Annotated in this window: 97 protein-coding genes, 5 tRNA genes and 1 other RNA gene (2 of these 103 running past the window's edge); 23 read left to right on the top strand and 80 right to left on the bottom strand. The window is 63.4% G+C overall.

All coding sequences use genetic code 11. The features are described 5' to 3' along the window. On the top strand, nt 1-958 hold the 3' portion of the coding sequence (gene cls, locus DSOUD_RS01800; protein ID WP_053549388.1) for a cardiolipin synthase. Its footprint begins 470 nt before the window's first position; 958 of the gene's 1,428 nt are visible here — the last part of the coding sequence; its start codon lies beyond the left edge, outside the window; the stop codon is at nt 956-958. Nucleotides 959-1,289: 331 nt separating this feature from the next. Then, entirely contained in the window at nt 1,290-1,772 is a 483-nt protein-coding gene (locus tag DSOUD_RS01795) for a class II SORL domain-containing protein (protein WP_232426483.1), read from the top strand. Here DSOUD_RS01795 and DSOUD_RS01790 read toward each other — a convergent pair. The 7 genes from DSOUD_RS01790 to DSOUD_RS01760 all read right to left on the bottom strand — a co-directional run bounded on the left by DSOUD_RS01790 (nt 1,759) and on the right by DSOUD_RS01760 (nt 8,060). After that, complete coding sequence (locus DSOUD_RS01790; protein WP_232426527.1) at nt 1,759-2,580, bottom strand: alpha/beta fold hydrolase; 822 nt, start codon at nt 2,578-2,580, stop codon at nt 1,759-1,761. The two genes, DSOUD_RS01795 and DSOUD_RS01790, sit on opposite strands and share 14 nt — an antisense overlap. A gap of 33 nt (nt 2,581-2,613) precedes the next feature. Beyond that, on the bottom strand, nt 2,614-3,276 hold the full coding sequence (locus tag DSOUD_RS01785; RefSeq protein WP_053549385.1) for a BON domain-containing protein: 663 nt from the start codon (nt 3,274-3,276) through the stop codon (nt 2,614-2,616). A 103-nt stretch (nt 3,277-3,379) separates the two neighbouring features. Continuing rightward, a complete protein-coding gene (locus DSOUD_RS01780; RefSeq protein WP_053549384.1) occupies nt 3,380-3,805 on the bottom strand; it encodes a universal stress protein in 426 nt (141 codons plus the stop codon). 24 nt (nt 3,806-3,829) lie between these two features. Further along, nucleotides 3,830-5,125, bottom strand: coding sequence for a TRAP transporter large permease (locus DSOUD_RS01775; protein WP_053549383.1), 1,296 nt, complete (start codon nt 5,123-5,125; stop codon nt 3,830-3,832). 2 nt (nt 5,126-5,127) lie between these two features. After that, nucleotides 5,128-5,625 carry a TRAP transporter small permease gene (locus DSOUD_RS01770; RefSeq protein WP_053549382.1) on the bottom strand — a complete coding sequence of 166 codons (498 nt, stop codon included), beginning with the start codon at nt 5,623-5,625 and terminating at the stop codon, nt 5,128-5,130. Nucleotides 5,626-5,697: 72 nt separating this feature from the next. Then, the gene (locus tag DSOUD_RS01765) at nt 5,698-6,798 is read right to left on the bottom strand and encodes a TRAP transporter substrate-binding protein (RefSeq protein WP_053549381.1); all 1,101 of its coding nucleotides are present in this window, start codon (nt 6,796-6,798) and stop codon (nt 5,698-5,700) included. Between the two features lie 170 nt (nt 6,799-6,968). Next, nucleotides 6,969-8,060, bottom strand: coding sequence for a TRAP transporter substrate-binding protein (locus tag DSOUD_RS01760; protein ID WP_082351006.1), 1,092 nt, complete (start codon nt 8,058-8,060; stop codon nt 6,969-6,971). 220 nt (nt 8,061-8,280) lie between these two features. On the opposite strand from DSOUD_RS01760, the gene DSOUD_RS01755 reads away from it, so the two are divergent. From DSOUD_RS01755 to DSOUD_RS01735, 5 genes are all read left to right on the top strand, one after another. After that, nucleotides 8,281-9,615: a TolC family protein gene (locus tag DSOUD_RS01755; RefSeq protein ID WP_053549380.1), complete on the top strand. Its 1,335-nt coding sequence runs from the start codon at nt 8,281-8,283 to the stop codon at nt 9,613-9,615. A gap of 2 nt (nt 9,616-9,617) precedes the next feature. After that, the gene (locus DSOUD_RS01750; RefSeq protein ID WP_232426526.1) at nt 9,618-10,676 is read left to right on the top strand and encodes an efflux RND transporter periplasmic adaptor subunit; all 1,059 of its coding nucleotides are present in this window, start codon (nt 9,618-9,620) and stop codon (nt 10,674-10,676) included. A 3-nt stretch (nt 10,677-10,679) separates the two neighbouring features. Beyond that, the gene (locus DSOUD_RS01745) at nt 10,680-13,904 is read left to right on the top strand and encodes an efflux RND transporter permease subunit (protein ID WP_053549378.1); all 3,225 of its coding nucleotides are present in this window, start codon (nt 10,680-10,682) and stop codon (nt 13,902-13,904) included. Next, nucleotides 13,901-14,092: a YgaP family membrane protein gene (locus DSOUD_RS01740; RefSeq protein ID WP_053549377.1), complete on the top strand. Its 192-nt coding sequence runs from the start codon at nt 13,901-13,903 to the stop codon at nt 14,090-14,092. Before DSOUD_RS01745 ends, DSOUD_RS01740 begins: the two co-directional genes overlap by 4 nt. Before the next feature lie 394 nt (nt 14,093-14,486). Further along, a complete protein-coding gene (locus DSOUD_RS01735; RefSeq protein WP_053549376.1) occupies nt 14,487-14,702 on the top strand; it encodes a hypothetical protein in 216 nt (71 codons plus the stop codon). A gap of 98 nt (nt 14,703-14,800) precedes the next feature. Here DSOUD_RS01735 and DSOUD_RS01730 read toward each other — a convergent pair whose 3' ends face one another. Both DSOUD_RS01730 and DSOUD_RS01725 read right to left on the bottom strand, forming a co-directional pair. Then, nucleotides 14,801-15,055 (bottom strand): TIGR03905 family TSCPD domain-containing protein, encoded by a 255-nt coding sequence (locus DSOUD_RS01730; RefSeq protein ID WP_053549375.1) that lies wholly within the window; start codon nt 15,053-15,055, stop codon nt 14,801-14,803. Nucleotides 15,056-15,177: 122 nt separating this feature from the next. Further along, nucleotides 15,178-16,866, bottom strand: coding sequence for a methyl-accepting chemotaxis protein (locus DSOUD_RS01725; RefSeq protein ID WP_053549374.1), 1,689 nt, complete (start codon nt 16,864-16,866; stop codon nt 15,178-15,180). 141 nt (nt 16,867-17,007) lie between these two features. On the opposite strand from DSOUD_RS01725, the gene DSOUD_RS01720 reads away from it, so the two are divergent. The 4 genes from DSOUD_RS01720 (at nt 17,008) to DSOUD_RS01705 (ending at nt 20,687) form a co-directional block, all read left to right on the top strand. Next, on the top strand, nt 17,008-17,832 hold the full coding sequence (locus DSOUD_RS01720) for a TatD family hydrolase (RefSeq protein WP_053549373.1): 825 nt from the start codon (nt 17,008-17,010) through the stop codon (nt 17,830-17,832). Between the two features lie 5 nt (nt 17,833-17,837). Continuing rightward, nucleotides 17,838-18,611 (top strand): tRNA threonylcarbamoyladenosine dehydratase, encoded by a 774-nt coding sequence (locus tag DSOUD_RS01715; RefSeq protein ID WP_053549372.1) that lies wholly within the window; start codon nt 17,838-17,840, stop codon nt 18,609-18,611. Then, nucleotides 18,611-19,366 (top strand): sulfite exporter TauE/SafE family protein, encoded by a 756-nt coding sequence (locus DSOUD_RS01710; RefSeq protein WP_053549371.1) that lies wholly within the window; start codon nt 18,611-18,613, stop codon nt 19,364-19,366. Before DSOUD_RS01715 ends, DSOUD_RS01710 begins: the two co-directional genes overlap by 1 nt. A 178-nt stretch (nt 19,367-19,544) precedes the next feature. Next, the gene (locus tag DSOUD_RS01705; RefSeq protein WP_053549370.1) at nt 19,545-20,687 is read left to right on the top strand and encodes a sensor histidine kinase; all 1,143 of its coding nucleotides are present in this window, start codon (nt 19,545-19,547) and stop codon (nt 20,685-20,687) included. Between the two features lie 82 nt (nt 20,688-20,769). Here the strand turns inward: DSOUD_RS01705 and tkt are convergent, their stop codons facing one another. The 6 genes from tkt to DSOUD_RS01675 form a co-directional block, all read right to left on the bottom strand. After that, nucleotides 20,770-22,767, bottom strand: a complete 1,998-nt coding sequence (tkt, locus tag DSOUD_RS01700; RefSeq protein ID WP_082351004.1) for a transketolase — start codon at nt 22,765-22,767, stop codon at nt 20,770-20,772. Between the two features lie 347 nt (nt 22,768-23,114). After that, a complete protein-coding gene (locus tag DSOUD_RS01695) occupies nt 23,115-24,479 on the bottom strand; it encodes a glutamate--cysteine ligase (protein WP_053549368.1) in 1,365 nt (454 codons plus the stop codon). A gap of 114 nt (nt 24,480-24,593) precedes the next feature. Beyond that, nucleotides 24,594-25,898: a pyridoxal phosphate-dependent aminotransferase gene (locus DSOUD_RS01690; RefSeq protein ID WP_053549367.1), complete on the bottom strand. Its 1,305-nt coding sequence runs from the start codon at nt 25,896-25,898 to the stop codon at nt 24,594-24,596. Between the two features lie 303 nt (nt 25,899-26,201). Further along, nucleotides 26,202-26,651 (bottom strand): hypothetical protein, encoded by a 450-nt coding sequence (locus DSOUD_RS01685; protein WP_053549366.1) that lies wholly within the window; start codon nt 26,649-26,651, stop codon nt 26,202-26,204. Beyond that, the gene (locus tag DSOUD_RS01680) at nt 26,644-27,711 is read right to left on the bottom strand and encodes a type IV pilus twitching motility protein PilT (RefSeq protein WP_053549365.1); all 1,068 of its coding nucleotides are present in this window, start codon (nt 27,709-27,711) and stop codon (nt 26,644-26,646) included. The genes DSOUD_RS01685 and DSOUD_RS01680 overlap by 8 nt, the downstream gene beginning before the upstream one ends. A gap of 203 nt (nt 27,712-27,914) precedes the next feature. Further along, entirely contained in the window at nt 27,915-29,675 is a 1,761-nt protein-coding gene (locus DSOUD_RS01675; RefSeq protein WP_053549364.1) for a histone deacetylase family protein, read from the bottom strand. A 203-nt stretch (nt 29,676-29,878) separates the two neighbouring features. Here DSOUD_RS01675 and DSOUD_RS01670 point away from each other — a divergent pair, with 203 nt between their 5' ends. From DSOUD_RS01670 to cydB, 3 genes are read left to right on the top strand one after another with little or no spacing between them, the layout of a single operon-like run. After that, nucleotides 29,879-30,139: a DUF4492 domain-containing protein gene (locus DSOUD_RS01670; protein WP_232426482.1), complete on the top strand. Its 261-nt coding sequence runs from the start codon at nt 29,879-29,881 to the stop codon at nt 30,137-30,139. A gap of 57 nt (nt 30,140-30,196) precedes the next feature. Further along, on the top strand, nt 30,197-31,732 hold the full coding sequence (locus DSOUD_RS01665; protein ID WP_053549363.1) for a cytochrome ubiquinol oxidase subunit I: 1,536 nt from the start codon (nt 30,197-30,199) through the stop codon (nt 31,730-31,732). 3 nt (nt 31,733-31,735) lie between these two features. Further along, a complete protein-coding gene (cydB, locus tag DSOUD_RS01660; protein WP_053549362.1) occupies nt 31,736-32,866 on the top strand; it encodes a cytochrome d ubiquinol oxidase subunit II in 1,131 nt (376 codons plus the stop codon). A gap of 185 nt (nt 32,867-33,051) precedes the next feature. Here cydB and DSOUD_RS01655 read toward each other — a convergent pair whose 3' ends face one another. The 5 genes from DSOUD_RS01655 to DSOUD_RS01635 all read right to left on the bottom strand — a co-directional run bounded on the left by DSOUD_RS01655 (nt 33,052) and on the right by DSOUD_RS01635 (nt 39,714). Beyond that, complete coding sequence (locus DSOUD_RS01655; RefSeq protein WP_053549361.1) at nt 33,052-34,851, bottom strand: sensor histidine kinase; 1,800 nt, start codon at nt 34,849-34,851, stop codon at nt 33,052-33,054. Between the two features lie 208 nt (nt 34,852-35,059). Further along, a complete protein-coding gene (locus DSOUD_RS01650; protein WP_053549360.1) occupies nt 35,060-36,514 on the bottom strand; it encodes a YdgA family protein in 1,455 nt (484 codons plus the stop codon). 125 nt (nt 36,515-36,639) lie between these two features. Next, entirely contained in the window at nt 36,640-38,355 is a 1,716-nt protein-coding gene (locus tag DSOUD_RS01645; protein WP_053549359.1) for a sensor histidine kinase, read from the bottom strand. Beyond that, nucleotides 38,342-38,599 (bottom strand): sulfurtransferase TusA family protein, encoded by a 258-nt coding sequence (locus tag DSOUD_RS01640; protein WP_053549358.1) that lies wholly within the window; start codon nt 38,597-38,599, stop codon nt 38,342-38,344. The genes DSOUD_RS01645 and DSOUD_RS01640 overlap by 14 nt, the downstream gene beginning before the upstream one ends. Then, the gene (locus DSOUD_RS01635) at nt 38,596-39,714 is read right to left on the bottom strand and encodes a YeeE/YedE thiosulfate transporter family protein (RefSeq protein WP_053549357.1); all 1,119 of its coding nucleotides are present in this window, start codon (nt 39,712-39,714) and stop codon (nt 38,596-38,598) included. The genes DSOUD_RS01640 and DSOUD_RS01635 overlap by 4 nt, the downstream gene beginning before the upstream one ends. Before the next feature lie 272 nt (nt 39,715-39,986). Between DSOUD_RS01635 and DSOUD_RS01630 the strand changes: the two genes are divergently transcribed. Then, a complete protein-coding gene (locus tag DSOUD_RS01630; protein WP_053549356.1) occupies nt 39,987-41,156 on the top strand; it encodes a DUF4388 domain-containing protein in 1,170 nt (389 codons plus the stop codon). A 48-nt stretch (nt 41,157-41,204) separates the two neighbouring features. Beyond that, nucleotides 41,205-42,275, top strand: a complete 1,071-nt coding sequence (locus DSOUD_RS01625) for a type IV pilus twitching motility protein PilT (RefSeq protein WP_053549355.1) — start codon at nt 41,205-41,207, stop codon at nt 42,273-42,275. A 242-nt stretch (nt 42,276-42,517) separates the two neighbouring features. On the opposite strand, the gene DSOUD_RS01620 is transcribed toward DSOUD_RS01625, so the two are convergent. Continuing rightward, nucleotides 42,518-42,940, bottom strand: coding sequence for a c-type cytochrome (locus tag DSOUD_RS01620; protein WP_082351002.1), 423 nt, complete (start codon nt 42,938-42,940; stop codon nt 42,518-42,520). A 356-nt stretch (nt 42,941-43,296) separates the two neighbouring features. Between DSOUD_RS01620 and DSOUD_RS01615 the strand changes: the two genes are divergently transcribed. Together DSOUD_RS01615 and DSOUD_RS19110 are read left to right on the top strand one after the other, a co-directional pair. Beyond that, entirely contained in the window at nt 43,297-43,608 is a 312-nt protein-coding gene (locus DSOUD_RS01615; protein ID WP_053549354.1) for a BON domain-containing protein, read from the top strand. An 88-nt stretch (nt 43,609-43,696) separates the two neighbouring features. Continuing rightward, nucleotides 43,697-43,969, top strand: a complete 273-nt coding sequence (locus DSOUD_RS19110) for a superoxide dismutase family protein (protein ID WP_053549353.1) — start codon at nt 43,697-43,699, stop codon at nt 43,967-43,969. A gap of 95 nt (nt 43,970-44,064) precedes the next feature. On the opposite strand, the gene DSOUD_RS01605 is transcribed toward DSOUD_RS19110, so the two are convergent. The 22 genes from DSOUD_RS01605 to DSOUD_RS01500 all read right to left on the bottom strand — a co-directional run bounded on the left by DSOUD_RS01605 (nt 44,065) and on the right by DSOUD_RS01500 (nt 70,816). After that, nucleotides 44,065-45,390, bottom strand: a complete 1,326-nt coding sequence (locus DSOUD_RS01605) for an MFS transporter (RefSeq protein ID WP_053549352.1) — start codon at nt 45,388-45,390, stop codon at nt 44,065-44,067. Between the two features lie 79 nt (nt 45,391-45,469). Beyond that, nucleotides 45,470-46,321, bottom strand: coding sequence for an ABC transporter ATP-binding protein (locus DSOUD_RS01600; protein WP_053549351.1), 852 nt, complete (start codon nt 46,319-46,321; stop codon nt 45,470-45,472). A gap of 57 nt (nt 46,322-46,378) precedes the next feature. Further along, a complete protein-coding gene (locus DSOUD_RS01595) occupies nt 46,379-47,719 on the bottom strand; it encodes an ABC transporter substrate-binding protein (protein WP_053549350.1) in 1,341 nt (446 codons plus the stop codon). A gap of 105 nt (nt 47,720-47,824) precedes the next feature. Then, a complete protein-coding gene (locus DSOUD_RS01590; protein WP_053549349.1) occupies nt 47,825-48,889 on the bottom strand; it encodes a branched-chain amino acid ABC transporter permease in 1,065 nt (354 codons plus the stop codon). A gap of 45 nt (nt 48,890-48,934) precedes the next feature. Then, a complete protein-coding gene (locus DSOUD_RS01585) occupies nt 48,935-49,834 on the bottom strand; it encodes a branched-chain amino acid ABC transporter permease (protein ID WP_053549348.1) in 900 nt (299 codons plus the stop codon). A gap of 110 nt (nt 49,835-49,944) precedes the next feature. Then, on the bottom strand, nt 49,945-50,739 hold the full coding sequence (locus DSOUD_RS01580; protein WP_053549347.1) for an ABC transporter ATP-binding protein: 795 nt from the start codon (nt 50,737-50,739) through the stop codon (nt 49,945-49,947). Between the two features lie 8 nt (nt 50,740-50,747). After that, a complete protein-coding gene (locus DSOUD_RS01575) occupies nt 50,748-52,706 on the bottom strand; it encodes an AMP-binding protein (RefSeq protein WP_198300350.1) in 1,959 nt (652 codons plus the stop codon). 360 nt (nt 52,707-53,066) lie between these two features. Next, nucleotides 53,067-53,783 carry an IclR family transcriptional regulator gene (locus DSOUD_RS01570; RefSeq protein ID WP_053549345.1) on the bottom strand — a complete coding sequence of 239 codons (717 nt, stop codon included), beginning with the start codon at nt 53,781-53,783 and terminating at the stop codon, nt 53,067-53,069. A 106-nt stretch (nt 53,784-53,889) separates the two neighbouring features. Then, entirely contained in the window at nt 53,890-55,449 is a 1,560-nt protein-coding gene (locus DSOUD_RS01565) for an acetyl-CoA hydrolase/transferase C-terminal domain-containing protein (protein ID WP_053549344.1), read from the bottom strand. Nucleotides 55,450-55,791: 342 nt separating this feature from the next. After that, nucleotides 55,792-56,361, bottom strand: coding sequence for a DUF6125 family protein (locus tag DSOUD_RS01560; protein ID WP_053549343.1), 570 nt, complete (start codon nt 56,359-56,361; stop codon nt 55,792-55,794). Between the two features lie 35 nt (nt 56,362-56,396). Continuing rightward, nucleotides 56,397-57,218 carry a CoA transferase gene (locus DSOUD_RS01555; protein WP_053549342.1) on the bottom strand — a complete coding sequence of 274 codons (822 nt, stop codon included), beginning with the start codon at nt 57,216-57,218 and terminating at the stop codon, nt 56,397-56,399. 13 nt (nt 57,219-57,231) lie between these two features. After that, on the bottom strand, nt 57,232-58,056 hold the full coding sequence (locus DSOUD_RS01550) for a CoA-transferase subunit beta (RefSeq protein WP_232426481.1): 825 nt from the start codon (nt 58,054-58,056) through the stop codon (nt 57,232-57,234). A 2-nt stretch (nt 58,057-58,058) separates the two neighbouring features. Continuing rightward, nucleotides 58,059-59,033: a CoA transferase subunit A gene (locus DSOUD_RS01545; protein WP_053549341.1), complete on the bottom strand. Its 975-nt coding sequence runs from the start codon at nt 59,031-59,033 to the stop codon at nt 58,059-58,061. A 163-nt stretch (nt 59,034-59,196) separates the two neighbouring features. Continuing rightward, a complete protein-coding gene (locus DSOUD_RS01540) occupies nt 59,197-60,345 on the bottom strand; it encodes an acyl-CoA dehydrogenase (RefSeq protein ID WP_053549340.1) in 1,149 nt (382 codons plus the stop codon). Between the two features lie 197 nt (nt 60,346-60,542). Continuing rightward, the gene (locus DSOUD_RS01535) at nt 60,543-61,700 is read right to left on the bottom strand and encodes an acyl-CoA dehydrogenase family protein (protein ID WP_053549339.1); all 1,158 of its coding nucleotides are present in this window, start codon (nt 61,698-61,700) and stop codon (nt 60,543-60,545) included. A gap of 17 nt (nt 61,701-61,717) precedes the next feature. Then, nucleotides 61,718-62,500, bottom strand: a complete 783-nt coding sequence (locus tag DSOUD_RS01530; protein ID WP_053549338.1) for an enoyl-CoA hydratase-related protein — start codon at nt 62,498-62,500, stop codon at nt 61,718-61,720. Between the two features lie 50 nt (nt 62,501-62,550). Further along, complete coding sequence (locus DSOUD_RS01525; protein ID WP_053549337.1) at nt 62,551-63,402, bottom strand: 3-hydroxybutyryl-CoA dehydrogenase; 852 nt, start codon at nt 63,400-63,402, stop codon at nt 62,551-62,553. Nucleotides 63,403-63,568: 166 nt separating this feature from the next. Continuing rightward, nucleotides 63,569-64,744 carry a thiolase family protein gene (locus tag DSOUD_RS01520; RefSeq protein ID WP_053549336.1) on the bottom strand — a complete coding sequence of 392 codons (1,176 nt, stop codon included), beginning with the start codon at nt 64,742-64,744 and terminating at the stop codon, nt 63,569-63,571. A gap of 30 nt (nt 64,745-64,774) precedes the next feature. Further along, a complete protein-coding gene (locus DSOUD_RS01515; protein WP_053549335.1) occupies nt 64,775-65,689 on the bottom strand; it encodes an electron transfer flavoprotein subunit alpha/FixB family protein in 915 nt (304 codons plus the stop codon). A 9-nt stretch (nt 65,690-65,698) separates the two neighbouring features. Next, on the bottom strand, nt 65,699-66,469 hold the full coding sequence (locus tag DSOUD_RS01510) for an electron transfer flavoprotein subunit beta/FixA family protein (protein ID WP_053549334.1): 771 nt from the start codon (nt 66,467-66,469) through the stop codon (nt 65,699-65,701). A 184-nt stretch (nt 66,470-66,653) separates the two neighbouring features. Continuing rightward, on the bottom strand, nt 66,654-68,633 hold the full coding sequence (locus tag DSOUD_RS01505) for a heterodisulfide reductase-related iron-sulfur binding cluster (protein ID WP_053549333.1): 1,980 nt from the start codon (nt 68,631-68,633) through the stop codon (nt 66,654-66,656). Nucleotides 68,634-69,043: 410 nt separating this feature from the next. Beyond that, the gene (locus DSOUD_RS01500) at nt 69,044-70,816 is read right to left on the bottom strand and encodes a sigma 54-interacting transcriptional regulator (protein WP_082351000.1); all 1,773 of its coding nucleotides are present in this window, start codon (nt 70,814-70,816) and stop codon (nt 69,044-69,046) included. 490 nt (nt 70,817-71,306) lie between these two features. Between DSOUD_RS01500 and icmF the strand changes: the two genes are divergently transcribed. The 3 genes from icmF to DSOUD_RS01485 are packed head-to-tail and all read left to right on the top strand — an operon-like array spanning nt 71,307 to nt 76,912. Next, nucleotides 71,307-74,597, top strand: a complete 3,291-nt coding sequence (icmF, locus tag DSOUD_RS01495) for a fused isobutyryl-CoA mutase/GTPase IcmF (protein WP_053549332.1) — start codon at nt 71,307-71,309, stop codon at nt 74,595-74,597. A 33-nt stretch (nt 74,598-74,630) separates the two neighbouring features. Then, complete coding sequence (locus DSOUD_RS01490) at nt 74,631-75,800, top strand: M24 family metallopeptidase (protein ID WP_053549331.1); 1,170 nt, start codon at nt 74,631-74,633, stop codon at nt 75,798-75,800. Then, nucleotides 75,797-76,912 (top strand): oxidoreductase, encoded by a 1,116-nt coding sequence (locus tag DSOUD_RS01485; RefSeq protein ID WP_053549330.1) that lies wholly within the window; start codon nt 75,797-75,799, stop codon nt 76,910-76,912. The genes DSOUD_RS01490 and DSOUD_RS01485 overlap by 4 nt, the downstream gene beginning before the upstream one ends. A gap of 94 nt (nt 76,913-77,006) precedes the next feature. Here the strand turns inward: DSOUD_RS01485 and DSOUD_RS01480 are convergent, their stop codons facing one another. From DSOUD_RS01480 to DSOUD_RS01405, 17 genes are all read right to left on the bottom strand, one after another. After that, nucleotides 77,007-77,600: a GTP-binding protein gene (locus DSOUD_RS01480; RefSeq protein WP_053549329.1), complete on the bottom strand. Its 594-nt coding sequence runs from the start codon at nt 77,598-77,600 to the stop codon at nt 77,007-77,009. Between the two features lie 15 nt (nt 77,601-77,615). Beyond that, the gene (locus DSOUD_RS01475) at nt 77,616-78,113 is read right to left on the bottom strand and encodes a roadblock/LC7 domain-containing protein (protein WP_053549328.1); all 498 of its coding nucleotides are present in this window, start codon (nt 78,111-78,113) and stop codon (nt 77,616-77,618) included. Nucleotides 78,114-78,274: 161 nt separating this feature from the next. Further along, nucleotides 78,275-81,859, bottom strand: a complete 3,585-nt coding sequence (gene nifJ / locus DSOUD_RS01470) for a pyruvate:ferredoxin (flavodoxin) oxidoreductase (RefSeq protein WP_053549327.1) — start codon at nt 81,857-81,859, stop codon at nt 78,275-78,277. 128 nt (nt 81,860-81,987) lie between these two features. Next, nucleotides 81,988-82,587 carry a recombination mediator RecR gene (gene recR, locus DSOUD_RS01465; RefSeq protein WP_053549326.1) on the bottom strand — a complete coding sequence of 200 codons (600 nt, stop codon included), beginning with the start codon at nt 82,585-82,587 and terminating at the stop codon, nt 81,988-81,990. Between the two features lie 316 nt (nt 82,588-82,903). After that, nucleotides 82,904-83,218, bottom strand: a complete 315-nt coding sequence (locus DSOUD_RS01460) for a YbaB/EbfC family nucleoid-associated protein (RefSeq protein ID WP_053549325.1) — start codon at nt 83,216-83,218, stop codon at nt 82,904-82,906. Nucleotides 83,219-83,292: 74 nt separating this feature from the next. Beyond that, nucleotides 83,293-84,969, bottom strand: coding sequence for a DNA polymerase III subunit gamma/tau (dnaX, locus tag DSOUD_RS01455; RefSeq protein ID WP_053549324.1), 1,677 nt, complete (start codon nt 84,967-84,969; stop codon nt 83,293-83,295). Between the two features lie 70 nt (nt 84,970-85,039). Beyond that, nucleotides 85,040-85,138: signal recognition particle sRNA small type (gene ffs / locus DSOUD_RS17660), an RNA gene on the bottom strand. 48 nt (nt 85,139-85,186) lie between these two features. Further along, nucleotides 85,187-85,274: transfer RNA gene (locus DSOUD_RS01450), tRNA-Ser, on the bottom strand. 178 nt (nt 85,275-85,452) lie between these two features. Then, nucleotides 85,453-85,540, bottom strand: a tRNA-Ser gene (locus DSOUD_RS01445). Between the two features lie 41 nt (nt 85,541-85,581). Then, entirely contained in the window at nt 85,582-86,064 is a 483-nt protein-coding gene (gene tadA, locus DSOUD_RS01440) for a tRNA adenosine(34) deaminase TadA (RefSeq protein ID WP_269745861.1), read from the bottom strand. 18 nt (nt 86,065-86,082) lie between these two features. Continuing rightward, nucleotides 86,083-86,159, bottom strand: a tRNA-Arg gene (locus DSOUD_RS01435). A 37-nt stretch (nt 86,160-86,196) separates the two neighbouring features. Beyond that, nucleotides 86,197-86,679 carry a DUF2155 domain-containing protein gene (locus DSOUD_RS01430; protein ID WP_053552254.1) on the bottom strand — a complete coding sequence of 161 codons (483 nt, stop codon included), beginning with the start codon at nt 86,677-86,679 and terminating at the stop codon, nt 86,197-86,199. Nucleotides 86,680-86,780: 101 nt separating this feature from the next. After that, nucleotides 86,781-86,874 (bottom strand) — tRNA-Ser (locus DSOUD_RS01425). Between the two features lie 64 nt (nt 86,875-86,938). Beyond that, a tRNA-Ser gene (locus DSOUD_RS01420) sits at nt 86,939-87,024 on the bottom strand. An 11-nt stretch (nt 87,025-87,035) separates the two neighbouring features. Continuing rightward, the gene (gene serS / locus DSOUD_RS01415; RefSeq protein ID WP_053549322.1) at nt 87,036-88,307 is read right to left on the bottom strand and encodes a serine--tRNA ligase; all 1,272 of its coding nucleotides are present in this window, start codon (nt 88,305-88,307) and stop codon (nt 87,036-87,038) included. 72 nt (nt 88,308-88,379) lie between these two features. After that, the gene (locus DSOUD_RS01410; RefSeq protein WP_053549321.1) at nt 88,380-88,967 is read right to left on the bottom strand and encodes an HD domain-containing protein; all 588 of its coding nucleotides are present in this window, start codon (nt 88,965-88,967) and stop codon (nt 88,380-88,382) included. A 115-nt stretch (nt 88,968-89,082) separates the two neighbouring features. Further along, nucleotides 89,083-89,955, bottom strand: a complete 873-nt coding sequence (locus DSOUD_RS01405; RefSeq protein ID WP_053549320.1) for an EamA family transporter — start codon at nt 89,953-89,955, stop codon at nt 89,083-89,085. 184 nt (nt 89,956-90,139) lie between these two features. On the opposite strand from DSOUD_RS01405, the gene DSOUD_RS01400 reads away from it, so the two are divergent. After that, nucleotides 90,140-91,546, top strand: coding sequence for a class II fumarate hydratase (locus DSOUD_RS01400; RefSeq protein ID WP_053549319.1), 1,407 nt, complete (start codon nt 90,140-90,142; stop codon nt 91,544-91,546). A 323-nt stretch (nt 91,547-91,869) separates the two neighbouring features. Here DSOUD_RS01400 and DSOUD_RS01395 read toward each other — a convergent pair whose 3' ends face one another. From DSOUD_RS01395 to DSOUD_RS01350, 10 genes are all read right to left on the bottom strand, one after another. Continuing rightward, nucleotides 91,870-92,994: a ribonuclease D gene (locus DSOUD_RS01395; protein WP_053549318.1), complete on the bottom strand. Its 1,125-nt coding sequence runs from the start codon at nt 92,992-92,994 to the stop codon at nt 91,870-91,872. A 3-nt stretch (nt 92,995-92,997) separates the two neighbouring features. Next, the gene (gene mutY / locus DSOUD_RS01390; protein WP_053549317.1) at nt 92,998-94,113 is read right to left on the bottom strand and encodes an A/G-specific adenine glycosylase; all 1,116 of its coding nucleotides are present in this window, start codon (nt 94,111-94,113) and stop codon (nt 92,998-93,000) included. 204 nt (nt 94,114-94,317) lie between these two features. Further along, nucleotides 94,318-95,370: a histidinol-phosphate transaminase gene (hisC, locus tag DSOUD_RS01385; protein ID WP_053549316.1), complete on the bottom strand. Its 1,053-nt coding sequence runs from the start codon at nt 95,368-95,370 to the stop codon at nt 94,318-94,320. Between the two features lie 108 nt (nt 95,371-95,478). Beyond that, nucleotides 95,479-96,543 carry a cyclic dehypoxanthinyl futalosine synthase gene (gene mqnC / locus DSOUD_RS01380; protein WP_096335416.1) on the bottom strand — a complete coding sequence of 355 codons (1,065 nt, stop codon included), beginning with the start codon at nt 96,541-96,543 and terminating at the stop codon, nt 95,479-95,481. Nucleotides 96,544-96,623: 80 nt separating this feature from the next. Continuing rightward, on the bottom strand, nt 96,624-97,703 hold the full coding sequence (gene mqnE, locus DSOUD_RS01375) for an aminofutalosine synthase MqnE (protein WP_053549315.1): 1,080 nt from the start codon (nt 97,701-97,703) through the stop codon (nt 96,624-96,626). Between the two features lie 274 nt (nt 97,704-97,977). Further along, nucleotides 97,978-98,580, bottom strand: a complete 603-nt coding sequence (locus DSOUD_RS01370; protein WP_053549314.1) for a UbiX family flavin prenyltransferase — start codon at nt 98,578-98,580, stop codon at nt 97,978-97,980. Nucleotides 98,581-98,591: 11 nt separating this feature from the next. Beyond that, nucleotides 98,592-99,467, bottom strand: coding sequence for a UbiA-like polyprenyltransferase (locus DSOUD_RS01365; RefSeq protein WP_053549313.1), 876 nt, complete (start codon nt 99,465-99,467; stop codon nt 98,592-98,594). Between the two features lie 184 nt (nt 99,468-99,651). Next, on the bottom strand, nt 99,652-99,861 hold the full coding sequence (locus DSOUD_RS01360; RefSeq protein WP_053549312.1) for an RNA-binding S4 domain-containing protein: 210 nt from the start codon (nt 99,859-99,861) through the stop codon (nt 99,652-99,654). An 11-nt stretch (nt 99,862-99,872) separates the two neighbouring features. Continuing rightward, the gene (locus DSOUD_RS01355) at nt 99,873-101,144 is read right to left on the bottom strand and encodes a uracil-xanthine permease family protein (RefSeq protein ID WP_053549311.1); all 1,272 of its coding nucleotides are present in this window, start codon (nt 101,142-101,144) and stop codon (nt 99,873-99,875) included. A gap of 40 nt (nt 101,145-101,184) precedes the next feature. Further along, nucleotides 101,185-101,589: a bacteriohemerythrin gene (locus DSOUD_RS01350; RefSeq protein WP_053549310.1), complete on the bottom strand. Its 405-nt coding sequence runs from the start codon at nt 101,587-101,589 to the stop codon at nt 101,185-101,187. Nucleotides 101,590-101,738: 149 nt separating this feature from the next. Between DSOUD_RS01350 and DSOUD_RS01345 the strand changes: the two genes are divergently transcribed. Continuing rightward, nucleotides 101,739-102,410 carry a protein-L-isoaspartate(D-aspartate) O-methyltransferase gene (locus DSOUD_RS01345; RefSeq protein WP_053549309.1) on the top strand — a complete coding sequence of 224 codons (672 nt, stop codon included), beginning with the start codon at nt 101,739-101,741 and terminating at the stop codon, nt 102,408-102,410. On the opposite strand, the gene DSOUD_RS01340 is transcribed toward DSOUD_RS01345, so the two are convergent. From DSOUD_RS01340 to nuoH, 10 genes are all read right to left on the bottom strand, one after another. Then, complete coding sequence (locus DSOUD_RS01340) at nt 102,407-103,255, bottom strand: ion transporter (RefSeq protein WP_082350999.1); 849 nt, start codon at nt 103,253-103,255, stop codon at nt 102,407-102,409. The two genes, DSOUD_RS01345 and DSOUD_RS01340, sit on opposite strands and share 4 nt — an antisense overlap. Beyond that, entirely contained in the window at nt 103,252-105,063 is a 1,812-nt protein-coding gene (gene recQ, locus DSOUD_RS01335) for a DNA helicase RecQ (protein WP_053549308.1), read from the bottom strand. Before recQ ends, DSOUD_RS01340 begins: the two co-directional genes overlap by 4 nt. Continuing rightward, on the bottom strand, nt 105,060-106,466 hold the full coding sequence (locus DSOUD_RS01330; RefSeq protein ID WP_053549307.1) for a UbiD family decarboxylase: 1,407 nt from the start codon (nt 106,464-106,466) through the stop codon (nt 105,060-105,062). Before DSOUD_RS01330 ends, recQ begins: the two co-directional genes overlap by 4 nt. Before the next feature lie 129 nt (nt 106,467-106,595). Beyond that, the gene (locus tag DSOUD_RS01325; protein ID WP_053549306.1) at nt 106,596-108,065 is read right to left on the bottom strand and encodes an NADH-quinone oxidoreductase subunit N; all 1,470 of its coding nucleotides are present in this window, start codon (nt 108,063-108,065) and stop codon (nt 106,596-106,598) included. Between the two features lie 47 nt (nt 108,066-108,112). Beyond that, nucleotides 108,113-109,666, bottom strand: coding sequence for an NADH-quinone oxidoreductase subunit M (locus DSOUD_RS01320; protein ID WP_053549305.1), 1,554 nt, complete (start codon nt 109,664-109,666; stop codon nt 108,113-108,115). Nucleotides 109,667-109,709: 43 nt separating this feature from the next. Beyond that, nucleotides 109,710-111,695, bottom strand: a complete 1,986-nt coding sequence (gene nuoL / locus DSOUD_RS01315; protein WP_053549304.1) for an NADH-quinone oxidoreductase subunit L — start codon at nt 111,693-111,695, stop codon at nt 109,710-109,712. 48 nt (nt 111,696-111,743) lie between these two features. Then, nucleotides 111,744-112,046 carry an NADH-quinone oxidoreductase subunit NuoK gene (gene nuoK, locus DSOUD_RS01310; protein WP_053549303.1) on the bottom strand — a complete coding sequence of 101 codons (303 nt, stop codon included), beginning with the start codon at nt 112,044-112,046 and terminating at the stop codon, nt 111,744-111,746. A gap of 24 nt (nt 112,047-112,070) precedes the next feature. Further along, entirely contained in the window at nt 112,071-112,574 is a 504-nt protein-coding gene (locus DSOUD_RS01305; RefSeq protein ID WP_053549302.1) for an NADH-quinone oxidoreductase subunit J, read from the bottom strand. Nucleotides 112,575-112,595: 21 nt separating this feature from the next. Continuing rightward, entirely contained in the window at nt 112,596-112,991 is a 396-nt protein-coding gene (locus tag DSOUD_RS01300; protein WP_053549301.1) for a NuoI/complex I 23 kDa subunit family protein, read from the bottom strand. Nucleotides 112,992-113,020: 29 nt separating this feature from the next. Beyond that, nucleotides 113,021-113,845, bottom strand: the 3' portion of a protein-coding gene (gene nuoH / locus DSOUD_RS01295) for an NADH-quinone oxidoreductase subunit NuoH (protein ID WP_423739503.1). The gene runs 207 nt beyond the window's last position; the window shows 825 of its 1,032 coding nt (coding positions 208-1,032); its start codon lies beyond the right edge, outside the window — the gene reads right to left on this strand; it ends in the stop codon at nt 113,021-113,023.

Raw genomic sequence — 113,845 nt, 5'->3', positions numbered from 1 at the left:
TGTCGATGCCCTTGCCGCCGCCGCCGCCCGGGGAGTCGATGTCCGGGTCCTGGTGGACGCCCTCGGCGAACGCTATTCCTGGCCCCCCATCCGCTGGAGATTTCGCCGCTCCGGGGTGCGCATCGTCCGCTTTCTCCCCCCCTCCCTGTCCGGTCGGGGGATCCATCTCAACCTGCGCAACCACCGCAAACTCCTCATCGTCGACGGCCTGACCGGGTTCACCGGAGGCATGAACATCGGCGACCGCCACCTGGCCGCCGGCAGCGACCCGCGGCGGGTCATCGATCTCCACTTTCGCGTCCTGGGACCGGTCGTCGGACAGATGCAGGAAGCCTTTCTTGAGGATTGGCACTTCGCCACCGGAGAGACCTTTTCCCCCCAGCCTCCCCCCCCCGCCGTGACGGGAGGGGAAGGGTACTGCCGCGGCATCAGCGCCGGCCCCAACGAGGACTTTGAAAAGCTGATCTGGCTGGTGATCGGCGCCCTGGGGTGCGCCCGCCGGCGGGTGCGGATCATGACCCCCTATTTTATCCCCGATCGCTCCCTCATCGCCGCCATCAACACCGCCGCCCTGCGCGGCGTCGAGGTCGAAATCCTTCTCCCCGAGCGCAACAACCTCCCCTATGTGGGGTGGGCCTCCCGGGCCTATCACTGGGAACTTCTCCAGTACGGCACCCGCATCTATTACCAGAGCCCTCCCTTCGTCCACAGCAAGTTTTTGCTCATCGACGACCAGTACGCCCTGATCGGCTCGGCCAACCTTGACCCGCGCAGCCTGCGCCTCAACTTCGAGTTCAACGTCGAGGTCTACGACCGCTCCCTGACGGCTCTCCTTGGCGAACACTTTGATCGGGCCAGGGAGGGAGCAACTCCGACGACCCTCGCCTCCGTTGATGCCCGCCCCCTGCCTGTGAAACTCCGCGACGCCTTCGCCAAACTCTTTTCTCCCTACCTGTAAAAAAAAGCGGCCGTTGCGGCCGCTTTTTCATTCGGGGATCGTTTCGTCCCCCTCCTTTTTTTCGGCCTTCCGCACGGGAAGGCTGCAACTCTCGGAGAGTCAGGTCTGGACACCCAACTTGGGAAGAATCCAGCGGTTCAGAACATACCAGGCGGCAAAAAAGCCGAGAATACCGAGAATTTCCATCATGACCTCCTTTGATTGTATTTCGACTATATATCAGATCTCCAATATTTTTCCACCTATTTCTCCTTCTCCCCCGCCTTGACGGATGGAAGAGGGGCGTTATAGTCCTGCCATGGATTCAACCATCAGAGCAAGGGAGATCATCATGACACAGAGAATGATGCGGCGGGAGTTTCTCACGGCCTCCGGTCTCGGGGCTGCGGCCCTCCTTCTTGGCGGGACGGCCATGGCCGCTCCCTCTCCCGAGGCGCTGCGGGGACTGGTCGAAATCGACCAGAACCTCTTTCTCGGTATCAACCGCGGCGGAGATCCGGCCAAGCGGTCGGTTCTGGAGAAGAAGCACGCCCCGGTGATCGAGGCCCCGGCGACGGTCAAGGCCGGGGAACCTTTTGCCGTGACGGTGACCGTCGCCGAGATCCTCCACCCCATGGGAGCGGCCCATTATATCGAGGGGATCGAGCTCTTTGCCGGCAACGAACCGGCCGGTCGGATCCGCTTCTCTGCGGATTTGAGCCTGCCGCAGGCCACCTTTCATCTCAAATTGGCCAAGGGAGTGACCCTGGTGGCCCGCCAGTACTGCAATCTGCACGGACTGTGGGAAAGCCGACTCGATCTCAAGGTGACCTGAGGTCCCCGGCTCCGCTGCGTTGCAGGTGCTCGCGGATGAGGGGATTGACCTGCGCCGCCTCGGTCACCGGCGCCATGTGCCCCCCCGGGACCCAGACCCGGGTGCAGCGGGGGAGGACGCCCCCCAGAAGGTCGGCGACCCGGAGAGCGGGTAGACGGCTCTGCCGGCCGGCCATGAGACAGATCGGAAGATCGAGGGTGCGGCAGTCGTCGAGAGAGAGGGGGTCGTCGAGGAGGGCCCGGAAATCGGCCGGGGCCTTGACAATGGCGGCGGCGAGCAGTTCCCGGGTCCGCAAGGAGGTGGCGGCAAAGCTCCCCTCCCCCCCCCAGTAATCGATGAAGCGGGCCGCCGCCGCCAGGGGATCGCCGGCTCCGAGAGCGGCGGCCAGATCCCGGGCCATCTGCAGCACCGGTTGCAGGGCCGGGTCGTCCCGCCGCAGCAGATGGAAGGCGACCGGTTCAAAGAGAGCCAGGGAACGCACCCTCTCCGGCCGGTCATGGGCGAGGCGCAGGGCCACAGCGCCGCCATAGGAGTGGCCGACTAGATGAAAGGGCTCCCCCTCTTTGAGGAGCCCGGCCAGGCCGCGCTCGACAAGAGCGGTTTCGTCGGCGAGGGAAAAGGTGTCAATCCCGGCCGGAAGGGGCGTCGCGCCGTATCCGTAGAGATCGAAGGCGATGACGCGGTATTCCCCTTTGAGCAGCCGCGCCAGGGAACGCCACTGGTCCTTGGAACTCATGGAGCAGTGGAGAAGGATAACCGGGCTGCCACTCCCCGTCTCCCAGTAAGCGGGGGTGACCGTTGCCGTCATTTTCAAGGGGCTCCCCTCCCAATCCGTCCTTGTTCAGCCGACTTGCAGCTGATTGACCACGTCGATGACTCCCGGCGTGTACCAGCAGTCCTTTTCGGCGGCGTCCTTTTCGATCTCCGAACCGACCTGACCGCGCAGCGTCACGACGCTCTCTCTCACCTCGATGCGGAATTTTTTCGGATCGACGAGAAAATCCTTTTCCATGATGGTGGTCAGATTGTCCTTGAGCTCCTCATCGTTATCCTCCTCCGGCGGATGGACGACCAGGAGGTTGCGCACGTCCGTCACACCCCGCACCCACCAGCTGAGAACCTCGCAGAGCCGCACCTGGACCAGGGAGCGGACCGAGCCGCGCAGGATGACGCCACCGCGGGTATCGGTCTCGATGTCGATCTGAGCCTCTTCGATGTTGCGCTCGGCGACGAAGGAACGGCGGATATGCTCGGCGATTTCCAGGTCCCCCATGGGGTTGGGGGTTTCGACCCGGAGTTCGTCGTGCACGGACTTCACCCCTTCGACTCCGCCGGCAAGACGGACGGCAACCCGCTTGGCCGCCACCGTCGGCACCTTCCCTTGCAGGGTCACATACCCCCCCTGGCTGCCGACAAGGAGCTGACTGTTGTGAAGCCGGACCCGCGGGTCCTGGCTGAGAACCCCTTCGACCTGCGCGATGATGTGACGATCGCTGTTTTCCATCGTCTCCCCTCCCTTTCCGGGCGCCCCCGGCCACGGTGCAGAATGCCCCGAAACGGGGCTGCCTATCTGCAGTGTAGCGCGGTTTTTTCCCTTCTCAAGGAGCTCAGAAGAGGAGAACGGGACAGCGGACGTTGTGGAGGGCGTAATTGGCGACGGTGCCGAAGAGGACATCACGGATCTCGCCGCTGCCGCGGCGGCCGAGGATCAGCAGATCGAAAGCCTCGTCATTGGCGATTCGGCAGACCAGCTGACGCGGCGCTCCGGACTCGAGGCGCACCTCGGCCTGGAGGCCCGCTTCCAGGAGTTGCAGCTGCAACCCCCGCAGCAGCTGCTCGCCGGCCTTGAGGGCGCTCTGGCGGATCATCTCCCGCTGGAAGTCGGGGATCATCCGGTAGGCGAAGCGCTCGACATCGATGACGTGCAGCAAAAGCAGCGGATCCGGGAATCGCTCCCGGTGGGCGATGATCGCCGCGATGGTATGGGCGGTGGTGGCGGAACTGTCGACGGGAACCAGGATCCTGACGGTCATGGGCATACTCCTGGAAAGAAAAAATCAGCCGCCGTAACCGTAGATCAGCCGCGGCAGAAACAAGACCAGATCGGGCCAGAAGGTCAGCACCATCAGGATGGCGATCTGGATCAGCAGAAAGGGGAGGACCGCCCGGGAGACGTAGAGGAGGTCGCGGTCGGCCACCGCGCCGGAGATGTAGAGGCTGACCCCCAGCGGCGGGGTGCAGTAGCCGATGCCGAGGTTGACGGTCATCAGCAGCCCGAAGTGCATGGTATCGATGCCGAACTTGTGGAGCAGGGGGAGGAAGATCGGCGTGAGAATCAGGGTCGCCGAGATGATGTCCATGAACATGCCGATGATCAGCAGCAGGATGTTGACGGCCAGGAGAAAGACCCAGGGGCTCTGGATGTTGGCGACCACGGCGTTGGCGATCTTGTCCGGTATCTGCTGAAAGGTGAGGTATTCGCCGAAGACCGAGGCTCCGGCGACGATCACCAGGAGCGTCGCCGAGGTCACCGCCGAGGAGACGATGACCTTCTTGACGTCGCCCAGGCGCATGTCCCGGTGGATGCAGATCTCGACGAAGAAGGCGTAGAAGCAGGCGACCACCGCCGCCTCGTTGGCGGTGAAGAGGCCGGAATAGATGCCGCCGAAGATGAGCACCGGCAGGAGGAGAGCCCAGACGCTCTCCCTGAGGGTCGCCATGACCTCCGCCAGAGAGGGGCGCGGCTTGGTCTTCACCCCCTGACGCCGGCAGAAGAACCAGGCATAGAGGGACATGGCGATCATGATGAGAATCCCGGGGATGAATCCGGTGAGAAAGAGAGCTTCGAGGGAGTCGTTGCTGACCATGGCGTAGAGGATCATGGCGATCGAGGGGGGGATGACCACGCCGAGAATCGGCGCCGTGGTCATGATGCCGATGCTGAACTCCTCGTCATAGTCATTTTCCATCAGGGCCGGAATCATGAAGCCTCCGATGGCGACCACCGTCGCCACCGTCGAACCGGAGATGGCGCCGAAAAAGCCGCAGGCGAGGACTCCGGCCATCGCCAGGCCGCCGGGGAGAAAGCCGACCAGGACGTTGGCGGTCTTGATCAGCTTCTGGACGATGGTGCCGGTGGTCATGATGTTGCCGCAGAGAACGAAGAAGAGGACGACGATCAGGGCGAACTTGTCCATGCTGCGGTAGAGGACTTCGATGACGATCTGCGGGTCGAGGCCGACCACCCACACCAGGCCGACCAGGCCGGTGAAAAAGAGGGCCATGAAGACCGGGACCGTCGCCGCCAGGGAGCCGAGGAGGAGCGCGAATATGAGGAGGTAGCTGTTGTCCATGATCACCCTTCCCCTGCCGAACCGCGCCAGTCTTCAACCATGACCAGCAGAGTGCGGATAAACATCATCCCCCCCATGAGCGGCAGGACGGCATAGAAGAGCCATTCGCGAATCTGCAGGGTGGCGGTACGGGCGTATTCGTCATGATAGACGGAGACGGTCATCTTCACCCCCAGGTAGACCATCAGAAGGGCAAAGACCAGGACCGCCAGGTGACTGAGGAGGGTCAGGGCCTTCTTGGTCACGGGAAAGATCTGGGGGACGGCGTCGATGCGGATCAGGGAGCGGCTGCGGATGGCGACGCTGCAGCCGATGTAGGTGGTGAAGAAGATCACCTTGCGCACCACCTCGTCGGACCAGTAGAGGTTGATGGAGGTCGTCTTGCGCAGGATGACGTTGGCCATGGCCGCCAGCAGGGCGAAGGCGACGGCGACAAAGAGGGACCAGTCCTCGACGAAAACGAAGGCGCGGTCGACGGCCTTGAAGATTCTTTTCAGCATCTATTGTCCCAAAAAAAGGGCCGGGGAGATCGCTCTCCCCGGCCGCTGTTGTCTGCCATGATCCCGGGGAAATCAGTCCCCCAGAGTCGAGCGTACCCGGGCCAGATAATCGGCACCGATTTTCTGCCCCCAGGTTTCATAGACCGGCGCGGTGAGTTTCACCAAAGCGGCCTTATCATCCTCCGAAAGAACGAAAAATTCAACCCCCTTCGCCTTGGCCGCGGCGATCTGCTCCTCGTGCTGGGCGCGGGTGCGGACGCGGGAGGCGGCGCTCTCCTCCGCGATGACCTCGAGGAGGATCTGCTGCAGGTCGGCGGGGAGCTTTTCGAACCACTGGCGGTTCATCAGGTGGATGAAAAGCCCCTGGGCGTAGTTGACTTCGGTGAAAAACTTGGCGACCTCGAACTTTTTGGTGATGTTGCAGACTGTCGGGGTGTGGTCGAGGCCGTTGATCACGCCGGTCTGCAGTGCCTGGGGTACGTCCGGCCAGGGCATGACGGTGAACTTGAGCCCCCAGGCCTTGTAGATGTCCGTGTTGACCGGCGCCTGGGCGATGCGGAAGTTGACCCCGGCGGCGTCCGCCAGGGTGCGCACCGGCGTCGTCGTCGCCCAGCCGTAGGTGCCGTAACCGGTGATATCGGGGACCATGATCCCCTCGGCGAAGGCCGCCTCGCTGAACGGTTCCCAGAGCTCGGGGGTGTTGCGGAAGGCGTCGAGCTTGTCGAAGGTGTCGACGACGTAGGGGAGATTGACGATGCCGAGGCGATCGGCGACGTTGGCCGCCGCCACCGAGGAGCTGAGCATCCCCTGCACGGCGCCGAGCTTGAGCTTGCTGATAACGTCCTTTTCCCCGCCGAGCTGGGACAGGGGGCGGAAATCCACATAGAGCCGGCCGCCGCTCTTCTCCCAGACCCGGTCGCGAATCCGATAGCCGACGCCGACCCCCTCGATGGCCGGATGGGAGACATTGGAGAGAATATAGGTGTATTCGGCCTTGGACGGGTCGAAAGCCGGCTTCCAGGTGGCCAGGGGATCCTGGGGAGCGGCGGTGGTCGCCGCCTCCGGAGCCTTGGCCTCCTTGGCCTCCTTGGCCGGGGGAGCTTCGTCCTTCTTGCAGGCAACCGGGGAAAGCAGCAGGGTGAGTGCCAGCAGCACGATCCATCCTCTTTTCATCTTGAGCGCTCCTTTTACAGGATAATGGGATTGGCGAGCGGCCAGCTTAGCACAAACGCTGTTTGTTTTAAAAACGGTTTCTCGGTTACCTAGCCCCTGTTCCGGCCCTTATTTTCCCGGACAAGACAGCCGTTCGGCGGGGCGGAACACCCCCCGACAAACCCCGCGACTCAGCGGCCGAGGGCGGAGCGGACCCGGGCGAGAAAATCTTCGCCGACCTTCTCCCCCCAGCTTTGGTAGACGGGGATGCTCAGCTCCCTGAGCTTGTCGCGATCCTCCGCGGAGAGGGTGAAGAATTCGACTCCCTTTAGTTCGGCGGCGGCGATCTCGGCGTTCTGCTGCGTGCGGGTGAGGCTGCGGGCACGGGCGCTCTCGACTTCGATGGCCGCAATCAGGATCGCCTGCAGGTCGGCCGGGAGCTTGTCGAACCAGGCGCGGTTCATCAGGTGGATGTAGAGCCCCTGGGCGTAGTCGAGGCGCGTAAAGTAGCGGGCGACGTCGAATTTTTTGGTAATGGAGCAGACGATGGGAGTGTGATCGAGACCGTTGATCACCCCGGTTTGCAGCGCCTGCGGGACATCGGGCCAGGGCATGACGGTAAACTTGAGCCCCCATGCCTTGTAGATATCGGCGTTGACCGGGGCCTGGGCGATACGGAAGTTGATCTCCCGAGCATCCTCCAGGGTGCGCACCGGCGATGTGGTCGCCCAGCCATAGGCGCCGTAGCCGGTGAAATCGACGACCTTGACCCCCTGTTCGAGGGCCGTAGCGCCGTATTCGGCGAAGAGCGCCCGATCGTTGCGGAAGGCTTCGAGCTTGTCGAAGCTGTCGACCACGAAGGGGAGGTTGACGACTCCCAGCCGGTCGGCGACGTTGACCGCCGCCACCGAGGAGCAGAGCATCCCCTGCACGGCGCCGAGTTTGAGCTTGCTGATCACGTCCTTTTCGCCGCCGAGCTGGGCCAGGGGGCGGAAATCGACGTAGAGACGGCCGCCGCTCTCCTGCCAGACCCGGTCGCGAATGGCAAAACCGACGGCGATCCCCTCGATGGCCGGGTGATCGACGTTGGAGAGGGTGTAGACAAAGGAGGCGCCGGAGGGGTCGAAGGCCGGCTTCCAGGCCGCCAGGGGATCGTTGCCGGAGGGGGCCTCCTGCGTCTTTTGTGCCGGGGCGGAAGGCGCCTCCCTGTCGCAGCCGCCGATCAGGAATACTGCAAAACCTGCCAAAAGCAGAAACGCCCACTGAAAAGACCGATGCACCATCGCTGTTCTCCTTTGGCAAGACATTGAAATGTGTATGAAATCCGGTAGTATTGGAGTTCGTTTACTCAGCGGAAGCATAGCGGCGGGACAGGGGAGGGTCAAGGGAAAATTATTTCGGACGAAATGGTCCCCGGCTCCGCCCCAAGGGACATTCCCCTTGACCCGATCTGATTTTTAATATATATTTTTTTTCGAATATTTAAAAGGGGGACCTTCGATCATGCGCATCACCCTGTTCATTTCACTTCTTTTCCTCGGCATCCCCATTCTCGGAGAGGCCGCAGACGTCGACCTGCGCCAGGCCCTGCGCGAGGCGGTGGCCGCTCGCCCCTTCGTCGAGGCGTCACGCCAGGAGGCGCAATCCGCCCGCTCGGCCGCCGACGCCGCCCGCAGCCGTTATTTTCCCCGGGTCGTCCTCAGCGAGACCTTCAGCGCCACCGACGAACCGGCGGGAAGCCTCTTTGCCACCCTCAACCAGGAACGCCTGATCCTCTATCCCTCGGCCGCCCCCTACAACGACCCTCCCACGACCCGGGACTTCGAGACCCGACTCACCCTCGAGCAGCCGCTCTTCGATCCCGACATCTCCTACGGCGCCCGGCGCGCCGCCCGGGGGGCTGAGGCCGCCGAGGCCGGCGCCCGCTGGAGCGCCGAAGAAGCGGCCTTTTCCGCCTTTCAGGCTTATCTTGCGGTGCAGAGTGCCGGATCGGCCCGCCAGTGGGTCGAGAGTTCGCTCAAGGAAGCCCGGGAAACCGAGCGTCTCGCCAGACTGCGCCAGGAGTCCGGGCTCGGCCTCCTGGCCGATACCCTGCGGGCCCGGGTTGCTCTGGCCGAGGCCGAGCGTCGCGCCCTGAGCTCCGGCAACGACCTGACTCTGGCACGTAAAAGGCTGGCGCTGGCCCTCGGGCGCAGCGGCGGCGAGGCCGACATCGCCGCGCCTCTTTCCGCCGAGGAATTCGCCGCCGTTCCGGCCGTCGCCGGGGGGGAACGGGCCGACCTTTCGGCCCTGACCCACCAAGCCGAGGCCGCCGATCTCGCCTATCGTCAGAGCCGCGCCGCCTTTCTCCCCCGGGCCGGGCTCAGCGCCGCCTACGCCCTGCACGATGAAGAAACCCCCTTCGGCGCCGAGGGGAGGGCCTGGAGCGTCCGGGCCGGATTGACGTGGGAGATTTTCGACGGCCTGGGAAAATCGCACCTGAAACAGAGCGCCGCCGCCGCCAGAAACGCCGCCCTAGCGAGACGAATGGAGATCTCCCGTCAGGCCGAATTCCACCGGGAAGAAGCCCGACTGCGGGCCGAAGAGGCGCGGTTGCAGCTCGCCTCCGCCCGCCAGGCACTCGAAGCCGCCGAGGAAAGCCGGCGCCTTTTGCTCGACCGCTACGACGCCGGCCTCAGCAATCTCAGCGACCTCCTGGCCCTCCAGACGGCCCTCGACGGCGCCCGTTTCGAGGCGGTCAACGCCGAAAGCCGCCTGATTCTCGCCCTGGGGAACATCCGTTTCCAGAGTGGAACCTTTATCGAATCCCTGCTTCCTGCCGAGGAGAATTCCCCGTGAAAATGACCGTCCTCTTTATAACCCTGCTGACCACCGCTTCGCTCTTCGGCTGCGGAGGGGAGATCGAACCGGGCCGGACCGCCGCCGAGGCGCCGGTGATCACCGGCCTCCCCCTGGCAACCGCCGTCGTGTCCTCGGTCTCGCAGGCGAATTTTCATGTGGGAACCGTGGAGAGCCCCGATCGGGGAACCCTCGCCGCCCAGATCGACGGACGCATCCTGAAGATCGCCGTGCGCCCCGGCGACCGGGTCGAGAAGGGAGACCTCCTCATCACCCTCGCCGACAACCAGGGGGGAGAGCGCCTGGCCGAAGCGGAAGGGGCCCGCAAGGGAGCCGCAGCCCGGCTGGATCTGGCAAGAAAAACCGAGGCCCGTTACCGGGAACTCTTCACGCGCAGCGCCGTCACTCCGCAGGAAATGGACCGGATCGACGCCGAACTGGAGATGGCCCGCCAGGCTCTGGCTCAGGCGACGGCGGCCGTCGAGGTCGCCCGCACGACCGCCGCCCATTCCCGACTCAGGGCCCCCTATTCGGCCCGGGTGGTCCGCAAGCTCATCGAGGAGGGGTCGACGGTTTTTCCCGGCACGCCGCTTCTGGTCCTCGACCGGGCCGGAGCCTGGCGGGTTCGGGTCAATCTTCCCGAATCGAGCCTGGCCGAAACGACCCTCGGCACCCCCTTCACGGTGGAAATCCCCGCCCTCGGGGCAAGAGTCGGCGCCCGGGTCGGTGAAATCCTCCCGGCCGCCGACCCCGGCACCCGCTCTTTTGCCGTCAAACTCGACCTCGACCAGGTTGCCGGACTCAGCGCCGGGCTCTTTGCCCGGGTCTCGGCCGAAGCCGAAGCGGCGGAAACGCTCCAGGTCCCCGCCACCGCCCTGGTTCACCGCGGCCAGCTCACCGGGATCTATGTCGTCGAGAAGGGGATACTGCGCTACCGCCTCGTCAAGACCGGACGCACCTTCGGCGACCAGGTGGAAATCCTCTCCGGTCTCTCCGCCGGCGAATCCTACGTAGCCGACGAAACCCGGCGGGCCCGCAGCGGCTCCCGGGTGGAGGGCTGATTCATGGCGGAGAATAAGCATCACTCCTTGGCGACACGGATCGTCGACAAGTTTCTCGAGGGGAACCTCTCGATCATCCTCATCGTCCTGTCGCTGCTGGCCGGAGCCGCCGCCCTCCTCCTGACCCCCCGGGAAGAAGAGCCGCAGATCGTCGTCCCCATGGCCGACGTCTACGTCCATATGCCGGGCGCCAGCGCCGAAGAAGTCGAAAAGCAGGTCTCGACCCGCCTCGAAAAGCTCCTCTACCAGGTTGACGGCGTCGAATACGTCTACTCCATGTCCCTCCCCGACATGGCGGTGGTCACCGCCCGTTTTTACGTCGGCGAGGACCGCATCGATTCTCTGGTCAAGCTGCACAACAAGATCAGCACCCAGGTCGACATCATCCCTCCGGGGGTCAGCGGCTGGGTCGTCAAGCCGGTGGAGGTCGACGATGTGCCGATCGTCAACCTTTCCCTTTACTCCAAAGAGGCCACGGATTTCGAGCTGCGCCGGGTCGCCGAGGAAGTCGTCGACCGCCTGCAGTCGGTAAAAAACACCTCGATCACCACCGTCATCGGCGGTCGGGTCCGGGCCATACGCGTCGATCTCGACCCGCAGGGGGTGAGCGCGCGGGGTCTTACCCTCCTCGATATCCGCCGGGCTCTCGACGGCGCCAATCTCGAACTCCCCGCCGGCAGCTTCCAGCGGAACAACGAGGAGATCCTGGTGCGGGGCGGCGCCTTTTTCCGCTCCGCCGCCGAGGTCGCCGACCTGGTCGTCGGCGTCAACGAGGGGGTCCCCGTCTACCTGCGGGACGTCGCCACGGTGGCCGACGACATGGCCGAGGCCGACACCTACACCCGGCTCCGTTTCGGTCCGGCCGGCGATGCGGCGGCAGCGGCCGAAGGGCGCGAGCACCAGGCGGTCAACATCGCCGTCGCCAAGAAGAAGGGGACCAACGCCGTGGTCGTCGCCAAAGAGGTGATCGCGGCGGTGCGGGGGATGGAAGGGACGATCATCCCCGACGGGATGGAGGTGCGGGTCACCCGCAACTACGGCGAAACGGCCGACCACAAGGTCAACGAGCTCATCACCCACCTGGTGATCGCCATCGTCACCGTCCTCGCCCTGGTCTTCTTCGCCCTCGGCTGGCGCGAAGCGCTCATCGTCGCCGTCTCCATTCCGATCATCTATTCGCTGACCCTCATCGTCAACTACTGGTTCGGCTTCACCATCAACCGGGTCACCCTCTTCGCCCTCGTTCTCGCTCTCGGTCTTCTGGTGGACGACCCGATCGTCGACGTGGAAAACATCTACCGCCACTTCAAGATGAAGAAGGAGCCGCCGCGGGACGCCGTCCTCTCGGCCATCGACGAGGTCCGCCCGCCGGTGATCCTGGCGACGCTGGCGGTCATCCTCTCCTTTTTGCCGATGCTCTTCATCACCGGGATGATGGGCCCCTACATGCGCCCGATGGCCATCAACCTGCCGCTGACCATGATCATGTCCCTCCTGGTCGCCTTTACCGTCACCCCCTGGATGAGCTACCACGTCCTCAAGGGACAGTACGGCACGGAAGAGAAGGAGTACGTCCTCGAGGAGAGCCGCATCTATCGGGTCTACGGGCGCCTGATGACCCCCTTTCTCGAATCGAGGGGGAAGGCCTGGACCCTGGTCGGGGTTGTTCTTCTCCTCCTTTTGGGATCGATGGCCATGCCGGCGCTGAACCTGGTGCCGATGAAGATGCTCCCCTTCGACAACAAGAACGAGTTCCAGCTGGTGGTCGACCTCCCCGAGGGGACGACCCTCGAAACGACGGACGCCGCCGTGCGCGCTCTCGAGGATTATCTGGCGACGGTCAACGAGGTCACCGACTTCGAATCCTACGTCGGCACGGCGAGCGCCATGGACTTCAACGGCATGGTGCGCCACTACTACATGCGCCAGGGGCCCAACGTCGCCGACATCCGGGTCAACCTGGTGAACAAGAGCGAACGCGCCCAGCAGAGCCACGCCATCACCCTGCGCCTGCGCGACGATCTGACGCGCATCGCCGCAGACCACGGCGCCCTCCTCAAGGTGGTGGAAGTTCCCCCGGGACCGCCGGTGATCGCCACCCTGGCCGCCGAGGTCTACGCCGAACCGGGGATCTCCTATGGCGACCAGATCGCCGCCGCCGGCCTGGTCCGTGCCCGGATGACCAGCGAAGACAAGGTGGTGGATGTGGACGATACGGTGGAATATCCCCAGCGCCGGCTGCACTTCGTCCCCGACCGGGAAAAGGCCGCCCTCTCCGGCATCAGCAACGACGAAATCGCCCGAACCCTGGCCCTGGCCCTCGGCGGCGACGCGGTCGGCAGCGTTCATGTCGATTCGGAACGCAACCCCCTGGCGATCCTCCTGCGCCTCCCCCTCTCCCGCCGCTACTCGGCCGCCGCCCTGGAAGGGCTGCAGCTGCGGAGCCGAACCGGGGAGCTGGTGCGCCTTTCCGAACTCGGGGCCTTCGTCAGCCACCCCCTGGAGCCGACGATCTATCACAAGAACCTGGAGCGGGTCGTCTACGTCTTCGGCGAGACGGCGGGGAAGAGCCCGGTCAACTCCATTCTCAACCTCTCGGGGCACTTCAAGGACCACCCCCTCCCCCTGGGGACGAGCGTCGTCTGGAGCGGCGAGGGGGAATGGAAAATTACCCTCGATGTCTTTCGCGACCTCGGCATCGCCTTCGGCGCCGCCCTGGTCCTGATCTTCATCCTCCTCCTCATCGAAACCGGCTCCACGGCCATGCCGCTGATCATCATGGCCGCCATCCCCCTGACGATGATCGGCATCATGCCCGGCTTCTGGATCCTCAACCTGATCCTCGATTCCCCCGTCGGCGGCTACAACACCCCGGTCTTTTTCACCGCCACGGCGATGATCGGCATGATCGCCCTGGCCGGAATCGTGGTGCGTAACTCGATCATCCTCATCGACTTCATCCACCACGCCCTGCGCCGCGGCACCCCCCTGAAGGAGGCGATCGTCGAGAGCGGCGCCGTCCGCATGCGGCCGATCCTCCTCACCGCCGGAGCGGCACTCCTGGGGAACTGGATCATCACCCTCGACCCGATCTTCTCCGGCCTGGCCTGGTCGATCATCTTCGGGGTCTTCGCCTCCACCGCCTTCACCCTGGTGGTGATTCCCGTCGTCTACTGGCTCATCTACGGCAAGAAAGCCGAACAACACGCAAGGAGATTCCAAAAATGACCATCAACCGTTTTCTGCGCCTGATCGCCGGGTTTTTCGTCATGGCAAGCGCCATGCTGGCCCACTACCATTCCCCCTACTGGCTTTTTTTCACCGCCTTTGTCGGCCTCAACCTCTTTCAGAGCGCCTTTACCGACTGGTGCCCCATGATCACCATCCTTCGCAAACTCGGCGTCAAGGAGGGGTAAGGAGAGGCTCTTCGCGAAGGGGAGAGGAGCTGAGCAGAAGCTTCAATCAACAACAAAAGGGGGGAGGCGATGCCTCCCCCCTTTTGTTTTGGCCCCGCCCGATGGCGACCTGTCGGGGAAATCGTGGCGGCAATCCCGCCAATTGCCGTAAGGTCCCCGGGGTTCCCGTTCTTCCTGATACGCCCCGCAATCGGGAACATTAGTGTAATTTCAGAGACCTGGGGGGAAAAGACCCTCCCTGTCCAGGAAAAATCAAGATTGGCCCGCCCCTTGCTATATATTAACCGGGACTTATGCTCCGGTCCTTTTCAGGACATTCCCAAGAAAAGTGCTCTCTTGCCATGAGGAGAAAGACGAGTACGGGTATCAACAAAGAGAGAAAAAGGAGGCGATCATGCAATGCGAACTGCTGGAGACCTGCGGATTTTTCAAGGAGTATCAGGGAACCCTTGATCTGGCCTGCCGCGGATTCATCAAGACCTACTGCAAGGGGCCGCAGATGAACGAGTGCAGGCGCAAGGAATACCGCCAGGCCCACGGAAAACCCCCTGTCACGGAGATGATGCCGAACGGCCAGACCATGCCGAAGGAATACCGGAAAAACGACTGATCCGGTCGTGCCGAGGGTTGCCGGAAAAGAGAAAGCGCGGAGAGAGCCTCCGCGCTTTTTTCAATTCTGCCTTCGGCCATTTCCCCGTCGGCCGATCTTCAGCTGGCGATGGAGAGTCGGGTCCTTTCGAGGGCCCGGGCCAGCTGATCGCAGCAGCTGGTGCCGCTGCGGCAGACAATGCCGCGCAGCACTTCGATCACCCGGTCGATGCGCTCCCCCTGGATCAACCGGGAAACCGCCTGCAGGTTGCCGTGACAGCCGCCGATGAACCGCACCTCGACCACGATGTCGCCGTCGAGCTCGATATCGATAAATTTGGCGCAGGTCCCCTGGGTGGTAAACGTCGTTTTCATCGATCCCCTCCTCGCACTTCCGTCCGTTGCTGCAGACGTCTCTGTTTCGGCAGAGCTATAGCACGGACGCCGGGACGGAGCCAAGATAAAATTCATCTTTCCATATACTCGGATCTAAATTTTCAGGCCCTATGGGAGGCGAAGAGATCCCCCAGTTCCCGCAGGCGCCCGGCCAGGATCTCCAGCTCGGAGATTTCACTGTTGATGATCTTGGAGCGGTCGGCGTTTTTCCGCAGCCGTTTTTCCGATGTTTCAAAGTGAACGAAAACCCGCTGGGTGGTCTGCATCTGGAAGCGGGTCGCCTCGGTGATCGCCTGGATCTGCCCCTCGCGCTCGCCGAGCCCCTTGTGGAATTCCCGGTTGGCCCGGACCTGCTCCTCCATTCCGCGGCCGATCTGATCGGAGGCCCCCTTCATCTGGTTGACCCCTTCCTGAATGCGGGCAATGGCGGTCTGCTGTTCCTGGATCGCCCGGGCGATCGCCTTGACCGACTGCAGACTCCCGCCAGCGTCGTTGAGAAGGGCCCTGGCTCTCTCCCCTTCCCGGCCGGTCAGGGCGGAAATTTCATCGGAGGAGGTGGAGGCGTCGCGGGAACTGGCGACGATCTTGCGCAGGGCCTCCCCCGTCGACAGGGAGAGTTCCTTGCCGCGACTGATGCGCTGGCCGGTGGCATCGACCGCCTCCGTCACCTCGCGGGTATCCTCGCCGATGGCCATGACGATGCGGTGAATGTCCTGGGCGCTGGTGGTGGTGCGGTCGGCCAGGTCGCGAATCTCCTCGGCGACCACGGAAAATCCTCGTCCCTCGTCGCCGGCCTTGGCGGCGATGATCGCCGCGTTGAAGGCCAGCAGTTCCGTATCGGAGACCAGTTCCTTGATGACCTCGATGATCTTGGCCACCTCGCCGGTCTGCAGGGAGAGGCGCGCCATCGCCTCCTTGGCCCGCTGGCTCTCCTGCTCGATGCGCTCCATCTCCTCGATGGAAATCTTCACTACGTTGAGTCCGCTTTCGGCGTCTTCCTTGACGGCTTCGGCCGCCTTGGCGCTGGCCTTGGCTCCGGCGCGGATCTTCTCCAGCGACTCGTCGATGGCGTCGAGGTTCTGGGCGGTCCCTTCCACCGAATGGGCGATCTCGGCGGCCTGAATCCCCACCTCCCGCACGCTCGAGGCGACCTCGTCGACGCTGGTGGTCGTTTCGAGAAACTGGGAGGTGGAGTGATCCATGGCGGAGGCCATTTCCTCGAGAGAGGCCGAGAGTTGCCGGGAGATCGCCGATTCGTCCTGGGTGCGGTGGGAGAGGGTCTCGATCTGGGTGGCGATCTCCTTCTGCTTCTGCTCCATCCCCTCGACATCGCGGCGCGTGGCGCCGGCGGCGGCGAGTCCTTCCTGGGCCCGCTCCGAGAGGTACTGGCTCGAATCGGCAAGCCCGCGGTAATGGGGGACGAACTTGTCGACGGTGCTCAGCAATTCCTGGACCAGGGAGTCGACCTGGCCGACGGCGGCCTCGATTGCGGCCTGCATCCCCTCGACGGTCTCGCCGGAGAAATCGATTTCGCCGATCATCGGCCGAAAAAGGACCAGCTGCTGCCGTAACTGTTTTTTCAGCGTCACCCGCACGAACTGGTACATGGTGGCACCGACGGCAAAGCCCATGATCACGCAGCCGAGGACGAAGGGGAGGGAGCGGGCCTCCGGGCCGATGATCAGGGAGATGGGAAAGGGGAAGACCAGACCGGCCATGATCCCCGCCATATGGGTGAAGAAGAAGACCTTGCGCAGGTAGGAAATTTGGATATTGCCGGCTTCAGCCATGGAGCCTCCCATTGGTGATCGGAAATCACGTTTATGATTAAAATTCGAACCCTTAGCAAATAACACAGAAACCCTTCCAAGGCAAGGATTTCCCCTGGCCCCCTTCCCCTGACCCGCCTCCCTGTGGTAGCATCGCCGACGATGAAAATTCCTCTCCTCTTCGACAGTCATGTCCATCTCGATGCGCCGCCGCTGGTGGACCATCTCCCCCGGGAAATGGAACGGGCCGGTGCGGCCGGAGTCGGGAACTTTCTCATCCCCGGCGTGGCCCGCCGCAGCTGGCCGGGGGTACTGGAGACCGCCCGGGCCGTCCTGGGGGCCTATGCCGCCCCGGGGCTCCATCCCGGATCAGCCGCCGACTGGAACGACGAAGCGGCAAGGGAGCTGGCCACCCTGCTGCACGATCCCCTGGTGGTGGCCATCGGCGAGATCGGTCTCGACCGTCTCCTGCCGGAGCCCGGGGCCGCTCTCCAGGAAGCGGCGCTGCGCGGCCAGCTGCAACTGGCGGTGGCCGCCGGCCTGCCGGTGCTGATTCACTGCCGCCGCGCCAGCGCCCGCCTGCTGGCCATCCTGCGCGAGGAGGGGGCCGAAAAGGTCGGTGGGATCTTCCACGCCTTTTCCGGCAGCCCCGAAACGGCCCGGGAAGCCATCGCCCTCGGCTTCGCCATCGCCTTCGGCGGAACCCTCACCTTCCCCGGGTCCCGGCGCGCCGCAGCAGTCCTGCGCGCCATCCCTCCGGAGTGGGTGGTCCTCGAAACCGACGCCCCGGACCTCGCCCCGCACCCCCACCGCGGGACCGTCAACCGCCCGGCCTATCTGCCGCTGGTCGCCCGGTGCGTCGGCGAAATCCGCAACTGGAGCGAGGCCGAAACCGCCCGCATCACAGCCGCCAACACCCGCCGGGTTCTGCGCCTCGAGAAGAGATCTGCGGCCGGCATTCCCCCCTCCCAGAGCAGAGGAATTTGACGTCCATGGATCAGCACCGTTTCAGCCGCATGCAGCTCCTCGTCGGCAGCGCCGGGATCGACCGCCTGGCCTCCGCCTCCGTCGCCGTTTTCGGCATCGGCGGGGTCGGCAGCTACGCCGCCGAAGCCCTGGCCCGGGCCGGCGTCGGACGCCTGACGCTGGTCGATTTCGACGACATCTGCCTGACCAACGTCAACCGCCAGATTCACGCCCTCGACGGCACCATCGGCCGTCCCAAGGTCCTGGTCATGGCCGAACGCTGCCGGGCGATCAATCCGGCCGCCCTGGTCGAGCCGATCCAGTCCTTTTACGAGGCGAAAAACGCCGAGGAGCTCCTCGGCCGCGGGTACGACTACGTCCTCGACTGCATCGACCACATCACCGCCAAACTCCATCTCATCCAGAGCTGTCGCGAGCGGGGGCTGCCGATCATCGCCTCCATGGGAGCGGCCAACAAGCTCGACCCGAAAAAGATTGCCGTCGCCGACCTCTTCGACACCCAGAAGTGCCGCCTGGCCCGCATCATCCGCAAGGAGCTGCGCAAGAGGGGGATCGTCTCGGGGGTTCCGGTCGTCTATTCCACCGAAGAGTTTCGTCCTCTCTCCGGCGAGACGGCGGTCTGCGCCGCCAACTGCATCTGCCCGAGCAGGGAGGACCAGCGCTGGAGCTGCGGCGACCGGCGGGTGATTCTCGGCAGCTCCTCCTACATCCCCCCCCTCTTCGGCCTGACCATGGCCGGCGAAGTGATCCGCACCCTCCTCGGAGAAGGGACCCCCTGATGGACTCGTTCCCCCTGCAGGTGCTGGCCCTGATCGCCGTCGGCTTCGTCTCCGGGTTTCTCAACATCCTGGCCGGCGGCGGCTCCCTTCTCACCCTGCCCCTCCTCATCTTCCTCGGCTTGCCGGCCACCGTCGCCAACGCCACCAACCGCGTCGGGGTCCTCTTCCAGAACGTCTTCGCCGTCGACGCCTTTCGCCGCCGGGGTATCTTCCCCGCCCGTCTCGCCCTCTTCTGCTCCCTGCCGGCCATCGTCGGCAGCTTCCTCGGCGCCCGGCTGGCGGTGGACATCGACGAGGTTCTCTTCCAGCGTCTCCTCGCCGTCATCATGATCGGCATCCTCGTCTTCACCCTCGTCGATCCGATGAAAAATCGCCGCCGGGAAGAGCTGGTCATCACCCCGGGGCGCGCCGCGGTGCTCCTCCTCTCCTTCTTTGCCATCGGCGTCTACGGCGGCTTTATCCAGGCGGGGGTCGGCTTCCTTATCATTCCGGCCCTCATGCTCCACGGCGTCGACCTGGTCCGAACCAACGCCGTCAAGATCATCGTCGTGCTGATCTTCACCATCCCCGCCCTGGCGGTCTTCCTCTGGCACGACCAGGTGAACTGGCCCCTGGGAATCGCCCTGGCGGTCGGCAACAGCGCCGGCGGCTGGGTCGCCACCCATGTGGCGGTGAAAAAAGGTCACGACTGGATCAAGCGCGTCGTCTCCCTCACCGTCCTGGTCTTCGCCCTGAAGCTGCTCTTTGCTCCCTAGGAGCCTGTCGGACTATCCATGAGCCGGCTGCAAAATCGTCTATTAGGTCCACATCCGAGCTCCTTTTCGACCAATAGAGACGACTATTGGACCTCAAACGAGCTCGAATCTGTCCTCAAATATCCAATTTTTCGCTTCGCCCCGTATAGTCCGACAGACTCCTAGGAGGAATTCCGTCATGCCCGAACCGTTGCCGACCCGGTTTGCCCCCGCCGAACGCGCCTCCGGCGCCGACCTCCGGCGCCAGGCCGCCTATTTTTCCGAGACCTCCCTCCCCCGTCAGCTCCTTGAACGGGTGCCGTCGCTGCTGGCTATTCTCAATGCCCAGCGGCAGATCGTCTTCGCCAACCGCGCCCTTTTCGAGGCGATCGGCGTCGACGGCGAGAAGGCTCTCCTCGGCCTCCGTCCCGGCGAGGCTCTCGGCTGCCTGCGACCCACTGAAGAAGACGGTGGATGCGGCACCGGCGAGGGGTGCAGCACCTGCGGCGCGGTCCTGGCCATCCTCGCCGGCCTCACCGGCCGGGACGAGACCCGGGAATGCCGCATCACCCGGCGCATCCCGAACGGGTTCGAAGCTCTCGACCTGCGGATCTTCGTTTCTCCCCTCCACTTCTCCGGCGAGGAGTTCGCGGTCTTTGCCGCCAGCGACATCAGCGACGAAAAACGCCGCCGCGCCCTCGAGCATATTTTCTTCCACGACCTGCTCAACGTCGTCGGGAGCATTCGCGGCTTCGCCGAACTCCTCACCAGCTACGATCTCGAAGACAAGGAAGAGGTCTTTTTTCAGATCCATGCCGCCGCCGGACAGGTCATCGACGAAATCCAGGCACAGCGCACCCTGCTCGCCGCGGAAAACCGCGAGCTGCGACCCCGGATCGAGCCGGTGGCCGTCAATCTCTTTCTCGAGCAGATCGTCGCCACCTGCCGGGGGCAGGAATCGGCCCGGGACCGGCTCCTGGTTCTGCGCCCTCTTGACGCCGAAGCGCTCCTGCACAGCGACCGAGCCCTCCTCGGCCGGATCCTCGGAAACATGGTCAAAAACGCCCTGGAGGCGACGCCCCGGGGGGAGACGGTCACCGTCGCCGTCGACCGGCAGGGGGAGGCCTTCGCCTTTGCCGTTCACAACCCCGGGACGATTCCGCCGGAAAACCGCCACCAGATCTTTCAGCGCTCCTTCTCCACCAGGGGGAGCGGCCGGGGACTCGGCACCTACAGCATGAAACTTCTCAGCGGCTATCTCGGAGGGGAAATCTCCTTTACCAGCCTCCCGGGGGAGGGAACCACCTTCCGCGCCGTCTACCCGTCGCTTCGGGAGGGGTAGACGGCAATCTCACCTAAAACAAGGGGCGCCACCGTCTTCTCGGTGGCGCCCCTTTCTCGTCTTCTTCTCCCCGCCCTCCCCTTCAGCCGAGGAGACTCCGCACCTTCTCGGCCACCGCCGCCGCCGTGAATCCGAAGTGCTCGAAGAGGGCGGAAGCCGGGGCGCTGGCTCCGTACCCCGCCATGGCGATCACCGCTCCCCGGTCGCCGACGTAACGATCCCAGCCGAGGGGGGAGGCCGCCTCGACGGCGAGGCGCGGGGCGCAGGACGGCGGCAGGACCGACTCGCGGTAGGGACGATCCTGGGCTTCGAAGATCTCCCAGCTCGGCAGGGAGACGACCCGCACCCCGATCCCCTCTTTTTGCAGAAGTTCCCGGGCCGCCAGGGCGAGCTGGACCTCGGAGCCGCTGGCAATGACGATCCCCTGCAGAGCTCCCTCTTCGGCCGCCAGAACGTAACCGCCGCGCCGAAGTCCGGACGCCGGAGCGAAAATCCCCCGATCGAGGAGGGGGAGGTTCTGGCGCGACAGGATGAGTGCGGTGGGGCCGCGACGATTGGAGATCGCCGCCCGCCAGGCCTCCGCCGTCTCGTTGGCGTCGGCGGGGCGGATCACCGTCAGGCCGGGGATGGCGCGCAACGCCGTCAGCTGCTCCACCGGCTGGTGGGTCGGGCCGTCCTCGCCGAGGCCGATGGAGTCATGGGTGAAGACGTAGATCGGCGCCAGACCCATCATCGCCGCCAGGCGGATCGGCGGCCGCATGTAATCGGAGAAGATGAGGAAGGTGCCGCCGAAGGGGATCAGGCCGTCGGTGTGGGCCAGGCCGTTGAGGATCGCCCCCATGGCGTGCTCGCGCACCCCGAAGTGGATGTTGCGGCCGCTGCGCCCCGGGGCGAAGGCCCCTGCGCCGGAAAGGGACGTATTGTTGGAGGGGGCCAGGTCGGCGGAGCCGCCGAGGAGAAAGGGGATGCGTCCGGCGACAGCGTTGAGGGCCAGGCCGCTGGCCTTGCGGGTCGCCATCGCCTCGGCGCCGGGGGGGAAAACCGGCAGGTCCTGATCCCAACCGGCGGGGAGCTCCCCCTCCCGGGCCGCGAGCCAGGGAGCAAAAGGGGTCGGATCGAGATCCTGGCGCCGCCCCAGTTCCTCCCACCATTGTCTTTCCATCTCGGCGCCCCTGGCAACGGCCCCCCTGAGGTGCTCCCGCACCGCCGCCGGAACGACGAAGGAGAGCTCGGGGTCCCATCCGAAGGCGGCCTTGGTCAGGCGCAGCTCCTCGGTCCCCAGCGGGGCGCCGTGGGCCTCGGCGCTGTCCTGCTTGTGGGGGGACCCCTGGCCGATGTGGGTGCGGGCGATGATCAGCGACGGCCGGGGATCGCCCTTGGCGGCCTCGAGGGCGCCGTCGATCTCCGGCAGATTTTCCCCCTCGACGTGCTGCACCTGCCAGCCGTAGGCAAGAAAGCGCGTCGCCACCTCCTCGCTGAAGGAGAGATCCGTCCCCCCCTCGATGGTGATACGGTTGTCGAGGTAGAGATAGATCAGATTCCCCAGCCGCAGGTGGCCGGCGAGGGAGGCCGCTTCGGACGCCACCCCTTCCATCAGGTCGCCGTCGGAGCACAGGGCGTAGATGCGGTAATCGAAGAGGCCGGAGTCGACCTCGGCGGAGAGAAAACGGCTCCCCATGGCCATGCCGACGCCGACGGCAAAACCCTGGCCGAGGGGACCGGTCGTCGTCTCGACGCCGGGGGTATGGCCGTATTCGGGATGGCCGGGGGTGAGGCTGCCGATCTGACGGAAGCGCTGCAGATCCTCCAGGGAAAGATCGTAACCGGTGAGGTGGAGGATGCTGTAGAGAAGGGCCGAGGCATGACCGCAGGAGAGGAGGAAGCGGTCGCGGCCGGGCCAGCGGGGATTCTGCGGATTGTGGCGCAGATGGCGGCTGTAGAGGAGGTAGGCGATGGGGGCCGCCTCCATGGGGGTCCCGGGGTGCCCCGAGTTGGCCGCCTCGACGGCGTCGGCGGCCAGCAGGCGGATGGTGTCGATGGCGTGACGGGCGAGTTGCGGGTCGAAGGCGGGCTGTCTCATGGAATCTCCTCTGGAGAGGGGGGAAGTTTCCATTGAAGCAGGATCGTCCCTCCTTTTCAAGGGGGGAAAGGGTCGGGAGGGGATAAAACGTAATCAGGGCCGGTTCTTGAGGGGAGGCATCCCCTTGAACCGGCCCTGATCACGTAGTGCGAAGGTACTCAACGAAGAAGGTATCGCCGGCCCGCCTGCCACAACAGGCCTTCGATGGTTCCGATCATAGTTGGAAAGGACGAGGATTTCCACGGGGATTCCCGTAAAAATCCGGGGAGACTCCTGCTGTCGCCACCTGTGCGGAAGCACAGTTTTATCCTGGGAGCCTGTCGGACTATCCATGAGCCGGCTGGCTCCTAGACGCCGAACCCGCAGTGCTCCACCAGGAGCGCCACCTTCTCCTCCCGGGAGCCGTGCCAGCGGGAGAGGAGCCGTTCGGCGAGGGTCACGCCGCTTTCGGCGATCTCCTCGATTCCGTCGAGATAGATCGTCTCATCGAGTCCGCGGCCGTTTCGGGCCCCCTGGCGCGCCAGCCCGGCGCGCGCCAGAGCGAGGACCTCGACGGCGACCTCCTTCAGTGTCCGGTTCCCCATGGGGGTCCTGAGGCCGCGGCGCCACGACTGGACATAGAGTTCGCCCCGCTCCTCCTGGGTTTGCCGGGCGAAGATTTCCCAGCACGCCGAAAGCGCCTCCTGGTCGTAGAGGAGTCCCTTGACCAGGGCCGCGACCGCCATTGTCAGGTGCGGCGGCAGGCTGTCCGGGGTGCGAACCTCGATCTGCGGGCGCAGCCGCGCCTCGGGAAAGAGGGTCGAGAGGTGGAGGTCCCAGTCGCCGAGGGTCGCCGTCTCCCCGGAAAACCCCTGCTGCAGGTAGCGGCGGAAGGTGAGGCGCTCGCCGGTGCAGGAGAGGTAGCGGCCGCCGCGCATGATGAAATACATCGGCACGTCGAGGGCGTAGTCGACATAGGTGGAAAAACCGGCGCCGTCGGCGAAGAGTTGGGTGAGAAGCCCGGTGCGGTCGGGGTCGGTGCGCGACCAGATTTCGCCGCGGGTGGAGAGGAAACCGCTCGGCACGCCGCCGCGAAGGGGGGAGTTGGCGAAGAGGGCGTAGAAGAGGGGGGAGAGGGCGAGGACGAGACGGAGCTTGGCGATGCAGTCGGCCTCGTCGGCGTAGTCGAGGTTGACCTGCAGCCCGGCCGTCTGCTTCATCATCGCCTGCCCCAGGTCGCCGGTCTGGGCCATGTAGGGGCCCATCACGCCGTAACGCTCCTTGGGGAGCCAGTCGATTTTCTCCAGGGGGGTGAAGGGCTGCACCCCGAGGCCGAGAAAGCGCAGCCCCAGGGGGGTCCCCTCGGCGACGATCTGGGCGATATGCCGGGAAAAATCGCCGTTGCAGCAGTGGATGTCGGGACAGAGGGCGCCGGAGAGTTCGAGCTGCCCCCCCGGCTCGAGGGTGATGGAGGAGCGCGCGCCGATCAAGGCGATCAGCCGCCCTTCTTCCCGGATCCCCTGCCAGCCGTCGAGGCGTTCGAGGCGCAGCAGGAGGGCCTCGATGCGGTCAAAGGGGGCCGCCTCGCCGCTGTCGGCGTCGATGACCAGCTTCTCCATTTCGGCGCCGATCCCCCAGGACGGGCGGGGACGGGCACCCCGGGCCAGATAGTCGACCAGGTCCCGATGCGATTCGACGGGGCGCTCGAGATGTGGCTTGACCAGTGTCGTCATGTCAGTGCGAACCCTTTCCCCGCGGGGAAGACGGTGCCCGGAAGCGGGCCGAAAGGACTGCCCCTGCCGTCCATGATACCATCGCCGTCGAAGATGCCAAACCGCCGGAGCTCCTCAGGACTGAAGATAGGCGGTGATCGCCGCTCCGATCTCCTCGAAAATGCGGGAGAACTCCTTCTCGTTGCGCTCCAGCAGGGTGATGCGGAACCCCTGCTCGGCCGTACAGAAGGAGGAGAGGGGGACGACGCAGATCCCCGTGGAGGCCAGCAGGTAATAGACGAAGCGTTTGTCGAGGGAGACCCCGGGGGCGGTGACCAGCCCGTTCACCAGCGCCCGGACCTCCTCCACCTTGATCGGCAACGTCTGCTTGTGGGTCAGCTTCCCCTTTTCGAAGACGACGCTCATGTAGAAGGCGCCGTTGGTGCGGTTGACCTTGATTCCGGGGACTTTCCTGAGGATCTCGTAGGCGACGTTGGAGCAGCGCTCGTAGCGGCTCTTGCGCTCCTCGAGATAGGCCGGATACTCGGGATGGCTCATGATCGGCGGGATCGCCTTTTGCGGCAGGGTGGTGGAGCAGACTTCGACCATCTTCGAGTTGAGGATGCTCTGCACGTACTGATTGAAAACCGCATCCTTGTCGGCGTTGTAGACCTCGATCCAGCCGCAGCGGGAGCCGGGCCAGGGGAGTTCCTTGCTGATCCCCTTCATGGCGATCGCCGGGACGTCGCCGATCAGATCGGAGATCGGCTTGGTCGACTGGCCGTTGTAGACGATGTTGTGATAAATCTCGTCGCTGATGATAAAGAGGTCGTACTCCTTGGCGATGGCGATCATCTCCTTGAGGATCCGCTCCGGGTAGACGGCCCCGGTGGGGTTGTCCGGATTGATGATGAGAATACCCGAGATCGCCGGATTGTACTTCACCGACAGGCGCAGATCGTCGAGGTCGGGATACCAGTTGTTGTCCGGGTCGAGACGGTAGGAGACCGGCTTCTGTCCGGCATGGGACGCTTCGCCGGAGGAGTGGGTCGAATAGGTCGGCGAGGGTCCGATGACCCGCGCCTCGCGACGGAGGAGGCCGTAGACCTTCTGAATGGCGTCGCCGAGGCCATTGAAGAAGATGATGTCTTCCGGGGAGATCTGGGTCTTGCCGCGGCGGTTGGTGACATCGCAGAGGAAGGTGCGGGTCTCCAGGAGGCCGCGGGTCGGGCAGTAGCCGTAGGAGCAGTCCTTCATCGCCAGATCGGCGACGATCTTTTTCATCCAGGCCGGGATCTTCTCCCCCTTGGCCACCGGATCGCCGATGTTCTCCATGTTGGTCTTGATTCCGAGCTTGTTGAGCTTCTCGGCGATCTCGACGATGGCCCGGATTTCGTAGGTCAGTTCCCCCGCCCCGATGTGCACGATGTTGTTCCGCATGTCGTTTCCCCTGCTCCCCGTTAAAATTGGTCCGGCCGCTCTGCTGCCAGGGTGAATCGTATAGAAAAAGGCCATGAGCACCTTGCCCATGGCCTTTGTGAATCGCTGTCAGGGGCGGTCAGCCCCCATCACCAAGGCATCGGGCACAGGCCGGACTTGCGGCCGCTGCGATCCCCGCTCGGCCTCCCTGTGTCCTGCTCGGCTGTCCGAACCCTTTTCTCTCCATCGGCAATCTCCGTAAGGCATGTGGGTATCACGGCAGGGCGGCAAAGTCAATCGTTTCCTCGCCGCCCAGAGGGGCCGTCAGTCCTCGACCCAGAGGATGGCGTCGCGATGCAGGTAGAGGACTTCGTCGGGGAGAAAGAAGATGAAGAAGCGCAGCGGCTGGTTGAGGTAGTCCTTGACCCGCTGGCTGCCGTCGGGGAGGTTGGCGTAGAGGAGGGCTTCGATCCGATCGCCGTTCACCGTGGTCACGGCCACGGCGTGGCGTTCCCCGAGGAGCATGAGGGGGTCGGCCTCCTCCGTGGCGCCGACGCGGGCCTGGAGGATGTGGGCGATATTGACCAGACGGGTCCCGAAGGCACCGCGCAGCGGGAGAAACCGCTCGGGCCCGAGGAGGAGATCGCCGACCCGCTGCGGCCCGAAATGGTGGGCGCCGTAGAGGTTGAGAAAGACCTCCCCGGCCAGGGGCGTCCCGTCGGAAAGAACCAGCCGGACGTCCCGGGTCTCCTTGGCGATCGTCTGTTCATCCATGGGCGCCTCCCGCCGGCAGGGGAAAGAGAGATTTGTTGTTGGCGAACTTGTGGGCCTCCTCCAGGCCGATCTTCTTCTGCGTCAGCAGCCCCTGGATCGCCTGATCCATGAGCTGCATCCCGTCCCCCTTGCCGGTCTGGATGATCGACGGCAGCTGGAAGGTCTTCCCCTCGCGGATCAGGTTGGCGACCGCCGGAGTGACGGTCATGATCTCCAGGGCGGCGCAGCGCTTGCCGTCGACGGTCTTCAGGAGGTTCTGCGCCAGGACCCCCTTGAGGGACTCGCCGAGCATGGTGCGGATCTGCTCCTGCTGATTGGTGGGAAAGACGTTGATGATCCGGTCGACGGTCTTCGAGGCGCTGTTGGTATGGAGGGTGCCGAAGACCAGATGCCCCGTTTCGGCGGCGGTGATGGCCAGCTCGATCGTCTCCAGATCGCGCATCTCGCCGACGAGGATGATGTCGGGGTCCTCCCGCAGCGCCGCCCGCAGGGCGGCGGCAAAGGAGCGGGTGTGTTTGCCGACCTCCCGCTGGTTGATCAGGCTCTGCTGGCTGACATGGACGAACTCCACCGGATCCTCGATGGTGAGGATGTGCTCCTTGCGTGTGCGGTTGATGTGGTCGATCATCGCCGCCAGAGTCGTCGACTTGCCGCTCCCCGTCGGTCCGGTGACCAGGACCAGGCCCCGCTTGTGCTCGGTCATCTTGAGGATGGCCGGCGGGAGGCCGAGCTGCGCGGCGGTGAGGATCTTGGTGGGGATCAGGCGGAAAACGGCGCTGATACCGAGGCGGCTGTAGAAGATATTGGCCCGGAAGCGCGACGCCAGGGCGGGGACCTCGTAGGCGAAGTCGATGTCGTTGGCCTCTTCGAAGTCCTTGCGCTGGGCCTCGGTCATGATCTCGTAGAAGAGCATCTTGTTCTGGTCGTGGGAGAGCTTCTGCGGCAGGAGCGGGACGAGGTCGCCGGCCGACCGCATCAGGGGCGGGTTCTGGGGGGAGACGTGGAGATCGGACCCGCCCTTGTCGCGCAGGGCCTTGAACAGGGCGTCAATTTTTGCCATGGAAGGGAGATCCTATTATAAAAGGGGTGGTTTCCGGCGGCGGCGCCGTCCGGGGGGAGGGAATCGCCCCGCAGCCTGGATCTGCAAGAAACGAACCCCTTTGCCGCCCCCTCTTTCTCCCCCATTTTTTGCCGCTTCGACATCCCGGGCGGCCGGCTTCCTGTCGGCTTTTTGACGCGGCGCCCCGGAAGCGGCCGAAGGGGTCAATCCCCGAAGGTCCCCTCCCAGAGCCCCCGGAAGAACTGGCGGGCGTTGCTGCCGAGGACCCGACTGTCGTACCCCCCCTCCTGGATGACGACCGTCGACAGGCCGAGCTGGCCGAGCTGGCCGAGGAGGCGGCCGTTTTCGCGAAAGTCGGCCCCCTTGAGGCTCCAGGTCCCCGTCGGATCGCCGTTGGCGGTGTCGAGTCCGAGAGCGATGACCAGAAAGGCCGGCTTGAAGCGCTGGATGCGCTTGATCGCCTTCCCCGGCGCCACCCGGTAGCCGACGCCGTCGAGGTGCTCGGGGAGGGGGATATTGAGGTTGTAGCCGAGGCCGCGCTCGATGCCGGTCTCGTCGTCGAAGCCGTTGAAGTAGGGGTAGGCGAAACGCGGGTGGCCGTGGATGGAGACGGTCAGGACGTCGCGGCGGGAGTAAAAGATGTCCTGGGTGCCGTTGCCGTGGTGGTAGTCGATATCGAGGACCGCCACCCGGCCGTAGCCGCAGAGTTCTTCGGCGGCCAGCGCCGCGTTGTTGAAATAGCAGAAACCGCCGAAGGCGCGGCGCTCGGCATGGTGCCCCGGAGGCCGGATCAGGGCGTAGGCGAGGCGCTGTCCCTCGAGGGCGCTGCGGGCGGCGGTCAGGGCGCAGTCGGCGGCCCGTTTGGCGGCGAGAAAGGCGTTGTGGGTCAGGGGTGTGAAGGTATCGATGCAGTAGTAGCCGGCCTTGACCGCCATCTCCTTCGGCGGCCGGGCGGCGTTGCGGATCGGGAAGACGTAGGGGTAGAGGGTCTTCCCTTCGGAAAGTCCGGCGCACATGGTCTTGAGGTAGTCGACAAAATCGGCGGCGTGGATCCGCTTCAGGTGCCGCTCGGCGAAGCGCCGCACGGCGATACGGTGGAAGAGACCGGTCGGCTCGATCTCGCGGAGGATGGAGCGGATGCGCACCGGCGATTCGACATAGCCGCGCTCGCGGATGTGGTGGATGTCGTGCATGTCGTTGACCACCAGGGCGATCTGCCGCTCCACCGGGTGCGGGCCGTTCTGGGCCGGCTTGGGGAGCTCCTTTTTATGGTAGCGGAATTCCCGCAGCAGCACCGGGTCGTCCCGAAAGGAATCGACCACCTGATCGATGTAGGACTTGGGGCAGAGGTGGGAGTACTTGCGCTCGAGAATGGCCCGGACGATCTTGCGGATGCGCTGCGCCGGGAGCTGGACGTCCTCGCCGAGGTCGTCGAAGACCAGGAAGGGCGGGTTGTCGTCCCCTTCCTTGACGGGGGTTTCGTAGGCGGTGTCGACGAAGGGGCGGGCGCCGTACTGCTCGTAGAATTTGAGCCGCGCCCTGTTCTGGGCGAGGATCTTCGGATCGCGACAGAGCGCCGGGTCGTCCGGCAGGCATTCCATGAAGATGCCGATCACCCCCAGCGCCCGCGCCTCGGAGCGCAGCCGGGCGTAGAGCGCGCCGCCGATGCCGCGACCGGTCATCTTCTCCGCCGCCGAGATGTACTCGAGATAGCAGAATTTCAGATCCGGCGCGTGCAGCAGGAGCGCAAACCCCTTGACCTCCCCCCGGTCCTTATCGTCCTCGGCCACGGAAAGTATGGAGCGGAAACGATATTTCAACGGGTTGGTCAACTGCTCGGGGAGTTTCTTGATATCCTTCTTGTCGAGCTCCGGAAACTGGTCGCGGAGAATCTGCTGGACCTGGGCGATGGCCTGGCGGTTGACCGGCAGGCTTGTATCGTAGATGCGGCGAATGCGGAACATGGGGGTTCCTCGGGTTAGGGGAGAGGGATCGCCCGGCGGCGATTGTTGCACAGACTATTTGTAGCATGAATTTCCCCCGGCGCACAGGTGCGTGAGGAGGCAAGGGAGGGAAACGTCCAAAACATCTCCCGGTCGTTAAAAATTAGCGTCCATGCAGATTTTCTGTCAATGGTGCTTGACAGATCCGATCCGGAAAGGTATTTATGACCGAGTTGGTCATCATTAAGAGGGAGGGGGCGACGGTGGGCTGTATGGTGAATCGTTTTTTCCGGATGTACGTCGACGGGTTCCGCTCCATGGTGCTGGGGCGCACCCTGTGGACGATCGTCCTCCTCAAGCTCTTTGTCATGTTCGTCCTTCTCAAGACCTTTTTCTTCCCCGATTTCCTCGCCACGAAATTTTCTACGGATGCGGAGCGGGCCGACCATGTGCTGCAGAACCTGACGCAGCGCTCGCCCCGGTGACAACATCGAACGCGCGGAGCCTGAAATGCGCCGCGCCAGCACAGGAGGTATTTCATTGTGATTGATCAGATCGATCTCGGCCAGGTGAACTGGGCCAGGGCGCAATTTGCCCTCACCGCAGGTTATCACTGGATCTTCGTCCCCCTGACCCTCGGGCTCTCCTTTTTGTGCGCGTTTTTCGAATCGATCTACGTGCGCACCGGCAACGAGGAATGGAAGCGCTTGACCCGCTTCTGGATGACCCTTTTTGCCATCAACTTTGCCATCGGCATCGCCACCGGCATCATCCTCGAATTCCAGTTCGGCACCAACTGGTCCAACTATTCGTGGATGGTCGGCGACATCTTCGGCGCCCCCCTGGCCATCGAGGGGATCTTCGCCTTCTTCATCGAAGCCACCTTTTTTGCCGTGATGTTCTTCGGCTGGAACCGGGTCTCGAAAAGGATGCACCTCTTCTCCACCTGGATGGTGGCGGTAGGCGCCAACCTGTCGGCCCTGTGGATCCTGGTGGCCAACGGCTGGATGCAGAACCCGGTGGGGATGAAGTTCAACCCCGACATGGCCCGCTTCGAAATGCAGGACCTCTGGGCGGTCATCGCCTCGCCGGTGGCCATCAGCCACTTCGCCCATGCCACCGGTTCCGGCTTCCTCCTGGCCTCACTCTTCGTCGTCGCCGTCTCCTCCTGGTTCCTCCTCAAGAGACGGCACCTCCTCTTTGCCAAACGCTCCATCGCCGTCGCCTGCGTCTTCGGCCTTTTCAGCTCCCTCTTTGTCGCTTATACCGGCGACGAGCACGCCTTTATTACCGTGCGAACCCAGCCGATGAAACTGGCGGCCATGGAAGGGTTGTGGGACGGAAAGTCACCCACCGGCCTGATCGCCATGGGGATCGTCAACGGCGCCAAAAAGCCCGGCGACGACCAGCCCCCCTTTCTCGCCTCCGTGGAGATCCCCGGTCTGCTGACCCTGATGGCGCACCGCAGTTTTACCGGCTTTGTCCCCGGCATCAACGACCTGGTCTCCGGCAACGCCGACCAGGGGATCGAAGGGATCGACGCCAGAATCGAACGGGGGCGCCTGGCCGTCTCCGCCCTCGGCGACTACAAGGCGGCGCAAAAGGCCGGCGATGGGGCGCTTGCCCAGAGCGCCCTGGCCATTTTCGACGACAACCGCGGCGACCTCGGCTACGGGTACCTCCGCTCGCCGGAAGAGGCGGTGCCGCCGGTGGCTCTGACCTTCTACGCCTTTCGCCTGATGGTCATCGTCGGCACCTTTTTCATTCTCCTCTTCGTTCTTTTTCTGTGGCAGTCTCTGCGCGGTCGTCTCGAAAAGAGTCGCTTCCTGCTGCGCCTGGGGGTGATCTCCCTCTTCCTCGGCTACGCCGCCCAGCAGGCCGGCTGGATCGTCACCGAAGTCGGGCGCCAGCCCTGGGCGATCCAGGGGATGCTCCCCGTGTCCGTGGCCCGCTCCAACCTCGATTCGGCGACCGTCGCCACCACCTTCTTCATCTTTCTCGCCCTCTTTACGGCGCTGCTGATCGCCGAGGTGAAGATCATGACCAAACAGATTTCCATCGGTCCGGAAGGAGCATAAGGGATGTTCGGGAAACTCGATTTGTCGACCTTGCAGCAGCTCTGGTGGATCATCACCTCGGTTGTCGGTTCGTTGTTCGTCATGCTCACCTTCGTCCAGGGGGGGCAGACGCTGGTGCTGACCCTCGGCGGCGATCCCGAAGAAAAAAACCTCATCGTCAATTCCCTCGGCCGCAAATGGGAGCTGACCTTTACCACCCTGGTCCTCTTTGGCGGGGCGCTCTATGCCGCCTTCCCGCTCTTTTACGCCTCGAGCTTCGGCGGCGCCTACTGGGTGTGGATCTCCATCCTCCTGACCTTCGTCATTCAGGCGGTCAGCTACGAGTTCCGCCGCAAGCCGAACAATTTTCTCGGGGAGCGGACCTACGAAATCTTCCTGTTGATCAACGGAACGGTCGGCATTCTCCTCATCGGCGCCGCCGTCGGCACCTTTTTTACCGGCTCCAATTTCGTCCTCAACGACTACAACCTCGTCCGGTGGACCCATCCTCTGCGGGGGCTCGAAGCCGCCTTCAGTCTCTTCAACCTCTCCTTCGGTCTTTTCCTGGTCTTTCTCGCCCGGACCCTCGGCGCCCTCTATCTGGCCAACAACCTCGGCCACGAGACCCTGGTGGCACGGCTGAAAAAATCCTCCTTCAGCAATTTTCTCGCCGCCCTCCCCTTTTTGCTCTACGTGCTGATCCGCCTGCTGACGATGGACGGCTTTGCCTTCAATCCGGGGACCGGCGCCGTGACCCTGGAAGCCCACAAGTACCTGAACAACCTCCTGCAGATGCCGCTGGTGCTTGTTCTTCTTCTGGCGGGGCTCCTGCTCGTCGTGGCCGGGGTGGCGCTCAACCGTTTTACCCCCTCGGTGCGCGGCATCTGGCCGGCGGGGTTGGGGACCGTACTGACCTGTTTGGCGATCTTCTCCCTTGCCGGGTTCAACAACACCCCCTTCTATCCGTCCAGGGCGGACCTGGCCAGCAGCCTGACCATCTACAACGCCTCGAGCAGTCACTACACGCTGACCATGATGTCCTACGTGGCCCTGGCCGTCCCCCTTGTCCTTGCCTACGTGAGCTGGGTCTGGAAACAGATGGACGGCAGCAAACTGACGGTCGAAGAAGTGACCGCCGACAAGAAAAGTTATTAGGAGACTCCCCATGCTGATGATTTTCTGGATCGCCCTGATCGCCGCCTCGTTTTTCATCGCGGAAAAAGTTCTCAAGCGCCTCGACCTCCTGTAAAGGTCGGGTCGATTCCTTGGAACGCAAAACGGGGGCCGGAATATCCGGCCCCCGTTTTATCGTCACAGGGCGAACCCCTGGCCGCCGGGTTTTACCCCGGCCCCGCCGGAGAGGGAGCAAAGGGGAGGCTGAGAAAAAAGGTCGTCGCATCGGGTTCGCTGTCCACCCACACCCGCCCCCCGTGGGCTTGGGCGATCTCCCTCACCAGGGCGAGCCCCAGCCCGGTCCCGGCCGGTCGGTTGCTCCCCTGCAGACGATAAAAGCGCTCGAAAATCTTCTCCCGCTCTTCGGCGGGGATGCCGCTCCCCTGGTTCCGCACCCAGAGCAGGACCCCGTCGCCGTCGCTCTCCCCCCCGAGGACGATGGTGCTTTCGGCCGGAGAATACTTGACCGCATTGTCGAGAAGGTTGGTCACCGCCTCCTGCAGCCTGACCGACTCCCCCAGGACCGGAGGGAGATCGAGGAGGCAGTCGATTTCCACCCGCTGGGAAATCAGGGGGGTGCGGTAATGTTCCGCCACCTCGTAAATCAGGGGGTAGATCCAGACCGGCGCCGGACTGACCAGTCCAAATCCCGCCCTCAGCCTCTGCAGGCTGAGGAGATTGTCGATCAACCGCTTCAGGCGCTCCCCTTCCTTGACGATCAGTCCGAGATACTCCCGCTGCTGCGCCGGCGAAGTTGCGTTCTCCTCCATGAACTGGGCAAAGCCGAGGACGGCGGTCAGGGGGGTGCGCATCTCGTGGCTGACCGCAGAGAAGGCCTCCTCCCGACTCGTCTCCAGCCGCTTCTGCTCGGTGACGTCCCTCACCACCTCGACGCAGGCCACCACCTCCCCATCGGCGTCATGGAGGGGGCAGGCGGTGATTTCCAGGTGGAGAATCTCCCCGGAAGGAGCGGTGGAGGTGAAGGGGCGACGGTGCACCCGGCCGTCGGCGAAGCTCCTCTGCGCCGCGCAGTCGTCACAGACCTCGTCACGACCGGCGTACACGCGGTAGCAGGGCTCCCCGTAACGGTTCCCCCTCCGGCGAATCAGGACTTCGTTCTGGTAGATGATCCGGAAATCCCGGTCCTGGACGGTGATCCCGTCCCCCATCGCCGCCATGATCGCCTCGACCTTGTTCCGCTCCTCGATCAGGCGGGACTCGGCCTCCTTCCGTCCGCTGATGTCGCGCACCACCGCGACGATAAACCGCTGCAGTCCGGCCTGGAGCCGGGACGCCTTGATTTCCACGGCGAAAAAGGTGCCGTCGCTGCGCCGGTGCCGCGCCTCGAAAACGGCGACCCCTTCCCTGTCGATGCGCCCCGGCAGGGCGTGCCAGTCTCCGAGGGAAGGGGGAGCTTCGGCAAAGTCGGGGAGATGCATCCCCAAAAGGGTCTCCCGGTCGTAGCCGAGCCCCTGGCAGGCCAGGTCGTTGGCGTAGAGGACCCGGCCGCTTTCAGGGTCGAAAAAGAGGATGGCATCACTGAGACGATCGACGATGTTGCGAAAGACCGGCAGATCCCTCACCAGCCCCTCCGGTTCGGTGCTTTCGCGGATGAAGGCCACCTTGGCGAAGGTGCCGTCGGGGAGAGGGAGGGGGACGTTGGAGACCTGATAGGAGCGACCGGTCAACGGGTGCTGAAAAAAGCCGCTGACCTTCCGGCCGGCAAAGACCTCCAGGGAACACCAGGGGCAGGGCTCCTCCCGACCGTGCAGAGCGGAAAAGCAAAGATCGCCGGTGGCGTCGCGACCGAGGGCGGCGATGAAGTTGCGGTTCATGAAGCGGATGCGGAAGTCGGGACCGCCGACGTAGATCGGACCGTCCCACGCCTCGATGATGGCGGCCAACCACCCTCCCGGCGCCTCGCCCCCCGGCTCTCCCGCCCCCTCATCCTGAAGAAAGATCGACATGCGCCCCCTTGACGATAAATGCAGCCGTTCAACTATAGCAAGGATGAAGGAAAAAACTAGAAACTGCATTAATACAACCGACAGCGTCATCCCCTCCGGCACCAAAGGCAAAGGGAGCCGCCCGACGGCAGCTCCCTTTGCCTTTGGTGTACTCTTGAAACGGGACGATGGGGGCGATTTTATCCTCAACCCGGGAAAATCGCCCCCCTTAGAAGAGGGGCCGGGTCACCCCGTTGACCACCAGTTCCCCGCCATTGAAGGTGGCGCTGGCCTTGATCCTTTTGCCCTCCCGGACCATGAAATTACCGGCCAGCAGCGCCTCCACCCGGTCTTTTGCCTGCTTTTCGGCCATTTGGGCGATCTCTTCGTCGCTGTACGCCGGCGCCTGCCCGAGGTCGCGGGCCTCTTCGAGCTGATCCGTCACCCGGCCGGCCATGATCGCATGGGCCAGACTTTCGTCGAGGGAAAGATCCGCCCAGGCGTCAAGAGCCTGTAGCAGGGCGAAGGGATTCTCCGGGGTCAACCCCGCCTGACCGGCGAATTTCATCAGAAAGCTCCCCTCGACCTCCCCCATCGGCGTAGCAAAATGGAGTCGGGAAATGCCGATTTCCGGATTCCCTTCGAGGAGATCGCCCACGAGCTGACTGTAAAGAGGGAGAACCCGGAGGGCCAGCTCCTCGGGATCGATGCTCCCGGCGTTGAGATAGACGTCCTGAACCTTCCCCTGAAATTCGCTGAGAACTTCGCCGTCCAGGTTTCTCGCTTCGATGTCGAAGACGCCAGGACCGTAGGTTTTTCCCTCGACCATGACGTCGTCCACCTTCAGTCTCTGGTTAAAATAAACGAGCAGGCCGTTCAATCCGCTTTCCTGCAAAACCTCGAAACCGTTCATCTTCAGCGTTTTGCCTTCCCCGCTCTCCTCGTCGGGAAAGGTCATCTCCACTTCGCCGAACCTGACCTCGCTTCTCCCGAGATAAAGCCGCGGAAGAGCTTCGACAAGGTCGCACTGGCCGCCGAAGCCTGACCAGACGATCTCCCCATCGGGCCCGCTGACCGCCAGTTTCGGCATGGCAAAGGTTCCGTCCAGGGTCTTTTGTCCGGCGCCGAGCTTGAATTCGGAGGTGAACCCGCCCCAGGTCACCTGAGCGCCTTCGATGACATTCTCAAAGGGAGGGATCAGAAGCTGGCTGGTCAGGCTACCGTTGAAACCGACAGTGGAAAGGGCAAGGGAATTCCTCAGCACCGGGGCGTTTGCCAGCAGTTTCTCCAGTTCGTCCCCGCCTGGAGTGATCCGGACCAGCCGGGTTTCAATAACGACCATCGCCGGGGCCAGGGACAATTTTCCGTCCGGCCCGCGGCCAAGGGGAAAGGGACCGTTTCTCAGGGTATGTTCCAATACCATGCGCACCGGTTCCACGCCCGGGTCGAGATCGTCCGGGGAGGGCGTTTTCGGCACCCGCATTTCGAGGACCGTTTCGGCCCTGGAAGAGAGGAATCCCCGGTGAAAACTTTGGCTCGCCTGGGAGAAGGGACCCCATTGGCCGTACTCCTCGAGCAGGCTGGTGTACCGGCTTTCCACCTGGCCGCCGACGACATGGGTCGCGCCGGCCCAGACGGCCGCGGAGAGAAGGGCGACGACGACAAAAACGATGAATTTCTTCATACTTCTCCTGACTAGGGGACCTGGTTCCGAAAAAAAACGGGCCGGGTTAAAGGAAGGCAGCAAGGCGAACCGGTCATGAGAGCCGCAATCGTCCGGAAAGTACGCTCACACCCCGGCTGAGGCCTTCAAGGGCTCTGCACCCGCCCGGCGAGGGGGAAGGTACAGTGAACGGCGGTCCCCTCGCCGACCCGACTGTCGATGGAGACACGGCCGCCGTGGGCCTCGACCAGATGGCGGACGATGGTCAAGCCGAGGCCGGTGCCGGCGATGGCGGTATTCGACGCATCGGCGCGGTAAAACTTGTCGAAGGCCTGCGCCGCCTGCTCTTCGGTCATGCCGATCCCCTGATCGCAAACGCTGATATGACACATCCCGTTGTCCCCACGCAGGGAGACGACAACGGGGCTCCCCGGCGGCGAATATTTCATCGCGTTGCTGAGAAGATTCTCCAGCACCTGCAGAACGGCAAAATGGTCGACCCGAATCGACATATCATCGTCCTCGACAGTGAGGTCGATCCGATGGCCCGACAGACTATATCGAAATCCGGCAATCGCATCCCGGCAAAGCAGGGCGGCCGAGTGCGCCTGACAGGTCAGGGTCACCCCTTCGCCGGCTTCGATACGGCTGATGTCCAGGAGATTGCTGACAATTTCGGAGAGCTGTTCGGCCTTGGCGTGGATCTGCCGCAGATATTCCAGACGGGCGTCGTCGCCGATATCGTCATCGGCCTCGATCAACAGGTCGGAATAGCCGATCACGGAGGTGAGAGGGGTGCGCAGCTGGTGCGCCGCCGTGGAGAGGAATTCGTCCTTGACCCGCTCGATATCCCGCGCCCGGGTCACATCGTGGAGCAATGTGATGCGCCCCTGATCGCTTGCGACGGTGCTGGAGAAGGCGGTGGTGCGGGCCTGAAAGACTTTTTTTTGCCCGTCAATGACAAATTCCATGTCCGTGAGGACCTGGGCTTCCCCCCTGGCCACCGCCTCGAGGTGCGCGCGCAGCCCGGCATGGCGGATTACATCGAGCAGTGGCCGCCCCAGCGATTCGTGGAGGCAGAGACCGAGGAGCTCCTCGGCCGCCTGATTCATCAGGACGATACGACGCTTGCCGTCCGTCGCCACCAGCCCGTCCGACATGGTGCGCAGCAGGGTGTCGATCTGCTCCTTGGCGCGGCGCACCGCGTCAAGGGCGACCAGCAGATCGGACTGGCTGCGTTTATGTTCGGTGACGTCGTTGTAGGCAAGAACCACGCGGGTCACCCGACCCTGGGGATCGAGGATCGGCTGACCGATGACATCGAAAAAGCGGCCGTTGGTGTAAAAATCGGCGGAGGCTTCGGGACGCCCGGAAGCCAGGACCTTGCTGTGGACACAGTCCTGCATGCCCGCCTTCGACCGGCAGACCACCTCCTGGCACAAAACCCCGGTCATGTCGCCTTCGGCGTTGAGGAGCAGGGTGCGCACCCGATCGTTATAGGCGATAATCCGCATCTGCGGATCGAGGACGAGCACCGCCGCGCCGACCGCTTCGAAAACCGCCTGCACTTCCTGATGCGCCAGTTGCAGGCGCTCGTTGGTCTCGCGGATATTTTCCAGGACATGCTGAAAGGACTGGGCGACGATCCCGATCGGGTCGAACTCCAGGAGCGACCAGTCCGCCAGCTCCTCAGGGGGCAGCGACCTGGTCCCCATGGTATTGAGCAGCTGGTTGGTTTTGGCGCGGATGTAATCGAAGGCATCGCGGTTGTTCCTGCGCAGTTCGGCATTTTCCGCCGCCAGCCGCGCCAGCTCGCCGGATTCCGTCTCCTTCGGCGGGAGAGACCGCTTAGTCGGCTGCATGACTGATCACGACCTCGTAATGGCCGGCCGGCAACTTTTCGACCCGCACCAGAAAACCCATATTCTCGGCGGCAGCGGGGATGGTCGAGACGGCATCGCGGCTGTCGGTCAAAATCCGCAGCCGCAGGGAGCCCCGGCGCAGGGGTGCGGCATTTTGATTCAGAGCACGCAGGGTCGTCAGCAGGGACGACGGGCAGACCTGACCGCGGATGTCGAGGATCGATTCTTCGAACGGAGGAATCATAGGGGCTCCTTGCTGAGAACGATGCGGACGATCAAGCGGCTGCCGAGCCAGGCTCCCGGCAAGAGGCCGGCGATGAACAGCAGACTTTGCAGAGCAAAAACCGGGAGACCGCCCCAGAGATGCCAGACGTTGCAGCCAGGCGTCAGACGGGCACCGAAAGCCATCAGGATACCGCCGGCAAAGGCGGCGGCGAGCTGGCGGGAAGGGACGCGGCCGTGCCAGCACCACTCGCCGAGAAAGAAGCTCGACAGGGCGGCGCCGAGAACGATCCCGCCAATGAGCGGGTATTGCATCAGGGCGACGGCATCCAGGGCCGGCCCGGCGCCGCCGCTCAGGAGTCCGCCGCCAAAGGGGAGGGTCATCTGCACCAGTTCCGTCCCATAAATCGGCAGGGACGCCACATGCGCCGGAGCCAGAACCACTTCGACCCCGGCCATCCATTTCAGGTAGGAGGTCGTCACCCCGAAGGGAACCCCCGACACGGCGGCCGAGGCGGCTCCCAATAGGGCCAGAAGCACCGCTGCCTTCCACGGTTGCAAATAGCCTGCCACCGGCGACAGCCGCTGCAGCCGCCCGAGGCTCTGCCAGCGCCAGAGCCAGAGACCGCCGAAAAGAGCGAAAAGAGCGACCCACCAGGAAGCGGAGATACCGGTCAGCTGCGGCAGGGTGATTGCGGCGGTCAGGGTCGAGGAGCGCAGCAGCGGAACCACGGATTGATGAAGCTCGGCATACAGGCCGCTGCCGAGGACCAGCCCGGCCAGGGCGAGCAACGCCGGCCGACTGCCGCTGCCGAGCTTGTAGAGGACGCCGATGACGCAGCCGCCGGAGAGAACCATGCCGAGGCCGAAGAGGCCCCCGCCCAGCAGGCTGAAGAGGGTCGGCGGACCAAAGAGGGGAAACGGCAAATCGATCAGGCCCGCCTGGCGTTCCACCTCGAAGAGGACGGCGGCAAGAACGACAAGGAGCAGCAGCGGCCGCAGCATGAAGGTGCTGCGGAAGAGGAACAGATCCCTGAAGGCTCCGGCCAGGCAAAAATCGGATCGGTGCAGGACAAATCCCGCAACCAGCCCGATGGCAAGCAGAGAGAGTGCAACGTAGAGAACGGGAACCGACATGAGCCTCCGGATGATCAACTGACGGGTTGTCAACCGCAGGGCGGATTCTACCGAACTTGAGTGGGAAAAGTAAATGAAGAAAACGTAAGGTTCATCCGCAGAAGGGCAGGGAGCTGCGACCACCGGCAAGGAGGGAGTCCCGGGAGATCGTCACACAAAACTTGAATTTTTTGCCATATTCAAGTCTAATAGCGTCTTGTTTCGGCTCTTGCCGTTCCGAGCATTCATTCACTCTCCGCAGCCGCCGGCTGCTCCAGCAAGGATCCGCTCCCATGTCGTTTTCCGGTGATCTGGAACATCTCCCCATTGTCGACGTCATCCAACTGATGCACTCGACCCGCAATTCAGGGATTCTGGAGATCAGCGGCCGCAAGGGGAAGAGTCAGCTGGTCTTCAAAAAGGGGTACATCGTCGGCGCCTGCCACCTCAACAACGGGATCCGCATCGGCGACATCCTCGTCTCCCAGGGGGCGATCGACGAGACAACCCTGCAGGAAGCGCTGGAGATCCAGCACACTCCCGGCTCAAACCGCAAACCGCTCATCGTCACCCTCCTCGAGGCCAACCTGGTCGACGAGCACCAGGCCTACACCGCCCTGAAATCGCTCATCGAACTGACCCTCATTGAAATCCTCACCTGGCGCAAGGGGACCTTCACCCTCGAAGCCAGCGACGAGGTCAGTCTCGACGAATTCAAGTACTACCCGAACGAAATCGAGCGCGAGATCAATGTCGACGTGCAGGGGATCCTCATGGATGCCCTGCGCATTTTTGATGAAAAGGTGCGCGACGGCGAGATCTCCCTCGAGGAGGAACACGACGTCGGGGAAGAGATCACCGCCGACCTCCTCGGGCTCGATGCCCTCGATGAGCTGGAACGCAAGATTCCCGGCGTCTACCAGGGGCTGGGGGAAACCTCCCTCAAGGTCTCTCGGCCGCCGGCACCCAAAGGGGTCTCCGTCGTCCGCCGGCTCAACGATTTTATCGCCGGACTCCCCCAGCTGACCACACCGCAATCGGTGGCGCGCGCCGTGCTCTCCTTTATCGGCGAGCTCCTGCCGCGCGCCCTGATCCTCGTCGTCCGCGGCAACGAACTGATCGCCGATCGCGCCTGCGGCATTTCCTGCAGCGAAGGCGACGGCATCGACGAGCCGCTCGGGTTTAAGGTCCCCCTCGACAGGCCGTCGGTGCTGCTGCAGGCCCTTCGGTCGGGCAGTCTCTACTGCGGCCCCTGTGCCGACGAGGTGGTAGAAGTCTCCCTCCACCGCAAAATCGGCGCTCCGACCGACAGCACCGTCCTCCTCCTCCCGGTCAAGCGTCTGGGCAAGACCCTGTTTCTGATTTACGCCGATTTCGGCACCCGGGAGCAGAAACAACTGCCGGTGGAACTGCTCGACATGCTTGCCGAACAGGCGGGCCTGAGAGTGGACGCTCTTCACTAACCGCAGCCAGGGACGCCAGCGGGCGCCCGAAACTGCCGAGGTCATCCGATGGACAACAAATTACTCAACCAGATCCTTGGGATCGCCTTCGACAAGCGTGTCTCCGACGTCCACTTCGAGGTCGACAATCCCCCCTTCTTCCGCGGTCGCGGCCAGCTCATCCGCTCCAAGCTGCCGAAGCTCTCCGCCGAGGATACCGAATTCATCGCCGGCGCCATTCTCGCCCAGAACGGCCGCGCCCTGACGGACGACCTCAGGGAGACCGACGCCTCCTACGCCCTCGACACCGGCGGCCGTTTCCGCGTCAGCATCTTCCGCCAGCGCGGCTGCCTCGGCATCGTCATGCGCGTCATCCCGCCGGTCATCGGCACCTTTGCCGACCTCAAGCTGCCGGCCGTCCTGCAGGAGATCGTCAAGGCGCCCAACGGCCTGGTTCTGGTCACCGGCCCGACCGGCAACGGCAAATCGACGACCCTGGCGGCGATGCTGCAGCACATCAACCAGACCCAGAGATACAACATCATCACCATCGAAGACCCGATCGAATTCCTCTTCACCTCCGACAAGAGCTGCATCATCCAGCGGGAGGTCGGCGTCGACACCGCCGGTTTCAGCCAGGCCTTGAAGGCCGCCCTGCGCATGGACCCGGATGTGGTCATGGTCGGCGAGATGCGCGACCTCGAAACCATCGACGCCTGCATCAAGGCCTCGGAGACCGGCCACCTGGTCTTCTCCACCCTGCACACGCAAAGCGCCGTCTCCACCATCAACCGCCTGGTCGGCCACTTCCCCCCCGACACCCAGGACATCCTCCGCCAGCGCCTCGCCGACATCCTGGTCGCCACCGTGTCGCTGCGCCTGGTCATGGACAAGAGCGGCGAAAACCTGGTGCCGGTCGTCGAGCTCATGCGCACCACCACCACCATCCAGGGGTGCATCCGCGAAGGGCGCCTCGACGAGATCGAAAAACACATCGAAAACGGTCGCAACGAATACTCGATGCAGAGCATGGATCAGCACCTGATTCAACTCTGCGAGCGGGGAGTGATCACCATCGAAGCCGCCAAGCAGGTGTCGCGGTCGATGGATCTGGAACGGAAGCTGATGTTCACCCAGTAGGCTGACCTTCCCGACAGCAAAGCTTCTCTAAAGCGCCAACAGGCCGCCTTCGGTTCACTCCGGAGGCGGCCTGTTGCATCATGAGGGGGGTCAGGCCTCACAGGGCCAAGGGGGGACAATTCAGAAAGTCCCCTTAGGTCGGGAAAGATGGGGTGGTGGGCATAGGGGCAGAACTTATTGCCGCCCACGATTCCGGTGCGCCACGGTTCCCCAAAAGGGGACGAAAAAATCCACGAATGGGCTTAACGGACCTGATCGACCATGTAGTCCACGGCCGCCCGAATCTCTCCTTCGCTGAGAGCAGGATTCCCCGCCTTAGGGGGCATGGCGCCCTTGCCGTTGATGACGCTTTGTACCAGCTCCTCTTTTCCCTTGGCGATGAGGCTGTCCCAGGCTGTCTTATCCCCCATCTTGGGTGCGCCCGAGACCCCCGTTTCGTGGCAGGAGGAGCAGTTATTCTGATAGACGGCCTTCCCCTGATCGCTCGCCTCCGTCGATCCTGCTGCCATCTGCTCATTGGCCTGTTCCATGGCCGTACCCTTCTGCTCGGCCGGCGAGGTCTGCTTCATCTCTTCGGTTCTGGTTTCTTCTTTCTTGCTGCAGGCCATCGCGGCCAGGAATACCACCAACAAGGCAATCACCCATTTTGTTCTACTGTTCAGCATGGTTAGCTCCTTTGTAAGTTGAGGTTAATTCCCCAGACGTCCAGCTTAGCAGCAATCTTTTGTTTTGCCGGGGCGGGGGATAAAAAAAGCCGGGAGTTTCCTTTCTCGCCGAATTCCGGCGACAGCCCGAAGAGCTCCTTTCGTCCTGGCATCGGCAGCCAGAGCCGGCAGGGTTTCTCTGTCGGGATTCCAAGGGCAAGGGCGCCATTGAGGACCTGTGAATTCCGGAGCCGCGTCGCAAATTGACAGGCCTTGCAGGGGTGATATAAGGAAAAATATCGGAAGTAAAGACCTCTTAACCCAGGGCAGAGCCTCCCTCCGGGGAAGGGCTGCGATTTTCCAAAGGAGAATTTCCCATGATCGGAATAAAACGACTTACCGGATTTTTTCTGGCTCTGGCGGTATTAGCTGTAATGGGCTGCGCCGGGACGGACACCAGCAGGAGCACGGGGACTTACATCGACGACAAGACAATCACCACCCAGGTCACCGCAAAACTCGCTGCCGACCCTGCGACCAAGGCCACCCAGATCCAGGTCGAGACCTACGACGGGGTCGTCCAGTTGAGCGGTTTTGTCGACACGAAGGAAAGCATCCCTAAAGCCGAAGAAATTGCAAGGAGTGTCGAGGGAGTGAAGAAGGTTAAAAACAACCTTATTTTACGCTGACGAACAACCAAAGGGCACCGGAGCTGCTTATGAGTTCCGGAACAAGCTGGCGCTCGACGATCTGGAGGAAGACTTCAGGACCGGTCGGATGAGACGGTCTTATGTGAGGAAAAATCCCAGGGTTCAGGTGAGACAGAGATGGAGCCTCCCCTTCCTGATCGGCATGCTGCTCCCCCTTGCGACCTGCAAAAAAGAGAAGGCGCACCTTGAGATCGTGGACCAGTTCCTATCCCTGGAAGGCCCGGACGCAATCGTGGGTAAAACCGTCATCGTGCATGCCCAACCCGACGACCTGAGCTCTCAGCCGACCGGAAATGCGGGTCCGCGTGTGGCCTGCGGAGTTATTGAGGGCAAGGGATAGTTGGTTCAGGGACGGGAAAAACCCCTCCAAAGAAAATGCCGGCGCAAGGCCGGCATTCCACGTTCCATCCCATTTCATTCCAACGGCAGCCCGGCCTAATCCTCCACCGTCAAATTCCGGCAGCGGGTCTCCTTCACCAGCAGGGAGCCGGCAAAGGCCACCGCCGCAAAGACGACGAGCACCAGGAGGCCGCGGCGGTAGTCACCGGCTCCGTAGATGCGTACACCGTCGATGAGCGTCCCGTCCCACCCCCGGTCCATGATCCAGCCGAAGAGGGGCTGGACGATGGCGGCGCCGAGAAAGAGTCCGGTGTTGACCAGGCCGACCGCCATGCCGGAGAGGTTGGGGGGAATGGCCTCCTTGGCGGACGCGAAGGTGACAATGAAGCCTCCGGCGCAGAAGCCGAGGAGGAAGAAGAGGAGAAAGCCGCTGGCGCCCGCCGCCCAGGGGAGGAGGGCGAGGGCGAGGCAGACGAGGAGATAGCCGAGGCTGCCGGCGACGATCACCGGCTTGCGGTAGCCGATGCGGTCGGAGATCCAGCCGGCGGCCATGGAGCCGGTGGCGAAGCCGGCCAGGGCGAGGGTGGTGTAGAGGGAGGCGGCGCCGCGGTCGAGCCCCTGGGTGTCGCGCAGACAGGGGATGGCCCAGAGGCCGACGAAGGCGAGCATGCTGCCGACCATGCCGAAATCGACCCAGAAGAGGGGCCAGGTGGCGCGGGCGCGCACCACGCCCAGGAGCTCCCGGTACCAGGGATTCTGCAGTCGGGCGTGGCTTGTTCTCCCCTCCATCTCGCGCAGCGACGGAAAGCCGAGATCCTCGGGGGAATTGCGCACCAGCAGGAGGGTGAGCGCCGCCAGCAGAAGGGTGAGGACGCCGAGGGCGACGAAGACGGTGCGCCAGGAGTAGAAACCGAGGAGGGCCGCCAACGGCCCGGCGGAGGCGATGGCGCCGACGTTGCCGAGAAGGAGGGTGAGGCCGCTGATCCGGCCGTAATGGCGGTCGCTGAACCAGACGCTGTTGCTCTTGAAGAGGCCGACGAAGACGACGGAGACGCCGAGGCCGACGAGGGCGCGGCCGACGGCGGCCTGGGTGAAGGTCTCGCCGAGGCCGAAGAGGATGGAGCCGCTGCCGGCGACGAGGTTGCCGACGGCGACGGTGATCCGGGCGCCGAGGGTGTCGGCGAGGATGCCGGCGGGGATCTGCATGAGGGTGTAGATGTAGAAGTACATGGCGGCCAGGGAGCCGAGGGCGACGCCGGTGGTGCCGAAGGCGCGCATCAGGTCGCCGCTGACGACCGCCGGGGCCATGCGGTGGAAGAAGACGAGCATGTAGGCGGCGATGAGGATGGAGAAGATCGACCAGCGCGCCATCAGAAAGCGCGACGGGTCGAAGGGGGGGCGGTCCTGCGTCCGGCTCGGCATGATGGATTCCTCCGGCCGCCGGTGGAGAAAAAGCGGCCCTGTCGGTGGGACGTTGAGGGGAACGGTCCGGGGCGCTCCCTTACACCAGCCAGCTCTTGCGCCGGCGATACTGTTTGACGTCGCGGAAACTCTTGCGCTCGCCGCTGGAAAGGCCGAGATAGAATTCCTTGACGTCGTCGCTGGCGGCGAGCTCCTGCGCGCTCCCTTCCATCACCACGCGGCCGTTTTCCAGGATATATCCGTAATCCGAGTAGCGCAGGGCGACGGTGGTATTCTGCTCGGCGATGAGAAAACTCACCCCCTCCTTCTGGTTGAGGTCCTTGACGATCTGGAAGATTTCCTCGACGACCTGGGGAGCCAGCCCCATGGACGGCTCGTCGAGAAGAACCATTTTCGGCCGCGCCATCAGGGCGCGCCCCACGGCGACCATCTGCTGTTCCCCCCCGGAAGTATAACCGGCCTGGCTGGTGCGCCGGGCGCGCAGGCGCGGGAGGTAGTCGTAGATGCGCTCCAGGTCGTGCTTGATTTCGCTGCGGCTGGCGCGCCGGGTGTAGGCGCCGGTGAGAAGATTCTCCTCCACCGTCAGGTGGCCGAAACAGTGGCGCCCTTCCATGACCTGGATCACCCCCATCTTCACCATCTCGTGCGGTTCCAGGCGATCGATCCGGACCCCCTGGTACTCGATGGAACCCTTGGTCACCTCGCCGCGTTCCGTCCGAAGCAGGTTGGAGATCGATTTCAAGGTCGTCGTCTTCCCGGCGCCGTTGGCCCCGAGCAGGGAGACGATCTTCCCCTCGGGGACCTCGAGATTGACCCCCTTGAGGACCAGAATAACATGATCGTAGATCACCTCGGCGTTTTTGACCCGCAAAAGCGGCGGGGCGCCGTCGGATGCCACGGCGGCAACCTGCAGATTTGCTTGTGTCCCCATGCGTCACCTCGATAGAGAGCGGGCCGGCCCCTTCGGGCCGGCCCGCTCGTGGAACGACTATTTTTTGGCCTTGGCTTCCTGGGTGCAGTTCCGCAGGGTAATCCCCTTTTCGGCGGCGTACTTGGCGGCGGACTTTTCCACTTCCGGCCGCACGATCTCCTGGTCCGAGGGGATCCAGTCGGAAACGATCTCCCACTTGTCACCGTTCCAGCGCTGGAACTTCACCGCTCCGCCCCCTTCGTGGTCCATGCAGGAGAGCTTGAGGGGCTGGAGCAGATCGTGGGCGCCGAGTTCCTTGAGGCGCTTGTCGTCGATGTCGAGATTCTCAAAGCCCCAGCGCATCTCCTCGCCGGTGAGGGAACGCTTGCCATACTTCTCCTGTCCCGTACGGATCGCCTCGGCGACCAGAATCCCCTGAATGACGCCCCGATTGAAATACTGCTGGCCGATCCGCTTCGGATCGGTCATGTTTCCGGTCCCCCCCTTGGCGTAGACATGCTTGAGGATGTCCTGAATGACGGGAAAGTCGACCCCCGAGGGGTGAAAGGCGGCGGTGACGAAGTTCTTGGCAGCATCGCCGGCGGGAATTACGTCCTCTTCGGCGCCGCTCCACCAGCCGCCGATCATGCGGTTGGCGGGGAAGCCGACCTTCTGCGCCGTCTTGAGGGCCACCGAGTTCATGACCCCCCAGCCGCGCAGGATGACCCAGTCCGGCTTCATCTGGCGAATCTGCATCCACTGGGACTGCTGCTCGTTCCCCGGATGGGGAACCTCGATGTGGGTGACCGTGAAGCCGTACTTGGCCGCCTGCAGATCGAGGAGCCCCATCGTCTCCTTGCCGTAGGCCGAGCCGTGGTAGAGGTTGACGATCTTTTTCCCTTTGAGCTTGTCCATCCCCCCTTCCAGAGAGCCGATGTACTTGATCTTCGCCGTATTCTGGCTCCAGTAGCTCGTCACCACGGGAAAGACGTAGGGGAAGACCCGGCCGTCGGCGGCATCGGAACGGCCGTAGCCCATGGTGACCAGGGGCAATTTGTCGACGTTGACCCGGTCGATGAGCGAGTAGGTGATGCCGGTGGAGAGGGGAATGATGACGCTGGCGCCGGTCGGGCCGTTGTTTTTCAGGCGCTCGTAGCATTCGACGCCGCGGTCGTTTTTGTACTCGGTCTCGCACTCTTCCCAGGTCAGCTTGACGCCGTTGATGCCGCCATCGCGCTTGTTGAGCATGTCGAGATAATCGATGTAGCCGCCGTAGAATCCAGTGCCGCCGGCGGCATAGGGCCCGACGCGAAAGCTCAGCATGGCAATGTACTGCTCGGCGGCCAAGACCGGCGTCGCCAGCATCAACAGGACGATCACGATCCCCAGCACGGCTCGTTTGAGCCTCCGTTCTTTCATGGAACACCTCCATCTAAATGTGGGCAGCCGACAGACAACAGTCGCAGCAAGGCTGCACTTGCTCGACAAGGGCGGACCGGGGGTTTTTGGTCCCCCCGGCGGAAATCAGTACGGGAAGGGCCACAACCGAAGCTTCTCCTTGCCGGTGCGCCAGAGCTTGGCCAGCCCCTGGGGCTCGACGATGAGGAAGAAGATGATCAGGGCGCCGAAGAGGCAGACTTCGAGATTCGACAGCAGGTCGCTGCGGATGCCGGGAAAGAGGGCATGGCCGAAGACGTTGAGCAGGATCGGCAGCAGGAGCATGAAAAAAGCGCCGAGGAACGAACCGAGGATGCTCCCCATGCCGCCGATGATGATCATGAAGAGCATCTGGAAAGAGCGGTTGAGGTCGAAGGCCTGCGGCTCGACGGAACCGAGGTAGGCAAAGGCCCAGAGCGCCCCGGCGATGCCGCAGTAAAAGGAGCTGATGGCAAAGGAGAGGAGCTTGGTCTTGAGCATGGGGATTCCGACAACCTCCGCCGCCACCCCCATGTCGCGCACCGCCATGAACGCCCGGCCTGTTTCGCTGCGGATCAGATTGATCGCCAGCACCGTAAGGACGACGACGATGGTGAGGGTGAGGAGATACTTGCTCACCGGCGTATCGAAATCGTAGCCGAGAATCTGCATCTTCTGGGCGCTGATCACCCCCGAGCTGTTGTCGTTGGAGAACCAGGAGAACTTGGTGAGGGTCCATTCGATGAAGAACTGGGCCGCCAGGGTGGCCACCGCCAGATAAAACCCCTTGATGCGCAGGCTCGGCAGGCCGAAGAGAATGCCGACGGCGGCGGCGGAGAGGCCGGCGAGGACGAAGGCGAGAAGGATCGGCATCCCTGGGACCCGGAGCATGAAGTTGAAGGCGGCAAAGGCCCCCACCGCCATGAAACCGGCGGTCCCCAGGGACAACTGGCCGGTGTAGCCGGTGAGGATGTTGAGCCCCAGGGCGGCCAGGGAGAGGATGAGAAAGGGGATCAATATGGCGCTGAACCAGTAATCGGTGGCAAAGGCCGGCACGATGACGTAGGCGAAGGCGAATAGAGCCACCATCGACAGGCGGTCCTGCCGCAGGGGAAAGATCAGGCTATCCTGCGCATAAGTGGTCTTGAACTGTCCTGCTTCCCGGTAAATCATGATTCCTCCGATAAAAACGAATGCACCCGGTCTCTACCCTCTTTTTCAGACGCGATCGATATGCTTCTCGCCGAAGAGCCCTTCGGGGCGCACCAGGAGAAAAACGAGAGCCAGCATGTAGGGAAACCAGTTTTCGATGCCGGTGCCGATGTTGAGACCGAGACTCGAACCGATATAGACCTCGGCGAGTTTTTCTCCGGCGCCGATGAGGAGGCCGCCGACGATCGCCCCGGGAATCGACGAAAAGCCGCCGAGAATGAGGACCGGCAGGGCCTTGAGGGCGGTAAAGGTGAGGGCGAACTGCACCCCGGTGCGGGCCCCCCACAGCATCCCCGCCACCAGCGCCACCAGCCCGGCCACCGTCCAGACGATGGCCCAGATATGCTTGAGGGGGATGCCGACCGACTGGGCCGCCTGATGATCGTCGGCCACCGCCCGCAGCGCCCGGCCGATGCGCGTCTTCTGGAAGAAAATCGCCAGGGCGATGACCAGCACCCCGGCGGTGCCGGCGGCAAAGAGGTCGAACTGGCTGATCATGATCCCCCCCACCATGAAGGGGATGTCCTTGATCCCCAGCTCCAGGCTGTGCACCTGGGCGCCCCAGAGCCCCTGGGTCAGCCCTTCGAGGAAGAAGGCCAGGCCGATGGTCGCCATGAAGAGGGTGATCGGCGGCTGCCCAACCAGAGGCCGCAGCACCAGGCGCTCCACCAGGACGCCGAAGATCGCCATAGCGGCCATGGTGACAAGGAGCGCCAGCCAGAAATTCACCCCGCGCTCGACGAGAGAGACAAAGGTGAGGGCGGCGAAAAAGACCATGGCCCCCTGGGCGAAGTTGAAGACTCCGGACGCCTTGTAGATCAGCACAAAACCGAGCGCAACCAGGGAGTACATGACCCCGGCGAGCAACCCGCCGATCAGCACCTCCAAAAAAAATTCCCAGCCCATAGCGACTCCTTCAAAGAATGGTCCGTCCCAAGTTCCAGATCCCGGAATCTTCCGTATTCTGTTTTCCGTTTTCGACCTTCTCTCTTCTTCCTTCTTCCTTCTTCCCGCCCCTAATGCGAAACCCCCAAATAGGCGTCGATCACCGTCTGGTTGCTGCGCACCTCGTCGGGGGTGCCGTCAGCGATCTTGCGTCCGTATTCGAGGACCACCACCCGGTCGGAAAGGTCCATCACCACCCCCATGTCGTGCTCGATGAGGATGATGGTCGTCCCGAACTGCTCGTTGACCTCGAGGATGAAGCGGCACATGTCCTGCTTCTCCTCGACGTTCATCCCCGCCATCGGTTCGTCGAGCAGGAGAAGATCCGGTTCGGCCGCCAGGGCCCGTCCGAGCTCGACGCGCTTCTGCAGGCCGTAGGAGAGCTGGCTCACCATCGTCTTGCGCACCGATTCGATCTGGAGAAAGCGGATGATCTCCTCCACCTTCTTGCGGTGCTCGATCTCCTCGCGCTGGGCCGCCCCCCAGTAGATCGCCTGCTGCCAGAAGCGGGTCTTCATCATCAGGTTGCGCCCGGTCATGATGTTGTCGAGAACGCTCATCCCCTTGAAGAGGGCGATGTTTTGAAACGTCCGGGCGATCCCCTGCTTGGCGGCGATGTGCGGGCGCATCTGCTTGCGGGTCTCCCCCTTGAAGGTGATGGCGCCGTCCTGGGGGTGATAGACGCCGTTGATGCAGTTGAGCATGGAACTCTTCCCGGCGCCGTTGGGACCGATGATGGCCAGGATTTCATGCTTGCGCACCTGGAAGCTCACGTCGGTGAGGGCCTTGATGCCGCCGAAGGAGAGGGCGATATTATCGATTTTAAGGATGATGTCCCCGGTATGGTGAACCTTGCCGCTGTTCATGGTCCTCCTTATCCGACCGCTTCGGTCGGTGCAGAATCAAATGTCGGCTTCTGGTGAGCATTTGGTCCGCCACCGGCGTCCCCCTCTTCCCGCACACCCTGCGTCACCCGGGAATTGCCCTCTCCCCCCTTCTGTCCGGCATAGAGGGCCTCGATTTGCCGCTGGTACTTGTGGGCGATGAAATGGCGGCGTATCTTGCGGGTGCGGGTGAGCTCGCCGTCGTCGGCATTGAGTTCCTTGTCGAGGATCATGAAGTGGCGGATGTGGGGATTTCCCAGACGCGCCTCGGCGGCGAGTTCGGCGTTGACCTTGGCCACGCACTCGGCAATGAGGTTGCAGACCTCCGTTTTCCCCGCCAGATCGGCATACCCCGAATACCAGAGGTTGCGCTGCTGCGCCCAGGCTCCGACGGCCAGGGGATCGATGTTGATGAAGACGGCGACGCAATCGCGCCTGTTGCCGAAGGCCACCGCGGTCTTGATGTAGGGGGAAAAGCGTAGTTTGTTCTCGATATACTTGGGCGCCACCAGGGTGCCGTCGTTGAGACGGTCGAGGTCGCTGACCCGGTCGATGATGCAGAGGTGGCCATCGCCGTCGAAAAAGCCGATATCCCCCGTATGCACCCACCCCTTTGCGTCCTTGGCCGCCGCCGTCGCCTCCGGGTCGTTGCAGTACCCGGCAAAGGCGCCGGGGCCGCGATAGAGGACTTCCCCGGTGTCGGCGATCTTGATCTCCACGTCCTTGGCCGGCGTCCCGACGGTGTTGGCCTTGATCTGGCCGTTGCGCTGCATGGTGACGAACATCGAGACTTCCATCTGTCCGTAGATCTGTTTCAGATTCATCCCCAGGGCGCGGAAGAAGCTGACGACATCGGGACCGATGGCATCGCCGCCGGTGGTGGCGACGCGCACCCGGCTCAAGCCGAGATTGTCCATGAGCGGGTTGAAGATGACGATGCGGCCGATCCCGTAGAGGAGCCTGTCGGAGAGGGCTACCGGTTCCCGGTCGAGAATCCGCTCCCCGACCCGCCGCCCCAGCTTCATGAAGAAGTTAAAAAGGCCGCGCCGCAGCCGGCCGGCGCTCTCCATGCGCAGCATGACCGACTTCATCAGGCTCTCGTAGACGCGGGGCGGTCCGTAAAAGTAGCTGGGGCCGATTTCCCGCAGATCGGTGAGGATGGTATCGGCGCTCTCCGGGCAGCTTACGCAATAGCCGGCGACGAAGGACTGGGCGTAGGAGACCATGATGTCCCCCGAGCCGGCCATGGGCAGGTAGGCCAGTACTTCCTCGCCGGGACTGAGCCCTTCGATCTCCGCGGCGTTTCGGGCGGTAATGATCAGGTTGTTGTGGCTGAGAATCGCGCCCTTCGGCTTCCCCGTCGCCCCGGAGGTGTGGAGGATCATGGCGATGTCCTCCCCCTTCCCCTGAGCCACCTCCTGCAGGTAAAAGCCGGGATGCTGCTCGTCGAAGACCCGCCCGCACCCTTTGATTTCGGCGTACCCGAAGAGATACGGCTCGGGATATTGGGCCATCCCCCGGGGATCGATGAAGATGATCGTTTCCAGGGACGAACAGCGTTCCTTGATCTCGAGGAGCTTGTCGACCTGCTCCTGATCCGCCACCAGGGCAACATGCACCCCGGCATTGTTGAAGACATAGAGGATCTCGTCGGGGCCGGCATCCTGGTAGACGGGGACGGCGATGCCACCCAGGGCATGGGCCGCGGCCATCCCCTGGTAGAGTCGCACGCGGTTGTCGCCGAGTATGGCCAGCTTCTGCCCGCGCTTGAAGCCGATGGACGCCAGGCCGCAGGCGAGGGCCCGCACCCCCAAGGCGACGTGAGACCAGCTCCACGGCTGCCAGATGCCGAAATCCTTCTCCCGCATGGCCGGCCGGTCGCCGCGCAGGCGGTCATGCTCCAGCAGAAGCTTGGGGAACGTATCGGCGGATTGCATCGCCTCTGTCACTGAATCCTCCTCTCGGTTTGGTTGTCGGCCAGACCCCGGGGGGCTGGAACGGAACCGGCCTCGCATAAAATACAAACAGTGTTATAGCAATGCCGATGCCAATTTGTTCATGCGGAAGATCATTTATTGCAACTATCTATATTTGTGTACAATTTTTTGAGCTAATTGGTTTCAAAATATGTTTTATTTATCGGTGTGTCTCCGGGCATTAACAGCATACTTCCCCCGGATGAAACAAATCGGCCCGTTAGAGGCTTTCCCCTCCCTGTCTCCGGTGTTGACATGCCGCCGCAGTTAACAGTTCCTGCCGGCCGTGGGCGGCGGCAAGCCGTCCCTTCCCTCGTCCGAGAGAGCGGCGCCTCATCGGCGCCTCCAGCCGAGACGCGCCTCGACCATCCGACCTCCGGCCACCAGCCTTTCCAGCAGTTCCTTTTCGAGGCGCTCGTCGCCGAGGCGAAAGGCCGGGGCAATGAGGCACAGGGCGCCGCTGAGATCTCCGGCAACTCCCCCGAGGGGGGCGGCCAGGGCATCGATCCCGACGCCGAGCCCGTCGCGATCGACGGCGTATCCCTGACGACGGATTACTTCCAGACCGTCTCCGGAAAGGGATTCCCGCCCCAGCGCCAGGAAAAGTCGCCCGGGAGCGTTGCCCTCCAGGGGGTAGCGGTGGCCGACCAGGGACATGACGGTCACTTTCTGCCCGGAGTCGACCATGTGGAGGAAAAGCACCTCGCCTCCGCGGCGGACGGCGAGATAGATGCTCTCGCCGCACTCCCGGGCCAGGCGCTCCATCACCGGCCGGGCCTGCTGCAGCAGGTCGTTGCGCAGCAGAAGCTTCCGGCCGATCTCGAAGGCGGAAGAGGCCAGGCGATAGGTCTTCGATTCCTCCACCGTCTCCACGTACCCCCGTCCTTCAAAGGTCGCCAGAAGACGGAAGACGCTCGACTTGTTCAGACCGAGGCGGGTGCTCAGGTCGGTGAGAGCAAAATCCCCCCGTTCGTCCCCCATCGCCTCGAGGAGACTTAAGGCATTGTCCACGGACTGGATGGCATAACTCTCCTTTGCCCGATGTTCCATGCGGCACTCCTTCCCCCCCATTTCCGGCGATGGATCCGGCGAGAGCTTTTTCACAGCCACAACAAGCGTAAAAACGCCCCTTTCGTCCGACCGATCCCGGAGTGGATCAACTCCAGCCGGCCATGCGCATCGTCCCCTCCTCGAGAAGGTTCTTCTGCATCGCGTAGGCGGCAAAGAGCATGTGCGGCTGGTGCCCCATCCCCTTGGCGAAACACTCCCTTTGCGAGCGATCGAAATAGTCCTGCAGCAGGGGACGATAGTGGGGGTGGGCGCAGCGGTCGATGACGACCTGGGCCCTGTCCCGGGGGCAGAGGCCGCGCATGTCGGCGAGCCCCTGTTCGGTGACGAGGATGTCGAGATCGTGTTCCGTGTGGTCGACGTGGGTGACCTTGGGGACGACGCAGGTGATGCCGTGAGGGTCGGTCTTCGTCGGCCGCGTCGAGGGGCTGTGCATGATGGAGAGGTAGGCGTTGCGGGAGAAGTCCCCGGAGCCGCCGATGCCGTTGATCATCCGCGACCCCATCACCAGGGTCGAATTGGCGTGGCCGTAGATGTCGAACTCCACGGGGGTGTTCATGGAGATGACCCCGAGACGGCGGATCGGCTCGGGGTTGTTGCTGATCTGCATCGGCCGCAGCACCACCCGGCTGGTGTAAAAATCCCAGTTTTCGTAAAGGCGGCGGAAGCCGTCGGCGGAGAGAGAAAGGGAGGTCGAGGAGGCGAACTCGAGTTTTCCCGAGTCGAAGAGGTCGAGCATGGTGTCCTGGATGACCTCCGTCCAGACCTTGAGATTATTGAAAGGGCCGGTGACCAGGCCGCCGACGACGGCGTTGGCGATGTTCCCGACCCCCGACTGGATGGGGAGGAGGTTTTTGGGGAGGCGGCCGGATTTGACCTCGTGCTGCAGGAACTCGAGGATGTGTCCGGCGATCTGCTCCGAGCACTCGTCGGGAGCCGAGAGGGCGCGGCCGTTGTCGGGAAAGCGCGACTCGACGATGGCGACGATCTTGTCCGGGTCGCAGGGGACATAGGTGGTGCCGATGCGGTCCTCCACCTTGCTAATCAGGTAGGGGGTGCGGTGGGGGGGGAGGTCGAGCATGACGATGTCGTGGAGCCCCTCGAAGGAGGGGATCGAGGTGTTGACCTCAAGGATGATCTTTTTGGCGATCTGCACGATCTCGGTGGTCACCCCCACCGAGCCGGCGAGGATCAGCCCGCCGTCTTCGGTGATGCCGGTGACTTCAATGATGGCCAGATCGAGTTTGCCGCCGTTTTCCTTGGTGTAGAAGCCGTACCCGAGGTCCTGGGCGTAGAGGGAGAGGTGCTTGTCCCCCATGCGCACCTCGCCGTTGTTGACCCCCTTCTGGATCACCTTCCCGGTCTGATAGGGCCAGCGCTTGTCCGTCATCTTCAGCGACGCCCAGCGGTCCTCGATCTCGACGCCGATGGAGGCGCCGATGTAGAGGTTGAAGCGCATCTTCCCCTGCAAGGCGTTCTTCTCCACGTAATCGGCGAGAATTGCCGGCACCACCTTGGGATAGCCGACGGGGGTGAAACCCGACCAGCCGAGATCCATGCCGTTTTTGAAGAGGGGAATCGTCTCCTCGGGAGACATGATTTTCTCGTGCAGGCTCGATCTTCTGATTCGCTTATGCAACTCGGACACGGCGGACCTCCTTTGCCAGGAAATGGAGCGTGGGCAATTCCTTAAAATTCATAACACTGTTATAGCAATCACGGTGCCAACAAACGAGGATTGGTCAAACAGCAGACAATCCAAGCCCAAGTGGTTGTTTTTATTTCTTTTATTATCTGCAATTTTTTATAAAATATTTTTATATTTTTTTATTATTATCCCCGGTGTTTACACCCCGGCCCCCTTTTCCCCGCTCCCGGCGCGCCCCTAGCCCTCGTCTCCCGAAGCAGACACTGTCACCCCGGTTTACAGGACAAAAAAAACGCCCGAAGGGAAGTCCTTCGGGCGAGGGCGGCGGGGAAAAGGGGCCGACTAATCGACGGCCAGGGAAAACTCCCAGGCGCACCAGTATTCATCGGGGTGGGCATCGGGGGGGCAGGCGAGACAACGGGTCTCGATGCGCGGATCGACGGTGCGGGCGAACTCGGCGTACTCGACGACCCCGACGCTCTTGCAGGGGAAATCGGCCAGCCCCTTGCGCTTGCGCGCCGACTGCACCCGGCAGTCGACCATGCGGAAGAGGGCCCGGTTGCCGGTGATTTCTAAACTCTCCTGCAGGTTGAGCCGGGCGTAGAGGCGGTGCTTGAGGCACTCGACGAGGGCCGGGATCCCGCCGCCGGGCTCCAGGCCGAGCCGGGCCATGATCCGCTTCGCCTCGAGGACGGTAAAGGAACGCCAGGCCTCCCGGTCGGCGTCGATGGCCGCCTCCATCCCGTGCACCTTCTCGACGGCCTGGAACCAGAGACCGTCGTGGGCCAGCCAGTTTTTCGCGTCGTCGACGATGATGGCGATCAGCTCCTCCTTGCTCAGGTCGTTCAGGAGCTGAATCCCCTCGTCGAGGGGGGTGGCGGTGACGGTTTTTTCGCTCTGTATTCGACTCATGTGCCCTCCGCTATGGGGTTTGGTCTCCAACCGGTTCAGGCGCCGCCGCCAACGGCGACGACGGGAATATCCAACTGCTGCCCCCAGGCCTGCCACTCGGCGGCACTTCTGCCTTTGAAGGCCGCGGAGTAATCGACGGTCCCGAGGGCGGCATCGAGGCGTTTTTTGAAGTGCGGCTCCAGCGCCGCCAGGGCGACCCACCCTTCGGCGGCCGGGTAGAGATTGTATTCGGGAATGCCGCCGCCGAGGAGGGCGCCGGGGGCCGTGGTGCCGAAGCGCAGCGGCTCGGCCATGGCCGCGGCCGCTTCCGAAAGGGCCACCTCGGCATACCCCCCCTCGCCGCTCCGCTGCCTGGTCAAGAGGAGCGCCAGGGCCGCCGTCACCGCCTGTTCGGCTCCGGCCATGTCCGCCACCAGGGTGCGCGGCATGTGCGGCGGATTAAGGAGACCCAGGGAAGCCTGGTAGGTCAGGTCGTGTCCCGCCTCGTTCTGCCGCGGGGCCGGAAAGCCGACGATGGCGACCTGGCAGAGACTGGGGAATCGGCGGTGCAGCCCGTCCCAGTCCAGATCGAGACGCTCGAGGGCGGCGGGGCGGCTGGCCGTGAGGAGGAGGTCGGCCTGGCCGAGGAGGGCGTCGAAACGGCTCCGTTCTTCGGCGATTTTCAGATCGACCGTCAGCACCTCCTGCCCGGCGGCCAACTCCCGGTACCAGGCGCCGTGGTACTGTTCCATCGGATCGCCGCCGGGAGGCTCGACCTTCACCACTCGGGCGCCGAGACTCAGGAGACGCCGGGCGGCGGCTGGTCCGGGGAGATTGAGGGACAGGTTGACGACGGTCATGCCGGTCAGCGCTTGCATAGGTGACTGCTCCTCAACCCTTGGCGGTTTTGGGGATGAAGATCTGTTCGGGATCGAGGACCTCGTGAATCAGGTGCAACTCCTCGTAGGTCGGTTTCGGCGTCTGGCCGCTGACCCGGGAGATGTCGAGGTCGAACTGGCAGAGCTCGGCGATCCCCTCGGGACTCTGCCCCGGATGGCAGGTGTCGAGGTAGATCACCCCCGTTTCGTCGTCGAAGCGAAAGACCCCGGCGGTGCTGATGACCGCCGAGGGGCCGCCGCGATAGGCGGCGCCATAGAGGGTCCTCCGCGGCACCCAGCTCCCTTCCGGCCACTTCTTCACCCGCCAGCCGGGGGAGGTGATGTAGCTGACGTTCTCCACGAAACGCCGCTTCTCGTGGACCATGATGAAGACGGTGCGAGAGGCAAAGGAGTTGATGTCGGGGTTGCCGCCGCTGCCGGTGAGGCGCAGCTCCGGCTGGAGATAGTCGCCGATGACGGTGGTGTTGACGTTGCCGTACTGATCGACCTCGGCGCCGCCGAGAAAGCCGAGATCGACGTAGCCGCGCTGGGCGATGGCGAAGGCGTCGTAGAGCCCCGAGGAGCGGGAGGCCCCCATTTCGCAGCGGGGATCGCCCACGGAGGTGGGGAGCTCCGCCGGGCGGCCATCGAGGGTCCCGGCCTCGAAGATGAGCTTGAGGTTGGGGGCGTGGGTCTTCTGGGCGAGCATGATGGCGACCATCGGCAGCCCGGTCCCGGCGAAGACGACCTCGTTGTCCTGCACCTCGCGGGAAGCGGCGCAGCAGAGGAGGTCGGCGAGGTTGAACTCCCCGTCCCTGGCATATTCCTTCATGGTCATGATCACACCCCCCTTTTGACGCTGGTGCTGTAGTTGACGGCGCTGTTGGCCTTGAGCCCGAGGGTGCGGGGCCAGCCGAGCTTCTCCAGATAGGAGAGGTGATCCTGGCCGAAGACCCACTCCTGCGCCCAGGCGTCGAATCCTTCCTGGGTGCGGGTGCGCTGGTAGAAATCGCGGAGGAAGTCGCCGTCGACGTCATAGCGGCCGAACATCCCAGTGGGATGGGCGTTCCAGGGGCACTCGACGATGTAGTCGACTTCCAGGGAAGGGATGGTGTTGGCGTCGCTGTTGCGCCGCAGGTATTCTTCGGGAACGATCTCCTCGGCGACGGCGATGGTAATTTTTGCCGCGCGGGCCACCTCGGGGTCGGTGTAATACTGCCCCGCCACGCGCACCGTTCCCCCCTCGCCGACCTGCTGGACGCTGAGGACCGCCACGTCGATCTTCGGCGCCGGCGCCAGGACGTACTGGCCTCCGCCGTAGAACGGGTCGTCCATGAACTGATACTTGTGGCGGGCGATGCGGCCGTCGCGGCCGTCGCGTTTGCCGGCGCGGCCGAGCATGTCGTAGGCCGGGTTGTGCAGGTCCGTCCCCAAAGACGACTGGCTGACGGAGAAGGGCATCCCGGCGGCGGCCGCCGCCATGCGGAAAGTCATCTCGGCGTGGCTGTAATCCTCGACGAGGAGCTCGCCGGTGCCGACCTTGCGCGAGACGTTGGCGCCGTACTTGCCGTAGAGCTCATGACCGACCCAGCACGATTCCCAGACGGCGACGCAGCCGGCGCCGACGAGAAATTCGGTCTGCGGACCGCCGTTGACCTCGATGAGATGCAGATCGCGCCTCTTCTGGCGGATGAGCTCGAAAACGAGCGCCATGGGGCGGCGCCAGATGGTGAATCCGGAAAAGGTCAGGGTGCTGCCGTCGCCGATGAGCGCAGCCGCCTCCTGCAGTGAAATCCGCTTGTTCTTTTTCGCCATCCTATCCTCCTCCCCGAAGGGGCAATCAAATCCGGGACACGGGCTTCACCACAGAGGCACTGAGACACAGAGGGAGGCACTAAAAACTGAACCTGGCGCCGGTGAGGTTTGCCCTTCTCTGTGCCTCTGTGTCTCTGTGGTGCAACAGATTTTCAAAAGGAAATCAGCCGCGGGTGAGGTTGGTGCCGATGACCAGGCGCTGCACCTCGCTCGTCCCCTCGTAGATCTCGGTGATCTTGGCGTCGCGCATCATCCGCTCCACCGGGTATTCGCGAGTGTAGCCGTAGCCGCCGAAGACCTGTACCGCCTTGGTGGTGACCGCCATCGCCGTTTCCGAGGCGATGAGCTTGGCCATGGCCGACTCCATGGAGAAGGGCTGGCCGGCGCTCGCCTTGTAGGCGGCCTGGTAGACGACGAGGCGCGCCGCGGCGATCTGGGTTGCCATGTCGGCAAGGATGAACTGCACCCCCTGAAAATTGGCGATGGGGGTGTCGAACTGCTTGCGCTCGCGGGCGTAATTCACCGCCGCTTCGAAAGCCCCCTGGGCGATGCCGAGGGCCTGGGAGGCGATGCCGATGCGGCCGCCGTCGAGAGTCTGCATGGCGACCTTGAACCCCTTGCCGAGCTCGCCGAGGAGGTTTCCTTTGGGGATGCGGCAGTTGTCGAAGACCAGCTCCATGGTCGGCGAGGAGCGGATCCCCATCTTCTGCTCCTTCTTGCCGAAGGTGAAGCCGGGGGTGTCCTTTTCGAGGATGAAGGCGCTGATGCCGTGGTGCTTTTCGGCCTTCTTGTCGGTGCGGGCGAAGATGACGTAGATCTCGGCGTCGCCGCCGTTGGTGATGAAGATCTTGCTGCCGTTCAAAATCCATTCGTCGCCGTCGAGAACGGCGGTGGTGCGGGTGCCGCCGGCATCGGAGCCGGCGGAGGTTTCGGTGAGTCCGAAGGCGCCGAGCTTGCTCCCCTCGGCCAGGGGGACGAGAAACTGCTGTTTCTGCTCCTCGGTGCCGAACTTGTAGATCGGGTTGGCGCCGAGGGAGACGTGGGCGGAGAGGGTCACGCCGGTGGAGGCGCAGACCCGGGAGAGCTCCTCGACGACGATGGCGTAGCTGAGGTAGTCGGCGCCGGCGCCGCCGTACTCCTCGGGGAAGATCACCCCGGCCAGGCCGAGCTCGGCGACCTTGTCGAACATCAGCGCCCGATCGAAGCGTTCGTTTTCGTCCCGCTCCCTGGTGCCGGGGGCGAGCTCCGCCTCGGCAAAGCTGCGCACCATCTCCCGCATCATCTTGTGCTCGTCGGTCAGATCGAAATTCATGGGACCTCCTTATGGATTTGTTTTCGTTTTTTAAAATCTTCACCACAGAGGCACAGAGACACAGAGGAAGATTTAAAATCTCTCGATCCGGGTTAACTTTCCACAACTTGTGGTGGGTATTTTTGGATCTCTGGCGTGTTTTCTTAGGGTTTTCTCTGTGTCTCTGTGCCTCTGTGGTTAACGCCTTTCCATTTCAACTAGGCAAACCCCCGCAGGATCTCCCGCGAGACGATCAGGCGCTGGATCTCGCTCGTCCCTTCGTAGATGGTGGTGATCCGGGCGTCGCGGGCGTAGCGTTCCACCGGGTAGTCGCGGGTATAGCCGTAGCCGCCGAGGATCTGCACCGCCTCGTAGCAGGCGCGATTGGCCGACTCGGTGGCAAAGAGCTTGGCCATGGACGCCTCCTTGGCGAAGGGTTTCCCCTGCTCCTTTTTGAAGGCGGCCTGCATGAGGAGGAGGCGCGCCCCCTCGAGTTCGGTGTAGGCGTCGGCGATCTTCCACTGGATGGCCTGGAAGGAGGAGATCTTCTGGCCGAACTGGCTGCGCGCCAGGGCGTAGGCCGTGGCGCAGTCCATGGCCGCCAGGCCGACGCCGAGGCCGAGGGAGCCGATGCCGATGCGCCCGCCGGCGAGTTCGGCGACGGCGATGCGGAAGCCGTCGTTGAGCTTCCCCATCAGGGCTTCTCCGGGGATCCGGCAGTCGTTGAAGACCACCTCGTTGGTCGCCGAGGCGTGCTGCCCCATCTTTTCCTCGGCCTTGCCGATGATTAGACCGGGAGTGCCGGCCTCCACCAGGAAACAGCTGATCCCCTTCCCCTTGGGCGCCTCCCTGTCGGTGACGGCCCAGACGACGAAGACCCCGGCGTACGGAGCGCTGGTGATGAAGATCTTCGAGCCGTTAAGCACCCAGGAATCGCCGTCGGCGACGGCACTTGTCGTCATCCCCGCCGGGTCCGAGCCCGCACCCGTCTCGGTGAGGGCGAAGGCCCCGGCCCGGTACTGGCCGCTGCAGATTTTCGGGATGTATTTCCGGCGCTGCTCTTCGTTGCCGATGCTCTGGATCACCTCGCAGACCATGTTGTTGACCGAGACGGTGACCGCCGTCGAGGCGCAGGCGCGGGCGATCTCCGTCAGGGCGACGGAAAAGGCGACGACCCCGGCCTCGGAGCCGCCGTACTCCTCCTTGACGTTGAGCCCCATAAAACCGAGTTCGGCCAGCTGGTGCAGATGGGCGAAATAGGCCTCCTGCTCCCCCCCCCGGTCGAGGGCGGCGGCCGCCGGTGCCAGGACCGAGGCGGCGAAATCCCGGGCGGTCTCCTGAATCAGCCGCTGTTCTTCGTTGAGATCGAGATACATCAGAACTCTCCTTGCGCTCAGCGCCCCGAGAAGTTGGCCGGCCGTTTTTCCAGAAAGGCGCTCATTCCTTCCTTCTGGTCGGCGGTGGCAAAACAGAGTGCGAAGTGGTCGGCCTCAAAACGACAGGCCTTGTCCATTTCCATTTCCAGCCCGTTGTTGACCGCCTCCTTGCACAACGCCACGGCGAAGGCTCCCTTGGCGGCGATTTTGGCCGCCAGGACCCGGGCCGCATCGAGGAGCTCGGCCGGGGGGACGACCCTGTTGACCAGGCCGAGGCGCAAAGCCTCTCCGGCGTCGATCATATCGCCGGTGAAAAGGAGTTCCTTGGCCCTCCCCTTGCCGATGAGGCGCGGCAGGCGCTGGGTGCCGCCGAAGCCGGGGATGACCCCGAGGTTGACCTCCGGCTGCCCGAAGCGGGCGTTGTCGCCGGCGAACCGGATATCGCAGGCCAGGGCCAGTTCGCAGCCGCCGCCGAGGGCAAAGCCGTTCACCGCCGCGATCACCGGTTTGGAGAGGTGTTCGATGAGGTGCATCACTTGATGGCCGAGGAGGGCGAAGTCCCGGGCGGCGACGGCGTCGAGGTCTTTCATCGCGGCGATATCGGCGCCGGCGACGAAGGCCTTTTCCCCGGCGCCGGTAAGGATCACCGCCCGGACGGAGGCGTCGGCTTCCAGACCCTCGAAGCAGGCGAGGAGTTCCCCGAGGGTCTCTTCGTTGAGGGCGTTGAGGGCCCTGGGGCGATTGACGGTGACGGTGGCTATGCCGTCGGATTTTTCCACCAGCAGGTTATTGAATTCCATGATGACTCCTTGGACAGGGCGAACTATGTGGTTGCGAACCTCTTTTGGCCTCAGGCGTACTCGAAGAACCCCTTGCCGCTCTTTTTGCCGAGCCATCCCGCCTTGACCATCTTGCGCAGGAGCGGACAGGGGCGGTACTTGCTGTCGGCAAACCCCTCGTGGAGAACCTCCATGATCGCCAGGCAGGTGTCGAGTCCGATGAAGTCGGCCAGGGTCAGCGGCCCCATGGGGTGATTCATCCCCAGCTTCATGACCTGATCGACGGCTTCCGGCGTGGCGACCCCCTCGTAGACGCAGAAGATCGCCTCGTTGATCATCGGCAGCAGCACCCGGTTGGAAATGAAGCCGGGGGCATCGTTGACCTCGACGGGGGTCTTCCCCATCGCCCGGGCCAGGGCATCGACGGTGGCGAAGGTGGCATCCGTGGTGGCGATACCGCGAATCACTTCGACCAGCGGCATCACCGGCACCGGATTCATGAAGTGCATGCCGATCACCGACCCGGGGCGGGAGGTCACCGCCGCCACCTCGGTGATCGGCAACGACGAGGTGTTGGTGGCCAGGATCACCCCGGGGCGCGCCGCCTTGTCGAGGGCGCGGAAAATGCCGCTCTTGATCTCCATGTTTTCCGAAGCGGCCTCGACGACGAAATCGACTGCGGCGGCATCGGCAAGATCCGTCGAGGGGACGATCCGGCCGAGGATCGCCTCCTTTTCGGCGACGGCAATCCGCTCCTTCTCGACGCTGCGCGAAAGGTTTTTGGCGATGACCGCCAGGCCGCGGTGGATGAATTCCGGCTTCAGGTCGTTGAGGACCACCTCCAGCCCGCTCTGCGCCGCCACCTGGGCGATGCCGCCCCCCATCTGCCCGGCGCCGATGACCATGATTCTGTTAATCGCCATACTTAGTTCTCCCGTTTATTTTATTGATAAGAGTCTGACGACAAGGCTTTCAACGCAGAGGCGCTGAGGTGAAAAGCGAGTACGCAGAGATTTTTGAGGACAGAAGCTTTCCTCTGCGATCTCCGGTTTTTCTCTGCGTTCTCTCCGTTGATGCTTATGCATTTGTCTAGACCCGCTCGAAGATCGCCGCCACCGCCTCGCCGCCGCCGATGCACAACGTCGCCAGACCATAGCGCTCGCCGCGGCGCTGCATCTCGGCGACGAGGGTCGCCACCAGCCGGGCGCCGCTGGCGCCGACGGGATGGCCGAGGGCGCAGGCGCCGCCGTTGACGTTGACCTTCTGGGGATCGAGACCGAGTTCCTTGATGGCGATCATCGTCACCGCGGCGAAGGCCTCGTTGATTTCCCACAGGCCGATGTCGGCTGTGGTGAGGCCGGCCTTGGCACAGGCCCGCTCGATGGCGCCGACGGGGGCGTCGGGGAAGAGATCGGGAGGGAGGGAGTTGGTGGCGTAGGCCACCAGCCGGGCCTTCGGCTTGAGGCCGAGGCGTTTCACCGCCTTCTCGCCGGCGAGAAGGGCAAAAGCGGCGCCGTCGTTGATGCTCGAGGCATTGCCGGCGGTGAGTGTGCCGTTCTTGTCGAAGGCCGGGCGCAGGGAGCCGAGCTTGGCGATGTCGCCGCGGAACGGCTCCTCGTCCTGATCCACCGTCAGGTCCCCCTTGCGCGACGCCTTGACCACGGCCACCGTCTCGCCCTTGAAGACCCCGCTGGTCTGCGCCAGCTGGGCGCGGCGGTACGATTCGCCGGCAAAGGCGTCCTGTGCCTCCCGGGTGAGGCCGTGGGCGATGACCCGCGCCTCGGCGATCTCCCCCATGTGGCGGCCGGAATAGGGGTCGGTGAGGGCGTCGTGAACCAGCAGGTCGACGGCTTCCCCCTTACCCAGGCGCAGTCCGAATCGTGCCGAAGGGAGGGCGTAGGGGGCCATCGACATGTTCTCCATCCCGCCGGCGATCACCGTTTCGGAGTCGCCGAGGCGGATGGCGTCGGCGCCGAGCATGATCGCCTTGAGTCCGCTGCCGCAGACCTTGTTGATGGTCAGGGCCGGAATCTGGTCGGGGATCCCTGCGTAGCGCATCGCCTGCCGCGCCGGGGCCTGGCCGGCGCCTCCGGAGAGAACCTGTCCGGCGATTACCTGACCGATTTCTTCGGGGGCCACACCGCTTCTCTCAAGGAGCCCGGCGATCACCGCAGCCCCGAGCCGGGCCGCCGGCACGTCGGCCAGGGTCCCGCCGAAGCTGCCGAAAGGGGTGCGCAGAGCCTCCACAACGTAAACGTTTTCCATCGTTCCTCCTTGTTGACCAGATAATTTCACTCAAACCTGCAACTGGGCGATCAGGGCCGGGACGAACTCCTTGAGGTCAGCGACCACCAGAACGTCGGCCACCTCGCCGATGGGGGCGTCGCGGTCGCTGTTGATGGCGACGATGAAATCGGACTTCTTCATCCCCATCAGGTGCTGCACGGCCCCGGAGATGCCGCAGGCCATGTAGAGTTTGGGGGAGACGGCCTGACCGGTGCTTCCAACCTGGCGATCGTGGGGAGCCCAGCCGGCGTCGACCACCGGGCGGCTGGCGCCGAGCTCCCCCCCCATCGCCCGGGCGAGATCGGCGATCAGACTGATGTTCTCCTTCTTGCCGATACCGCGCCCGGCACTGACGATGACCTCGGCGCGGCTCAGATCGACTTCGCCGATTTCGGCCGCCTCGTAGCCGAGGAATTCCATCCCCCCCTCCGTTGCCGGCGGCGCCAGGGAGATGATCGGCGGCGCCGCGCCCTCCTCCTTGAGGGGCGGGAAGGCGCCGGACTGCAGGGTGACGACGGTCAAGGCCGTGCTGGGGCGCACGGTGCGACGCAACTTGGAGTTGCAGGCCGGAACGACATAGCCGCCCTCGGCCAGGGCGACGACTTCCGAGACCTGTCCCGCCTTGAGGGCCAGAGCCAGCCGCGGGGCGAGGTCCCAGCCGTAGGAGGAGTGGCAGAAGACCACCAGATCGGGCTTCTCCCTGTCGATGACCTGGAGGAGCAGCGCCTTGTGCAGCGCCGGATTGAATTCGCCGCAGACCGCAGCGTCGGCCTGATAAAGGGTCCCGGCAAAGGCCGGCGGGGCGTCGCCGCCCATGCAGAACATCACGCTCTCGGCCCCGAGGGCGGCGGCAAAGCCCGCCAGTTCATAACTGCTCTCGAGGAACTCTCCGCCGCGGCACTCGGCAACCAGTAATGCTTTCATTTATACCTCCTAGAGTACTTTGGTCTTCAGGCGCAGAATGCCAAGGAGCTGTCCGGCCATTTCCCTGGGTTCCCCCTCGAGTACGAGACCGCTCCCCTTCTTCTCCGGGAAGGCGGTCTTCTCCGTGGCCAGGCGCCCCTCGACGCCGGCAAGGTCGGCCACCGGGAGGGAGACGATTTCCTTCTTCTTGGCCTTCATGATGTTGGGAAGGGTCGGATAACGGGGGGTGTTGAGCCCCAGTTGACAGGTGACCACCGCCGGAAGGGGCGTCCGGACCACCCCCTTCATTCCCCCTTCAAGTTCGCGCCGGGCCGTGATCTTCGTCCCGTCCCAGGAAAAATCCACCACCGTCGTCAGCACCGGGGCCCCGAGCATCTCGCCGAGAAGGGTTCCCACCTGAGCCGAGCCGCGGTCCTGGGACTGCATGCCGGTAAAGATCAGGTCGAAGGACTCCTTTGCCGCGTACTCGGCGATCAACGAGGCAATCTCGAAAGAATCCCGGCGCCAGGGGTCGTCGCAGGCAATCTGCACGCCGCGGTCGCACCCCATGGCCAGAGCCTTCTTCATCGCCTCCCTGACCCGCTCGGGCCCGACGGAGAGGACGGTGATTTCCGCCTCGCCGACCTGCTCCTTGACCTGCACCGCCTGCTCGATGGCGTACTCGTCGTATTCGTTGATCCGCCAGGCGAGATTGGCCTCCTCGTACCAGAGCCCCTCGCCGTTGATTTTAAACTTCGATTCCATATCCGGAACCTGTTTGATGCACACAAGAATTTTCATCGCTGACCTCCGGTTTTTTAGGAAAAACTGATTGAACCACAGAGACACAGAGACACGGAGAAAGGCTTTACAATCCCGGGCAAAAGAGCATGACCAACCCGTGCCCCTTGCTATTTTTCAAACACTTTCGTGGGTTAGCTTACCTCAGTGGCTCGGTGCCTCTGTGGTCGGCAAGCCCCTCGATTTAAAGCCGCTCCGCCAGGATTTCGGCGATATCCCGCGGCACCAGGTCTCCCGGGAGCTCGGCCCCCTTGATCCCGTCCTCGAACATGGAGAGGCAAAAAGGGCAGTTGGAGACCAAAACGGCGGCGCCGGTGGCGGCGGCCATTTTCGCCCGGGTTTCGCTGATGCGGATGCCGAGTTTTTCCTCGACGAGGATCCGCCCGCCGCCGGCGCCGCAGCAGAAGGACTCCAGTCCGTGGCGCTCCATCTCCAGCAGCTCTCCCCCGGCGGCGCGGATCAGCGCCCGGGGTTCGGCGAGGATGTCGTTGTATCGCCCGAGGTAGCAGGAGTCGTGATAGGTGCAGGAGAAGGGCTCAGACTTCACCCGGAGGCGTCCTTCTTCCAGGAGACGGTGGAGAAAGACGGTGTAGTGCTCCACCGGCACATCGAGGCCGAGATCCCGGTAATCCTTGCCGAGGGCGTTGAAGCAGTGGGGGCAGGTGGTGACGATCTGCCGGACGCCGTATCCCTGGATGCGCTCGATGTTTTCTGCGGCCTGATTCTGGTAGAGGTATTCGTTGCCGAGCTTGCGCACCGGATCGCCGCAGCACTTCTCCTCCCGGCCGAGGATGCCGACCTTGATGCCGGCGCCCTGGCAGAGGCGGACGAAGGAGCGGGCGATCTTGATGTTGCGTTTGTCGAAGGAGGCGTAGCAGCCGACGAAGTAGAGGATATCGACCTCCGGGTCCTCCTCGAGGGTCTTGATCCCCAGCCCCTCGGTCCAGTCGCCGCGGGCGGCAAAGGCCATCCCCAGGGGGTTGCCGTTGACCTCGGTGTTGTCCACCGCCGCCACGGCTTCATCACCGGGGAACTCCCCCTCCATGAGGACGAGGTTGCGGCGGATTTCGAGGATCTTGGGGAGATGCTCGATGCCGGCCGGGCAGATCTCCTGGCAGGCGCGGCATGTGGTGCAGGACCAGATGGCGTCCCGCTCCACCGTCGCAAGGAGGGGCGCCTCGGGGGCGCTAAAGGCCGCCTCGCCGATCTGGCTGATGAGCTGCATCGGCGACAGCGGCTTGTCTGTGGCATGGGCCGGACAGCGGTCCTGGCAGCGCTTGCACAGCGTACAGGCGTCGGCGTCAAAGATGTCTTTCCAGGTCAGGTCGCTGACTTTGGCGGCACCGAAAGTCTCCTTCCCCTCATCCTCGAGATCGAGGGTGACGACGTTCCCCTTGGGACCCAGGTCGGCGAAGAAATAGTTGAAACTGGTGGTGAGGATGTGGCGCAGGCGGGTCATCGGCAGGGCGACGATGAAGGCGAGGACCAGGGCGAAGTGCCCCCACCAGAGCCCCTGATGGAGAGCGCGCAACGTCGCCTCGGAGGTGCCGGAAAACCCCCTGGCCAGCACCAGACCGACGGGGGACCAGCGGGCCAGCTCGGGGTTGGCGACGAGTTCGGTGACCGCCATGCGCAGCCCCTCGACGACAAAACCGCTCACCACAATGGCGAAGAGGAGAGCGTGCACGACGAAGTCGGCGCGACCGCTTTCGAGACCGGCGGGGCGCACCAGGTAGCGGCGGACGAAGAGGCCGCCGAGCATGAGGAGCGATACCGCCCCGGAGAGATCGAGAATCAGGGAAAAATACTCATAGAAGGTTCCGCGGAGAAAGCGGACGCCGAAGAGGGGATCGGTCAAATCGGCCTGCAAAAAGATCAGCATCGTGCCGATGGCCAGGAGGAAGAATCCCCAGAAGAAAAGGGAGTGGGCCGTTCCCGCTCCCTTTTGCCGCAGGACCTTCCCCTGCAGGAGGACCCCCCGCAGGGCGTTGACGCTACGCTCTCCGGGACGGTCGGTGCGCAGGAGGGGACGACCCTGCCGGTAGACGGGCAGGCGCCGCGAAAACCAGGCGAGGCAGACGCCGAGGGCGGCAAAGGTAAGGAGATACATGGGCCAGAGGACTCCGTGCCCGACGTTCCAGTAGATTTCCCGTGTCGCTTCCATCGTTTTGATCCTTGCTGAGGGTGAGTCTCGTCCTTCCGGAGGGCGCCGCGCCAGCGACGACCTCCGACCGTTGACCGCCTATAGAGCAAGGGCAATGCCAAACATTGTTTTAATTTTTACCAGCTAGTGTTCTGCCGGCCAAAACAGGGACTTGGCGAGAATAAAAAAAGACAAATCCGATTTTTACTGGATTTGCCGGGGCCGATGTGTGTAAACATTCGATGACAGTTTCTCGGTCCGGCCGCAGGGCCCGGCTCTTTTCCCCTTTCGAAAGAGCGGAAAACAGGATCATTTCATAACGGTGTTCCTCTCGATTACAATTCTCCGGATGGAGACAGCGGCAAAAAAAAGGGCGGCCGCCCCGATACGCCGGGAGTGCCGCCTGCGGACAGAAGAGCGGCGGAGAAGGATCAGGAGATGCGGAGTTTGGCCAGTTTTTTATAAAAGCCGGGGCGGGAGATCCCGAGAAGACTGGCGGCCTGCAGCTTGTTCCCCGAGACGTTCTGCAGCGCCCGCTCGAGGAGGCGCCGTTCAAGGCTGTCCATGATCTCGCTCAGAGGGCGGCGGCCGAGTTCATCGAGAAAACTGTCGCCCCCTGCCGACGTCGCCGCAGCGGCGGTGCTCCCGCCCACCTGGCGGAGGTGGGGGGGGAGATCCTCCCTGCGGATCCTCGGGCCGACCACGACGTTGAAGGCGCTTTCAATGACGTTGCGCAGCTCGCGGATGTTCCCCGGGTACTCGTACCCCTTGAGAATCGTCCAGGCCTCGGGCTCGAGCCCCTCGATCTCGAGGCCGAACTCGGTGTTGTAGCTCTCGACGAAGTGACTGACGAGAAAGTAGATGTCCTCGGTGCGCTCCCGCAGGGGGGGGATAAAGAGAGCCATGACGTTGAGCCGGTAGTAGAGGTCTTCGCGAAACTTCCCCTTGGACACCTGTTCCTCGAGCTTGACGTTGGTGGCGGCGATGATGCGCACGTCCACCCGCTTCGAGGCATTGCTCCCCAGGGGGGTGAGTTCCTTCTCCTGGAGAATGCGCAGGAGCTTGGCCTGCATCTGCAGCGTCATGTCGCTGATTTCGTCGAGAAAAATCGTGCCGTTATGGGCCAGCTCGAACTTGCCGATCTGTCCGCCGCGCTTGGCCCCGGTGAAGGCGCCGTCGACGTAGCCGAAGAGTTCCGACTCGAGGAGATGTTCGGGGATGGCGGCGCAGTTCATCTTGATGAACGGCCCGTGACGGCGCTTGCTGGCGGCATGGATGGCGTGAGCGAAGAGCTCCTTTCCGGTGCCGCTTTCCCCCATGAGCAGGATGTTGGAGCTGCGCTCGGCCACCCGCAGAATCGTCTCGCGCAGGGATTTCATGACTTTGCTGTGCCCGACGATGCTGTTGATATCGTAAGAAAAATCGCCGAGTTTGGTCACCTGGGGAGTGGACTGCTGGATCGTTCGCGTCATGGCCTGAAACTTGTCGGCCATGCGGATGACTTCCTGGACGTCCTGAAAGATGATCTTCCCCAGGGCACCGATCGGAACGCCGTTCCTGACCAGCGGGTAGCGGCAGACCACGACCTCCCGGCCGTTGAGGACGTGGGGCCAGCCGATTTCCGCCATCCCGGTCTGCATCACCACAGGCAGCCGCGAGAGCTTGGAGTTGGGATAAGCCTTGAGGATGTGCTTGCCGACCATGTCCTGGGCCCGGGCACCGAGGGCGTCGGCGAAGGCCTGGTTGACCAGAACGATCGTCCCCTCGGGGTCGACGAGAATCGTCCCCTCGTAGGCCAGATCCATGACGGCGCTCAGCGAACGGACCACGTCATCGAGGTCGACCTGGGAGATGTCGTCGAAGGGGAGAAAATCGAGGCTGACGGCCAGGACCCCGCCGCAGTGACGGCCGTTTTCGATCCGCGGCACGTGCTGACAGATGAGTTTGCGGTCGGCAATGAGCAGCGGTTGGGAGCGGAAGCAGTGGCCACGGGCCAGAAGCCCTGCCAGATGCCCGAGGCGCACCTCCTCGGCAATCCGCTTGCCGATCAGCTCCGCGGGCTCGAGACCGAGGATTCTGCGGCACCCTCCGTTGCAGTCGACCACACGCTGTTCGGCGTCAAGGACAACGATCCAGCTCTCCTGGTTGTCGAGAAGCGAGGCAAAATCAAATTCAGTTTTTCTGACCAATTCGGCAAACTGCATGATTCCTCCGATCGTCGAGACGGAGACGATCTGCTTTTAAAGCGAAAAGATTCAAAGACTTGCAACTGGAACCGGCCAACCGGTCAACCCCCGGAGCGGCAACCATCCCCAGGTTGGATTCCGGTTCGGCGCCGACAAAGCAGGTTCGATAGTACATTGTTTGATAATGGATTGTAAACCTCCATCCGCCTTCCCCTCCGCGGTGGCACTGTTAACGGCAGGACACGCTGTCTACCGTTCTAGACAGAGGGGTAAATACCCGGGCATTCCCGGCCGCAGTGGCAACCTCCGTTTACACCTCCGCTTCGCCTCCGTCCATTTTAAAAATATTGTTATTTTTTATAGTTCTTGTTTTTCAATGGTTTGGCCTAGATTAAAGGTCGGGAACCGCCCATGGCACGGGCATTGCTAAAACGATGTTATCCAATTGTAATTCCCATCGACGCCCACCGGCCATGCCGCCCCCCGTCGATTGCCAAGGAGAGTCTTCATGGAAACAGCGCCCCGCCCTTCGCAAAACGCCATCCGCTTCGTGACCGCGACCAGCCTTTACGACGGCCACGACGTCTCCATCAACATCATGCGCCGGATTCTCCAGGATTCGGGGGTCGAGGTGGTGCACCTCGGCCACAACCGCTCCGCCGAAGAGATCGTGACCGCCGCCATCCACGAGGACGTCCAGGGGATCGCCGTCAGTTCCTACCAGGGGGGGCATCTGGAATTTTTCAAGTACATCCACGACCTACTGGCCGAGCGCAACGCCGGGCACATCAAGATTTTCGGCGGCGGCGGCGGCGTCATCCTCCCCGGGGAAATCGACGAACTGCACGCCTACGGGATCTGCCGTATCTTCTCTCCCGAGGACGGACGCAAGATGGGGCTCCAGGGGATGATCAACTTCAAGATCAAAACCTGCGATTACCCCACCCCGCGGGAGCTCGAGGGGGACCTCGAGGGCGCCCGGTGCCGCGAACCCGGCGCCGTCGCCCGCCTTATCACCCTGGCCGAGCTCTCCCAGGGGAGACCCGACTCCCCCTTCGAGGCGATCCGGCCGCGCCTCGCCGCTGCGGCAACCGACGTCCCGGTCCTGGGGATTACCGGCACCGGCGGCGCCGGCAAGAGCTCGATCACCGATGAGCTGGTCCGGCGCTTTCTCCGCGATTTTCCCGACAAACATTTGGCGATCCTCTCCGTCGATCCGACCCGGCAGCGCACCGGCGGGGCGCTGCTCGGCGACCGCATCCGCATGAACGCCATCAACTCTCCCCGCATTTATATGCGCTCCCTGGCCACCCGCAATTCGCGCAGCGAGCTCTCCGCCGCCATCGGCGACGCCCTGGCCGTCCTCAAGAGCGCCGCCTTCGATCTCATCGTCGTCGAGACCAGCGGCATCGGTCAAGGAGATGCGGGAATCGTCGAGATCTGCGACGTCTCCCTCTACGTCATGACCAGCGAATTCGGCGCCCCGACGCAGCTGGAGAAAATCGACATGCTCGACTTCGCCGACCTCGTCGCCCTCAACAAGATGGAGAAGAAGGGGTCCGAGGACGCCCTCCTCAACGTGCGCAAACAGGTGCGGCGCAACCGCAAACTCTTCGCGGCTTCCGATGCCGAAATACCCGTCTACGGCACCATCGCCAGCAAGTTCAACGATCCCGGAACTAACGTCCTCTACCGGGCGGTGATCGACGCCATCAACCTCAAAAAAGGGGTGGCCTGGCACTCGTCCTTGGAGCTCACCGGCGAGGTCAGCCGCTGCCACCACATCATCCCGCCGGAACAGGCCGGCTATCTCGGCGAGATCTCCCGAACCGTCCGAGACTACCGTCGCCAGAGCGAAGAACAGATCAAGGCGGCTCGCCAGCTCTTCCAGCTTCAGGGGACGGCCGAGCTCCTGCAGGGCCACCCCCGCCCTCTCGGCGCCGACGTCGCGGCCAGCCTCGCCACGGCCAGCAAAGGGGCCCTGAGCGAGACCCTCGACGGTCTCATCGACGCCTGCCGCGAGCGCCTGCTTCCGGAGACAAAAAAAACCCTCGAGACCTGGCCGCAGATCAAGAAGACCTACCGCCAGGAGGAGCTGGTCACCCGGGTGCGTGACAAGGAGCTGCGCAACGCCCTTTACACCACCTCCCTGTCCGGGAGCCGCATCCCCAAGGTCTGCGTCCCCGACTACGAGGAATACGGCGAAATCGTCAAATGGGCCCGCAAGGAGAACCTACCCGGCTCCTTCCCCTACACCGCCGGGCTCTTCCCCTTCAAGCGCACCGCCGAAGACCCCAAGCGCCAGTTCGCCGGCGAGGGGACGCCGGAGCGGACCAACCGCCGCTTCCACTTCCTCACCGAAAACGACCCGGCCAAGCGTCTCTCCACCGCCTTCGACAGCGTCACCCTCTACGGCGAGGATCCCGGCGAGCGCCCCGACATCTACGGCAAGGTCGGCGAATCGGGGGTTTCCATCTGCACCCAGACCGACATGGACAAACTCTTCGCCGGCTTCGACCTCTGCGACCCGATGACCAGCGTCTCGATGACCGTCAACGGCCCGGCCCCCATCCTCCTGGCGATGTTCTTCAACACCGCCATCGCCCAGCAGGTGGAGAAGTTCGTCGTCGAGAAGGGGCGGCAGCCGTCGGCCGGGGAGAGGGAAACGATCCGCACCTGCACCCTCCAGACGGTGCGCGGTACCGTGCAGGCCGACATCCTCAAGGAGGACCAGGGTCAGAACACCTGCATCTTCTCCACCGAATTCGCCCTCCGGCTGATGGGGGATATGCAGCAGTACTTCATTGACCAGCAGGTGCGCAACTACTACTCGGTGTCCATCAGCGGTTATCACATCGCCGAGGCCGGCGCCAACCCCATCAGCCAGCTCGCCTTCACCCTGGCCAACGGCTTCACCTACGTCGAATATTACCTCTCCCGCGGCATGAAGATCGACGATTTTGCCCCCAGCCTCTCCTTCTTCTTCTCCAACGGCCTCGACCCCGAATACAACGTCATCGGCCGGGTGGCGCGGCGGATCTGGGCAGTGGTGATGAAGAACCGCTACGGCGCCAACGCCCGCAGCCAGATGCTCAAGTACCACATCCAGACCTCGGGGCGTTCCCTCCACGCCCAGGAGATGGACTTCAACGACATCCGCACCACGCTGCAGGCCCTGATGGCGATCTTCGACAACTGCAACTCGCTGCACACCAACGCCTACGACGAGGCGGTCACCACCCCCACCGAAGAGTCGGTGCGCCGGGCGATGGCGATCCAGATGATCATCACCAGGGAACTCGGCCTCTCCCGCAACGAAAATCCGCTGCAGGGGTCCTTCATTATCGATGAACTCACGGATCTGGTGGAGGAGGCGGTCTTGAAGGAGTTCGAGCGCATCAACGAGCGCGGCGGAGTTCTCGGCGCCATGGAGACCCAGTACCAGCGCAGCCGCATCCAGGAGGAGTCGCTCCTCTACGAACACAAGAAACACACCGGCGAGCTGCCGATCATCGGCGTCAACACCTATCTTAATCCCGGCACCGACCAGGGATACAACGTCCCCAAGGGGCTGGCCCGGGCGACCCGCCAGGAGAAGGAGCAGCAGATCGCCAACCTGCGGGCCTTCCAGGCCGAGCACCGGGAGAGCGTCCCCAGGGCCCTGCAGACGCTGCAGCAGACCGCCGCCCGGGGAGAAAACATCTTTGCAGCCCTCCTCGACGCGGTGCAGGTGGCGTCCCTGGGGCAGATCAGCGCCGCCCTCTACGAAGTCGGCGGCCAGTATCGACGGAACATGTAAGGAACCCACTCACGACACGGAGAAAACTTGCCCATGGCAGACAAGGCGGAATGCAACAGAAGGATCGTTCTCCTCCAGGAGCGGCTGAAAACCGGCGGAATCGACGGCGCTCTCCTCATCTACCCCATCGACATCTATTATTACGCTGCGACGCGGCAGAATTCGGCCCTGTGGATCCCCGCCGACGGCCCCCCCCGGTTGATGGTACGCAAGAGCCTGAGCCGGGCCGAGGCCGAGAGCACGGTGGAGACGATCACCCCCTTCCCCTCGGGGAAGAACTGGCCGGAGATCATCGGCAGTGAATTTCGCCGCATCGGCCTGACCTACGATGTCCTGCCGCTGCAGCAGTTCAACTTCTACGGGAAGATCCTCCCGAACAGGGAGTTCGTCGACATCTCGGCCCTGCTGCGCGAGCTGCGTTCGGTCAAATCGACCTGGGAGCTGGAACGGATGCGCCACAGCGGCCGGGAGCTTTCTTCGGTCTTTGCCGAGATTCCCGAGTTCCTCCGCCCGGGGATGCGCGAGATCGACCTCTCGGCCGAATTCGAGTACCGCGCCCGGAAACGCGGCTGGGAGGGGTACGTCCGCATGCGGGCCTTCAACCAGGAACTCTTCCAGGGGCTGGCCGTCGCCGGCCAGAGCGCTGCCAGCCCCGGCTTCTTCGACGGCGCCGTCACCGGCCGGGGACTCTCCGCCGCCGCCCCCCACGGCGCCTCCACGGCGATCATCGACAACAACGTGCCGATCATGGTCGACTACACCGGGGTCTTCGACGGCTACCTCGTCGACATGACGCGCCTCTTCGTCTTCGGCGCCCTCCCCCCCCGGGTGCAGGAGGCCTTTGACGTCGCCCTGAAGATTCAGGGGGAGCTTGCAGGCGCTCTGGTGCCGGGAGCGATCTGCTCCGATCTCTTCACCCGCGCCTCTGAAATGGCCGTTGCCGCCGGCTTCGGCGACAACTTCATGGGGGTGCCGGGGGAGCAGGCCAAGTTCGTCGGCCACGGCGTTGGCCTCGAACTCGACGAGATGCCGGTTCTCGCTCTGGGGTTCAACGTTCCCCTGGTGGAGAACCAGACCATCGCCATCGAGCCCAAATTCGTCTTTCCCGGGGTGGGAGTGGCGGGAATCGAGAACACCTTCGCCGTCGGGACGCAAGGGGGGGAAAAACTCACCCCCCTCCCGGATTCTCTGGTGCGCCTGTGACGGAAAGGAGCCGAGGGGGGGGAAAAGGTCCGGATCTTTTTTCCCCGGGAAGAATCGGCACCCTGACTCTGGCCAACCGGCTGGTCCGTTCGGCGACCTGGGAGGGGATGGCCGAAACCGGCGGAAAGGCGACCAAACCCCTGGCCGCCTTCTACAGGACCCTGGCCGCCGGCGGAGCCGGCCTGATCGTCTCCGGCTTCGCCTCCGTCTCTTCCGGCGGGAAAGCTTTCCCCGGGACCCTGGGGATAGACGGGGGTGCGGACCTCGACGGACTGCGCCGGATGACCGACGGAGTCCATGCCGAAGGGGGGAAGATCGTCCTGCAGCTGAGCCACGGCGGTGGCCAGTGCCGTGCCGCCCACTGCGGCGGGCGACCGGTGGCCCCCTCGGAAATCGCCGCGCTGCAGTACCCCGAGCTCCCGCGCGCCCTGACCGAAGACGAAATCGCCGGCCTGGTGGAGGCCTTTGCCGCGGCGGCCGACCGGGCTCAGAAGACCGGCTTCGACGGCGTGCAGCTCCAGGCCGCCCACGGCTACCTGATCAGCCAGTTCCTCTCCCCGCACACCAATCTTCGCCTGGACCGCTACGGCGGCGATGCCGAAGGGCGCAGCCGTTTTCTCCTGGAAATCCTCGGGGCCATCCGGGCCCGGGTCGGCTCCGACTACCCCCTCTTGGCCAAGCTCAATCTCAGCGACAATCTCCCCGGGGGACTGACCGTCGAGGAAGGGATCGGCGTCGCGCAGGCCCTCGTTCGCCGGGGGATCGACGCCATCGAGGTGAGCTCCGGAACTCCGGCCTCGGGAGGACTCGGCCCGATTCGCCCGGTTCCCGAAGGGGGCGAGGCGTACAACCGGCCGCTGGCCGAGGCGCTGCGGGACAGGGTCGGGGTTCCCCTGATCCTCGTCGGCGGCATCCGCAGCCTCGCCATGGCCGCAGGGATTGTCGAGGAACAAAGCGCCGCCTTCGTCGCCCTCTCCCGCCCCTTCATCTGCCAGCCCGACCTGGTGCGGCGCTGGGAAAGGGGGGAGGATCCCGTCGTCTCCTGTGTCTCCTGCAACGCCTGCTTCAAGGCCGCCCTCAAGGGGGGGATCACCTGCCTCCGGTCCGGCTGAGCCGTCCTTTCCAAGGACGAAAAACGACGAAGTCCGCAGAGCTGTTGCCCTGCGGACTTCGTCGTTTTTATTTATTTGGCGGCCGGAGAGGGAATCAGCCGGCGCCCCCTTTTTTAAGATCGATGAGGATCTGCTTGGCGACGGCCTTGAGGGTTTCGAAGACCCCTTCGCCGGTGGTGGCGCAGGCCTCGAATTCGGGGACCCCATCGGGGTTGAGGAGGCTGCGCAGCTCCTCAACACTGCTGACGTTGGGGAGATCACGCTTGTTGTACTGCATGATAAAGGGGAGCTTCTCCAGCTGATACCCCTGCTCCTCGAGGTTGATCTTGAGGTTCTCCAGGCTCTCGATATTGGCGTCGAGTCGTTCTTCCTGGGAATCGGCCACGAAGACCACTCCGTCGACTCCCTTGAGGATCAACTTGCGAGAAGCGTCGTAGAAGACCTGTCCCGGAACGGTATAGAGATGGAAGCGGGTTTTGAAGCCGCGGATCTCGCCGAGGGCCAGGGGGAGAAAGTCGAAGAACAGCGTCCGCTCGGTCTCGGTGGCCAAAGAGATCATCTTTCCCTTGGCGTCGGGAGCCGTCTTCTGATAGACGTACTGCAGATTCGTCGTCTTGCCGCAGAGCCCCGGGCCGTAATAGACGATCTTGCAGTTAATTTCGCGCGAGGCGTAATTGATAAAAGACATGCGCCCTAACCCCGTTTAATTGAAGAGATTGTCAATATCGTCGTCAGTGATCTCGGCGAAGGGACTCTGGTAGTTGTCATCCTTCTGGATCTCTTCGGATTTTTTCGCCAGATCCTCGAAGATCGTCCCCAACTCGTCGCTGGCCTTCTTGACCCGCAGCCTGACCAGCCCCAGGGAACTGCGGTTATCGAAAATGACCACCAGAATGACCCGGCTGGCGATGATGGAGATGTGCAGGTTGTCCTTTTCCCCCTCGTGAAAGAGGATGGAGAATTCCTTTTCCCCGAGAAGCTTGGCAAGCCCCCCGGTGGCGGCGATGTTGCCGGCCGTCAGGGAAGCCAGACTCGTGGTATCGAGATGCTCGGTCTCGCCGACGGAGGAGATCAGCTGCCCGTTCTTGTCGACCAGGAAGATGACCTTGGCGTTGGCTTCGCGGAGAAGCTTCTCGATGACAATATTTATTCTTTTGAATTCCTCGTCGTACATGACGAAGGATGAATTAGAGCCGAACATACCGTCGCTCCTTGTGAAGGTTTTTGCGCCTCGGCTTTTATAGCATCTCTACCGGGGTCGATCAAGCCTTTTCCCTGGCGCCAGAGCGGCGGCAGCGGCAAAAGAAAAGACTCCCGGCGGAAGATCCGCCGGGAGTCCCAGTCTGCTCTATGTTTTCGATTTTACTTTTTGGTTCCGCAGTCCGCCTGCATCTCGGCGAGCTTCTTGTACAGGTCGTAGCGGGTGGCGGTGAGCTTGTTCCCTTCGGCCATCAGCTCCCCGGCCACGGTCGGATCGGCCTTCTGCAGCACCCGGTAGCGGTTCTGCTTCTGGGCGTAGTCGGAGAAGGCGAGGGTCGGCTCCTTGCTGTCGAGCTGCAGAGGGTTCTTCCCTTCGTCGGCCAGCGCCGGGTTGTAGCGGAGAAGCGGCCAGTGGCCGCAGGCAACCGCTTCCTTGCAGCCGTCCACGGCGGTAGTCATGTCGATGCCGTGGGCGATGCAGTGGCTGTAGGCGATGATCAGCGACGGACCGTCATAGGCTTCGGCCTCGAGGAAGGCCTTGACCGCCTGGGCGGGGTTGGCCAGGGAGACCTTGGCGACGTAAATGTTGCCGTAGCTCATGGCGATCATCCCCAGGTCCTTCTTCGGCATGCGCTTGCCGCCGGCGGCAAATTGGGCCACGGCGCCCAGAGGCGTCGATTTGGAGGCCTGACCGCCGGTGTTGGAGTAGACCTCGGTGTCGAGAACGAGGACATTGACGTTCTCGCCGCTGGCCAGGACGTGGTCGAGGCCGCCGTAACCGATATCGTAGGCCCAGCCGTCGCCGCCGACAATCCACACCGACTTCTTCACCAGATAATCGGCCAGGGAGATCAGCTGCCGGCTCTCCGGATCGGTGCAGGTTTCGAGGGCCTTCTTGAGCTTGGCGACGCGCTCGCGCTGCAGCTCGAGGCCTTCCTGGGTCGTCTGGTCGGCGCCCTTGATCTTGGCCATCAACTCCTTGGTGTCGCCGCAGACCTTGCAGCCGCAGTCCATCATTCTGTCGAGAAGTTCGAGGGCGTACTCGCTGAACTTGTCGACGGTCAGGCGCATGCCGAAGCCGAACTCGGCGTTGTCCTCGAAGAGGGAGTTGCTCCAGGCCGGACCGCGGCCGTCCTGGCGCGGGGACCAGGGGGTGGTGGGGAGATTGCCGCCGTAGATCGAGGTGCAGCCGGTGGCGTTGGCGATGAGCATCCGGTCGCCGAAGAGCTGGGAGGCGAGCTTGAGAAAAGGTGTCTCGCCGCAGCCGGCGCAGGCGCCGGAGAATTCGAACATCGGCAGGAGGAGCTGGCTCCCCTTGAGGCTGGCGCGGTTGACCAGGGCCGGATCGGTGTCGGGAAGACCGAGGAAAAAGTCCCAGTTGGCCGCTTCCTGGTCGCGCAGCGGCGCCTGGAACTGCATGTTGATCGCCTTGTGCTTCTCGTCGGTCTTGCTCTTGGCCGGGCAGTTGTAGACGCAGGCACCGCAGCCGGTGCAATCCTCGGGCGCCACCTGCAGGGTGAAGCTCTTGCCGGCGAACTCCTTCCCTTTGGCGTCGCAGGATTTGAAGGTCGACGGAGCCTTCTTGAGGAGGGCGCCGTCATAGATCTTCATGCGGATGGTGGCGTGGGGGCAGACGAAGGAGCAGATGCCGCACTGGATGCAGAGCGTTTCGTCCCACACCGGGATGTCGATGGCGATGTTGCGCTTCTCGTACTTGGCCGTTCCGGTGGGGAAGGTTCCGTCGGCGGGCATGGCCGAGATCGGCAGGGAATCGCCCTTCCCTTCGATGATCGTCCCGAGGGTGTTGCGGACGAAGGCGGGGACATCCTTGCCGAGGCCGGCCTTCATCTTCACCGTGCTGTCGGCGCCGGCCGGCACCTTGACCTGGTGGATATTCTCGAGAGCGGCGTCGACGGCCTTGTTGTTCATGGCGACAACCTTCTCGCCGGACTTGCCGTAGCTCTTGACGATGGCGTCCTTGATCTCGTCGATCGCCTGCTGCAGGGGGATGATGTTGGAGATCTTGAAGAAGGCGGTCTGCATGATGACGTTGATGCGGGAACCGAGGCCGAGTTCGTTGCCGAGGCGCACGCCGTCGATGACGTAGAACTTGAGCTTCTTGTCGATGATCGACTGCTGGACCGGACGGGGGAGGTGCGCCCAGACCTCGTCCTTGCCGAAGGGGGAGTTGAGGAGAAAGGTCGCTCCCTCCTTGGCGCTCTTGAGCATGTCGTACTGCTCGAGGAAGGCGAACATGTGGCAGGCGACGAAGTCGGCGGAGTCGACCAGATAGGGGGAGCGGATCATCGCCTTGCCGAAACGCAGATGGGAGGTGGTCACGCTGCCGGCCTTCTTGGAGTCGTAGACGAAGTAGGCCTGGACGTTGTTGTCGGTGCTCTCGCCGATGATTTTGATGGAGTTCTTGTTGGCGCCGACGGTGCCGTCGCTGCCGAGACCGTAGAACATGGCCGAGTAGATGCCGGGAGCCGGAAGCTTGAAGGCAGGATCGAAGTTGAGGCTGGCGCCGGTGACGTCGTCCTTGATGCCGACGATGAAATGGTTTTTCGGCTTGTCCTGGGAGAGATTGTCGAAGACCGATTTGGCCATGCCGGGAGTGAACTCGTAGCTGCCGAGGCCGTAGCGGCCGCCGACGATGGCGGGGTAGCCGGCAAAAGAGGTCAGGCCGTCGGCCATCGCCTCGCCGATGGCGGTGCGCACGTTGTGGTAGAGAGGCTCGCCGAGGGAACCGGGTTCCTTGGTGCGGTCGAGAACGGCGATCTTCCGGACCGACTTGGGAAGGGCCTTGACGAAGGCCTCGACGGGGAAGGGGAGAAAGAGACGGATCTTCACCAGACCGACCTTCTCACCCTTGGCGACGAGTGCCTCCACCAGCTCGTGGACGGTTTCGCACCCCGAGCCCATGGCGACGATGACGCGCTCGGCGTCGGGAGCGCCGACGTAGTCGACCAGTTTGTACTGGCGGCCGAGACGTTTGGCGAATTTGTCCATCTGCTTCTGAACGATGGCGGGAATGGAGGTATAAAACTTGTTGACGGTCTCGCGCCCCTGGAAATAGACATCGGGGTTCTGGGCGGTGCCGCGGAGCACCGGACGATCGGGGGAGAGGGCGCGGGCGCGATGGGCGCGCACCAGGTCGTCGTCGATCAGGTGGCGCATGTCGTCTTTGGTCAGCTCCTCGACCTTCTGAATCTCATGGGAGGTACGGAAGCCGTCGAAGAAGTGAAGGAAGGGGACCCGGGACTCGAGGGTCGCGGCCTGGGAGATCAGGGCGAAGTCCATGACCTCCTGGATGTTGTTGGAGCAGAACATCGCCCAACCGGTCTGGCGGCAGGCCATGACGTCCGAATGGTCGCCGAAGATGGAGAGCGCCTGGGCGGCGATGGCACGGGCCGAAACATGAAAGACCGTGGGGGTGAGCTCCCCGGCGATCTTGTACATGTTGGGGATCATCAGCAGGAGCCCCTGGGAGGCGGTGAAGGTCGTCGTCAGAGCGCCGGCCTGCAGGGCTCCGTGAACAGCACCGGCGGCGCCCCCTTCGGATTGCATCTCGACCACCCTCGGGATGGTCCCCCAGATGTTTTTTTCTCCCGCTGCGCTCTTGGCGTCCGAAATCTCGCCCATGCCGGAAGAAGGGGTGATGGGATAGATCGCAATGACCTCATTGGTCGCATGGGCGACATGCGCAGCGGCCGAACAACCGTCGATGGTTACCATTTTACGCGACATGAACTTCTCCTTTGCTTGGTAATTCCCGAATTCCACCTGCCCCCGTGCGGCCGGGACAGAAACTACGCCAACAGAACAACTTGAAAGAGACTAAGCATACGTCAAGGGGAGGGAAAGACAACCGCCCGTCAAAGATCACGGCGGCCTTCCACCGCCCGGTTGACCGTCACCTCGTCGACGAACTCGAGATCGCTTCCCATGGGGATGCCGTAGGCCAGGCGGGTGACGCGAATCCCCAGGGGGTGGATCAGCCGAGCCAGGTAGAGAGCGGTGGCCTCCCCCTCGACGGTAAAGTTGGTGGCGAGGAGCACCTCGGTGACCTGATGGTCCTTGAGACGCAACAGGAGCTCTCGGATCTTGAGGTCATCGGGTCCGACACCGTCCAGCGGCGACAGGGCGCCGTGGAGCACATGGTAGCGGCCGCGAAAGGACCGGCTGCGTTCGATGGCGATCAGGTCCTGAGGTTCTTCCACCACACAGAGCAGGGCGTCGTCACGGCCGGGGTTGCTGCACAGCGGACAGGGGTCGCTCTCGGTGATGTGAAAACAGCGGGAGCAGAAGCGGATTTTTTCCTTGAGCCCGCGGATCGCCTCGGCGAGAGCCTCGGCTTCCGAAGCCGGCTGCCGCAGGATAAAGAAGGCCAGCCGGGTGGCGGTCTTCTGGCCGATACCCGGAAGCTTACCCAGCTCGGTGACCAGCCGGGCGAAAGACGGGATGGAGTTTAACATAGGCCCTCCGATAAATCCAACTATTTAAAATCCTGTTCTATTTTTTACTAAGATCAAAAAAAGTTTTTAGTTTCCTTTTATCGCCGGGCCGCCACCGGTCCCCGGGCCTCATTCCTGCCGCCGCAGAACCGAAGGACGGTCGCCGCGCACCTCCCCGACGGCCTGTTTCAAAACAGAAAACCGCAAGATTCCGGACGCCCCCCGGTTAAAAAAAAAGGGCCCGCATTCCAGGAAGGGCCCGAAGACCCCCCTTGCGAAAACGAGCCCCGGTTCGAGGCCAGAACGACAACGGCCCCGGAAAAGGGCGACGACCTGATCAGAAGAGCCCGGGGATATTGAACCCGCCGGTGATCTTCCCCATTTCTTCCTGCATCATCTCCTGGCTCTTTTTGATCGCCTCGTTGACGGCGGCGACCACCAGGTCCTGGAGCATGTCGACATCTTCGGGATCGACGACACTCTTTTCGATCTTCAGGGAGAGCAACTGCTGCTTGCCGTTGACAACGGCGGTCACCATCCCGCCGCCTGCGGAGGCCTCGACCTCGCGCCCTTCGAGTTCCTGCTGCAGGCGCCCCATCTTCTGCTGCATCTGCTGCGCCTGCTTCATGATGTTACCCATACTCTTGGACATGGTCACTCCTTCTCTGGCGCGACAACGACAGCGCCCTGCTTTTTATGATAGCCGCATCGATAACGGATGGGTTCCTAGACAAACCCCTTGTCGATGGGACGGACGTCCTTGACCTGGCCGCCGAAAATCTCCCGCGCGGCCTGCACCATCGGGTGGGCCAGGGCATCTTCGCGCAGACGGTTTTCCCGGTCCGACTCCTGGGCCCGACGCTCCTCGATGAGGGTCGGCGGGGCCGCCCCGGTTCCGGGGCTGACGGCACTGACCTTAATGGTCACCTTTTCGCCGAAGTATTCCAGTGCCAGCCCGGCAAGGGCGTCCTGGGTTTCCGGGTCCTTGATCTGCTCGAAATGAAAGGAGCCTGGCGAAAAACCGATCTCAAGAAGGGGCAGCTCGAACCTCAGCAGGCTGCCATGCTCGAGGAGGGAGGCGAGCCCCGGGCGGCGAGTCCTGAGATGATCGACCAGCCCCTGCCACCCTCCCCCCGGATTCGACAGGGGAGACGCAGGGGCTTCAGGCTTTTTTGTCGTTTCCCCTTCCCCCTCGGGGTGGGGGGGACGGGGGGGCGGGACGGCGGATCGCGGCGGCGGCGACAGGGGGCCGGCCCCGGCCAGGCGACGTTCGAGATCCTCGAGCTTGCGCATCACCCCGGATATCTCCACCGAAGGCGCCAAGGTCGCCAGGCGCACCAGGGCCATCTCGAGGGTGAGGCGGGGAAAGGTCGCGGTGGCCAGTTCAGCCTCGGTGCGGATGAGGAGCGTCAGGGCGCGCAACAGGTCGTCCTGGGCGACGGACGCCGCCATCCCCGAAAGCTCCCGCAGCTCCTCCTCCGTCGTCTCCAGCAGTTCCCCGGGGTCGCCGAGGACCTTGACCAGCACCAGGGACCGGAAGATCTCCACCAGTTCCTGCCCGAACTGGCGAAAGGAGTGGCCGAGGGTGTCGACGCGCCGCACCACCTCCAGCACCCGCCGACTGTCGCGCTGCAGAACCCCTTCGGCCGTCTCCAGCAGCAGGCGGCGATCGACCATCCCCAGAAGTCCCTGCACATCCTCGTCGGAGACCGTCTCGCCGCAGAAGGCGATGACCTGATCGAGGGTCGAGAGGGCGTCGCGCATGCTCCCTTCGCCGCGCCGGCCGATGAGAGCCAGGGCCCGGTCGGACATGGCGATCTTTTCGGCGTCGACGATCTCCCGCAGGCGACCGAGGAGCTTGGGGAGGGGAATCTTGCGGAAATCGAAGCGCTGGCAGCGGGAGAGGATGGTGACGGGGATCTTGTGCGGTTCGGTGGTGGCGAGGATGAACTTGGCGTGGGACGGCGGCTCTTCGAGGGTCTTCAACAGGGCGTTGAAGGCGTTGATGGAGAGCATGTGGACTTCGTCGATGATGAAGATCTTGGTGCGCGCCTTCGACGGCAGGTAGCGGATATTCTCCCGCAGCTCGCGGATGTCGTCGACGCCGGTATTGGAGGCGCCGTCGATCTCGAAGACGTCGACCCCCTGCCCGGCGGCGATTTCCAGGCAGGAAGGGCATTTGTTGCAGGGCTGAGCCGTCGGCCCCTCTTCGCAGTTGAGGGCCTTGGCGAGAATGCGCGCCGCCGAGGTCTTGCCGACGCCGCGGGCGCCGGTGAAAAGAAAGGCGTGATGGACCCGGCCGCTGGCGATGGCGTTGCCCAGGGTGCGGCTGACGTGCTCCTGTCCGACCAGATCCTCGAACGTCTGTGGTCGCCATTTGCGGGCCAGTACCAGGTACGACATGGGGCGAGAGGTCTCCGTACAGGATCGGGGAGGAAGTGCGGAAGAGCGGGAGGGTATTGCCGCCACAAGTGACAGCCAGGCACCCCCGCGGCACACGGCTGAGGTCGTTGCCGCTGCTCCCTTCCGGGCCTGACGGGGTTGGCGACCGTCCGTTGCGCGGGACCCGGCTGTCACTTCTATCGGCAATGATGAAAATCGGTTGGGCGGATATTAAAACTGGCGGAGAGGGAGGGAGTCGAACCCTCGGTAGCTTTCACTACACCCGCTTTCCAGGCGAGCACCATCGGCCACTCGGTCACCTCTCCGCAGGTTGGGGAGAATACCGCAGGGGGTCGGGGATTGTAAAGCCTTTTCTTGAGTCGGCGGCAAACATATCGGGCAGAAACGAGTGCGGGCCCCTGCCACCTACCCCGTTGGCTGCACGGCACAGACCTGACCGAAAAAGAAACGGCCCGCCTGCAGGGCAGACGGGCCGTTTCTTTTTGGCGGAGGGGGGGAGATTCGAACTCCCGGTAGCTTGCGCTACAACAGATTTCGAGTCTGTCACCTTCGGCCTCTCGGACACCCCTCCGTTACAGGTGTTTGTCGAACAACCAGGAGCGATCGGCCGGATCAGCTCACTGATTTTTTGCGGGCCCGCAGCTCCCGGAAGAAGCGGCTGAGCATCGTGCTGCATTCGTCGCCGAGAACCCCTTCGACCGCCTCGACGCGGTGGTTGAAGCGCTCGTCCCGGGAGAAATCGTAGAGGGAACCGACGGCGCCGGCCTTGGGGTCGCGGCAGGCATAGACCAGACGGGGAATCCGGGCCAGAATGATTGCCCCCATGCACATCACGCAGGGCTCGAGAGTCACGTAGAGCGTGCAGTCGAGGAGGCGCCAACTGCCGAGATGCCTGGCCGCCGCACGGATGGCCACCATCTCGGCGTGGGTGGTCGGATCGTTGCTCGTTTCGCGCAGGTTGTAGCCGCGGCCGATAATTTCACCGCCCTGAACAACAACGGCCCCGATGGGAATCTCGCCGAGCTTTTCAGCAGCGGCTGCTTCCACCAGGGCCTCGTGCATAAAGCCCCTGTCTTGTTGGTCGTCAAGATTCACGGGGTTCTTTTTTAAAAGTGGTGCGCCGCGAGGGATTCGAACCCCCGGCCTTCTGATCCGTAGTCAGACGCTCTATCCAGCTGAGCTAGCGGCGCGCAAGAAGCGTACTTATCGCTCAATTCCTCCGGCCTGTCAACCTTTTTTTCCGGCCGGAATAAAATCGACGAGAGAGAAATTATAGCGCTGGTGCTCGAAGGCATGGGTGCCGGGATAAAGGCTGAAGAGCCACCCTTCGAAGATCTCGGCGCCCCCTTCGGTGACGATGATCTGCACCGCGGGATTCCTCGTTTCATTGGAGGCCGAGGTCATCTTCGTGCCGTCCATGATGAAGGCCGGGAGGAAGTTCTCCACCTTGAGCCGAAGCTGCGAACCGGCGACCACGAACTCGTAGCCGATGTTGACGGTGTAGATGTCTTCCGTGTTGCTTTCCTTGTCGCGCACGGCGATCTTGACGGCCCGCCACTTCCCCTTGACGTTATCCGGCACCACCACCCGCGCCCTCAGCTTTTCGGTAGCCTTCGGATGCTCGGTCTTTGCCTCTTCCTGCCGGCTGCAACCTGCCGCCGCAAGTAAAAGGGTGAGGATCAAAAGTATGGACCATGAAAGCCTGGGCATCGGGATTACCTCATCGCCTTCGGGAAGGGCACCGCCGCAGGGTATCGACCCCGCGAAACGCTCGGCTTCGAATCCCCCCAAGGGGTCGAAGCTGTATAAAATGGCGGAGAGGGAGGGATTCGAACCCTCGGTACAGGTTGACCCCGTACACTCGCTTAGCAGGCGAGCGCCTTCAGCCGACTCGGCCACCTCTCCGTGGAACATCTAGGTTGTCTGTTTCTGCTGTGCCGCCCGCCCCGCAGTCGGGGGAGCGTTGGTATGGCGGAGGAGGTAGGATTCGAACCCACGGAACTTTCGTTCAACGGTTTTCAAGACCGCCGCCTTAAGCCACTCGGCCACTCCTCCGTGACCCTGCCTTAAATCTTCAATCTTTCCAGTCCCCCCATGTAGGGGCGCAGGGCCGCGGGGATCGTCACCGAGCCGTCCTTTTGCTGACCGTTTTCGAGAATCGCCACCAGGGTACGGCCGACGGCGAGGCCGGAGCCGTTCAGGGTGTGAACCAGTTCAGGCTTGGCCCCTTCTTCGCGCCGGAAACGGATCGCCGCACGTCGGGACTGAAAATCGCCGAAGGTGGAGCAGGAAGAAATCTCGCGATAGACCCCCTGGGCGGGGAGCCAGACCTCGATGTCGTAGGTGCGGGCCGCCGAGAAACCGAGATCGCCGGTACACAGATCGATGACCCGGTAGGGGAGTTCGAGGCGCCGGAGGACCTCTTCGGCGTTGGCCAGAAGCTTTTCGAGTTCGGCATCCGAATCTTCAGGGCGGGTGAACTTGACCAGTTCGACCTTGTTGAACTGGTGCTGGCGGATCAGCCCCCGGGTGTCGCGGCCGTGGGATCCGGCCTCCTTGCGGAAGCAGGGGGTGTGGGCCGTATAGCACAGGGGGAGATCGCCGCCGGAGAGGATCTCGTCGCGGTGGATATTGGTCACCGGGACTTCGGCGGTGGGGATCAGGAAGTAGTCCGGCCCCTCGACATGGAAAAGATCATCCTCGAACTTGGGGAGCTGTCCGGTCCCCGTCATGGATTCCCTGTTTACCATAAAGGGCGGCAGAACTTCAACATATTTGTGTTCGAGGGTATGGAGATCGAGCATGAAGTTGATCAGTGCCCGCTCCAGGCGGGCGCCCTGCCCGAGGAGGAGGGCGAATCGGGCGCCGGTGATCTTGCCGGCCCGCTCAAAATCGAGGATTCCCAGGTCTTCGCCGAGGTCCCAGTGGGGTTTCGGCGCGAAATCGAACTCCCGCGGGGTCCCCCAGCGGCGCACCTCGCGGTTCTCCTCCTCGGAGGCTCCGACGGGGGACTGGGGATGGGGGAGGTTGGGGATGGTCAGCAGGAGCGTCTGCAACCCTTCCTCGACCCCCTTGAGCTCGTCGTCGAGGGTCTTGATCTTCGCCGAGACGTCCTTCATCCGCGAGATCTCCCCCTGCACCTGGCTCTTGTCCTTCGTCTGGCCGACCAGGGCCGAAACCCGATTCTTTTCCGCCTTGAGGGTCTCGGATTCGCCGAGGAGGTCGCGCCGCCGCCGGTCGAGCTGGCGGAAGGCCGAGAGGTCGATGCTGCCGCCACGGGTGGCGAGGCGCGCTTCGACCTGGTCCAGATTGTCCCGCAGGTTTTTGATGTCGAGCATGGCGATTCCGTTCCCGGCGATGAGGGGTTTGCCGCCGCAAGGGGAAGTTTTTAGCACTTTCGTCCGGAGGCGTCAAGCCCCTTCCGGAGGTTTCCTCCCCTCGACCCACCAGTCCTCATCGTCGTCGAACCACCAGCGGGTCGAGTCCGTGGTCCAGATCGTTTCGGCCAGGCGGCGGGCGGCGTCGGTTTTGAGGCGCCGTACCGAAAAGGGGTACCATTCGTCGGCATAGCGGTTGCCGAGGTCCTTGTATTCCTTGAGGGCCAGAATCATCTCCAGCTGGTCGGCGTCGTGGGCAATCTGCGCCTCGCGGCTGCTTCGGCCGGTAAATTCGGCGATCAGGCCCCGGTAGTCGTCGCCGAAGGGGAGCGTTTCGGCGAGATCTTCAACGGCCCGGGCCTCATCGACCTTCAGGTATTTCTTGGCGACGTAGTTGAGGTCGCCGGTGCGGGCCTCGGGGACGTCGTGAAAGAGACAGAGCTGCAGGACCCGACCGGCGTCGGCCTCGGGATCGAGGTGGGCCAGGGCGTAACCGATCATCGCCGTACGAAAGGAGTGCTCGGCCACCGACTGGGTGCCGGAGCCGAGAAACTGGAACCCGGTGCGCGGGGTGCGTTTGAGCATGCCGACTTCGAAGAAAAAATTGGCGAGATTGCGCATGGTCTGTTTTCCTTGTTAGGTCGCTCGTCCGCAGGACATTAGGTCGATAACGGCTGCCGGAATCCTGACACAAAGGAGAGGCGGGACCAAGGAAAAAAGAGAAAAATGCGGCGGCTCAGCCGAGGCGGATGAGAAAGACCCCGGCGAGGATCAGGGCGGTGGCGGCGAAGCGGATGCGCCCGCAGCTCTCGCGGAGAAAAAAGACGCCGATCAGTACCCCGATCAGGAGGCTGACCTGGCGCACCGGCACCGCATAGCTCATCGGCGCAAGTTTGAGGCCGTAACGGAAGGCGAGGAAGGACCCCATCAGCACCGGCCCCGAGAGGATCACCAGGGTGCGGCTGAGGCGCAACTCGGCCATCAACCGGCCGCGATAGGACGGGCGCAGCAGGTTGAGAGTCATGAAGAAGAGCATGAACATCACCAGCAGGTAGGTGAAGTAGAAGGGGGGGTAGAGGCCGACCCCGGTCTTGTCGATCACCGCCCCCACCGAGTAGATGAACCCGGCGGCCAGCGCCGCCTGCACCGAGGGGTCGGCGAGGCTGCGGAAGGGTCGGAGGATCTCCCCGGCGGAGAGCCGCCGCAGCTGAACGGTGTAGGCGCCGACGATGATGAGGGCAATGCCGGCCATCCCGAGAGCCGACAGGCGCTCGCCGAGGAGCCACACCCCCCAGAGAGGGACGTAGAACATGGAGGTCTGAGCCAGGGGGTAGGTCAGCGACAGGTCCCCCCGCCGGTACGCCCGGCCGTTGAAGAGGTGATAGAAGACAAAACAGGCGGCGCCGGCCGCCCCGAGGAGGAGGACCTCGGGGGTCGGAGAGGGGAAGGGACCGGGGATAAAGAGGAGAAGGAGGTTGAGCAGCCCCCCGGAGGCGCAGAACATCCACCAGATGAAGACCGTCTTGTCGCCGCTGCGCTTGACCAGCAGGTTCCACAGGGCGTGCATCAGGGCAGAAAACAGGATCAGAACAAATGCCAGGCTACTCATGGGAAAAGGCTAGCCGATTTCCACTCAATTAGCGAGAGTAAAACTGATCGGAGTAAAAATTAGTCAGGGTAAAACAACATTTTCAAAAGGATTGACAGCACCGGGCAAATTGCTATGCTCGAAGGGCTCTTCCGGCGTGCGGATTTTTCGCCGCCGACCCTTCCCCCCAAGGAGCCCGACCCTTATGACCGACCGCCGCATCGAAGAGGATTCCATGGGCACCATGGAGGTCCCCGCCGGGGCCCTCTACGGCGCCCAGACCGCCCGCGCCCTGGAGAATTTCCCCATCTCCGGGATCCGCTTTCCCCGCCCCTTCATCCGCGCCCTCGGGATGATCAAGGAGCGGGCCGCCCGGGTCAATCTCGAACTCGGCCTCCTCGACGACGGACGGGCGATGGCCATCATGGAGGGAGCCGAGGAGGTGATCCGCGGCCTTCTCGACGAGCACTTCGTCCTCGACATCTTCCAGACCGGCTCCGGCACCAGCACCAACATGAACGCCAACGAGGTCATCGCCAATCGCGCCGCCCAGCTCATGGGAGGGGCGGCCGGAGACCGCGCCGTGCATCCCAATGACCACGTCAACCTCGGCCAGTCGAGCAACGACGTGATCCCCACGGCGATGCACATCGCCGCGGCGGTGGAGATCCGCCACACCCTGATTCCCGCCCTCTTCGCCCTGCAGGAGGCCCTCGGCGAGAAGTCCGTCGCCTTCGACGACATCGTCACCATCGGCCGCACCCACCTGCAGGACGCCACCCCGGTGCGCCTCGGCCAGATCTTCTCCGGCTATGCCCGCCAGAGCGCCCTCGCCATCCGCCGTCTCGAGGGGGCCGTCGACGGCCTCCTCGAGCTCCCCCTCGGCGGCACCGCCGTCGGCACCGGACTCAACACCCACCCCCGCTTCGCCGCCTCGGTCATCGCCGGGATCTCCGAGGTCACCGGCATCCCCTTCCGCGAGGCGGCCAACCACTTCGAGGCCCAGGGGGCCAAGGACGCCGTCGTCGCCGCCAGCGGCGCCCTCAAGAGCTGCGCCGTCACCCTCTTCAAGATCGCCAACGACATCCGCCACCTCGGCAGCGGTCCGCGCTGCGGCCTCGGCGAGCTGATCCTCCCGGCGGTGCAGCCCGGCAGCTCCATCATGCCCGGCAAGGTCAATCCGGTGATGGCCGAGGCCCTGATGCAGGCCTGCGCCCAGACGATCGGCTGCGATGCCGCCATCACCGTCGGCGGACTCGCCGGCAATTTCGAGCTCAACGTCATGATGCCGGTGATGGCCCACAACCTCCTGCAGGCCATATCCCTTCTCGGCTGCGCCGCAAGCGAGTTTACCGGCCGCTGCATCGTCGGTCTGCAGGCCGACCGCGGCCGTTGCGAGGGGCTCATCGAGCAGAGCCTGGCCATGTGCACCGCCCTGGTCCCGGCCGTCGGCTACGACCGGGCGGCCCAGGTGGCCAAGAAGGCCCACCAGAGCGGCCGGACCGTGCGCGAGATCGCCCTGGAGGAGGGGATTCTCCCTCCCGACGAGCTCGAACGCCTCCTCGACCCGCGTCCGATGACCGAGCCCGGGGTCCCCGGCAAGACGAGGTAGCAGACTCCTGATTTCGATTTCAAAGCCCCAAGGTTTTCGTCGCGTCGTTGCGTCGTCGCGTGAAACCTGGTCTTGACTTGATTTTTGTTGATGTTTTGGCCAGACCTTCGCGGGACGACCGACAATCAGGACCTTTTCCTCACGCGACGCCGCAACGACGCAACGCTTTTTAGTCAAAAGGCCTATCTACCGACAAAACGGACCGACACCCAGATCTTCCTCTCCCCCTACAACCCAAAAAAGGCGACCGGAATCGGTCGCCTTTCCTTTCATGTCCCTCAAATGTCCTCTTCCTTCTTCCTTCTCCCCTCTTCCTTCTCCCCTCAACTCCCCAGAGAGTTGAGTATCCCCGGCCCGAGGACCCGGCGCTGCCAGTTTTTTATTCCCGGAATGGCGCCGAGAGCCTCCTCCGTCTTCGGCACGGAACGGGCGATCCCCTCGAGGGTGGCGTTGTTGATGAGGACGCCGGAATCGATCTCCAGCTCGAGGGCCGTCGCCTGACGCCACTCCTTGAGGACGGACATGCGCTTGTCGACCTCGGGATCCCGCAGGCGGCGTTCGCCCCGGGGATAGACCGGCAGCTCCGTCTCGGGAAGGGCCATGGCGGTCTCGACGGCGGCCAGGAGGGTGCGCCCGAAGCGCTCGACCAGCCGGGGGGAAATCCCCTCGATGGCGACCAGCCCCTGCTCGCTTCTGGGGAGGGAGCGGGCCACCTCGAAGAGGGACTTGCTGCCGAGGATCTTGAAGGGGGGGCGGTCGCGGCGGCGCGCCTCGCGGTCGCGCCACTGCAGCACCTCCTCGAGAACCGCCAGCTGCCGGCGGTCGAGGGCCGCGGCCCCCTTGGTGCGCAGAAACATCGGTCCGCCGTGCTCGCTGTGACGCACCTGCTCGAGGAGAGCGAACTCCTCGGCGACCCAGTCGAGCCGCCCCTTGGCGGCCAGGCGTTCCTCGAGCATCAGCGCCAGGCCGTGGAGGTGGCGGGTGTCCTCGGCGGCGTAGCGGATCATTTCCGGAGTCAGAGGACGCAGCGCCCAGTCGGCCCGCTGGTACTGCTTGTCGAGCACGAGTCCGTAATACTTGCCGAGGATGTCCGCCAGACCGAACTTCTCCTCACCGAGAAACTGGCAGGAGATCATGGTGTCGAAGAGGCCGTTAATTTCGATGGCGAAGTCGCGATACAGGCAACGGATGTCGTAATCGGCGGCATGAAAGATCTTGCGCACCGCCGGGTCGGCCATCACCGGCTTGAGGGAGTCGAGATCGGAGACCGTCAGGGGATCGACGAGGACGGTGCGCTCGGGGGTGGTGAACTGCAGGAGGCAGACCTTCTCCTTGTAGCAGTGCATGGAATCGGCTTCGAGATCGACGGCGATCACCGGGAAGGCGTGGAGCTCCCGGGCAAAATCGGCGATGGCGCCGCTGTCAGTGAGTATCAGGGTATCGGGCATTTACTACTCCTTGGCTTTAATGGATGGGGCATCATGACAGTTCCACCGCTCCCTGGCAAGGTGCGGCACCCCTTTTTTGTGGGCCCCGTGCAGGGGGATTTCGGCCAACTCCCGTTCATTGGCCCAGAGTTCCCCTGCGGTTTCGGCGACCGCGGCGGCCTCTCCGGCACTCCCCCGGTAGAAGAGGACCTCGACCCGGAAGTGACTGTAGGCGTGGCGAGTCCGGCCCAGCTCCCGCAGACCCCCTTTTCCTCCGAGCTCGGCCAGGAGGGCGGAGGCGGCCGCCGCCGGCTCTGTCCCTTTCGCCACCTCGCGGCAGGGAAACTCCCAGAGCCCGCCGAGGAGACCGGAAAAGGGTCGGCGTCGCACCAGAAAACAGCCGTCTCGCTCCAGCAGCAGAGCGACCTGGCAAATCTCGGGAACGCTCCGTTTGGCCCTGGCCGCCGGCAGAACCATCTCCAGACCGAGCTGCCGCCCCCGGCAGAGATCGATGAGGGGACAGCGCGGGCAGTCGGGGCGCTTCGGGGCGCAGAGAGTGGCGCCGAGATCCATGATCGCCTGGGCGTAGTCGTGGGGACGATCCTCCGGAGTCAGCGCTTCGGCCCAGCCCCAGAGCTTCCCTTCGGCGGCGGCGCTCCTCGGATCCCCCTCGAGGGCAAAGAGGCGACAGAGAACCCGGCGGACGTTGCCGTCGAGAATCACCCCTTTTTTATCGTAGGCGATGGCAAGGATCGCCCCGGCCGTCGACCGCCCCACCCCGGGGAGAGCCATCAGTCCCGGAAGGTCGTCGGGAAAGGCTCCGCCCCCTTCGGCAACGATTCTTCGAGCGGCAGCGTGCAGGTTGCGGGCCCGGCTGTAGTAGCCGAGGCCGGCCCACAGGGCGATGACCTCCTCGGGAGACGATGCGGCCAGGGCCGCCACGTCGGGACAGGCCAAGAGAAATTTCTCGTAATAGGGGATGACCGCAGCGACGGTGGTCTGCTGCAGCATGATCTCCGAGAGCCAGATGCGGTAGGGGTCGCGGCACCCCCGCCAGGGGAGGTCGCGACCCTCCAGGCCGTACCAGGCGAGGAGGCGGGGGGCGACGTCGGCGGGATCGAAGAGGAAATTTTCAGGCATGATTTACCACAGAGACACAGAGACACAGAGGGAAAATCGTTAGAACCACAAAAGGGAAACATAACCTCAGAAAAAACACCACCCTGATTCCTTCAAAAAACTGCCCAAGACTCACCAATTTGCCGGATGGAGGTTTGCGTGGCTTCGTGTAAAGCCTCGGACTTTCTCAGTGCCTCTGTGTCTCCGTGGTGAGCAAAGGTTCACCTACCCGATCTCCCGCAGAGCACCAAGTGTCTGCTCCATCTCCTCGTCCGTGCCGATGGAGATCCGCAGGCCGTGGGCGAGGAGCGGGTCGGAGAAGTGGCGCACCAGGATCTTGCGGGAAAAGAGGGCGTCGTAGACCCGCCTGCCGTTGCGGTCCGGGGGGGAGGCGAAGACGAAGTTGGCGCTGGAGGGGATGACCTGATATCCGATGTTGCGCAGTTCAGCGGAAAACCGGTCGCGGGTGGCGCGGATGCGGCCTACGGTCAGGGCCAGATACGCCTGGTCGGCAAGGGCGGCGCCGGCGGCGGCCTGGGCGAGGCGGTCGAGGTGGTAATGATCGCGGATCTTGTCAAGGGCGGAAATGACCTGCGGCCGGGCGATGGCCAGACCGATGCGCATCCCGGCCAGGGAGTAGCTCTTGGAAAAGGTGCGGGTGACGATGACGTTCTCGTACCTTTTCACCAGTTCCAGGGCGTTGACCTCGGCAAAATCGACATAGGCCTCGTCGACCACCAGCGCCCCGGCACAGCGCCCGGCGATCTCCTCGATGTAGGCGAGGGGGAAAGCAAAGCCCAAGGGGGCGTTGGGGGTGGTGAGAAAGAAGATCTTCCCCTCGTAGCGCTCAGGGAAATCGGCGATGCGGAAATCCTCCGTCAGACCGAAGGTGCGGATTCTCGCCCCCTGAATCTCGGCCAGGGTCGCGTAATAGGAATAGGAGGGGTGAACGTAGCCGACCTCCTCCCCTTCGCCGGCAAAGGCGCGGATCAGGTTGTTGAGGAGCTCGTCGGAGCCGTTGGCCAAAATCACCCAGGAAGGGTCGAAGCCGTAGAGGTCGGCCGCTGCCCGGCGCGCCAGACGACTGGCGGCGTCGGGGTACTTGCGCAGATTTCCACCCCCCGCCCCGACTTCGGCGAGGATCGCCTCGACCACCTTCGGCGAGGGGGGGTAGGGGTTCTCATTGGTGTTGAGCTTGAGCCAGGACGCCTCGTCCTCGGGCTGAAAGCCGGGGACGTAGCCGGCCATCTCGGCGATGTTCTTGCGGAGCAGGGACATGGTGGGCACCCTTCAAAAAAACCGGGATTACCGCAGAGCTCAAAGGACACGGAGAAACCCAGAATTTGAAACTCTCTGTTCCCTGTGACTCTGTGGCGGACCGGGGAATTAATATTCCTCGAGAATTTCGTACAACGTGTTGCGCCTGGCCGGAATGAAGCCGGCGCCGCAGGCGATCTCGACCACCTCTTCCTGGGACAGGGAAAAGGCGCAGCCGGCGGCGGCAACGACGTTTTCCTCGAGCATGGTGCCGCCGAGGTCGTTGGCGCCGAAAAAGAGGGCGACCTGAGCCATGCGCGCCCCCTGGGTGACCCAGCTTGCCTGGATGTTGTCGACATTGTCGAGAACGATGCGGGAGAGGGCCAGAACCCTGAGATACTCCACGCCGCTCGCCGTCTCCCCGCCGAGCTCGGTGTTGGTCGGCTGAAAGGTCCAGGGGATGAAGGCGGTAAAGCCGCCGCTGCGCCCCTGGATCTCCCGGACCCGGTAGAGGTGCTCGACGATGTCCTCGGGAGACTCCCTGCTTCCGAACATCATCGTCGCCGTGGTGCGCATCCCCAGGGCATGCGCCTCCTCCATCACCGCCGCCCAGTCGCGCCAGCCGATCTTGTTGGGGGAGATCTCCTTGCGGACCGCATCGACCAGCACCTCGGCGCCGCCGCCGGGGACCGAGGCGAGTCCGGCCTTCTGCAGGCGGCGCAGGCACTCGGCCATGGAGATTTCCGAGAGACGGGCGATATGGATCACTTCGGCAGGAGAAAGGGAGTGGATCTGCACCGCCGGAAAGCGCTCCCGGATCTGGGCAAAGAGTTCTTCGAACCACTCGATTTTAAGCCTAGGATGCAGCCCTCCCTGCATCAGGAGTTGGGTGCCGCCGAAAGCGACCAGCTCGGCAATCTTGCCATGAATCGTTTCGTAATCGAGGAGATAGGCGTCGGCTGCGTCGGCCTGGCGGTAAAAGGCACAGAAGCGGCACTGGGACTCGCAGACGTTGGTGTAGTTGACGTTGCGGTCGACGACGAAGGTCACCCTCCCTTCGGGATGCTTCTGCCTACGGATGCCGTCGGCGAGCTTGCCGATCTCGAGAAAGTCGGCCTCGGTGAGGAGCCAGAGCGCCTCCTGTCGATCCAGGGGGACTCCTGCGGCAATCTTTTTTTGTATGGTTTTCAACATTTTTTATCTACCAGGGCACGAAGGACACGTAGATCAGGAGAAGGCAAGGGCATGTCTTCGTGTTCTTCGTGGTGAAAAGTTCAGTAAGCCCGCAGCTCATTGTAAAGGGTATCGCGCTCGACGGGGACCTTCCCGGCCTTGCGGATCAGGGCGATGATCTCCTTCTGGCCGAGAGCTTGGGGGGAGTCGGCGCCGGCGTCGTGGCCGATCTTCTCCTCGATGACCGTGCCGTCGAGGTCATTGACCCCGAAGGCGAGGGCGACCTGGGCGATTTTCAGGCCCAGCATCACCCAGTAGGCCTTGATGTGCTCGAAGTTGTCGAGATAGATGCGGCTGATGGCCAGCGTCTTGAGGGCATCGACGCCGCCGACTCCCCTTGCGCCGGGGACCCGGGTGTTGTCGGGCTGAAAGGCCAGGGGGATAAAGGCCTGGAAACCGCCGGTGGCGTCCTGCAGATGGCGCAAGCGCGACAGGTGGTCGACCCGGTCGGCGTGTTCCTCGAGATGGCCGAAGAGCATGGTGGCGTTGGTTTTGAGGCCGCTGCGATGCACGATCTCGGTGACTTCGAGCCAGCGCTCCCCGGAGATCTTCTCCGGGCAGATTTTCTGCCGCACACCGGAGGCGAAGATCTCGGCGCCGCCGCCGGGCATGGAGCCGAGACCGGCCTCCCTGAGCTCGGCGATGACCTGCTCGATGCTCTGTCCGGTGAGGGAGGCGAAATAGTCGATTTCCACGGCGGTGAAGGCCTTGATGTGGAGCGCCGGGTTGTCGGCCCGGACGGCGGCGAGCATCTCGAGATAGAAGTCGAAGGGGAGCTCGGGGTGGAGGCCGCCGACCATGTGGATCTCCGTCGCCCCGGCGGCGCTCGCCTCGGCGGCCTTTTCCAGGATGTCGTTGAGGGCCAGGGTGTAGCACCCCTCATCCTCGACCCCCTTGGAGAAGGCGCAAAAGGTGCAGCGGTTGATGCAGAGGTTGGTGTAGTTGATGTGACGGTTGACGTTGAAGTAGACCCGATCGCCGTTTTTGCGGCGATTGGCCCGGGCGGCCAGCTCGCCGATACCCAGCAGGTCGTTGCTGGAAAAAAGCCCGAGGGCTTCATCGTCGGAGATGCGGGCGCCGTTGTCGATTTTTGCGCGGAGGTTTTCGAAGAATCGAGTCATGGATCAATTTCCTGGTTACGTAAACACAGAGGGGAGGATTTTCCCTTCTCTGTGACTGACGAATCGCTAAACCAATTGGCCCCGATTGCCAGGGCTAACTGGAGGATGGATACAAGACGAACTCAAAGGCTTTAACGCTGAGGCGCAGAGGAGATCAAAAGAGGAGGATTTTCTCTCCATCTCTGCTCTCTTCGCGCCTCTGCGTTGAAAAGGTTTCTCAAGAAAAACCCACCCCTTGATTCGGCAATCATGGGTGGTGAGTGCTAAACGCAGATCACTTTCCCCCTTCACCCCAGCGCTGGAAAAGGGCGTGGTCGATCCCGAGGGTGTCGAGGATCTTACCGACCACGAAGTCGACCAGCGCCTCGACCGACTGCGGCCGGTGGTAGAAGGCCGGCATCGCCGGCAGGATCTGCGCCCCGGCCCGGGAGAGGCGCAGGAGGTTCTCGAGGTGAAGGGTGTTGAAAGGGGTCTCCCGGGGGACGAGGATCAGGGGGCGGCGCTCCTTGAGGGCCACGTCGGCGACGCGCTCGATGAGCGTGTTACTGAGACCGGCGGCGATGCGCCCGGCCGTCCCCATGGAACAGGGTGCGATGACCACCCCCTGCGGCGCCGAGGAGCCGCTGGCCACCGGGGCGAAGAAATCGTCCTGGTCGTAGTGCTCGAGGCTTGCGGTGCCGAAGTGAGCGCGCATCTTCTCCCGGCGCTCGCCGGCGCTCCCCGTCCAGTCGAGGCCGGTTTCATGGCGCAGCACCGCCAGGCCGGAGGCGCTGGCCAGGAGAGCGACGTTGCGCCCGGCAGCCAGCAGCTCTTCGACCAGGCGCAGGCCGTAGACCGCGCCCGAGGCGCCGGTGATGGCGACGACGATCGTATTCATGGTCCCCCTTTTCACAGCAGCGCATCGACCAGGGTGAAGAGAAAAATAGTCACGCTGATGTAGCCGTTCATGTTGAAAAAAGCCGCGTCGAGCCGGGAGAGGTCGCCGGGCTTGACGAGGCTGTGCTCGTAGGCCAGGAGTCCGGCCACCAGCGCCACCCCGGCCAGGTAGATCCATCCCAGCTCCGTCCCCAGGGGGAGGAGAAGAAGGAGGAGAACCATGGCGACGTGAAAGACCTTCACCAGCAAAAGCGAGCGCCTCACGCCGAGGCGCGAAGGGATGGAATGGAGCCCCTTGTCGCGGTCGAAGTCGAGGTCCTGCAGGGCGTAGAAGACATCGAACCCCGCCACCCAGAGGAGAACGGCGAGGCCGAGGACGACGATCGGCCAGCGCAGGTCGCCGCGCAGGGCGATCCAGGCGCCGATGGGGGCCGCGGCCAGACAGAGACCGAGGACCAGGTGGGCCAGGGCGGTGAAGCGCTTGCAGTAGGAGTAGAGGGCGAGAAAAAAGAGCACCAGCGGCGAGAGGTAGAAGCAGAGGGGGTTGAGCATCCATGCGGCCAGCAGCAGCAGGGCAAAGGAGACGACGACGAAGGTCCAGGCTTCCCGCCGGGAGATCCTGCCGGCGGGGATGTGACGGCCGGCGGTGCGGGGATTTTCGCCGTCGATTCCGGCATCGATGATGCGGTTGAGCCCCATCGCCCCGGAGCGGGCCCCGACCATCGCCAGGCAGATCCAGAAAACCTGCGCCAGAGTCGGCGGCGCGCCGCTGGCCTGGGCCGCCAGCACCACCCCCATCAGGGCAAAGGGGAAGGCAAAGACGGTGTGGGAGAACTTGATCATCTCCAGAAGGGAGCGGGTCTTGTCAAAAAGGGCGTTGGCGGCCATGGCGGTCCTTGCGGCAGCGGAGTCGGTTTCAACCAGTCAGGTCGGTCAGTTTACACCCGGCAGCGGCGCGGCACAAGGGGCTTTCACCTCTCCGTCCGGCAGGGTCCTGGAACGACTTTTCTTCGGACAAATCAGCAATAGAGCCCGTCCAGTCCCCTTCCCCCTTTGGCCCCGATTGCCCCCCTCATACGATTTCAATCTTCTCCCCCCCGCACTCCACCACCTGCCCCCGGCGCAGCTTGCAGCGCTTGCGCAGCTCGATCTGGCCGTCGACCGAAACCTCGCCCTCGGCAATCATCGCCTTGGCCATGCCGCCGCTGGTGCTCAGGGAAAAAAGTTTGAGGAGCTTGTAGAGTTCGATGAACTCGCCGGTGAGTTCGAAGGTCTGGGTCATGAAGGATCCTTTCAGTCGCGGTAAATGACGTGTTCCATGAAAAGGGCGGCAATCACCCCGATGACGAAGCCGTTGCCGAGGATCGGCCGCAGCACCGCCGGCAGGGTACCGACCAGAGGCGGGGGGAGAAAGGCGACCAGGGTTCCGAGGAGGAGGGGGAAGCCGATGATCAGGCCGTGGTGAAAGAGAAATCCACCCTTTGCGGCAAAGGCGGCGAGAAATCCGGCGGCCACCTGGGCGACGAGGATGTGGAGGAGAATGGCGCCGATGACGACGGCCGGGACGGCGGCGATCAGGGAGATGGCCAGGGGGGACCAGGAGATGGCCATTAGGATCAGGGCGGCGGGGATCAGGGGATAGCGGGAGGCGCAGCCGCTGGCGACGATCACCCCGGGGCTCAGGGAGAAGTTCACCGGGCCAACGACTCCGAGGAAACCGGAAAAGGCGTTGGCCAGGCCGGTGACGGTCATGCCGGCCGTGATGCGCCGTGCCATCCCCGGGGGGTGAAGGATCGTCTCGAGGGCCTGGATCGAACCGAGGTCGTTGACGGCCAGGGCGAAAAAGCAGAAGAGGAAGGAGAGGAGAACCCCGGCGTTCAGGGTCAGGGGGGTGGGGAAGGAGCGGAAAAAATTCCCCCAGAGGGGCATTGAGCCGTCAAAGTGCAGGGCCTCGGGAAAGAGGAGGAGATAGACGAGGCTGCCGAGGAGCATCCCCCAGATGATCAGGGTCGCCTGCCAGATGCCGCGCAGCCGGCGGTGGGCCCAGAACATTCCCGTCACCAGCAGGAGGGCAAAGGCGAGGTTGGCCGCCGCCGAGGTTCCGTTCCCGGCGGTCACCAGCTGCAGAATGGTCGGCAGCAGGGTGAAGGCGATCAGCAGCAATACGACGGCGATCACCCGCGCGGTGAAGAGGCGCTGCAGGGGGGCGAAGAGGCCGCTGATGCCGAGAACGGCCAGCACGGCGCCGCCGACGGCGATGGCCGTGTAGATCTCGGGAAGGGAACTCCCCCGGGCGGCGACGATGCCGACCAGCAGGACCGCCGCCGGGCCGACGATGAGGGGGAGGCCGTGCCCCCAGAGGATCTGCACCAGAAGGGTGAGGGCGGTGACGAAGGCGACCTTCTGCAGATAGACGACCTGGGCGCCGCCGTCGCTGAAATGCAGGGTGCCGATGACCTTGCCGATGATGACGATAGCTGGAACGGCGATGGCCAGCCACTGCATCCCGAAGAGAAGGAGGGCGGCGGCGGGGGGACGCTCATCGAGGCCGTACGTGAATTTCACCTGGGAACCTTTCGCCGGGGACCGGTAACGAAAATACGCCTCAGCGGCGGGTTTGCAGGAAGGCGCCGAGGGCGGTGTCGGTTTTGCGAATGTGCTGAATCAGCCAGCGCAGCACCGACTCGTTGGTTTCGATGAGGAGGTTGAAAGAGGCGCCCTCGACGTCGAGGTGGCTCCTGAGCTCCCGCAGCTGGCCGGCAAAGTCCCGGTGCTCCGAGGAATGCGCCGCGGCGCCGGGGTACTGATGAGCGGCCATCAGGGATTCCTCCTCCTGGAAGTGGCTGATGACGTAGCCGCCGAGAAAATCGAGGAGTCCGGCGACCTGCTCCCTCCCCTTGCGCTCCTTGCATGCCTCGATCAGGGAATTGAAGCGCCGGAAGAGTTCCTGATGCTGGCGATCGATGAGGTCGACCCCCACCGCGTAGTCCTGGGTCCAGAGGACGGCCATGCGTTTTTACTCCTTTGCTGGGGCCGGCGCTTGCGCCCGGCGATTTTTCTGTGGTAAGGCAAGAGCGCCCTTGACGGCGCTCGCCCCGGTGATATTGGTAAAGGAAAAGAGATCCTCCGTTTCGCACCCCGAAAAGGAGCGTAGCCGCAATGACGTCCTCACCCCTGCGCGAGATGCTGCAGACCATCGAGCGGGAATGCTCCCTGACCCGGCACCTCACCGGGCGCAGCAGCTTCGACCGCCGGGTCCTGGAGGCGATGGCCGCAGTCCCTCGGGAGGAATTCGTCCCGCCGGAGATCCGAGCCTGCGCCTACGCCGACAACGCCCTCCCCATTGGACTCGGACAGACGATCTCCCAGCCCTTCATCGTCGCACTGATGACCGATCTCCTCAACACGACGGCAGAAGACACCGTCCTCGAAGTGGGAACCGGCTCGGGGTACCAGGCGGCGATCCTCTCCCGCCTGGTGCGTCAGGTCTATTCGCTGGAGATCATCCCCGAGCTGGCGCAAGAGGCCGAAAAGCGATTGAAGCGCCTCAGTTGCGACAACGTCGCGGTGGCCAGCGGCAACGGCTACCACGGCTGGCCGGAGCATGCTCCCTTTGACGGCATCCTCGTCACCGCCGCCGCCGGCCATGTCCCCCCTCCCCTCGTCGAACAGCTCAAACCCGGCGGAAAGCTGGTCATCCCCGTCGGCTCCCCCAGCGGCTACCAGAAGCTTCTTCTCCTCGAAAAGAGCGGCGCAGGGAAGATCCTTCGCCGGGAGATTCTCGGCGTGGCCTTCGTCCCCCTCACCGGCGGCGACAGCGAACCCTCCTAAAGTGCGGCGCCGCAGAATTTGCAGTGGACGGCGTCGCTGTCGTGGCCGTCGGCGCTGCACATGGGGCAGGCCTGGGTGGAAATTTTCCTGCGGCCGAAGGCCTGGGTCATCTCCACGGTGACGATCCCGGTGGGGACGGCGATGATTCCATAACCCATGATCATGATCAGCGAAGCGAGCATCTGCCCGAGGCCGGTCTTCGGCGAGATATCCCCGTAGCCGACGGTCGTCAGGGTGACGATCGCCCAGTAAATGCTCATCGGGATACTGGTGAACCCGCCCCCCGACCCTTCGACGACGTACATCAGCGAACCGGAAATCACCACCAGGGTCAGAATGGCCAGGAGGAAGACGGTGATCTTCCGCCGGCTCGCCCCCAAAGCCTCCATCAGAACCCTGGCCTCGCCGAGGTACTGGGCCAGCTTGAGTATTCGGAAAATCCGCAGAATGCGCAGGACGCGAATCGTCAGCAGATACTGGGTCCCCGGGAGAAGGAGGCTGAGAAAGGTGGGGAGGATGGCCAGGAGATCGACGAGGCCGAAAAAACTGCGGGCGTAGCGCAGCGGCTTCCCGACGCAGGAGAGGCGCAGCAGGTACTCGACGGTAAAGAGGAGGGTGAAGAACCACTCGACGCCGTAGAGCCAGCGCCCCCAGGCCAGACGGACGGTGGCGACGCTGTCGAGCATCACCGCCGCCACACTGAGGAGGATGCTGAGGATCAGCAGAACGTCAAAGGCCTTCCCCGCCGGGGTGTCGGCCTCGAAGATCACCTCGTGGAGAGTCGCCCGCCACCCCCGGGCCGAAAGGCTCGGGCCCTCTTCCCCCGGTCCCTGGATCCTGATCATTGTCCGGCGGTCTCCTCGGCGCAATAGGCGAGGATTTCCCGCAGGAAGGAGTCCCCGTACTTCTCGAGCTTGTGCTTGCCGACTCCGCCGACCGTAAGGAGCGCCTCCCGATGAGCCGGGAGGTTTGCGGCCATCTCCGCCAGGGTGGCGTCGCCGAAGACCACGTAGGGGGGAACCCCTTCGGCGGCGGCGATCTCCTTGCGCAAAGCGCGCAGCCGCTCGAAAAGGAGCTGGTCGTATTCGAGCTCCCCCCCCCGGCGACGCGGCGCCTTCTTCTCCCGGGCCTTGACCCGCGGCCGGGGGAGAAAAAGGGGCTCCTCTCCCCGCAGAACCGGACGGGCGCTCTCGGTGAGACGCAGCACCGAGTAGGCGGCGACATCCTGGACCAGATAGCCGCGGTGAATGAGCTGACGGATCAGCCCCCCCCAGGCCTCGGCGCTGGTGGCCGCACCGATGCCGTAGGTGGAGAGCCGGTCGTGCCCGAGCTTGAGGATCCGTTCGCTGCGGGCGCCCCGCAGCACCTCGATGACGTGACCCATGCCGAAGCGCTGCCCCACCCGGTAGACGCAGGAGAGGGCCTTCTGCGCCTGTTCGGTGGCGTCGTAGGTCTCGGGGGGGTTGAGACAGATGTCGCAGTTGCCGCAGTCCTCCTCGAGGCTCTCGCCGAAATAACCGAGAAGGACCCGTCGCCGGCAGGTCAGGGGTTCGGCAAAACCGATGATCGTCTGCAGCTTGTGCAGCTCGATGCGGTTCTGCTCGGGATTCCCCCCTTTTTCGATGAGGCCGCGGACGATGGCGATGTCGCCGTAGCCGAAGAGGAGGAGAGCCTCGGCGGGGAGTCCGTCGCGCCCGGCGCGGCCGGTCTCCTGATAATAGCTCTCGATGTTCTTGGGGAGATCGTAGTGGACGACGAAACGCACATTGGGCTTGTCGATCCCCATGCCGAAGGCGACCGTCGCCACCACCACCTGCAGCTCGTCCCGCAAGAAATCGTCCTGCACCCGCTGCCGCTCACCGGCGGCCATCCCGGCGTGGTAGGGGGCGGCGGAGATCCCGGCGGCCACGAGGCGGGCGGCGACCTCCTCGACCCGCTTGCGGGAGAGGGCGTAGACGATCCCCGACTGCTCCCTGCGGCCGGCGAGAAACTCCAGGAGCTGGGCGGCAGGCCTCGCCTTGTCGACCACGGTGTAGCGGATGTTGGGGCGGTCGAATCCGGCGACGAAGGAACGGGCCCGGTCGAGACCGAGGCGGCGCCGGATGTCGTCCCGGGTCTGGGGGTCGGCGGTGGCGGTGAGGGCGATCATCGGCACCTTGGGGAATTCCCGGCGTAGCCGGCCGAGCTCGACGTACTCGGGGCGGAAATCGTGCCCCCATTGGGAGACGCAGTGGGCCTCGTCGATGGCAAAGAGGGCGATGGGGATCTCGGCGAGGCGCCCGAGGAATTCGGCGCTCATCAGCCGCTCCGGTGCGATATAGAGGAGGTCGAGTCTGCCGCCATGGAGCCGCTCCAGGACCTCGCGGGCCTCGGCCGCCTTGAGGGTCGAATTGTAGTGGGCGCATTCCACGCCGTTGGCGCGCAGGGCGTCGACCTGGTCCTTCATCAAGGAGATCAGCGGCGAAACGACGATGGCCACCCCCGACCGGTGCAGGGCCGGAATCTGGTAGCAGAGGGACTTGCCGCCGCCGGTCGGCATCAGGACGAAAGCGTCCTCACCGGCAATCAGGGTCTCGATAATCGCCTGCTGCGGATCGCGAAAGGCGCCGTAGCCGAAGACCTCGCTCAGGGTCTGCAGGGGTGTTCGCTTCATCGGTCAAGACTCCCGTCGATGCCGTATTCTTCCCAGCGCGCCGCCAGAAGCGCCAGAGTCGCCTCGTCGGCTTCGACCCTGGGGGACGGTGGTTCGCACCCCTCCTCGCCGGCGAGCTTGACGGTGGCGTCGATGGCGATGCGCAACCCGTCGATGCGCAGGTCACGGCGCGGATCGATCGTGTTGATGGTATGCCAGAAAACCTGCGAAGGGTTGTGGACGTCCACATCGGCATCGACGATGACCAGCAGCCGGGCGTCCTTGAGACGCCCCCGCCGCCACAGGGCCAGGGCGATGGCCCGCCCCCCTCCCGGCTCCTTCTTGGTCATGGATATCAGGGTGCAGCCGTGAAAAATCCCCTCCATGGGGGAGTGAACATCGACGATCTGCGGATGATCCACGCGCAGCAACGGCAGAAAAAGGCGCTCCGTCGCCTGGGCGAGGAAACAGTCTTCCATGGGCGGCGGACCGACGACGGTGCAGGGATAGAGGGCGTCGCGGCGGTGGGTGACGGCCGTGACGTGGAACAGGGGTGCCGGAGACGCCGGAACGTAGCGGCCGCTGTGATTGCCGAAGGGGCCGCTCGGGCGGGTTTCGCCCGGGACGAAATAGCCCTCGATGACGAATTCGGCGGCGGCAGGCACCTCGAGGTCGCAGCTGAGGCACCGGGCCATCGCCACAGGGACCTGGCGCAGGTACCCGGCGAAGGAGACCTCGTCGACCCCCGTCGGAACCGGGGCGGCGGCGGCATAGATCAGCGCCGGATCGCCGCCGAGGGCAATTGCCACCGGCATCCGTTTCCCCCGGGCACTCCAGGCGGCGTGATGACGGTAGCCGTCGGAACCGCGCCGCCAGTCGATGGCCGCGCAGTTGTCGTCGAAGAGTTGGACCCGGTACATGCCGCAATTGGTGCGGCCGGTGCCGGGATCACGGGTGAAGACCAGCGGGAGGGTTAAGAACCGGCCGCCGTCCCCCGGCCAGGCCTGCAGGGCGGGGAGGACCTGGAGCAGGGGGCCGTCGCGGTGGATGACCTGCTGACAGGGGGCACTGGCCACCAGGCGCGGCAGATAGGCAGGATCCTCCACCAGGGCTTGCAGGCGGGCGGCGCCGCTCCCCGACCCGGCGGCAATTTCCCGGGCGATGCGCCGGGCCAGGGCCTCGATGTCATCTGTCCACAGAGCCCAGGAGGTGCGTCGCCGAGAACCGAAGAGGTTGGTGAGCACGGCAAAGGGATAGCCGCGGACATTTTCGAAGAGGAGGGCGCGCCCCCCCCCGGCCCCCTTGCTGACGCGGTCGGTGATCGCGGCGATCTCCAGCAGCGGGTCGACTTCGGCCGTCACCCGGCACAGGTCGCCGGCCTCCTCGACCAGGGCCAATAAACCCCTCAAATCGACAATGGACACGATTTCTCCCTTTCCGCCTGATTGCTCAAAGGGCTATTGTAGATGATTTGTCCCCATTCGTCAGCAGGCAAAAAAAACGGCCCCCCGAAAATTCCGGGGGGCCGGGGCAACAGCGGTGAATCGAGAGGATCAAAAAAGCGCCATTTTGGCCAGGTCCATGACTTTGCCGGGGATGACTCCCAGGTAGAGGACGCCAGCCAGGGCGATAAGAACAGAGATAACGGCTCCGACCTGGACCTTGACCCAGCTGAAATCTTCGGTCGGTTCCTTGAAGTACATGTAGACCATGACCCGCAGGTAGTAGTAGAGGGAGAGCGCGGAGTTGAGAACACCGAGGATCGCCAGCCAGACGTACCCGGCCTTGACGGCGCCTGCGAAGATGTAGAACTTGCCGGTGAATCCGACGGTGGGGGGAATGCCCATCAACGAGAAGAGGAAGATGGTCAACGCCACCCCGAGATAGGGACGCTTGTAACCGAACCCGGCGATCCCGTCGAGGGTGAGGTTCTCCTCCCCCTTTTTCCCGAGAAGAACCAAAACGGCAAAGGCGCCGAGGTTCATCAGCGTGTAGGCGAGCATGTAGAAGAGGACGCCGGAGACGCCGACGGCGTTGGCCGCCACCATGCCGACCAAGGCATACCCGGCGTGGGCCACCGAGGAATAGGCGAGCATCCGCTTCAAGTTGGTTTGGTAGATGGCAAGGACGTTGCCGACAAACATGGTGAGGACGGCAAGGACCCAGAGGAGCGAGGTCCAGTCGGCCTGCATCCCGCCGAGACCGAGAAAGAAGACCCGCAAAAAGGCGGCGAAGGCAGCGGCCTTGGGACCGGCGCTCATGAAGGCGGTGATCGGGGTCGGCGCGCCCTGGTAGACGTCGGGGGCCCACATGTGGAAGGGGACGATGGCAATCTTGAAGAGAAAGCCGACGCTGAGAAGAATCATCCCGGCCACGGTCATCAGGTTGCTGTAGGCGCCGGGGTTGGCGTTGAGATAGCCGCCGATCTCGGCGACGTTGGTGGTGCCGGTAACGCCGTAGAGGAGAGCGATCCCGTAGAGGAGAAAGCCGGTGGAAAAGGCGCCGAGAAAGAAGTATTTGAGTCCGGCCTCGTTGGACTGCGCCTGATCGCGGAAAAAGCCGGCCAGGACGTAGAGTGCGACGGAGAGGACCTCGAGGCCGAGGAAGATGGTCATCAGGTTGATCCCCGAAGCCATGAACATCGCCCCGGCGGTGCAGAGGAGGATCAGCGGATAGTATTCCCCCACCGGATATCCCTCGCGCTTGAGGTAGTCATCGGACATGAGGATGGTCAGCCCGGCGGCGACCAGGAAGATGATATTGAAGAAGGTGGCGAAGTTGTCGAGGGCCACATGACCGGCAAAGCCGGTGATTTCCTGGAACGGCTTGTTCCAGGCGTTGACGGCGACGACAGCCGTGACGCCGATGGCGACCATGCTGAGCCAGGCGACGTGGGCGGTCTTTCCCCGGGGGGAGAAGACATTGATAAGGAGCAGAGCCATGCCGAACAAGGACAGCACGAGTGCCGGCATGATCGCTCCGAAATTGACGTTATTCATGGCAATTTGCACCAGATTTTCCATGGAAATGCTCCTCCGGAAGCAGGGTTAGTCCTTGAGCGGCTCGGTGTTTACTTCACATCCACCTGGTGGTGGTTGACCTGCTCCACCGAAGCGACCTGATGCTTCCCGTTAACCTGCTCCATGAGCTGCTCCATGGAGGGATTCATCTTCTCCAGGAAGGTGTTGGGGTAGACGCCGATCCAGAAGACGAATACCAGCAGGGGAATCATGATAACGACCTCGCGAAGGGAGAGGTCCTTGAGTTTTTCGTTGGCGGGGTTTTTCAGCTCGCCGAACATGACGCGCTGGAACATCCACAGCATATAGACGGCGGCGAAGATGACGCCGGTGGTGGCGAAGACGGCAAACCAGCGCAGCTCGCTTTCGAACGCCCCGAGCAGGATGAGGAACTCGCCGACGAAGCCGTTGGTCCCCGGAAGCCCGATGGAGGAGAAGGTGATGATCATGAAGATGGTGGCAAAGACCGGCATCACCTTGGCGAGGCCGCCGAAGTCGGCGATGGCCCGGGTGTGGCGGCGCTCATAGATGAAGCCGACGATGAGGAAGAGCGCGCCGGTGGAGATGCCGTGATTGACCATCTGCAGCATGCCGCCGCTCAACCCCTGCATGTTCAGGGCAAAGATGCCGAGCATGACGAAGCCGAGATGGGAGACGGAGGAGTAGGCGACCAGCTTCTTGACGTCGTCCTGCATCATCGCCACCAGGGCGCCGTAAATGATGCCGATGACCGCCAGCAGGGAGAGGTAGGGGATGAACTGGTGGGTCGCCTCGGGGAAGAGGGGCATGGCGAAGCGGATATAGCCGTAGGTCCCCATTTTCAGCATGATGGCGGCGAGGATAACCGAACCGGCCGTCGGTGCTTCCGTATGGGCATCGGGCAACCAGGTGTGAACCGGGAACATCGGCACCTTGATGGCGAAGCTGAACGCGAAGGCGAGGAAGAGCCAGGTCTGCAGGTGCGCTGGAATGTTCAGGTCATAGAAATGTGCGATGCTGAAGCCGTCCATGGCGACCCCGGACTGGACTGCGGCATAGTAGATGTACATGATAGCCACCAGCATCAGCAGCGAACCGACGGCGGTGTAGATGAAGAATTTGATCGCGGCGTAGATGCGGTTCTTTCCGCCCCAGATGCCGATCATGAAGTACATGGGGATCAGCATCAGTTCCCAGAAGATGTAGAACAGGAAGAGGTCGAGGGCGATGAAGGCCCCGAGCATGGCGGTCTCGAGAAGAAGGAGCAGGGCCATGAACCCCTTGATGTTCTTGTCGACGGCGTTCCAGGTGGAGAGGACGGCGATCGGCATGATAAAGGTGGTCAGCAGGACCAGCCAGAGACTGATGCCGTCGATGCCGATGTTGTAGTTCATCTGGAAGTAGCTGCCGACGCTGATCCACGGAACAAACTCGGTGTATTGCATGGCGGCGGACGTCTTGAAGACGTCGTCGAAGGCCAGGGGGAGGCTGACGAAGAAGGTGATAATGGTCACCACCAGGGTAATGCCCTTGAGCAGGCCCCCGTTGTCCCTGGGAATGAACAGGAGGACCAGGAGTCCCAAAAGAGGGAGAAAGGTCATCCAGCTGAGAAGGTGTTGGCTCATGAAAATCGCTCCTTATATCTCTATCGCAAATCGAACAGCGCTGTTAGCGGAAGACGTAAATCGCCACGATCACCACGAGGCCGACCACCATGCTCATGGCATAGTTGTGAAGATAACCGCTCTGGGTATGCCGCAGAGCGCGGGAGAGCCCATGGGCCACCTTGCCGAATCCGTTGACGATGCCGTCGACGACGACCACATCGAACCCCTTCCAGAGAAAGGTTCCGAGACGCTTGGTCGGGTTGACGAAAAGGGCATCGTAGATCTCGTCCACGTACCACTTGTTGAAGACCGCCCGGTGCAGGGGCGCAAAGGCGGCCACGAACTTGCCGGGGAGCGAAGGATTCTTGATGTACATCACCCAGGCGAGGAAGATGCCGACCAGGGCGATGCCGACGGAGATCCCCATCAGCGGCCATTCGAAGGCATGCAGTGAATGCTGGGCATGAATGCCGTAGAGTTCCTGGGTGTGCTCGAAGACCGGGGCCAGGAAGTGTTCGAAGTGGTTGGACATGCCGCCGAAGAGATCGCCGATCGGCTTGGGTACGCCGATCCAGCCGCCGACCAGGGCGAGGGCGCCGAGGACCATCAGGGGGATGGTGATGACCAGGGGCGATTCATGGACGTGGTCCTTGGCCTTGGCATGGGTACGCGCGGTCCCGTGGAAGGTCATGAAGACGAGACGGAACATGTAGAAGGCGGTCATGCCGGCGGCCAGGGCGCCGACGGCCCAGAGAATCCAGCCGCCGCGGGTGGAGGAAAAGGCCATCCAGAGAATCTCGTCCTTGGAGAAGAATCCGGAGAGACCGGGGATCCCGGAAATGGCCAGGGTCGAAACGAGAAAGGTGATCCAGGTCACGGGCATCTTCTTCCACAGGCCGCCCATGTTGCGCATGTCCTGGGCGTCGTCATGGAGATGGGCCTTGTGATAGGCGTAGTGCATGGCGTGAATCACGGAACCGGAGCCGAGGAAGAGGCAGGCCTTGAAGAAGGCGTGGGTCATGAGGTGAAAAATACCGGCGGTAAAGGCGCCGACGCCCATGGCCAGGAACATGTAGCCGAGCTGGGAGACCGTGGAGTAGGCCAGAACCCGTTTGATGTCGTTCTGGGCCATGCCGATGGTGGCGGCGAAGAGGGCGGTGGCGGCGCCGACGATGGCGATGACCATCATCGTGTCCGGGGACATGGCAAAGAGTCCGTTCATGCGCCCGATCATGTAAACGCCGGCGGTAACCATGGTGGCGGCATGGATGAGGGCCGAAACGGGAGTCGGGCCTTCCATGGCGTCGGGGAGCCAGGTGAAGAGGGGGATTTGCGCCGACTTGCCGGTGGCGCCGAGGAAGAAGCAGAGTGTCACGACGGTGACCACCAGGCTTCCGGCACCGAGGAGGTGTCCGTGCTCGGCGATCTGGACGAAATTGAGGGTCCAGATGCCATGCTCGCTGCCGAGGGTCCAGTAGAGAGTGAAAAGCCCGAGGAGGAAACCGAAGTCGCCGATGCGGTTGACCACGAAGGCCTTTTTGGCCGCGTCTCCGGCGCTCTTTTTGTGGAAATAGTAGCCGATGAGGAGATAGGAGCAGAGCCCGACCCCCTCCCAGCCGATGAACATCACCAGGGCGTTGTTGCCGAGGACCAGCATCAGCATGGAGAAGCAGAAGAGGTTCAGGTAGGAGAAGTAGCGGTAGAACCCTTCCTCCCCGTGCATGTAGCCGATGGAGTAGAGGTGAATCAGCGACCCGACTCCCGAGACGACCAGAATCATCAGGGCCGAGAGAGGATCGAGAAGAAAGCCCCAATCCACCTGCAGGTTGCCGACGGTAATCCAGGGGGCGAGGACATTTTCATGAACCTTGACCGGATCGCCGAGGAGTTGGAAAAAATACATGCAGGAGACCGCAAAGGAAGAAGCGATAGCCAGGGTTGCGATCCCCCCGATCACCTTCTCATTCTTGATCTTCTTGCCGAGCAGTCCGTTGATGACGGAGCCCAGCAGGGGAAAGAACGGGATGAGCCACAGTTTGTCGTACATCTATATCTCCTCTAAGCGGAATGGGCCACTAGGCGAAACAGCACTCGCTTACCATTTCAGCAGATTGAAATCCTCGACATCGATGGATTCCCGATTCCGGAAGAAGGCAATCATCAGAGCCAGACCGACCGCGGCTTCGGCAGCAGCAACGGTCATGACGAAAAAGACGAAGATCTGCCCGTCGAGATTCCCCAGATGGTTGGAGAGCGCGATGAAGGTAAGGTTGACGGAATTGAGCATCAACTCGATACACATGAAGATGACAATGGCATTTTTCCGGGTCAGGACACCAAAGGTCCCGATGGAAAAAAGGATTGCGCTGAGCACCAGGTAGTGATTTACGGTAATCATGATCTGCTCTCCTGTCCTTGTCTGCTAAACGGTTCTCTTGGTGAGAACGACGGCTCCGATGATCGCCACGAGAAGAAGGATCGAGGTGATTTCGAAGGGGAGAAGGAACTCGGTGAACAGGGCCGTGCCGATGAGTTCGGTATGGCCTACGGATTCCACCACCGCGGCATCAATTTTCCCCTGCACCCCTGCGACCTGACCGCGGCCGAGAAGGTAGAGCACCTGTAAGAGCACGAGTGCCGAAGCCACCACCCCGCCGGCGACGCTGTGGCTTGTGCGGATTTGCACGTCGGTGCCGAGATTGAGCAGCATGATGACGAAGATGATCAGGACGATGATCGCCCCGGCATAGACCATGATCTGGATGGCCGCCATAAACGGTGCATTCAGCATGACGTAGAAGGTCGCCAGACAGACGAAGGTCATCACCAGGGAAATGGCGCTGTTGACGGGATTCTTGGCCTTGACGACGAGGATCCCCGAGACGACGGCCACCAGAGCGACCAGATAGAAAAAGAGTGTTTCCATGAATTCAATGCTCCTCTACGGTTACTTGAGCAGCCGCTCTTTGGTGAAAGTAAAGTCATCGCGCTTGAAGTTGGCAAGCTCGTAGGTGCCGGTCATTTCGATGGCTTCAACCGGGCAGGCCTCGACGCAGTAGCCGCAGAAGATGCAGCGGAGAAGATCGATCTTGTAGACCCTGGGGTACTTCTCCCCCTTGGCATTCTCCGCCGACTCGACGGTGATGCACTTGGCCGGGCAGACCGTGGGGCACAGATAGCAGGCAACGCATTTTTCCCGGTCGTGGGCGGGGACCAGACGGTGGAGACCGCGGAAACGCTCGGCCGTCTGCAGTCTCTGCTTGGGATATTGTACCGTCGTCGAATGCCCGGGGAGCAGGTGCTTGAAGGTAATGCTCAGACCTTTGATAAACTCTTTCAGCATGGTCTATCCTCTTGTCACGTTTGGAGTTACTACCAGAAAACGACGACGGCGCCGGTAATCACGATGTTGGCCAGAGCCAGGGGGAGGAAGATTTTCCACCCCATGTACATGAGCTGGTCGTAGCGGACACGCGGGACGGTAGCGCGAACCCAGATAAAGAAGAACATGAAGCCGAAGATCTTGATCAGGATATTGATGACGCCGGGGAAGGGTCCGTCCCAGCCGCCGAGGAACAGGGTTGCGGCAATGGCGGCGATGACCACCATGTTGGCATATTCAGCCATGAAGAAGAGCGCGTATTTCATGGAGGAATATTCGGTGCAGAAGCCGGAGACCAGCTCGGTTTCGGCCTCGGGGAGGTCGAAGGGGGTCCGGTTGATTTCGGCCATGCCGCAGATCACGAAGAGGCAGAAGGCCAGAGGCTGGGAGAAGATGTACCAGTTGGGAAGGAAGGAAAGCGCGGCGATGGGAAATTCCTGCATCTGCGCGGCGACGATCCCCTTCAGGCTCAGGGTTTCGGAGAGCATGAAGACCGCCACGATGGCCATTCCTGCGGCGAGTTCATAGGAGACCATCTGCGCCGACGAGCGCAGGCCGCCGAGAAGAGAATACTTGCTGTTCGAGGCCCATCCGGCGAGAACGATGCCGTAGACCCCGAGCCCCGCCATGGCGAGGATGTAGAGCATCCCCACGTTGAGGTCGGTGATCTGCATGGGGATGACATAACCGCCGACGACAATATCCGGTCCGAAGGGGATGACCGCCACGGTGATAAAGGCGGGGACCAGGATCATCATGGGAGCAAGGATGAAGGAGACCTTGCTCGCCTCGCTGGGGATGATGTCCTCCTTGAA

The sequence above is a fragment of the Desulfuromonas soudanensis genome (assembly GCF_001278055.1).
In the GTDB taxonomy this organism is placed as follows: domain Bacteria; phylum Desulfobacterota; class Desulfuromonadia; order Desulfuromonadales; family WTL; genus Deferrimonas; species Deferrimonas soudanensis.
This window is presented reverse-complemented; position numbering and strand designations above follow the sequence as displayed.

What these genes read in the sequence shown, in the direction of transcription:
- DSOUD_RS01475 (WP_053549328.1), bottom strand. Translation starts at nt 78,113, where the DNA reads ATGTTCGGCTCTAATTCATCCTTCGTCATGTACGACGAGGAATTCAAA.
- DSOUD_RS01730 (WP_053549375.1), bottom strand. Translation starts at nt 15,055, where the DNA reads ATGAAAACGACGTTTACCACCCAGGGGACCTGCGCCAAATTTATCGAT.
- DSOUD_RS01690 (WP_053549367.1), bottom strand. Translation starts at nt 25,898, where the DNA reads ATGCGGAACAACATCGTGCACATCGGGGCGGGGGAACTGACCTACGAA.
- DSOUD_RS01520 (WP_053549336.1), bottom strand. Translation starts at nt 64,744, where the DNA reads ATGGAAAACGTTTACGTTGTGGAGGCTCTGCGCACCCCTTTCGGCAGC.
- DSOUD_RS01550 (WP_232426481.1), bottom strand. Translation starts at nt 58,056, where the DNA reads ATGACCATGAAGGAATATGCCAGGGACGGGGAGTTCAACCTCGCCGAC.
- DSOUD_RS01515 (WP_053549335.1), bottom strand. Translation starts at nt 65,689, where the DNA reads ATGAAAGCATTACTGGTTGCCGAGTGCCGCGGCGGAGAGTTCCTCGAG.
- DSOUD_RS01365 (WP_053549313.1), bottom strand. Translation starts at nt 99,467, where the DNA reads ATGGCCGCCAACGCCCTTTTTGACAAGACCCGCTCCCTTCTGGAGATG.
- DSOUD_RS01650 (WP_053549360.1), bottom strand. Translation starts at nt 36,514, where the DNA reads ATGAAGAAATTCATCGTTTTTGTCGTCGTCGCCCTTCTCTCCGCGGCC.
- DSOUD_RS01695 (WP_053549368.1), bottom strand. Translation starts at nt 24,479, where the DNA reads ATGACGACACTGGTCAAGCCACATCTCGAGCGCCCCGTCGAATCGCAT.
- tkt (WP_082351004.1), bottom strand. Translation starts at nt 22,767, where the DNA reads ATGAGACAGCCCGCCTTCGACCCGCAACTCGCCCGTCACGCCATCGAC.
- DSOUD_RS01785 (WP_053549385.1), bottom strand. Translation starts at nt 3,276, where the DNA reads ATGGAAAACAGCGATCGTCACATCATCGCGCAGGTCGAAGGGGTTCTC.
- DSOUD_RS01595 (WP_053549350.1), bottom strand. Translation starts at nt 47,719, where the DNA reads ATGAAAGAACGGAGGCTCAAACGAGCCGTGCTGGGGATCGTGATCGTC.
- DSOUD_RS01740 (WP_053549377.1), top strand. Translation starts at nt 13,901, where the DNA reads ATGACCATCAACCGTTTTCTGCGCCTGATCGCCGGGTTTTTCGTCATG.
- DSOUD_RS01360 (WP_053549312.1), bottom strand. Translation starts at nt 99,861, where the DNA reads ATGACCCAGACCTTCGAACTCACCGGCGAGTTCATCGAACTCTACAAG.
- DSOUD_RS01705 (WP_053549370.1), top strand. Translation starts at nt 19,545, where the DNA reads ATGCCCGAACCGTTGCCGACCCGGTTTGCCCCCGCCGAACGCGCCTCC.
- DSOUD_RS01770 (WP_053549382.1), bottom strand. Translation starts at nt 5,625, where the DNA reads ATGCTGAAAAGAATCTTCAAGGCCGTCGACCGCGCCTTCGTTTTCGTC.
- DSOUD_RS01430 (WP_053552254.1), bottom strand. Translation starts at nt 86,679, where the DNA reads ATGCCCAGGCTTTCATGGTCCATACTTTTGATCCTCACCCTTTTACTT.
- DSOUD_RS01605 (WP_053549352.1), bottom strand. Translation starts at nt 45,390, where the DNA reads ATGCCGAGCCGGACGCAGGACCGCCCCCCCTTCGACCCGTCGCGCTTT.
- DSOUD_RS01675 (WP_053549364.1), bottom strand. Translation starts at nt 29,675, where the DNA reads ATGTTCCGCATTCGCCGCATCTACGATACAAGCCTGCCGGTCAACCGC.
- DSOUD_RS01370 (WP_053549314.1), bottom strand. Translation starts at nt 98,580, where the DNA reads ATGAATACGATCGTCGTCGCCATCACCGGCGCCTCGGGCGCGGTCTAC.
- DSOUD_RS01300 (WP_053549301.1), bottom strand. Translation starts at nt 112,991, where the DNA reads ATGCTGAAAGAGTTTATCAAAGGTCTGAGCATTACCTTCAAGCACCTG.
- DSOUD_RS01655 (WP_053549361.1), bottom strand. Translation starts at nt 34,851, where the DNA reads ATGTCGATCTTTCTTCAGGATGAGGGGGCGGGAGAGCCGGGGGGCGAG.
- DSOUD_RS01395 (WP_053549318.1), bottom strand. Translation starts at nt 92,994, where the DNA reads ATGCCCGATACCCTGATACTCACTGACAGCGGCGCCATCGCCGATTTT.
- DSOUD_RS01350 (WP_053549310.1), bottom strand. Translation starts at nt 101,589, where the DNA reads ATGGCCGTCCTCTGGACCCAGGACTACGCGGTGGGGGTCGACCTCATC.
- DSOUD_RS01680 (WP_053549365.1), bottom strand. Translation starts at nt 27,711, where the DNA reads ATGGCAAAAATTGACGCCCTGTTCAAGGCCCTGCGCGACAAGGGCGGG.
- DSOUD_RS01630 (WP_053549356.1), top strand. Translation starts at nt 39,987, where the DNA reads ATGTCGTTTTCCGGTGATCTGGAACATCTCCCCATTGTCGACGTCATC.
- DSOUD_RS01545 (WP_053549341.1), bottom strand. Translation starts at nt 59,033, where the DNA reads ATGGCGAAAAAGAACAAGCGGATTTCACTGCAGGAGGCGGCTGCGCTC.
- DSOUD_RS01345 (WP_053549309.1), top strand. Translation starts at nt 101,739, where the DNA reads ATGACGTCCTCACCCCTGCGCGAGATGCTGCAGACCATCGAGCGGGAA.
- DSOUD_RS01530 (WP_053549338.1), bottom strand. Translation starts at nt 62,500, where the DNA reads ATGGAATTCAATAACCTGCTGGTGGAAAAATCCGACGGCATAGCCACC.
- hisC (WP_053549316.1), bottom strand. Translation starts at nt 95,370, where the DNA reads ATGTCCCTGCTCCGCAAGAACATCGCCGAGATGGCCGGCTACGTCCCC.
- DSOUD_RS01560 (WP_053549343.1), bottom strand. Translation starts at nt 56,361, where the DNA reads ATGAGTCGAATACAGAGCGAAAAAACCGTCACCGCCACCCCCCTCGAC.
- DSOUD_RS01600 (WP_053549351.1), bottom strand. Translation starts at nt 46,321, where the DNA reads ATGGGGACACAAGCAAATCTGCAGGTTGCCGCCGTGGCATCCGACGGC.
- DSOUD_RS01585 (WP_053549348.1), bottom strand. Translation starts at nt 49,834, where the DNA reads ATGGGCTGGGAATTTTTTTTGGAGGTGCTGATCGGCGGGTTGCTCGCC.
- DSOUD_RS01755 (WP_053549380.1), top strand. Translation starts at nt 8,281, where the DNA reads ATGCGCATCACCCTGTTCATTTCACTTCTTTTCCTCGGCATCCCCATT.
- DSOUD_RS19110 (WP_053549353.1), top strand. Translation starts at nt 43,697, where the DNA reads ATGAGACGGTCTTATGTGAGGAAAAATCCCAGGGTTCAGGTGAGACAG.
- DSOUD_RS01500 (WP_082351000.1), bottom strand. Translation starts at nt 70,816, where the DNA reads ATGCAGTTTGCCGAATTGGTCAGAAAAACTGAATTTGATTTTGCCTCG.
- recQ (WP_053549308.1), bottom strand. Translation starts at nt 105,063, where the DNA reads ATGAAGCGAACACCCCTGCAGACCCTGAGCGAGGTCTTCGGCTACGGC.
- DSOUD_RS01625 (WP_053549355.1), top strand. Translation starts at nt 41,205, where the DNA reads ATGGACAACAAATTACTCAACCAGATCCTTGGGATCGCCTTCGACAAG.
- DSOUD_RS01480 (WP_053549329.1), bottom strand. Translation starts at nt 77,600, where the DNA reads ATGTCTTTTATCAATTACGCCTCGCGCGAAATTAACTGCAAGATCGTC.
- DSOUD_RS01760 (WP_082351006.1), bottom strand. Translation starts at nt 8,060, where the DNA reads ATGGTGCATCGGTCTTTTCAGTGGGCGTTTCTGCTTTTGGCAGGTTTT.
- nuoK (WP_053549303.1), bottom strand. Translation starts at nt 112,046, where the DNA reads ATGATTACCGTAAATCACTACCTGGTGCTCAGCGCAATCCTTTTTTCC.
- DSOUD_RS01750 (WP_232426526.1), top strand. Translation starts at nt 9,618, where the DNA reads ATGACCGTCCTCTTTATAACCCTGCTGACCACCGCTTCGCTCTTCGGC.
- DSOUD_RS01745 (WP_053549378.1), top strand. Translation starts at nt 10,680, where the DNA reads ATGGCGGAGAATAAGCATCACTCCTTGGCGACACGGATCGTCGACAAG.
- DSOUD_RS01410 (WP_053549321.1), bottom strand. Translation starts at nt 88,967, where the DNA reads ATGCGCAATCTCGCCAATTTTTTCTTCGAAGTCGGCATGCTCAAACGC.
- DSOUD_RS01620 (WP_082351002.1), bottom strand. Translation starts at nt 42,940, where the DNA reads ATGCTGAACAGTAGAACAAAATGGGTGATTGCCTTGTTGGTGGTATTC.
- DSOUD_RS01670 (WP_232426482.1), top strand. Translation starts at nt 29,879, where the DNA reads ATGACCGAGTTGGTCATCATTAAGAGGGAGGGGGCGACGGTGGGCTGT.
- DSOUD_RS01525 (WP_053549337.1), bottom strand. Translation starts at nt 63,402, where the DNA reads ATGGCGATTAACAGAATCATGGTCATCGGCGCCGGGCAGATGGGGGGC.
- DSOUD_RS01775 (WP_053549383.1), bottom strand. Translation starts at nt 5,125, where the DNA reads ATGGACAACAGCTACCTCCTCATATTCGCGCTCCTCCTCGGCTCCCTG.
- DSOUD_RS01615 (WP_053549354.1), top strand. Translation starts at nt 43,297, where the DNA reads ATGATCGGAATAAAACGACTTACCGGATTTTTTCTGGCTCTGGCGGTA.
- DSOUD_RS01640 (WP_053549358.1), bottom strand. Translation starts at nt 38,599, where the DNA reads ATGATTCCTCCGTTCGAAGAATCGATCCTCGACATCCGCGGTCAGGTC.
- DSOUD_RS01790 (WP_232426527.1), bottom strand. Translation starts at nt 2,580, where the DNA reads ATGACGGCAACGGTCACCCCCGCTTACTGGGAGACGGGGAGTGGCAGC.
- mqnE (WP_053549315.1), bottom strand. Translation starts at nt 97,703, where the DNA reads ATGACTCGATTCTTCGAAAACCTCCGCGCAAAAATCGACAACGGCGCC.
- DSOUD_RS01570 (WP_053549345.1), bottom strand. Translation starts at nt 53,783, where the DNA reads ATGGAACATCGGGCAAAGGAGAGTTATGCCATCCAGTCCGTGGACAAT.
- dnaX (WP_053549324.1), bottom strand. Translation starts at nt 84,969, where the DNA reads ATGTCGTACCTGGTACTGGCCCGCAAATGGCGACCACAGACGTTCGAG.
- DSOUD_RS01340 (WP_082350999.1), bottom strand. Translation starts at nt 103,255, where the DNA reads ATGATCAGGATCCAGGGACCGGGGGAAGAGGGCCCGAGCCTTTCGGCC.
- nifJ (WP_053549327.1), bottom strand. Translation starts at nt 81,859, where the DNA reads ATGTCGCGTAAAATGGTAACCATCGACGGTTGTTCGGCCGCTGCGCAT.
- DSOUD_RS01490 (WP_053549331.1), top strand. Translation starts at nt 74,631, where the DNA reads ATGGCAGACAAGGCGGAATGCAACAGAAGGATCGTTCTCCTCCAGGAG.
- DSOUD_RS01710 (WP_053549371.1), top strand. Translation starts at nt 18,611, where the DNA reads ATGGACTCGTTCCCCCTGCAGGTGCTGGCCCTGATCGCCGTCGGCTTC.
- mqnC (WP_096335416.1), bottom strand. Translation starts at nt 96,543, where the DNA reads ATGTTGAAAACCATACAAAAAAAGATTGCCGCAGGAGTCCCCCTGGAT.
- mutY (WP_053549317.1), bottom strand. Translation starts at nt 94,113, where the DNA reads ATGCCTGAAAATTTCCTCTTCGATCCCGCCGACGTCGCCCCCCGCCTC.
- DSOUD_RS01405 (WP_053549320.1), bottom strand. Translation starts at nt 89,955, where the DNA reads ATGAGTAGCCTGGCATTTGTTCTGATCCTGTTTTCTGCCCTGATGCAC.
- DSOUD_RS01535 (WP_053549339.1), bottom strand. Translation starts at nt 61,700, where the DNA reads ATGTATCTCGATCTCAACGAAGAACAGCGGCTGATTCAGGAGACCGCC.
- DSOUD_RS01645 (WP_053549359.1), bottom strand. Translation starts at nt 38,355, where the DNA reads ATGCAGCCGACTAAGCGGTCTCTCCCGCCGAAGGAGACGGAATCCGGC.
- DSOUD_RS01400 (WP_053549319.1), top strand. Translation starts at nt 90,140, where the DNA reads ATGACCGACCGCCGCATCGAAGAGGATTCCATGGGCACCATGGAGGTC.
- DSOUD_RS01720 (WP_053549373.1), top strand. Translation starts at nt 17,008, where the DNA reads ATGAAAATTCCTCTCCTCTTCGACAGTCATGTCCATCTCGATGCGCCG.
- DSOUD_RS01715 (WP_053549372.1), top strand. Translation starts at nt 17,838, where the DNA reads ATGGATCAGCACCGTTTCAGCCGCATGCAGCTCCTCGTCGGCAGCGCC.
- DSOUD_RS01590 (WP_053549349.1), bottom strand. Translation starts at nt 48,889, where the DNA reads ATGATTTACCGGGAAGCAGGACAGTTCAAGACCACTTATGCGCAGGAT.
- DSOUD_RS01325 (WP_053549306.1), bottom strand. Translation starts at nt 108,065, where the DNA reads ATGGAAAATCTGGTGCAAATTGCCATGAATAACGTCAATTTCGGAGCG.
- DSOUD_RS01505 (WP_053549333.1), bottom strand. Translation starts at nt 68,633, where the DNA reads ATGGAAGCGACACGGGAAATCTACTGGAACGTCGGGCACGGAGTCCTC.
- icmF (WP_053549332.1), top strand. Translation starts at nt 71,307, where the DNA reads ATGGAAACAGCGCCCCGCCCTTCGCAAAACGCCATCCGCTTCGTGACC.
- DSOUD_RS01795 (WP_232426483.1), top strand. Translation starts at nt 1,290, where the DNA reads ATGACACAGAGAATGATGCGGCGGGAGTTTCTCACGGCCTCCGGTCTC.
- DSOUD_RS01580 (WP_053549347.1), bottom strand. Translation starts at nt 50,739, where the DNA reads ATGAACAGCGGCAAGGTTCACCATACCGGGGACATCATCCTTAAAATC.
- DSOUD_RS01780 (WP_053549384.1), bottom strand. Translation starts at nt 3,805, where the DNA reads ATGACCGTCAGGATCCTGGTTCCCGTCGACAGTTCCGCCACCACCGCC.
- nuoL (WP_053549304.1), bottom strand. Translation starts at nt 111,695, where the DNA reads ATGTACGACAAACTGTGGCTCATCCCGTTCTTTCCCCTGCTGGGCTCC.
- DSOUD_RS01305 (WP_053549302.1), bottom strand. Translation starts at nt 112,574, where the DNA reads ATGGAAACACTCTTTTTCTATCTGGTCGCTCTGGTGGCCGTCGTCTCG.
- DSOUD_RS01725 (WP_053549374.1), bottom strand. Translation starts at nt 16,866, where the DNA reads ATGGCTGAAGCCGGCAATATCCAAATTTCCTACCTGCGCAAGGTCTTC.
- DSOUD_RS01320 (WP_053549305.1), bottom strand. Translation starts at nt 109,666, where the DNA reads ATGAGCCAACACCTTCTCAGCTGGATGACCTTTCTCCCTCTTTTGGGA.
- cydB (WP_053549362.1), top strand. Translation starts at nt 31,736, where the DNA reads ATGTTCGGGAAACTCGATTTGTCGACCTTGCAGCAGCTCTGGTGGATC.
- DSOUD_RS01735 (WP_053549376.1), top strand. Translation starts at nt 14,487, where the DNA reads ATGCAATGCGAACTGCTGGAGACCTGCGGATTTTTCAAGGAGTATCAG.
- DSOUD_RS01540 (WP_053549340.1), bottom strand. Translation starts at nt 60,345, where the DNA reads ATGAATTTCGATCTGACCGACGAGCACAAGATGATGCGGGAGATGGTG.
- DSOUD_RS01555 (WP_053549342.1), bottom strand. Translation starts at nt 57,218, where the DNA reads ATGCAAGCGCTGACCGGCATGACCGTCGTCAACCTGTCCCTCAATCTC.
- DSOUD_RS01765 (WP_053549381.1), bottom strand. Translation starts at nt 6,798, where the DNA reads ATGAAAAGAGGATGGATCGTGCTGCTGGCACTCACCCTGCTGCTTTCC.
- DSOUD_RS01460 (WP_053549325.1), bottom strand. Translation starts at nt 83,218, where the DNA reads ATGTCCAAGAGTATGGGTAACATCATGAAGCAGGCGCAGCAGATGCAG.
- DSOUD_RS01635 (WP_053549357.1), bottom strand. Translation starts at nt 39,714, where the DNA reads ATGTCGGTTCCCGTTCTCTACGTTGCACTCTCTCTGCTTGCCATCGGG.
- DSOUD_RS01685 (WP_053549366.1), bottom strand. Translation starts at nt 26,651, where the DNA reads ATGGATGAACAGACGATCGCCAAGGAGACCCGGGACGTCCGGCTGGTT.
- recR (WP_053549326.1), bottom strand. Translation starts at nt 82,587, where the DNA reads ATGTTAAACTCCATCCCGTCTTTCGCCCGGCTGGTCACCGAGCTGGGT.
- DSOUD_RS01510 (WP_053549334.1), bottom strand. Translation starts at nt 66,469, where the DNA reads ATGAAAATTCTTGTGTGCATCAAACAGGTTCCGGATATGGAATCGAAG.
- serS (WP_053549322.1), bottom strand. Translation starts at nt 88,307, where the DNA reads ATGCTCGACATCAAAAACCTGCGGGACAATCTGGACCAGGTCGAAGCG.